Genomic DNA, 87,951 nt, shown 5'->3' with positions numbered 1-87,951 from the left:
TGTTCGGCAAACTCAAACAGCAACGACGCATCGCAACCCGCTATGACAAAACCCTGCTCTCGTTCGAGAGCTTCCTCAACCTCGCCGCTACGCGCCTATGGCTGAAGTCTTTTGTCAACACGGCCTAGTTACCCGCGCGCCCTTTCCGGAAGATTTGCAGCCGAAGGACTGACGCTGAGCCCTTCGCCCTTTTATCCGCTCGACAGCGGTCTCTTGTGCCGATTTGGAAACTACCTTCCGCTTAACTGAAGCCTTGACGAATCATCGGACACTGAGCGAAAAACATTGCAGGCCGTCCCGCCCGACCTGCCATAGAGTTAAAGCGGACTATCTCTAGATACCGGATCGACCTTCACATCGAGGTCGATGCTTAAACTGTGGCCATCGACCAGTTGGAAGGATTGATCCATGGCAGCGATTCCGCTCACCGAAGAGGCCGTCTACAGCGTCAAGCAAACGCTCCGTCACCGTTTCCCGAAGGACAAGTCCTCGCATTTGTCCGAGGCGCTCGCGGCGGCCCTCAGTTTCAAGACGAGCATGTCGCTCGTAGAAACGATCCGGCAAACTGACCGGCAGGACCCCGATTATGTCATGGCGGACGAGAGACAATTCCTGAGCAGGCTGGCTCAGTTGTCCGATCGCAAGTTCACGAGCGCCGACCGCAGCCTCAACTTCGATAACCTTCGCTATCCGGAGCCTGTTCCCATCGTTCGCACAAGGTCGAAGGGATGGGAAAGGGTTAAATATGGCAAGTCGATCCGGCGCCGTGCATGGCGCAACTTGATGATCGCGGCGATCAACGAAGGGATCAGGCTCCGCGCCTTCACTATCCGTCCGGGTGACAACCGCTGGCCGGGGGCCGATCGAGACGAGCGCGGTCATCTTGTTTGCTTCGTATATCCCTTCTCGATCGGCGGCCTCTCGGGGATCGCGTCCGTCAACGACGCCGGCTACGATGAATTGTCCCTGCACGCAGCACTTTGGCCAACCGAAGACGCCGCGCGCTGGATCCAGAGTTCGAATGCCTGCTTCCTGGCTGGGGAGGTGTTCGCGTCAGGTTGGCTGGAACGGCGTGATGGCGCGTGGCTTCAGGTTGGGCGTGAACTGAGTGCACATCAGTTCGCTTGCCGCAAACACAGGCTTGCCGAAGTAGCGGCGCTCACGATCGAACCGAATGGCTATGCCGATCGCGGAAGCTTCAAACTCTAGTTGGATGCCGGGTCCTAGCACCCGGCGCCATACCGTTGCCACGCGCTAGGCGCCTCTTTTTAAGCCTGCAATCCACTGTTTAAGCGCTGGACTTTTACCGTAGCGGATGACCCCGGAAGTCGTCAGGGCATAGGCCTTTCCGATATCGAGGTCTTCTAAGCCATTTGTGTAAAATGTGCCGCTAAAGGAGCCGTGACGATCGAGCTTGATTGGCAGGTCCGTTCCGTCGACGAACATCTGACCCGGTATCGGTGCTCGCCGAGGCAACGGCCCGCGGCTGCGTCCGATCGTGAATCCGATCTCCGAAATGGTTATGGCGAAGGCGCTCAGATTGACGACTTCGATCGCCATTCCGCTGAAGCCCGGCGCTATGCTCCATTTGGGAACGACACGAATCCGGACCCGCCTGTCATTGATGCTGTTCCAGGTGTTCAACATTCCGAGCACGGCACCCAGAACGGCTATCGCCAACGTAATCGCTGCAGGCCAAGTCATTCTTCCAACCCCCCAGCATGATCCCGCATTTCCGCGCTCCGGACCGTCTATGCAGGCAATGTAGGGCGGCGCGAAAAAATGTGAACCGATCGAGCTCCGCGCGTCAAAGCAACATAAAGATGTTGCCGGGACATCGCCGACCCGGGCTGATCGGCATCGAGTATGACGACGTGTTGCGCCTCAAGCCCCTTCAGCAGCAGCGTTGAACCGACCGCCTTGGAAGGTACGATGCGTCCCGCTTGCCGGTTCCGTTCGCGAAGCAGGGCGATTGCAGAGCGGAGTTCAGTACTGCCCCCTGCAGCCATCGTCAGTGCTTCGATCATGATGTTGAACGCGCTGTGTCGATAGACCCGGCGCTCGCGATCGGAAGCCATGCTCTTCAGAAATGCGATCGCTTGCGGATAGCCCCCATGATTGAACAGCGCGATGGCGGCTAGCTCCTGCGGTGTCGGCGGCGTTCGATTGCGACCGGCCTGGATCGACTGAATTCTTTGTTGCAGCCGATCACCATACACATTCGTCATGACCTGAATCAGGAACGCGATGCAGGCTTGCAGCAGCGCGTCGCCGCTGAGGCCATCCATATTCTCGGCGGCGTTCACAATATCCCGGAAGTCCACTGGCTCTACGACGCTCACACCGGCTGCACGACTTGCATAGTCATGCCGCGATCCTGCTCGGATAGGATCGCCGACGATTAGGATGCTCTCGTTCGGGCTATTGCGCGAGATGTCGAACTGGACGCGGACCTGTTCGGTGATCGTCGCATTGATGTCCGCCCCGATCGGGTGCCAGAATATCCGGTTGGGGCATGACCGAAGATCGATGGACAAGCCTTGCGACAGCGCGTCTCTAGCCCCGAGCAACCATTGCCCCAGATCATCAGCGCCAGCGTTAGACCAACGCCAAGGGGTCGACAGGCGACCGATCTCGGGGAATGCCGCAACGACTTCGGAATGCCAGTCGGAGAGAGGATCTCCACCGAACCCGAAAATCGCCTGCATCGGGTCGCCGAAGATGACGGTGGGGATAGCATTGGCAATGCCGGACACAATAGAATGCTGCGTGACCGAACAATCCTGATACTCATCGACAAGCAAGCGCCCGTAGCTCGCCTGCAATTCCTTGGTGATATGACCCGACTGGCATAATCGTCCGATCGCCGCCTGAACCTCGGAGTAGTTCGGTGCCGCGAGCGGGTCCTGCCGGAATCCGGCCCGAGTGGGGAACATCGATATCAACCAGAGCGCCCAGCCCGCGATCGTATTGAGCCGGTAATGGCTGGCCGGCACTCCGTCGCGCTTCAGCCGTTGGCGGAGGGCTGCGACCCCGGCCGTCGTATGGGTGAGTATCAGCGTCGGCTTCTCAACCGGGGAGGCAACCGAGCGTGCGATCAACTCGGTCTTGCCGCAGCCAGCAGGCGCGACGACATGGCCGCGGCGCGACGCAAGGATCAGCGAAACGTCCGCCACTAGCCGGCAGCCGTCCCTGCCGCGGTGGGCGCGCCGGGAACAGCCCAAGCTCCAGCCCACTGCATCAATCTCGTGACCGGAGCGGTGTAGGCGGCGCCGGTGTCGAACCAAGCCTGCGCAAAGACGGCTCTCGAAACCCGCTCCGCTGGCTCAATATCCTTGAACCATTTTCCTTCGCCAGCACATTGACCCAGCATGCCACGCATGTCTTCGGCGAATGCGGTGCGGCAAAGATTCAACGTGTAGCGATTGCCACTCAGCTTCTGAATCTTCGCATCCACCGCATCCTCGCCGCGCCAATCAACCGCGATCTGGAGCAGATCGGAGATCTTCGTCGCGGGCGCCGCGGCAAAGATGGCCGCCTCGGTAGAAAAACCATCCTGCCAGCGAATGACATCGACCCCGGCTTGCGTCAGGGCTGCATAGGTTTCCGCAGCATATGGTACGTCGGAATCCATGAAGAGCGCCGTGCGGTAACCCATCGACGCGAACAGCTGTGCCCGCTCGATCATCGACGAGCCCGCGCCATCGGCCCAATGACATCCTCGCGCGAGAAGACTCCTGTGGCCGCTGTCCTGAAGCCAAAGGTCCATCCCGCGCACCAGGCCGATTTCCGTCTTGCCTTCGCATACGATGACGCTCGGCGCGAGAAACGCCTCCGCGCAAGCCCGCAACGTCTTCTGAGCCTGTTCGCTCACGCCGAGGTGGCGAACGAAGTTCGTCGTGACTTTGGCTTCAGGGGAGAGCATCAGATCGTCGAAAGTCGTTGCGGGCGTTACCTTCCGCTCTGTGCGGACCGCGAAAAGTTGGGGCGCGGAAAGTTCCCGCAGGACGATCGGGGAGTGCGTCGTCATAAAGACCTGCTGACCCCCGTCGTCGGTTTTCGCGCCCAAGGAATCCAGAAGCCTCACGATGCGGTACGGCTCGAGGCCGAACTCGACTTCGTCGATGATGAAGATGGACGAACGGCCCACTTCCTTCTGCAGTCCGGCGACGAGCAGCCGCATCGATCCGGATCCAAGGCTCTTCATCGGGACATGGTCCTCGTCATGCAGCGCGATTGCCCCACCCGACAGCGTGACGCCCCTAACATCGAGAAGCGCTCTGACTTCATCGACCCGGATCCCCATTGTATCCGCAATGCGCTTGGAGGCCTCCAGGATCGGCTCCACGCCTTCGCAACCACGATCGGCGAAAGCTTGTCGCGCCTGTCTCGACGCGCCTGCGAGCGCGGCCGCCGCTTGTGTGGCGTCTGCCGACAGTTTCCCGAGGATGGAACGCGGGCCAAGTGCCATATGGTGTGCCGCAACCGTGCCAAGCCGTACAGGGGAAACCAGCTGACGATGTTTCCACTGGAGGTTTCGCTCGCGACCCTCAGCACCTGCCCCTTCAGAATACAGGAGCCATTGCGGCTCGAGATCGTCGCGAACCACTAGGCGCAGCGTCAGCACCGTCTCGAGATGAGAAGCGGTCTCATCTTCCAAGATACCGTTGACCGGATTCCAGCCGCGGAGAAAATGCCCATAAGCTTCCAGATTTTTCAGCTCGTCGGACAGTGCGCCAAGCGTGATATCAATGACAATCGGCTCGCCGATGTTGCAGCGATGGAAATCGGCATCCGAGAAGGTGAAGGATTGCCTTGCTCCGAGCGTCAGCTCGATCGCGTCAAGGATGGTCGACTTCCCGGCGTCTCCTGGTCCTATGAGGCAGTTTAGTCCATGCCTCGGCCACCATTTGAGATAGAATATCCCACGAAAATTCCGAATTTCTACCTCGCGGATCGCTACCATTGCCCTCCCCCGCGCTCCCAAAAGGCGCTTTGGCCCACATTGAGGGGTCGAGCCGCGATCATCAACAATATTTGGATCCAGGGCGGCGGTAGGATTTAATCAGAGGCCCCACTAATCTTACCCACGATCGTCCGATCTGCGCCGTAGCTCGTTGGCATTTTTGCCGGCGAGCCATTGCTTACGTCTCGTTCTGGCAACGTCTGCTTTTAGGTTGTAAGCCGCAGGTGCCAATCGGCCGACATGAGGCGCATAGCCGACCCCGTCTTGCCCTTGCAGCCCCCTCACGCTTCGGACATCGACTGGCCCAGACCTGCCATAACAGGCGCTTCAGCAACCATTCACACACGTTTACGTTTATTGCACATATTTCACTTATTGCGTTTGCTGATCCGGCTATATATATAGTCGGCCCCGGCAGCGAGGAGAATGATACGAGCGATCAGGAGCTTTCCCAGCGGCCCCCTACCGAAACGGAAGTGCGGCAGGCCTCGGAGGCTGCGCGTGCGCTTGCCAAGGCACTCACGCCCAAGGGCCTTCCCTTCTCCGTACAACGAAACGGGAACCGGACCGAGGTGGATCTGTCGCCGGCCCTCGGACAACTGATTCTCGATGTGCTGACACATGTTGCCCGCGGCGAAATGGTCACGTTCGTTCCATATGGAGCGGAATTGACGACGAAGGAAGCGGCCGACCTGTTGAACGTGTCGCGTCCCTTCTTGGTGTCGATGCTGAGCGACGGGAAGATACCGTTCCACAAGGTCGGATCGCACCGACGCGTGCGGGCGAGCGACGTGCTCGCGTTTCGAGCGCAGCGCGATACGGAGCGAAGCGGCGCACTTTCCGATCTTCAGCGCCTTGGCCAGGAGTTCGATGCGGATTGAGGTGCATAGCCGATCGCTTCGTCGTCGTTCTCGACGCCAATGTGCTCTATCCGTTCAGGGTAAGGGACGCCCCGCTTCGGTTCGCCGAGGCAGGGCTGTTTCGCGCGCGTTGGTCGCCAACAATCCTCGACGAATGGCGCCGCAACCTCCTTGGCCAGAAGCCCGGTTATGAGGCCAGCATCGATGCACAAATCACGGCGATGCGGATCGCCTTTCCCGAAGGGTGCGTGACCGGCGGCGCGGACCTGATCGACAGTCTCGATCTGCCAGACGCGGACGATCGTCATGTCCTGGCGACGGCGATCCGAGCCGGTGCCGAGCATATCGTGACCGAGAATCTGAAAGATTTCCCGGACGTGAAGCTCAAGGGATATGGGATCAGCGCGGTCTCGGCCGACGATTTCCTCGCGAGCACATTCGAACTTTATCCGACCGAGGCCCTGTCCGCGCTTGCGACGATGCGGCGCTGCTGCGCCCGGCCGCCCTTCACGCCGAGCGAGTTCATCTTCGATCTGCAGAAGAAAGGCCTACCCAAGCTCGCCTCGATGCTGCGCGAAAATATCGACCTGCTGTAAAGCGATTTCGCAAAGGAAAAAGATAGAGCCCGGAAGCCGCTACGCGCCGGCACGAGCTTCCATCTCTGCGATACGTTCCGCGCAAATGGCATGCACTGCCTGGCCAAGCTCCTCAACACGCCCGGCGAGCCAGAGCAAATCTTCCTCGCTGATCCGATAATGTTTCGAATAGCGCGCCTTCACATAGGCTTCCTTCAGCTTTTCGAACCGCGCCCGGTCAGCCTTCAGGTCGCGCGGCCAGGCATCGACGAGACGCATGTCGATGCGTTCAGCCTGCGTCCGCAAAAAGCCAAGATTGTGCACGTGCGGTGTGTAAAAGGTGCAGACCAGCAAAACACAGTGGTACAAAGTTTCCGCCGTCTGATGCAGCTCAAAGGCTGTCTCTTTCAGATGCCCCCGCTCGATGCCGAACTTTACGAAATCCTGGCGACGCATAGCCGCTGGAAACCACTCCTCAAAATACTCCCGTGCCATCGCCAATGCCTGCTCGGGCGTCTTCGGCTTCGGTTTGTGCAATTCCTTGTCGTCATATTCGTAGAGCGCGATCCCGTCGCGCGCGACATCCATGAAGAAATAGCGCCCGTGCGCGAGCCCGTCGTTCACCTCCTGTAGCGTGTGGACGATGAAGTTCACCGGCGTGTGCAGCGTCTTGTCGATCGCGAGCTCGCGGGTCAGCCGGTCGTCGAGCTTGGCCCAGAAGTCGACCTTGTCGGTCAGCCTTTTGTCGTTGACGATGATGAGGAGATCGAAGTCCGAGCGATAGCCCTTGGCGGTGTGCGGCTCGTCGACCCAGCCGCCGCGCGCATAACTGCCGTAGAGGATGATCTTGTCGATCCGGCCCTTCTTCTTCCAGCTCATCGTGCCGAGCGCCAAGGCATCCTCGAATTCTTCGAAGATGATCGCCTTCACGCGCTCGAGCTCGCGCTGCTTGTTGGCCGGGAGATGATCGAGATCGGTACGCATCGCTCGTTCCTTCTGTGGTCACATGCTCGCCCGATGGCAAGCGCGGTCAGGTCCAATTCGGCACCTCATGGTGCCTCGCGGATACGGAAATCCCAGACCGGGATGCCGAACGCGCGCGCCTTGTCGACGAGATTGTCCTGGATGCCGGTGCCCGAGAAAACGATGAGCCCGGCGGGCATGGCGTCGATCAGCCGCTCGTTGCGCTTGAAGGGCGCGGCCTTTTTGTCGCGGTTCCAGTCGGGGCGGAACGCGACCTGCGGAACCTTGCGCGCGTCGGCCCAGCAGGCGGCGGCGCGCTCGGCGCCGGTCGGGGTCGCGCCGTGGAGAAGGACCATGTCGGCATGGCGGGCATGCACCCGGTCGAGCGCCGACCAGATATGCTGATGATCGTTGCAGGAAGGACCGCCCGAAAAAGCGATGCGCGTGCCCTCGGGGATCAAAGCCCTGGCCTTTTCGCGGAGCCTCTTGTCCATGAAGTCGCGGCTGTCGATCACCGCCGCGGTCATCGTCTGGTGACGGATGCGCGAACCGGTGCGCGGGACCCAGGCTTTGCGGGCATGGATGCGATATTGCTCGGCGGCGCATTCGCGGAAAAATTCCATCGCGTCGCGCCGCTCGATGAGGGTGATGCCTTCGGCGATCGCACGCTCGAGTTCGACCGAGCGGATTTCGCTGCCGTCCTGGCCGCGCTGGAGTTCGCGCTGCGCCGCCTCGTTGCGGTCGAGGTCGCGTTCGATGCGGGTGCCTGCGCCATGGAAGAGATTGACGACGCCCCAGAGCAGATCCTCGAGATCGGGTTCGATCCGTGTATCAACAAGACAGCCCGCGAGCGCATCGAAGATGTCGGCGACGGCACCGCTCGCGAGCCGATCGTCGGGAAGGGGGCGACCGTCGGGTTCGTCCTCGAAGGGGCGATAACCATGGAGCTGCATTTCCTCGAGAAGATGCGCGCTCGCGCCGGGTTCGAAGGACGTGTCGGGATAGGGATGGTCGGCATCGTCGGTCATGGCGCTTGGTCTCCGGTTGCGGCCGCGCCTTTCGCGGCCTTCGCGGCGACGCCTCGCGGCACGCGGGGCGGGCCCGCACCGCAAGGGGGCGAGCCCCCGCGCGGCCGAAGCGCCAGCGGAGGATGGCGGCCGAAGGCTATTTTGTTTCGCGATGCAAAGGGGCGCGAGCCCCGGCGGAAAATAGCCGCCCGGCAAGACATTGCGGCGCCCGCCCCCGCGTGCCGCAGTCGCCCTCCAGCGAAGGCCGAAGGCGCGGTCCGGCACAGGGCGATCATGCCGCTACCATGATGTCCCCGATCGCGGCGCCGTCACCGTTCCCGGCGATCGGCAGGCTTCGGGTGATCGGCGGAAAAGGGGCCATGATGGCGGGACGATGATTGCGATGATCGCGGTGATCGCGGTGATCGCGATTATATGGCGATGCCGTGATCGCGCGATGATGCCGATGATCAAAGCGACGTCGACCCTCATGAGCGCGAGCATTCGCTGCTATGGAGTGGATCGTCCGGACAGCCGGAAGTCGTCTTCAAGAGCTCGCTGCGCGCGCCCGGCTAGAGCGCGCCGCCGATCCTGTCGGCGCGCGCGGCGACGAGTGCGGCGAGGTTGTCCAGCACCGACGCTTCGCAGCCCTCAGCGGCAAGGGTCGCGGCAACAGCGGGCGCAGCGTCGCGTATACGGCCTGCGAGTGTGTATACGCGGCGGCGGACGAAGGGGACGCCAAGCTGCATGTCGGCAGCGAAGCGCGCCCATGCGTCCGCATCGAGATTTTCGAGCTGGTTCGCGCGTCCGATGGGCATGGCGAAGCGGGTCGCCACTTCGGGATAATAAGCGGTGACCATCAGGTCGTAGAGCGGTGCCAGATGCGTCGCCGCGTCGCCTTCATCATCTGCGTAGAGAAGGCTGAAATTCTTGCCATGCGCGTCGGCGTTGCCGATGACCGCATTGAAGATGGCGGCGTCGAGCAGACGCAGCAGGTCGCGCGCGGGCGTCGTGCAGGTCCGGCGGACGAGGTCGAAGCAGGCGGCAAAGCCCGGCCCGCCCTCGATCGCATATTTATTCTCGGGCGCGATACCGAGCGCCTGGCAGAAGTCTTCCTGGTGGATACGGCGAATGATGCCGCCCTCAAGGCGCCGGTCGAAGCGTTCGACGAGGAGGTAGGCGATCGCGCCCGCCCGCCGCGGCTCGACCCGGGCAACGTCAAGATCGACCGCCGCCGCGAGACGCATCGCGAAGGCCTCGGTTTCGACGCTATTCTCGAAGCGGGCGATCGCGGGCTTGACGATATGTGTCGTCGGCTGCCCCGGCGGCGGCAAGGCCGGCGCGCCATCGACCAATATGACGGGAAGCTTCGGCTGCGCGCCGGCGAGCGACATGCGGATGCCCTCGTCGCCGACGAGAAAGGGACGGCGCGGAAGCTCTTCCAGAAGCGCCGCCAGCGCGTCCTGATCGAGAGCTTCGGGTGCCGCGGCCGACGGCGCGGGCACCGCCTCCGCTTCCGGCAGAATGACGAGCGCACCGGCGACATCGCCGCCAAGGGCGTCGAGCAGCGCATAGTCATTCTGCCGCGAGACGCCCGCGGCCCGGGCGGCGGCCTCGCGCTGCCCCTCGTCGGGGAGAAGGCCAGCGAAAAAGGGCCGGGTTTGGGCGCGGGTAAAGGCCCCCTCTTGCCGGGGAAGCGATGCCGAAATGGAGCGAAACGCCGGATCGGCGAGCCATTCGTCGTCATAGCGGAACAACATGGTGCCCTCGCCATTGCGGGCCAGATTGCCGACCCGCACGCCATCCCAATAAATGATGAGGACACTCATCCCGTCAGGCCTTCGCTACGCGTGGTCAGCGCAACGACGATGCCGAGCGCGTCGAGGACATGCAGCACCTTGCCGACCTGGAGAGTCGGCTTGCCGGCTTCGAGATCGACGATGAAGCGGATGCCGACGCCCGCCGCGCCCGCGAGTTCGTCTTGGCGGAGCCCTGCCCGCTTGCGCACGCGGCGCACCATCTGCCCTATGCTACCGATATCCATAAATCTTCCCGTTCGGGAATTTTGTAGCAGAGGAGGACCGTCTCTTCAAGTAATTTTACCGATCGGGAATATTATGACTTTGAAAGCGAATGGGGCCTATATAATTCCCGATCGGGAATATCGCACCGCCCCATCTCCGCGAGCCGGCTTCGAGCTGACGGCTCACGCCCGGCAGGCCGATCGATCGCGCGACACACAGGAAGGTTGCTACCTAGAGGCGTTGCCACCCCGAGGCAGACGGCCGCAAGGACGGGATCATGTCAGAAGCCCCCTATCCTCGGGCGCGAGTTGCTCCCTCACGCCGACAACAAGGCCCATGATACCAACCGCCATGAGGTCCTCGTTGAAATCGCCGTGGCGCGGATCGAGCGGCAGGACCGCGACGCCTGCCGAGGCCGCGCGTGCGCCGAGCGTTGCCAACGCAGCCGCCCCAGCCGGGTCCCTGTCGCGGGCGACATAGAGGCGGCGCAGCGATTCCGGAAATTCGATGGCAGCGAGATGTGCCGCCGACAGCCCCGCGATCATCGGCATTTCGGGCAGCGCTTCGCGCAGCGACAGGATGGTTTCGATACCCTCGCCGGCAGCCATGACCTCGCCGGCAGCGCCGAAGCGAACGCCGTGCCCGAGAAGATGGCCCAAGGCGCGGCGCGGATCGGCGACGAGCGCCTTGCCGCCCGAAGGCGCCAGCCAGGTGCGATGGACACCGACGACGACGCCCAGATCATCGGTCACCGCGGCGATCATCGCCGGCCAGGCCGACGGCACGTTGGCAGCATCGTCGCGCGAGGCGCGATAATAGCAGCGCGGATGATAGCGCAGCGATCCCGCCGCGGATTCAATGCCAAGGCCGCGCGACGCCAGATAGGCCGAGGCCAGCGTGCCCTCGGCCGTTTTCGATGCCGCCCAGAGCCGCCGCGCCGCCGCTTCCGTTCCCTGCCGGACCTTGCGAGCGCGCAGCGCAGCGCTATCCGGCAGCGGCATGGGCAGGCTCAGAAAGCGCCGCGCCTCGGTAAGCGTATCACGCATCGAAGCGTGGTCGCAGCTCGCGGCGATGATGTCGAGGAGATCGCCATGCTCGCCGCTCGCGGCATCGGTCCATTTGCCGGCCCGACCGCGCGCACCGCTCTCACCGGACAGGAGCACATAGAGGCTGCGACCCGGCGTGCCGCGGATATCGCCGACGAGCCAGTAGCGGCCTTCGCGGCGGCCGTTCGGAAGATAGCGGCGGCAGACGGCCTCGGCATTGTCGGCAAGGCGGACGACGATATCGGAAATGCTGTCCATAAGGCTCTCCGGCGACGAGCGCGGGACGGCGGTCGCCAGCAACGACCGATCCTCGCAAACGGCGCCGGCAGCCCCTGCCGGCAGAGCGGAGGATGGCACAGAGCGCCCGCCCGTTTCAACAATATGCCGCGACGCGCGGCACGCGCCGATCGCCGCGAACGAAAAAAGGGCGGGACGACCGAAGCCGCCCCGCCCAACGCTCATTCGGCGGCCACGGGCATCTCATCCCAGTCGCCGTCACCGTCGCCTTCCCCACCCAGGGCTTCGGTCCCGGTCACCGCCTCGTCCGTTCCAGGAACGGCATCGGCGTGGCCCGCATCCGCGTCACCGCCAACCGCTTCGAGGGCGGGGGTCCGCATCGGCTCGGGGACCCAGCCCGAGTCCTCGAGCAGCTTTTCGGCTTCGCGGGCCATGTCCGGCTTCTTGAGATGGTCGATCATGCCGGCGAACTCGGGCCCGCGCGCTTCGGCGACGTCGGCGAGAAGCCGCGCCTTCGTCACACCCCGGAAATAACCGTCGGCGGTCGGGCGCCAGCCGGCCGCGACGACATCGAGGTTCACCACGCGCGCGAGCACATGGCTGTGGACGATCCGGCGCTCGACGCCGTGCGCCGAGATGCGCCCGTTCGGATATTTGGGCAGGATCTCGGCCTGCGCATTGACGCCGAGCGAAGCGCAATGCGCGAACAGCATCGCCTGCTCATTGGCATCGAGGGCAAGCAAGGCGTCCCAGAGGTCGGCGTCCCCGGTCGGCAGCTTCTCGCGCCAGGCGGCGTGCCGGGCCTCGATCGACCGGGCGGGGGCGCAGTCGCGCAGCCCGGCGGGCTCGTTGGTGAAATAGACCGTCGATACCGACAGCTTGAGGCAGGTCTCGTGGCTGGTCCGGTAGAAGATCGACAGGACGAGCGCGTGGAGCACCGCGGCGAAGGCGGCCTGCGGGCTGGCCGCAAAGGCATCCTGCAGCGCGAGCGTCCGCCAGGCCGTCAGGTCCGACACGATCCGCTCGGGCAGCGGTTTCAGCGTGTCTTCTTCCGCATCCGCGCCCGACCCATCGCACTCCTCGCCGCCTGCATCGGCGCCGGCTTCGCGATCGGGCTCGTTATCGTTGCTCGGCTCGGCCGCATCCGCAACCTCTTCCTCCTCGGCGGCAGGCTCATCTTCGGCCCGCACGAAGCCGCGGTCGACCCGGATCGTCCCGTCATAGTCGATCGAGACGAATGCGCCGGCGAGCGCCACCTCGGCGTCGTCGAAGATCTGCGGCCGATCGGCGAGCGCACCGATCTCGCATTCGATCGCCTCGAGGCGCGCATGCACCTCCTCGGGAACGTCGGGCTCGTCGGCCCATTTGTGCGACAGCGCGTCCGCCTCCGCTTCGAGCGCGACGACCTGCGCCGCTTCCTCCTCCGTCATCGGCACCTCGCTGCTGCCCAGAGCGCGCAGGCCCCGGGTCGCGCCATAGGGAAAATCGACGAGAGCCTCGACCCACTTCCAGCCTTCGCCGCCGATGCGCTCGGCGATGGCCGCGAGCTTTTCGGACACGAGCCGGTCGAGCAGCGCGGGGTCGGTCAGCCAGCCGCCATCGTCCGCCTCGAAGAGATCGCGCACGATACTGCCGCCTGCCGCAACATAGGCGTCGGCGGACACGAAGCGAACGCGTTTGTCGGCGGCGCGCACGCTGTTCTCGGTCAGCTTGCTGCGAATGAAGGCCGGGGACTTGTTGAAGCTGTGCGCGAGCAGTTCCCAGGTCTGGACCTGCCGCTCATGGTCGTCCGATACCGTGAAGGCCATCAACTGATCCAGGGTCATTTCATCCTCGGCATAGAGCTCGTGCAGCGCCGGGGCGACCGAGGCGAGCTTGAGACGCTGGCGAACGACGGCGGGCGTCGTCATAAAATACGCCGCGATCGCCTCGACTTCGGCGCCCTTGTCCACCATCGCCTGCATCGCGCGGAACTGGTCGAGCGGATGCAGCGCCTCGCGAACGGCGTTTTCGGCATAGCTGTCCTCCTCGGCGAGAATGCCGGCGGTCTGCTGGACGATGCAGGGGACCGGCGCATCCTTCGCGAGCCGCTTCTGCTTCACGAGCAGTTCGAGCGCGCGATAGCGGCGGCCGCCCGCCGGGATTTCGAAGAAGCCGGTCTCCGCGCCTTCATCGGTCCGCTGCGGGCGCACATTGAGGCTCTGCAGCAGGGTGCGGCGCGCGATGTCGTCGGCAAGTTCGCCGATCGACACGCCCGCCTTTACGCGCCGGACGTTCGCCTGGCTGAGGACAAGCCGGTCGAACGGGATATCGCGCGACGGGCTGAGGGTGATCTTTCGTTTTGCACTGGCCATGGCCATTCTCCATGACGGGCCGCCGCGGGACACTCCCTCGGCTGTCAAGCCCGTCACGAGGCCCCGGCCTTCCTCTTCCTCGCGGGTCCGCCACCGGCGGACCCGAAGATCATCCGCGTCACGCGCGCCCCGAGAGGCGGCGCTCCGCGGCAGCGAGGCGCCGCTCGCCCAGCACGACCGAACCCGCGGCGCGGGCCGCCGCGGCGTAGACCGACAGCGGATGCTGGGCCTCGAACAGGAGATCGCGCTCGATGCCGAGCCCGAACGGGAGCCGGACCGCCTCGAGTTCGGCGAGCGAGAAACTTCCGAGTTCGGGGCAACCGAAGCCGAGATCGGCAAGGCCGAACAATATGCCGTCGGGGTCCAACTCGGTGGCCAGCCAGGTCGCGGCGCCGACCGGATTGAAGAAGCGGACCACGGGCCTCGGGTCGGGCTCGCGCAGGCCGCGCCGGACCGCGTCGATGCGGGTGCGGGCGTTGGCGGTGAGCCGGGCGGCGATGTCGGGCGTGAGGAGGCTCATGCCGCGATCCTTCCGCTGACCATGCGGCTCTCGACCCCGTCTGGAAGGACGGACGGTGTGGCTGTCGACGCGGCAGCGCGATGAGCCGGCGGGCCAGCGCGGAAGGCGAGCAGATAGTCGGCGGCCTTCGACGCAGCACTGGCGGTACGCAGGATTGCGCGATGATCCTCGCGGATGATCGCAAGCCAGGAGCCGATATAGTCGGCGTGGCGCACGCTCGGGCTGATACCGAGCGCGGCGCAGACGAACGCGCCCGCCATTTCGGCGATGAGTTCTTCATGACCATAAGGCTTCGAGCCGAAACTGCCGCTCTGATCGCGGGCCAGGCGGCTCTCATGGCCCGTCCAGTGACCGAGTTCGTGAAAGGCGGTCCGGTGCCAATCAACCGGCGCGTAGAAATCCTGCGGATGCGGCACCGCGACGAAATCGTGGCGCGGGCTGTAATAGGCCGATGCGCCGCCGATGCGGACTTCGGCCCCGGTGGCTGCAATCAGCTCGGCTGCCTGCGGAAGGATCAAGCCTTCGGGCACGGGCGGCGCGGCAACATGATATTTGTCGGGCAGGCCATCGCACTGGTCGACCGAAAAAACAGTGAACTGCTTCAGGAAAGAAAAGCCGCCCTTGCATTCGCCCGCCCCGCCGCCGCCGGGCTCGGACGCGTCGGCTGCCGCGCGCCGGGTATAGATGACCCCGATCCCGCGCTCGCCGCGGCGGACACTGCCCCCCAGCGCGAGCGCTTGACGAAAAGTCAGGAAACCATGGCCCCGAAAGCCCCGGCTCATAACCGCATGCCAGAGGGTGAGGATGTTGATGCCGCTGTAGCGCCGGTCGCTCACCACATTATAGGGGAGACCGGCCGCGGCCCGGCCCGCATCCCAAGGCTGAACCCAGGGCAACCGCCCGGCTTCGAGCTCGGCGATGATCCGGCTGGTGATCTCTTCGTAGAGGGTCGCGCGCGCGCCGCGCTGGCGCGATGGTTTGACAGAACAAGACATATCGGTTCTCCGCGGCGGACCGGCGGCGAGCCTCTCTCGCCGCGCCCGATCCGTCCCGGCGTCCGGGCTCCCCTCGGGCTCGCGTGCGGCGGCATCGCCGCCGCACGGCCGACGCACGCCGACGCTGCCCGACCGTGCATCGCTCGCAGCCTTGCCAAAATGTTCTTCCTATGTTCTCTTTGCGGCATGGATAAAATCGATACCGCCCGAGTCGCCGAAACCATTCTTGCCGCCCCCGGCTGGGCGCGCGTCGGGATTACCGCACCGACGAGCCATATCCGGGTCGAGGCGGCGTTCGAACTTGCCCGCGCAATCGTCGAGAGCGTTCGCGCGGGCGCGGAGCCCGCGAGTCCCGACCAGCTCGGGCTTTCGCTGTGACGTGGGCGGCTGGACCAAAGAGGGGCAGCCCCGAGCAACGCACATCTTCGAGGCGGCCGCCTGGTTTCGGGCGATCAAGCCCGTCTGCCGCTGCGGACACAGCGCGACCTTCAACCCCTATGGAATCTGGTGGCGCTTCCAGTGCAAGATGTGGGACGATGATCTCGGCAAGGCACGTGAGAAATTCTGGTGCGTTCGCTGCGGCGCCCGGACCGGCAAGCGCGTTCGCCCGGTGCGGATCGAGCTGGTCGATCCCGGTCCCGACGATATCGCCTTGCCCATGCCCGACGAACGCGAATGGAAGCGGGCGCTCAGCCGCTTCCGTGCATGAGGATTAAAACCCATGGATATCGAAAGCGATGACGCACTCGTCGGCATCGGCAAGATACACCGGGTGATGGTGTGGGACGGCCAGCGCGAGCGCGAGAAGGAAATGCTCTGGGGCCTGCACTCGCGCGACGCCGACATCTTCCAGATTCCGCTGCTCAAGTCCGAGACCGCGATCATCGACCGGCCCTGCCTGCTGCTCGCCAATGCGTTCGGCCTCGTGAAGCGTGGCAAGACGATATATGCGGCCAGCCTGATCACCGACGAGCCCTTCTTCTGCATCGCGGCGGTCTGGCGGCCAGCGCACCGCCTTTGGCCAGAAAGTTTCGCCGCGCTCACCGTTCCGGCCTATGACGATCTGGCGCCGCACAAGGACCGGCATGTTGCCGTGGTGCGCCCCGAGGACTGGTTCGATTGGCTGATGGGGACGCGGCCGCCGCTGGACATATTGCAGCCCTTCCCCAAGAACAGCTTCAGCATCATGCCGCCGATTCAGCAGAATTTCGACGAGCTCTTAGGAGCGGCCTGACCGGAAACACGGCAAGGAGGCGCGATCATGTGCAATCTGGTGACGCTCAAGGCCTCGGTCGACGAGGTCGCGTCGGCCTTCGGTGCGCGCCGCCCGCTCACCAACGCGCAGCCCGGCGACGTCTATCCCGGCGGGCAGGGGTTCGTCGTGCGCGAGGATGGCGGCGCGCGCGCGCTCGAGGCGATGACCTGGGGGTTTCCGGTCCGGCTCAAGCATATGAAGGCGACCAGCAAGCCGAAGCCCGTAAACAATGCGCGCGACGACAAACTGATGAGCTTCTGGCGTACCTGGTTCACCAACCCGGCGCAGCGCTGCCTCATCCCCTTCACCGCCTTCGCCGAGGCCGAAGGCGAAAAGGGCCGGATGACGCAGACATGGATCAGCCCCACCGACCAGCCACTCGCTGCCTGCGCCGGTCTCTGGCGCCCGAGCGACGAATGGGGCGATTGCTACACGATGGTGATGGTCGATGCGACGAAGGAGCTTTTCGATGTCCACGACCGGATGCCGGTCATCCTGCAGGCCTCCGATCATGACCGATGGCTGCGCGCGGAACCCGCAGACGCCATGATGCTCGTCACCCAATATCCCGCAGAGCGGCTTCCCGTAGAACGCACCGACATTCCCTGGTTCAGCCGGAAGCCGCCGACCGGCTCACCCACGCTCTTCTAGCGGGCTAAGAATAGGCTATTTTATCATGGAAGGCGTAGCGTAAACCGCATGTTGACTCTTCCGGATTACCGGCTAGCACCCACCAACTTTCGAATCGTCGACTGCGACCCAAGACGATTCGAGGGGGGGACGATTTTCGATGCGGCTCCTTGCCATCGAAAGCCGGGAGGGCCTCGCCGAAAGGCGAGGCCTTTTTCGTCTGTCCTACAATGCGCATCGCTGCCATGCCGTCCCGATGCCTCGCGAACCCAAATGGAAGCACCGCGCCATCGCGATCGAGTTCTGGCTGCTGACGACGCTCGTCGCGGGATCGTTCGTCGCCGGGATCGTCGGCGCGATCCGGGCAGTCGCCCGTAATTGAACCCGGTTCACTAGCGCGCCCCGGTCGGCAGTATGGCACATGAAGTGTCAGACTGGATCCATCTCTCGGGCCTCGAAGCTTTACGCGGCTTATCTGGATGTTAGACCATCTACGCCGATCGATTGTAGCGCCGAGGCCGCGAAAACAGCGACCCGCCGCGCAATGTCAGGACCCGTCGGACCATTGTCGAACCTCGTGCGCCGCGGAGAGGAACCGCTGGCGCGCGACCCAAGGGAGCGGACCGCGGACAGCCGGGTCGGGAACGCGTCAGCGGCCGATGATCGATGTGAAGCATTTTCATCTGACGGAGGAGCTCGCCCACGAAATTTCAGGCGCGGGACAGCAGGAACAACTTTTTGCAGCGCTGGCGAACGCGGCCGAGCGCATGGGTTTCGACCATTTCGCTCTCGCCTTCGACCGGCGCGGCGGCGAGGCCGCATCGATGCTCGTCCATAATTATCCCGAAGCCTGGGCCAAGATCTACATCGGCCTCGACCTCAGTGCGACAGACCCGATCCGCCGGGCCGGTGAACGTGCGGTCACCGGGTTCGCGTGGCGCAACGTCGAGCACTATATCCCCCTCTCGCGCAGCGACCGGCAGTTGATGAATGTCGCGCGAGCGAGCGGTGTCGGCGACGGCTTCACCGTTCCGCGACACCTGCCGGGCGAAGCCATGGGCTCCTGCTCCTTCGCGGTCGGCCCGCACACCGATCTGCCGTGCCATATGCTCAACGTCGCCGAAATCATCGGCGCGATTGCGATCGCGAGAGCGCGCGACTTCATGGGTGCGGCAGCCCCGCGGCCGCGATCGGTCCTCACCGAGCGCCAGCGCGAATGTGTGCTCTGGTCGGCGCGCGGCAAGACGGCGGGCGAAATCGCCGACATTCTCGGGATCAGCCAGGAAACGGTGGTCCGCCACCTCAAGATGGCCCGCGACCGCTATTCGGTCCACTGCCGCTCGATGCTGATCCTCTGCGCTCTGTACGACGGCCTGATCGGCTTTTCAGACGTCTATGACTGGTGGCGTCCCGACTGAGGCGAGCGCCAAAAGGCGAAAGGCTTGCCCAGAAATGGGCATAGCCGACCCGCGAGATTGATGGTCTGACTCGGGCATCCAGCAACCAAGGATGACCTATGACCGATCAATCCACGCGGGCGCAGGCTGCGCCCGGCGACGCGGCGCTGCGCGCCATGTTCGCAGCCCGAAAGCAGGTTTTCATCGATCTTCTGAAGTGGGATCTTCCCGCTCTCGATGGGCGTTTCGAGCTCGACCAGTTCGATAATCCGCATGCTCGATATCTGATTCTGCTTGATCCGGACGATCTGCGCCACCGGGCATCGGCGCGGTTGCTGCCGACGACCGCACCGCATCTCCTCGGCGATCTCTATCCCCATCTCTGCCCCGACGGCGCGCCATCCGGCGAGGCGGTCTGGGAAATCAGCCGCTTCTGCCTCGACCCCGCGCAATCGGCCGCCGAGCGTCTCGACGCCCGCAACCAGCTCGTCAGCGCGCTTGCGGACCATGCCCTCCACAATGGCATCCGCGAATATGTCGGGATCGCGGAGGCGCGCTGGTTCGCGAAGATCAGCGGTTTCGGCTGGTCCTGCCGCGCGCTCGGTCCCGCTCTCCCGGGCAGCGCCGGCCCGATCCTCGCGTTCGGCATCCGGATCGACGCCGACACGCTTCCCGGCCTGCAACGAACGGGGACATGGACGCCGCTCGGGCTCAAGCTCGAAGGTGGGGAACTTGCACCATGACGGCGGATCTCACCCAGGCCGACCTTTCCACCCGCCTCGTCGGCGAACTTCGCGGCAACGGCTTTTGCATCCTGCATGAGCGGGCGAGCGCGACCGTACACGCCCTCGCCAGCGATCTCGATCCGGTCTTTGCCGAGACGCCCTTTTGCGAGGGCGACTTCTACGGCCGGCGAACGAAGCGGTTCGGCAGCCTGCTGCGGCGCTCGCGGCACGTGGCCGATCTGGTGCTCGACCCCGTCATCCTTTCCGCCGTCGAAGCAATCCTCGGGCCGGGATGCGAGCGCATGCAGCTGAACCTCGCCCAGGCGATCGAGATTCACCCCGGCGAAGTGCGGCAGTTCCCGCACCGCGACCAGGACATGTGGCGCGGCGCAGACGGAACCCAGGAATATCTCGTCAACATCCTCTGGCCGCTGACCTCCTTCACGAAGGAGAATGGCGCGACACAGATTTTCCCCGAAAGCCAAGGCGTCACCGGCATGGCGAAAGAGGATCCCGGCCCTCCTATATATGCCGAATGCGAACCCGGCGCGGCGATCTGCTTTCTCGGATCGACCGCGCACGGCGCCGGCGCGAACCGTAGCAAGAATGTCCGGCGCGGCGTGCTCGTCAGCTACAGCCTTGGCTGGCTCAAACCCTATGAAAATCTGTGGCTGACCTACCCGCCCGACGTCGCGCGGCACTTCCCGCCGGAGCTCGCGGCGCTCGCAGGCTGTGCGCAGCACCGCCCCAACCTCGGCAACTATGAAGGCCAGTGCCCCTCGATCCTCCTGCAAGGCGAACCGTCCGGCCCGATAGGCGCGGTCGACGCGCTGCGTCCCGACCAGGCCGATGCCGTCGCCGATTTCGCTGCGACCGAAAGGAGCGGCCGATGAGTCCCGCGCACGTATTCGAGCCGACCTATGAAGCAATCAAGCGGCGCCTGATGGGGGGTATATGGCCCACAGGCGCGCGGATCGAAGCCGCGCGGGTGGCCGACGAGCTTGGCGTCAGCCTCACACCGGTGCGCGACAGCCTCTTTCGGCTGGATGGCGAACGCATGGTCGATTTCAGGCCGGGAGAGGGATTTCACGTCCATTATCTTGCCGAGACAGAGTTTCGCGACCTGCTCGAGCTTCACCTGATCCTGCTGCTCGCCGCCGTCGCGACCACGCCCAAAGGCTTTGCAGCCTCGGTGTCGGCCGACCAGCCCTATCCCGACCGGTTCGCTGACCTGTTCCTCGCCATCGCCGAACGATCGTCGAACGGCGAAATCGTCGCGAGTATCGCGGCGATCGGCGACCGGTTGCAGTTTTCGAGGCAATTCGACGCGGCGATCCTTTCGGAAGTCGAAGCCGAATATCAGCGGATCGAGACCGCGGTCGCCGAAGCCGCACCGCAAGCCGAGCTTCGGGGCCTGCTGCTCGGCTATCATGAAAGGCGAGCGCACGAATCGGCACGCTATGCTCGCGCGCTCGGCAACCATCCGGGGCGCGATGTTTGAGCAGTCGGAGCCATCGCCCGATCCTTTTGCTTGTCAGCACCGCCCGAAATTGACATGATTCCAGAGCGGAGGAGCATGTCTGGCAGCTCCTTCGCGGAATATTTCGCCAGTCATCAATCACGCCAGTCCCTGACCGGACCGGCGGCCCAACCGGACCATGGCCCGCGCGAGCGGCCAGACGGCGGCACAGCACTGGAAGAGCAAGCCCGGCCGCGGCCGGACGCTTTCGCTCGTGCCGGCCGGGACTACCGCCTTGTCTTCCTGTACCTGCCGCGACCGTGCGCCGCCGCGTCACCCCTTTTCACCGTCCTCGGCCTGCCATGTGCATCCGGCCGACCGGCCGCCGCAGTGCAGACAGCGGCCAGAGGCCGGCCAGGATCTCGAGGCGGCCTATCGAGCGCACCGCACGTCGCTCTTTCATTTCCTGCGCCGCAAGGCGGGCGCCGAGGAAGCGCCCGATCTTGTTCAGGAAGTCTTTGCGCGCGCGGCGGGCAGCGAGCAGCGGTACCAGCTCGCCAATCCGGGCGGTTTCCTGCGTCGTATCGCCCAGAACCTGCTTATCGATCGCGCCAGGCGCCAGAAATCGTCGCGCGCGACCTTCTTTCCGCTGCGCGATGAGAGTGAAGGCGCCACGCCCGCCGCGCAGGAGTGGGATCTCGAAGCCGCCGATCTGCTTCGGCTCTATGAAGCGGCCGTTGATGCCCTGCCGCCAAAGACCCGCCGCGTCTTCCTCATGCACCGGGTGGACGAGCTCTCTTATCGCGAGATACATGAGGCGCTCGGCATCAGCATCGCGACGGTGGAATATCATATGATGAGAGCGCTCGCTCAGATCTCGAAGGTGGTGGACGAGGGTCAATGACCAAAGCAGGTGACGGCGACTATTCGCTCGACGAGATCGCGCGCGCATGGCTGATCAAGATGCGCGGCGAAGATGCAGCCGCGCTCCGCGGCGAGTTCGATGCCTGGCTGAACGGGTCGGCCGAAAACCGCGAGGCCTATCGGCGCGCCGAGCAGCGCATGGCGGCGCTCGCCATTCTCAAGACATCGGAGCGTCACGGGAGCGCGCATGCCGAGGCGCGGCGCGGCCGGATCAAAAAGTGGCTGCCGTGGGGCGCAGCAGCGACGGCGCTCGCGCTCCTGATCGTCGCGATCGGTGCCGGGGGCGCTCCGCTTCCCGGTCAGCGGGGCGGCAGCTCGGCCGCCTTTGCCGCCGAGCCGCTGGAGACACGGCGCGGCGAAATACGGACCTTCCGGCTTGCCGACGGGTCGAGCGCGACGCTCGACACCGACAGCCGGCTCGACGTCGCCGTGGGGACAGACGCGCGAAGAGTGCGTCTGGTCAGGGGCCGGGTTCGTCTCTCGGTGGCCGGGCAGGACGTCCCCCTGCGCATTGACGCCGGACGCGGCACCGCAAGCGCGAATGATGCCGAGATCGACCTCAGTCTCGACGAGGCCGGCACGGTCACCGCAATGCTGCGGCGCGGTGCGGCCGAGGTCCGCACCGATGCGGTGGCGGACCAGGTCACGCCGCTTCGCGAAGGCGCGGCGCTGGCCTATCGGTCCGACGGAACATTGGCGCCAAAAGCCGGACCTCCGCCGGCCCTTCCGGCACACTGGCCCGATGGCTGGGCCGAATATCGCTCGATCCGGCTCGACCGGCTTGTCGCCGAAGCCAATCGCTACGCCGCGGTTCCGATCATGATCGAAGACAGCGCGATCGCGGCGCGCGAGGTATCGGGGCGCTTCCAGATCAGCAAGACCGAGCCATTCGCGGAGCGCATAGCGACCCTCTTAGATCTGCGGGTCGAGCGCCGAGCGGACGCACTCTACCTCCGCCGCCGATAATTTTTTCACCGACTGGCTAAGGGCACCTCCTTCGTCCCGTCAACTCACCCCCAACTGACCGCCTTGCCCGATGCACGGCGGAATTTTTGGGGGAGTGACTATGTTGATCAAGTCTCGTTCGCTGGCCGCGCTACTCGCCGGTGTTGCTGCCTGTTGTTCGCCAATCGCCGCGATGGCGACAGAGCAAGAGCGCCAGTCTTACGATATGCCCGCGCAGGATCTGGGCGAGGCTCTGCGCCGAGCCGCCGATCTCGCCGACATCGAACTCTATGCCTCTTCGCGCGACCTTGAAGGGAAGACCGCTCCTGCCTTGAAGGGCCAGTTCACGCCGCGCGAAGCCGTCGAGACCCTCCTTGCGGGAAGCGGGCTCATCGCACGCTTCGACGACCGCGCGGTTATCATCCGCAATGGCTTTTCGGCTGAAATCCCGTCTTCGGCCGAGCCGGAAACCATCATCGTCACCGGCTCGCGCATCGCAGGCGCGCCTGCGCCGGCGCCCGTTATCGAAGTGACGGCGGAGGATATCCGCAACGCCGGCCATGCCGATCTCGGCGAGGTTGCGCGCAGCCTGCCGCAGAATTTCGGGGGCGGCCAGAACCCAGGGATCGGGTCGGGGCAAGGAGTCCAGAACCAGAATGTCAACGTCAACGGCGCGTCGACCTTCAACCTTCGGGGTATCGGTCCCAGCGCCACGCTGACTTTGCTGAACGGAAACCGTTTTGCCTATAGCGGTACACAGAGCGTGATCGACATCAGCGCGATCCCGACGGCAGCGGTCGAGCGGATCGAGGTCGTCACCGACGGCGCGTCGGCCATTTATGGCGCCGACGCGGTCGCCGGCGTCGTCAACATCCTCCTCCGCAAGGATTATGAGGGCATCACAACGAGCGCGCGGATCGGCGGGTCGACCGACGGCGGCAATTTCCAGCAACAATATAATATCGTCGGCGGGGCCAAATGGTCGGGCGGGGGCTTTCTCGCCACCTATGATTTTTTCGACAACAGCGCGATCCTGGCGCGGGACCGCAGCTATGCCGTGACCAGCAATCCGCTCTCTACTTTCTATCCCGAACTGCGGCGCCATAGCGCCTTGTTCAGCGGCCATCAGGACCTCGCACCCGGCCTCGGCATCAAGGCCGACCTGATCTACAAGCGCGGCGACATGACCTCGGTGCGCGGACTGTTCGCCGACCGGCCGATCACGACGCGCGGGATCGTGGTGCATAATGAGTTCGAGACCTTCGGCGTCGCGCCGACGCTCGAAGCTTATCTTGGCGGCGGCTGGAGCACGCGCGTTTCGGGCTTCTACGGCACGGACAAGACCTATGGGGTCACGCAGAATTTCACCAATGGCGTTGCGCCCCCTTCGATCCGGATCTTCAACAATCGCAGTCTGAGTATCGAGGCGGGGGTCGAAGGCCCGCTTTTCGCGCTGCCGGCGGGCGATGTCCGCCTCGCGGCAGGCGGCGGCTGGCGCAGCAATCACCTTAACGCCCTGATCGCGGGCCGGGCCTTCGCACCCACGCGCGAGAACCGCTATGCCTATGGCGAGCTCTTCGTCCCGCTCGCCAGTCCCGATCAAAAGCTGCCCTTCGCGCACCGCGCCTCGATCACGGCAGCAATGCGCTTCGAGGATTATTCCGATTCCGGGAGCATCGTCGTGCCCAAGCTCGGCTTCGTCTATGCGCCGGTCCCGGAGCTCAGCCTCGGCATTTCGTGGGGCAAGTCGTTCAAGATGCCGACGCTCAACCAGCAGTATAGCGGATATACGCCGGTCCTCCTGTCCGTGACCGGCTATGGATCGATGTTTCCGGCCGGATCGACCTATGTCTATCTCGGCGGTCCCAATCCGGATGTCGGCCCCGAGCGATCCGAGAATGTGACATTGAGCGCGACCTTCCGCCCGTCGAGCCGGTTGCAGATCGTGACAAGCCTCTTCCGGATCGACTATCGCGACCGGGTCGCGCCGCCATTCGGATCGCCACTCGGGGTTCTCACCAATCCGCTGTTTGCCGATCTCGTCACCTTCAATCCGTCGCCGACGTTGCTGGCCGCCGCGATCGCGGGGGCCTCGGACCCGCTCGGCAATGCCACCACCGGACCCTATGACCCGGCCAATGTCATCGCGCTGATCGACGGGCGCGACCTCAATATCGCCTCGCAGCGCTATCAGGGCGCGGACCTGTCGCTGCGCTACCGCGCACCGATCGGTGCGCAGATGCTGACACTGATCGCAAGCGGCACCTGGCTCGACAGTCGGCAGCAATTGTTGCCGGGCCTTCCGGTGACCGATCTGGCCGGCACCATCTTCAATTCGCCGCACTTTCGCGCGCGGGGTGGCGCAACCTTCGGAAATGAGGACTTCACTCTCGCCTCCTTCGTCAGCTTCACCGGCGGCGTCACCGATCGGCGCCGCACAATTCCCGTCAAGGTGGCGTCGGTCGCGACGCTTGACCTTTCGGCGCGTGTCAAAATCGGCGCATTGGGCGAGATCAGCGTCAACGCCCTCAATATCTTCAATGCAAAACCCGAGATGACGGCAGTGGCATCGCCGAGCGACACCCCCTTCGATTCGACAAATTATTCGGCGGTGGGGCGTTTCCTCGGCATCACGATCAGCCGCGACTGGTGAGGAGGATGTCCATGCGGAATAGCCTCCGAGCCGGCCTCCCGGCCGCGGCGATCCTTGCCGTCGCGGTGCTCTCCCCTGTCGCCCCGGCAGGGGAGAGCAAGGGCAGGCCCTGGACTCTCGAGGACATCCTCACCGTCCCGGAGGTGAAGGACATCGCCCTGTCGGGAGATGGCAAGCTTGCCATCTACGCGGTCGAGATTGCCGACCTCGCTGCCGACAAGCCGCGATCCCATATCCGCATCCTCGACATCGCTGCCACCCGGCAAAGAACCATAGTGACCGTCGACAGCGCCAAGTCGCTGCGGCGCATCCCCGGCACAGCGGACTGGAGCGCCCTCCTCGACCTCGGGGCGGGCCTGCAGCTCTATCGGATTACGCCCGGCGGCATGGTGCAGCCGCTGATCGTGAACCCGGCGACCGTTCCTGTCGGGAAAGCGGACATGTCTTTTCCGATCGGCGGCGGTGTGCGCCCGTCATCGGTAGGCGTTCTAGACTATGACTGGTCCCCCGGCGGCGCCTGGCTCTGGTATTCGCAGCTCAGAGCATTGCCGAACGCGCCTCGCGTCCGATTCGACGCGGAGGTCAGCGCTCTGAAAAGCCGGCGCCGGTCTACGATAGACGTCGAGATCGACTATTTCCTGCGCGGACCCGACGGGAAAACCACCCTGATGCTGAGCAGGCCATCGAAGGACCGGATGGCGACGCGTGGCGGGGGGCAGATTCTCTGGCGCGGCGATGAGGTTCAATTCCGGGTGGAGACACCCGATGGCTCGGAAGGCGGTCGGTTCGAGATGCGCGCCTGGAATCGGCTGAGCGGAACGATACGCACGCTGGGTGTCGAGCATAATCTGGAGACAATCGCGCTCCTCAGGGGACCGCGCGGCGGCGAACTCGCGACGAGCGGCCTGGCGAAAACGCTGGACCTCGTGGAAACGGGCCCGGACGGGGAACGGCACAGCTACGGTGCGGTCGCATTCACCATAGGCGATCCCCGCGCGGCTGCGCCCCAGGCGAGCCGCGACGGAAAAAAGCTGGTTCTCGGAACCCGCGATCTCGATGCGGCCCGCTACGGGCTGGCCGTCGTCTCGAGCGATGACGTGCGAAGGGTGGAGAGCGAACACAGCCTCACTCGCTGCGCCTATGATAACGCGCTTCTTTTCGCGGTCTGCGTCGAAGAGGGAATCGCCACACCGCCGAGGCTTGTGAAAATCGACCTGAGGGATGGCCGCATCTTCCGGCTCCTGTCGGTCTCGGCGGAGCATGACGCGATCGCTCCCCTCACCATCCTTCCCCGGGTCTGGACCAACCGCGATGGGTATGAAGCCCGCGGCTTTGTCGTCCTCCCCCGCGGCTACCAAAAGGGAAAGCCCTACCCGGCCGTCATCGTTACCCATGGGTCCGATGCCGACGACCGGTTCGCCGCGCCCGGTTTCCAATGGAACTACCCGGTCCAGCTGCTCGCCGAGAGAGGTTATGTGGTGCTGCTGATCAATGACCCCTCCCCCCTGCAATCGGAGGAGCTGATGGCGGCCAGCAAGGCATGGGTTCGCGGCAGCGGGCCGCCGGATTCAGAGACTCTGCAGCGGTTGCTGTGGATCGAAGGCGTCCACATCTTCGAGGATGCCGTCGACGAAATGGCCATCGAGGGTCTCGTCGATCGGGATCGGGTGGGCATCGCCGGCTACAGCCGCGGCTCGCAGATGGTCAATGTCGCGGTGACCCGGTCGCCCCTGTTTCGCGCCGCATCGAGCGGCGATGGCGGCTATCTCGAACCGGCGGGATATGCGACCGCCGGCTCGAGCTATGATGCGGTTTATGGCGGCGCACCGCTGAGCGACGCCATAATCAGCTATCGCCGTTTCGCTCCGTCGCTGAACGCCAACAGAGTTTGCGCAGCCCTGCTACAGCAGGTTGCCTCGGCATCGCCGTCGCAGATCGAATTGTTCGAAGCGTTGCGCGCGGCGAAAGCGCCGACGCAGATCAGTCATTATTCCGGCGCTACGGCAGCGTCTGACGAAACCCATGTCTTCTACCGGCCGTCGAACCGGTCGCTCGCGATGCGGGAGAATATCGCCTGGTTTAACTATTGGCTTCTGGACAAAAATGATACCGACGGCCCCTTCCCGAAACAGGCCGAAAGCTGGGGCAAGCTCGCGCGCGATCGGCCCGATCGTTGCCGCGCGGCGAACGGGCCCGGTTAGGATCCGCTCCACCAGCGCACCCAATTTTCGGCGGCGGCGAATTCGAGGATACGCTGAATTCGCTCGACGCCGCGCCAGGTGGGATCCTCGGCGCGATCGAGAAGCGCGGGATCGAAAATACCCTCGGAAGCCAATAGGCCGTTGCGGAGGCGGTCGTGAAGGCGGTCCCTGTTGCGGCGGTATATCAGGAGATCAAACCCGCCGGGACCGCCCTTGCTGGTGCGGGCGGTGACAAGCGACGTAAGCGCGCTGTCGAAGGCGCGGCGCGCGACCGCGCGATTCCGTCCGCCGGATACCCACATCCAGGTCGGAATCGACAGACAGAGTTCCATCAGGGGCTGCGATATGAGCGGCGCGACATGGGGCGGCGACACCGCGCGCGGATAGAGCTCGATGCTCTTTTGGGTTCGCATCAGATAGGCTGCATGAACGGTCTTTCCGGGCAGAATGTCACGCGGCGGCCGGAGCCAAGGGTGCGTGGCCCCGGCGGCCCGTGCCACCCTCGCGGCGTCCGGCTGCAGCCCCGCTGCGTTGAACCGGATCTGATGCCGTCCCCCGTGGCGGCGATGGCGATCCCAGGCATGGCGCAGGACCGTGCGTCGGTCGGCGCCGGTCAGCAGGCATATGTCGCGCAGCGTGGTTCCGAGCCGTGCGGACGGGCCCTCCGCCAGGACGCGATCGAGAAGGGGAATGGTGCTCCGCAGGCTGCACAGAACAGCGTCGCCGCCATTGCCGGTAAAATAAGCATCTACCGGCATTTCTCTGGCTAACCGTTCGTGGATCGCCTCGTTCGTCTGGCGCCCGATCGGCACGATCGGCCAGGGATGATTGGGCGCGGAGGCGCGGCCGACGTCGATATCGCCAATTTCGCGCTGCACTTCGCGAATATTGAGCCCGAGATGCGTCGCCATGGCCAGCGCATATCGTCGTTCGTCGCCATCGGCATCGGGCCCGAACAGGGTCAGACACGTCAGCCCGCGCGCGGCAGGTGCGGCGCCGGCGGCGACGATCGATGAGTCGAGACCTCCGGATACGCCCAGCAATATCGACGAGAAGCAGCGCGACCATGTCCCCGCGACCCCGCAAACGATGTTGCGCAGGTCCTCAGCGAAAGTCTCGAAGTCCTTGTTCGCGCGCGGCGTGACATGGTCCCATGGGGTCCACCAGCTCTCGAGTGCCACCTTGCCATCGGCAACGGCAAGGCATTCGCCGGCTATCAGTTCCTCGATCCCCTCGATACATGTGCGACGCCCGCGCGCGTCGCCGCTTGAAAGCACGCGCGCGACTTCGCCCAAATCGACGGCGCCGGAACCCGGCGAAGCGAGCTCCGTGATATCGCCGGCGATGCTTATTCCGTCGGCCTCCCGTTTTACGTAGCAGGGCAGCGCGCCGGACGGGTCCCGGAATATCGTCACCGCCCCGTTCCGGCCGATATGAACAAAAACATAGCCGCCCCAAAAATCCGTCAGCAGCTTTCGTCCTTTTTCGGCCGTGAGGACTTGGCCGGGGCACTCAATGGCAGGCGGCACCGCGCTAAATTTTTCGAACAGGCGACCAATGATGATGCTCCGCGCATCCACGTGCTGCAGCGGCTCGCGCGACCAAACCGCCACATTTCCGCAACTGAAATCAGCCGCACCGCGAGCTTGCGAGCGACGACGCAAACCATCCTCTGCGAAAGCGATCTCGATGCGAAATCCACCGGTCATCAGACCGCCAAGATCGGCTTGTAGCGAAGGATGACATCGAGCGGGTCGGTCAGCACCGCTTCGCCAGCCTGAACCCAGCAATGGGCAGCAAAGGGCAATGTCACGCCAAAGACAAGACGGGCGTCGCACCTCGCGCGCGCAAGGATCCGGCGCATCGCAATGCCCCGCTCGAGGCACCGATCCGTGGCAAGCGCGTAACGCCGGGCACGGTGAAACGCGGCGGCGACACGAATATAGGTCTCTTGCCGACTCTCGGGAGAATGTTTTTCGAGGCGCTCACCCATCCGCCGCGTGATCTCGAAAACCGGAATACGGCCAATGTCAAAGCGCGCTCGCCTTTGGGCCGCAATCGCCCTGAGGGTATCGAGCCAAGGCGTATCGGGGAGAGGCTGGTCGATGAGGCTCGCTGTGACGGCCGGCGGCAGGGGCAGATTCCCGATAGCCAATCCGCCAGCGGGACCGATGAGCTGCTGATCAAGCAGAACAGCCTGTTCGTCGTCGCTGGCGCGCTGGTCGAGGAAATGCGCAAAAGCTTGCGACGTCCGCCCCTGGATCAGGAAATAGCGGCCAGCAGGCAAGTCCAGAAACACATATTCGCTTTCGAAGCGGCAAAAGTGCAGCCCTGGCCGGATGTCGTAAGATGGGTCCATGCGATGGCTGTGCCAGAGGTACGGCGCGCCGCAGCGCGGCGCGCCGCCCTGAGGGTCAGTCTTCAGCGGTGATGCCGCCGACGAGCAGGAAGTGCTCGTTGGTATCTTCATCGCGGGGACCGACCGGTTCGATGCCTCGGGTCTCGACGCCGACGGCGCCGAGGTCGATCAGGTCACTGCTGTCCTGCTGTTTCATCACATCTTCCTTCCGAAATCGCGACCGAAATGAGTCGCACTTGGGAAGTTATGCCTCGGAAATTCCGGCCGCTATTTAATAATCTGAAAATAATCGAGCATCGTTTTCAAAAAAAGAGTGACCGCGCAAAGGAAACGCACATCGGGGCACGAACCGCTACCTTTAGCTTGCGCCTGGACATACGTAGCGGAACCCGGTCACACGCCTGCAAATGTGGCGTGACCGCGATCATGCGTTTGATCGGGAGATGTGCAACTCCAACTGGCACCGGAACTGGATGTATCTTTGCCGCACAGGGTTACGTACAAACGCCGAGGCGCGCATCGAACCTCGGTCCCGAAAACGCCTCTGCGATCATCAAAGGAAGCATGATTTCGGCACAGGCCCGTTTTGACAACGGCCAGTTGCGCGCGTCCTTTCTGACTACCGACGATGGCAAAGAACGCAGTGCTGCCGTCCATCATCGGTACGCCGGCGAACCGGGCGGACATGCCGGATGCTGACCTGAGCGACTGGATTTCGCCCCAGGCGGCCGCTCGCGTCGTCGCCTTTCTGCTTTCAGACGAGGCGGCGAGCATTACCGGAGCCCAGCTCAAACTCTCCATGGGGCAATGAGCCAATCGCACGGCGGTGTGCCGGTTTGGCCGGCGCAGCGGCGCGATCAAGCCGCATCGATCTTGCCGGGAGTGCGAGCCTTGCGCGGCAAGGTCAGAGCTTGGCGGCGATCGTCATCAAAATGGCGCCCCAAACGAGGAAGGTGACGGCGTAAACCGCAATACAGTCAGCCTCTTGGCGCAGTCTGGCGCGCATGATCTTCTCTCCTGCTCCTTGCCCCGCCCTTGTTTCGGGCGGTGGCTTCACACAATGCCGTCATCGCGCGGAATCTGGCTTCGGATGCGGGATTCGAGGCCCGCACCAAAAGCGGTCATCCGGAGATGGATCGGCGGATTTCTTCGCTCTGTTCGCCTATCGCCGGGGCGACCTTGCCGGCTCCTCCCAGCGATACGCCAAAGCGGACAGGATGCCCCATCCGGAAGCACCGTCCTTCGGTGGGATGCTCATAGGCTTCGAAGAAGCCGGTGGCGGCAAGATGCGGATCATTCATGATGTCGGCGAGGTCACGGACAGGCTGAGCCGGGATTTGCGCGGCATGGCAGCGCGCAACGAGGTCGGCGGTCGTGAAGCCTGGCGTCAACCTTGCTATTTCGCGGTAAAGGAGCGGGAGATTGCGCCCCCGCGCCTTGCGGGTTGCGAACGCGTCCTGATCGAGGAAGCCCGGATTGCCAAGCAGTTCGAATATCCGCGACCAGCTTTCGTCGGTGTAAGCGACGATGCTCACGTAGCCGTCGGAGGTCGGGAAAGGCTGGCGATCGGGATCGATCTGGCGAAAATAGCCAACCGGAGCATTGGGAGGGTCGAAGGCCAGACCGCCGAGATGCTCAAGCAGCATGAAATTGGTGAAGACCTCGAACATCGGAATTTCAACGAGCTGACCCTCGCCAGTCCGCATGTGATGGATAATGGCGGCGAGCACCGCGTGCGCCCCATGAAGACCGGCGACCTTGTCGGCGATCAGCGAGGGCAGATAGCGCGCGCGCGGATCGCCATCGACGCGGGGGAGAAGCGTTGCCGTCCCCGACGCTGCCTGGATGACGTCGTCATAGGCCTGTAGATCGGCATAGGGGCCATCCTGACCGAAGCCGACGCAATGCGCATAAATGATATCGGGCTTGATCGCCTTTACCGCTTCATAGTCCAAGCCGAGACGTTCGGCGGCTTTGCCCCTGACATTGAGAACGAACACATCCGCATCCGACAGAAGCTTCTTCATCGTCTCGAGGTCGGCAGCGGTCTTGAGATCGAGGGCGATCGATTGCTTGCTGCCGTTGATTGCCATGAAAGCAGGCGCCATGCCGTGGGTCGCGGCCGCCTTGCCCGACCAGCGAAAAGAGTCCCCGCTTCCCGGCACTTCGACCTTGATGACGTCGGCGCCGAGCTCAGCGAGAATATGGGTGCAATAGGGTCCGAAGACGACGGTTGTGAGATCGACGACCTTCAAGCCCGTAAGCATCGCCTTGCCGTCCGCCATTCCCATCATATGCTATTCTCGCTGCCATACCGTAAAGTCACAGCATTTTAATTACCCAATTAATGATGCGCGATCAAGCTGAACCGTCGCGCCTCCCGGCGTGACATGCGCCGAAACATGACGGCACGGAGCGCGACCGACGCTCAGCGAGCGGAGTCGATGGCGCGCCAGACCAGATTCTTCTGAATTTCCGTGGTCCCCCCGTAGATCGTTTGCGCGCGCTCGAAGAAATAGGAAGCCGTGGCGACCGCGGCAAACTCGGGAATGAGCGGCGTCGCCTCATGCCAGTCGGAACGAGAGCGATCGAAAAAGGGCGCCGCATATTCCCCTGCCCGGTCGATATACAGCTCGGTGATCAACTGCGCGGCCTGCGTGCAACCGATCTTCAGACTTGCGACGGTGGCGGCATCGCTTCCATGCACAAGTGCCTTCAGAACCTGCTGTTCGAGCACCATCACCGTAAATTCTGCATCGGCAAGCCGCCGGGCGAAGGCGCGGTCGCCCGCGACCATCGTGCGGAGGGTCGCAAGGTCGCGCTTCTTGCGGCCAACATGCGCGTAAGAGAGGCGCTCATTCTTGAGAAGGACGTTTGCATAATGCCACGCGCGCCCCTCCTCCCCGATGCGGTTTGCGGCGGGAACACGGACGTCGGTAAAGAAGACCTGGTTCAGCTCATGCGCGCCATCGATCGAAACGATCGGCCGCACGCTGATGCCTTCGCAATTCATCGGGGCGCAGATGAGCGATATGCCGTCCTGCTTTCTTTCTTCGTGCGAGGTCCGGCAGAGGCAGAAAATCCAGTCCGCGATGTGGGCGCCGCTTGTCCATATCTTGGAGCCATTCAGAATATAATCGTCGCCATCGCGTACCGCCGAAAAGGCGAGACTGGCGAGGTCGGACCCCGCGTCGGGTTCCGAATAGCCTTGCGCCCAGAAGGAGCGCGACGAGAGGATGTCGGGCAGCCAGCGCTGCTGTTGTTCGGGCGTGCCGAACGCACAGATGATCGGCCCGATATAGATGAGGCCCATCGGAACCAGGTTCGGCGCGCCCGCCAGCTCCATTTCCTCTTCGAACAGATAGCGTTCGACCGGCGTCCATCCCGTGCCTCCGAACTCGCGGGGCCAGCTGGCAGCCAACCAGCCACGGGCCTGGAGCGCCTGCTGTGCGGCTTCATAATCCTGACGGCCGAGAAACTGACCGGTGCGAACCTTGTTCAGGACAGAAGGCGGGAACTCGGTTTCGAAGAAGCGGCGAACCTCGGCCTGGAACGCCCTGTCGGCGCGGCTGAACTTCAGGTCCATGGCCTCACTCTCCTCACTTTTTCAATTGCGATGGACCAGCAATTAATCGCATAGATAATTTCAGGCAAGCGTCGCGCAGCCCATCTATATCTGGCGAACGCTGTGGAGGTTATCGCCTGGACCGGCTGGCAAATAGGACCAGCGCCGCCGCCACAGGGCGTGTGAATATATTGTTCGATCAATTAATTTACGCCATATCCGAACGGCTAGCCGCAAGCTGCGGCGGGCCGATTGCAGGGGATGGTCGTGCCGGGACGACCACAGGGAGTGACGAATGAAGGTGCAGATCGAGGCGGAAGGCGGTTCGTCGACAGCGGAGTCTCGCGAGCGACTGCTGGAAGCGGCGGGACAATTGATGGCCGAGCGGGGTACGACCGATATTTCGTTGAGCGAAATTGCTGCGCGGAGCGGGGTCAATTCTGCGCTGGTCAAATATTATTTCGGCAACAAGGCGGGCATGCTGATGGCGCTGCTTCGCCGCCGCCTGGGTCAGGGAATGGCGGACCTGCAGCAGCTGCTGAAAATGGATATTTCGCCGCAGGACAAGTTGCGCATCCACATCAGCGGCATGGTCAACACCTATTATCAATATCCCTATGTCAACCGGCTGATGCACGAGCTGGCCAACGAGCCGTCGGGCGATTATGGCAAGCAGATCGCCGAGGAAATCAGCCTGCCGGTCGCCAAGGCGCAGCGCGCGATTCTGGAAGAAGGCCGGGCCAAGGGCATCTTCCGCGAGGTCGATCCTCTGGTCTTCTATTTCATGATCGTCGGGGCCTGCGACCAGCTGTTCCATTCACGCCACCAGGCGCGACATGTGTTCGGCCTTGAGGAGATCAACGACGATCTCAAACGCCGCTACGTATCGGAGCTCTGCAACAACCTTATCAGGGGAATCTCGGCCGACCCGCGCGCGAACTGACGGCGCGCCGCCCCGGTTGAGCTCCGCGGGAAGGACGCAAGGCGCCGCGGCCCAGGCGTGGCGCCTCCAGCCGCAGCCGCACGATTCTGCCCCCTCGCGCCGAGACCGACGCCAAGCTCCGCTGGACCTATTTGGCGATCGTAATCGTCTGGGGCACCGTGAACTCGAGCAGTCCCTCCTTGCCGTTCTCGACGCCGATCCCCGATTGCTTGTGACCCGCGAAGGGCGTCCAGGGCATGATGTAGAGCGTGTCGTTGATCCACACGGTTCCCGTCTCGAGACGCGACGCGATGTCCGCTGCGGCCTCCGTGTCGGCTGACCAGATCGAGCCGCCGAGACCATATTCGCAGGCGTTGGCACGAGCGACCACCTCGTCGATGTCGCGGAACTTCAGCAGCGGGAGGACCGGGCCAAAAGCCTCCTCCTGCACCACGCGGCTATCCTCGGGTGGGTTGTCGACGATCGCGAGTGGTACGAAGAAGCCAGTTCCTTCGGGAACGTCGCCGCCGGCAAGGAAGCGCAGCCCCTGCTGCTTGGCGTCCTCGATGAGATTCTTGACACGTTCGAACTGGGGGCGGTTCTGGATCGGTCCGAAATTGCTTCCCTGGTCGAGCCCGTCGCCGACCTTCGCGGCGCGCGCGCGCGCGACAAGTGCATCCGCCACCTTGTCATACACATCTTCGTGCACATACATCCGCTTCGTCGCGATGCAGATCTGGCCGCTGTTCGCGAAGGCCGAGAAGAAGAGCTTGTCGGCCACCTCATCCAGCGCCACATCGGGCATGACAATTGCCGCATCATTGCCCCCGAGCTCAAGGGTCACCCGCTTGAGGCCTTTGGACGCGGTTTCCATGACGCGCTTGCCAGTCGCGGTCGAGCCTGTGAAACTGATCTTGTCGATGCCCTCATGCGCGGTCAGCCAAGGGCCAAGGCGATCGCCGCCGCTGATCACGTTGAACACGCCTGGCGGAAGATGCTCGCGAAGAAGCTCGGCCAACTTGAGCATCGTGAGCGGTGTAAAGGGCGAAGGCTTGAGCACCAGGGTATTGCCGGTAAGCAGCGCCGGTGCGATCTTCCATACGGCGAGATTGACCGGGAAGTTCCAGGGTACGATGCCCGCGACCACCCCGAGCGGGACGTGGCGCGTTTCGGACCGTTTTGAAGCGCTATCCTCGGTGACGGTAACCGGAATGTCCTGCTTCGATACCTCATTGGCCCAATAGGCGGCGAAGGCGATCTCCTGCGCCGCGCCGTCGAGCGGGCGTCCCTGCTCAAGCGTAAACAGACGGGCGAAGTCGGCCTGGTGCTCGGTCAGAACCTCGCCAATCCTGGCCACCGCGCGCCGCCGCTCCTCGATCGGTGTAGCACGCCAGCCGGGAAAGGCCGCGCGGGCGGCGGCCACGGCGTCATCCAACTGCTTTTCCGAGCAGTCGGGAGCTTTGGCAACGATCTCCTCGGTTGCCGGATTGATGACATCGATCGTCTCGCTCGACGAGACGGCCTTGCCGCCGATCGTCATCGTGAAGCTATCGAAAAAGCTCATCCGGATTTTCTCCCATCAGGTGGCCGCAAACAATTGGCTCTATTTAATCATTCAATTGATTATGCGACGAGGCAAGCGTTTTTTGCATGCAGCCTCGCTGCCGGTCGGGCTCCCGAGCCCTCCGTCCGCACCGACCAATTCGCTTGATCGAAGCGAGGGATTAAATTAATCGCTCGACTAATTCTGGATCGGACCAACTTCTTGCAAGGATGCTTTCATGACTGAAGCCTATATCATCGACGCCGTCCGCACCCCGCGCGGGATCGGCAAGCCCGGCAAGGGCGCGCTTTCGCACCTTCACCCGCAGCATCTTGCCGCGACGGTGCTCGCTGCGATCCGCGACCGCAATAATCTCGACACATCAACGGTCGACGACATCGTCTGGTCGACGTCGAGCCAGGTCGGCAAGCAGGGCGGTGACCTCGGCCGCATGGCGGCGCTTTCGGCGGGCTATGACATCAAGGCGAGCGGCACGACGCTCGACCGCTTCTGCGGCGGCGGCATCAGTTCGGTGAACTTCGCGGCGGCGTCGGTGATGTCGGGTATGGAAGATTGCGTGATCGCCGGCGGCACCGAAATGATGAGCTTTACCGCCAGCCACGCCGCTGAGCAGGCCAACGCCGGCCTTGCCCCCCAGATGATGGGATCGGGTCATGAAGCGCTCGACACGCTCCACCCGCAATCGCACCAGGGAATTTGCGGCGACGCGATCGCGACGATGGACGGCATCAGCCGCGAGGCTCTCGATGCGCTCGCGCTCGTCAGCCAGCAGCGCGCCGACAAGGCGATCAAGGAAGGCCGTTTCAGCAAGTCGGTCGTCCCCGTCCTTAACCCAGACGGCAGCGTTGCGCTCGACCGCGAGGAGTTTCCGCGCCCCGAAACGACCGCCGAAGGGCTTGCCGCGCTGAAGCCCAGCTTCAGCGGCCTGGCCGATTTCGATCTTGGCGGCGGGGTGACCTTCCGCAAGCAGATCAACCGCCGCTATCCCGACCTCGAAATCCAGCATTTCCATCATGCGGGCAATTCGTCGGGCGTCGTCGACGGCGCCGCGGCGATCCTGCTCACGTCGCAAGCCTATGCCGAGAAGAACGGCCTGACCCCGCGCGCGCGCATCGTCGCTTATGCCAATATCGGCGACGACCCGACGCTGATGCTCAACGCCCCGGCCCCGGCGGCGAAGAAGGTGCTCGAAAAGGCGGGGCTGACCAAGGACGACATCGACGTCTGGGAAATCAACGAGGCCTTCTCGGTCGTTGCCGAGAAGTTCATCCGCGACCTGGATCTGGATCGTGAAAAGGTCAACATCAACGGCGGTTCGATGGCGCTCGGTCACCCGATCGGCGCGACCGGCTCGATCCTGATCGGCACCGCGCTCGACGAACTCGAACGCTCGGGCGGCCGCTATGGCCTGGTCACCATGTGCGCCGCCGGCGGCATGGCGCCGGCGATCATCATCGAAAGGCTTTGACGTCGGAGCTTTGGCTGACGGATTGGAGCCGATGACAAATAGCGGCGGGCGGCGCATTCGCCCGCCGCTATCCATTGCTGATGATGTCGTGCCCCTGAACCCAGAAGATGGGCGAGTTGGGAAGGTCGATGAACCTTTTCTCGTCGGCGAGCAGCAGCCTGCCTGCGGCGCGTCCTGCCTCGGTCATACCCGCCGCTCGCACGGCAGCCGCGCTATCGTACCAAAGCTCGGCAATACCGTCGTAGGGCGGAAGCTCGCAGCCGCGGCCAGCCAAAGCACGGGTAAGCCCGTCGTCGTCAAGGGCGTGCGACTGGACATAGCGGCGGATGCCAAGCGTCTCGGCAACGCTGCGAACAAGCGGTGCATGTTGATTGAGCCAATAGTCCTGAAATTCGGACAATGTGAGAGCGGGCAACCGCCGCAGGCAGAATTTGATGGCAATCATGGTCAGACTTTCTTGTGAAAGGGTCGCCGCGCGCCCCGGATGGGAATTGGCTCTGGTCGCTGTCCCGCGCTTAAGGAGATAGGATATGAAGAACCGCCAATGGATATTGAAGCGCCGTCCGCAAGGCGCGCCTGGCGCTGCGGACCTGGAACTGCGGGAAACGCCCATAGGCCCGCTCGCGGACGGAGAGATATTGGTTCGCAACCTCTATCTTTCGCTTGATCCGACGAACCGGCTCTGGATGAGCGATCGCGCCCAATATCTGCCTCCGGTCGGTGTGGGCGACGTCATGCGCGGCGGCACGATCGGGGTCGTCGAGGCTTCGCGCTCGGACCGCTTTCGCGTCGGGGACCTCGTCCTGCCATCGACCGGCGGTTGGGAGCTTTACTCGATAGCGAATGAGCGCGGATCGCGTCGTATCGCGCCGCAGGCTGGAGTTCCGCTGACGGCCTATTTGTCGGTCCTCGGGGCGACGGGACTGACGGCCTATTTCGGGCTGCTGGACATCTGCAAGCCTCGGGAAGGCGAAGTCCTGGCGGTGTCCGCGGCGGCGGGTGCCGTCGGCTCGATCGTCGGTCAAATCGGCCGCATCAAGGGCGCGCAAGTGGTCGGGATTGCCGGCGGCCCGGAAAAATGCGGCTGGCTTACCGAGACGCTGGGGTTTGATTCGGCGATCGACTATCGCAACGAGGATGTCGGTGTCGCGCTCGACCGGCTGTACCCGACAGGTATCGACATGAATTTCGAAAATGTCGGCGGTCCGATCATGGATGCCGTTTTCTCGCGTCTCCGCAAGGATGGCCGCATGGCGCTGTGCGGAATGATCTCCGCCTACAATGAGGACGGGCCAATGCCGGGGCCGCGCGACTTCGGGCGAATCCTCATGCAGCGCCTGACCGTTCGAGGCTTCATCGTGATCGATTATCTTCGCCAGGCGCCTGGAGCATTCGCCGACCTCTCGTCGTGGATTGCCGAGGGCCGGCTTGCCTGGAAGGATCATGTCGTCGACGGGCTCGAGGAGGCGGTGGCCGCGCTCGACCTGCTGTTTACAGGGGGCAACGACGGAAAGCTCGTCGTCAGAGTTTCGCCGGAGCCCTGACGCCTGACGCCTGACGCCTGACGCCTGACGCCTGACGCTGCGCACAGCCCCTTCATCGCATCGTTTCAAGTCCGACATCGCCTTCTGCGAACTGGAAGAGCGCCTCCGGCAGCGCCTCGCCGGTGAGGCCAAGCTCGCCAAACCGGCAAGCTTCCGCGGCCAGCCTCTCCCGGTCTTCGTCAGTGGCCGTCAGGCGCAGGATCGCGGACACCGCGGCGGTCGAACGGCCGGCGAACATGCCGGCCAATTCGAGGGCACGATCGAGCGCACAGGGGACCACTTCATCGACAAGGCCGGCCGCCAGCGCCTGGCTGGCCGTCATGACGTCGCCGCGGAGCATGAACAGGCGGGCCCGATGGCGTCCGACCAGTCGCGACAGCCGCTGCGTTCCCCCTCCGCCGGGGAAGATGTCGAGGCGAATTTCGGGAAGGCCGATCGCGGTGGCGGCGGGCGATGCGATCCGCATGGTGCAGGCGAGTGCAATTTCGAAGCCGCCGCCCATGCACAGGCCGTCAATCGCGGCGATCACCGGCTTTTCGGCGGCGTCGAGCATCGCGCCGAGTTCGGCGAATGCGCTGGTCGCAAAGGCTTGCGGATCGACGCTTCCCATGCCTACGCGTTCAAGCGAAGTTGCAATTTGCCGGACGTCGGCGTGGCGGATGAAGATGCCGTCCTGACCGCCTGTGAGAATGATCGCTCGTGTTTCGGCCGCCGCGAGGAGGGGCCTGATCGCCGCGACAAGGTCCGCCGCACCGCCGTTCGAGATGGTGCCGTGCGGCGGATTGGCGAAGCGCACGACGGCTACGTCTTCGGCGCTTTCGACCTGAACGCGAAGCGGCTTGCCTGTCATCCGCGGACCTTTTCCATTGCTGATCCGGTGAGCTAGCATCACCCGACCGGGTTGCACAATCAATTAATCAATCACATAATAAGGCTGGGGCGGGTTCTTCCGGTCTGGCATGAGCGGGGATGGAGCCCGGGCACCGGGCGATGACGCCAAAGTCGAAGGGAATGACGTCACATATTGGAAACCCGAGACTGGTTGATAAACGCGGCGCACGGGCGCACCTTTTTGTGGGATATCATATGACCGAGACTGTCGTGATCGAAGAGGACCGGCTGGTCGCACTTGCCGGCGGCCAGAACTTTCGGGAGGTCGGCGGCTATCCGGCCCGCGATGGCAGGGTTTTGAAGCGACGGCTGATATGGCGGTCCGCCCGGCTGGACGAGTTGACGAGCGACGATATCCGCAACGAATCGCTCGACGCGATTTCCACGATCGCAGACCTGCGCCTGGCCAGCGAGCGCGCGCTCCATCCGACCGTTCCGGCTTTTGCGGAAAAGCGCACTACCTTGGTCTGGGACGAGGGCGATATCGATCTTTCAGGCGATCAGCGGTTGTTTGCGCGCGACCTCAAGCCCGATGATTATGCCGAAGCAGTGCGGCATTTCTACCGAAGCCTGGCCGACAGGCACGCGACGCATCTCGCCAGCCTGTATCGCCATATCGCCGCAGGCAGCCTGCCGGTGCTCATCCACTGCTCGGCCGGGAAGGACCGCACCGGCATCGCCATCGCACTATTGCTCGATCTCATCGGAATTCGCCGGGAATATATCATCGCGGACTATTGCAAGACGGCCGAACTGCTCGACTGGAAACGCCTGACCGCGAGTGCGGCGGCGGCGGGCATGCAAGGAAAGTGGATGGAACGCCTGGCGCCCGATGCGCTCGAAATCCTTATGCGCGCCGATCGCAGCTATATCGAGGCTGCCTTTCGCGAACTGGAGTGGCGGCATGGCTCGATATCCAGCTTCGCGAAGGACGTCCTCGGCCTCTCGGATAGCGATCTTGGCCGGCTACAGGACAACCTCCTCGAAGGCTGACCGGTCCTTGCCTATCGCGGCGGGACAGTGAGGGCGTCTGCCGACGCGTCACCGAGCACAGAACCTCCGTCACAATCGAGAATTGCTCCGGTGATATATTTTGCATTGGGGGTGCAAAGAAATACCGCGAGATCGGCGATGTCGCGCTTGACGCCATAGTCGCGCAGCGGAATCCGTTTCTTCAACGCCGCGGTCGCAGCCTCCGATGGGGTCAGCCTGCGCATGCCTTCAGTATCGCCGATCGGCCCCGGAGCGATGGCGTTTACGCGAACGCCGGCTGGCCCCCACTCCATCGCGAGCGTCTGGGTCAGATTGTTGATCCCTGCCTTTGCCGCGCCGGCATGCGCCTGGAACATCGTCGGGCGAATGGCTTGTCCCGCCGTAATCGAGATGAGCGACGCGCCAGGTTTGCGCAAATGGTCGAACGCAGCGCGCATCACGTTGAAAGTGCCCAGAAGGTCGATGTCTATGACCGTCTTGAACGCGTTTGCGGACATGCCAATCACCGGTGCCAGAAAATTTCCAGCAGCACCGGAAACGACGAAGTCGATCTCCCCGAACCGTTGGACCGTCGCAGCGAAGGCTGCGTCCACCGCCTCGAAATCGCGAACATCGGCGGCGAGCCCCATTGCGCGCGCACCACCCGGATCAATGCTCCTGGCGGCTGCACACACCCGCTCGGCATCGCGGCTTATGAGGCTTATGTTCGCCCCGAGTTCGGCGAATCGCTCGGCAATCGCGAGATTGATGCCACCTGACCCTCCGGCGACGAACAATGTCCTGTTCTTGAAAATAACCTCACGAAACGCGTCCCCGGCCACTGTCACTCTCCCTCACACTCTTCGCGTCAGCGCCCATCACGAGCATCAGAGAATTTCATTAGTTGATTGATTATTTTTTTGCCAATTGATAATTCCACGCGAGCAAGGATCGCCGCTGCCCCTTTCGACAATGGACGAACGGCGACGGCGCATGGGAGATGGAGCATGGCCAAGCAAGCATTCGCCGCGGTAGCCCGCACCCCGGGGGGGCGGTGGGATATCGAGGATATCATGCTCGAAGATCCGCGGCCGGGCGAGATATTGGTCCGCATCGCGGGCGTCGGCCTCTGTCATACCGACCTTGCCTTTGGCGGAAGTCTCCAGATCATGAAGGCGCCGGCGGTGCTTGGCCATGAAGGGTCGGGTATCGTCGAGCGCGTCGGCGAGGGGGTGTCGAAGGTGCGCCCTGGCGATCATGTCGTACTGACCTTCAACAGCTGCGGCGAATGCCCCCGGTGCGATGAGGGCCGGCCGGCCTATTGTGTTCGCTTCGCACAAATGAACTATGGCGGCTGCCGAGTGGACGGAAGCCGGACGCTCTGTGTCGGCGAAGAACCCGCAAGTGCGAACTTCTTCGGCCAGTCGTCATTCGCATCCTATGCACTTGCCAATGAACGCAACACCGTCCGCGTCGACCCAGCGCTGCCGATCGAGTTGCTTGGCCCGCTGGGTTGCGGTGTCCAGACGGGCGTGGGCGCGGTGATGAACTCGCTCGCCTGCCCCAAAGGCTCGTCGCTTCTTGTGATCGGCGCCGGCGCGGTGGGGCTGAGTGCGGTCCTCGGCGCCAAGGTCCAGGAATGTGCCACCATCCTCGTTGTCGAGCCGCGGGAGGAACGCCGGGCCCTGGCGCTCGAACTTGGTGCGACGCACGTCATCGATCCGGCCTCCGCCGACTTTGCGACGGCAATCCGCGAAATCGTCCCGGTCGGGGTCGATTATGCGTTCGACACGACAGGCCGGCGAGAGGTCATCGAATCCGCGATGACTGCATTGGCGCCGCGCGCGACCTTCGGACTTGTCGGAATCGCAAGCCCCGCCGACGATCGGCTGGGTCTTTCGATCAACCAACTGGTCGGTGCGGGTCATATCGTGATGGGCATCATCGAAGGCGATAGCCTACCCGATATGTTCATCCCCCGCATGATCGAGCTCTACAAGGCGGGAGAGCTGCCTTTCGACCGTCTCGTTCGCAGATATCCGCTATCGCAGATCAACGAAGCCATTGCCGACCAGCACGCCGGACGGTGCGTGAAGGCCGTGATGATCCCCTGAGAGGACGGACACTATGCATCCCTCGATCCATGCCCGCTCGACGCCCCACAAGCCCGCCCTGATCATGGCCGAAACGGGCGAGGCGCTGCGCTATTCCGATCTCGACCGCCGCTCGAACCAGGGCGCGCAGCTATTTAGGGCCCTCGGACTGGCTCCCGGCTCGACGATCGCGATGTGCCTTCCCAATTCGCCCGCTTTTTACGAGATCGCCTGGGCTGCCCAGCGTGCAGGCCTCTACTTCGTCACCATCTCCAACAAGCTCCAGGCTGACGAAGTCGAATATATATTGCGCGACAGCGGCGCCCGGATCTTCATCATTTCGGCCGCGCAAGGCGAGGTCGCGGCGGAAATCGCGCGGCGCGACCTCGATATCGACCTGTTCGCAACAGGCGGCCGGATCGCAGGCTATCTCGATTTCGAGTCCGAGCGCAGTGCAATGCCCTCAGTCCCGGTCGCCGACGAACAGGCGGGCTATGACATGCTCTATTCGTCGGGCACGACGGGACGGCCGAAAGGCATCAAGCCGAGCCCGATCTGCGGCGAGCCCATCGACAAGCCGGACTCGGTCGTCATGGTGGCGACGCAACTCTACGGTGCGTCGGCGGACAGCATCTATCTCTGCCCTGCCCCCATTTATCATGCGGCACCGCTCCGCTGGACGATGGCGATGATGCGCCTTGGCGCCACCGTCGTTCTCATGGAGCGCTTTGCACCCGAGACGGCGCTCGCCGCCATCGCGCGATACAAGGTGACGATCGCGCAATTCGTGCCGACTCATTTCATCCGCATGCTCAAGATGCCGGAGGGCGAGCGCGCCGCCCATGACGTCTCGTCGCTGAGCACCGTGGTCCACGCCGCCGCCCCCTGCCCGGTCCCGGTCAAGGAAGCGATGATGGACTGGTTCGGTCCGATCATCCATGAATATTACAGTGGATCCGAAGGCAATGGCGGGACCTTCATCGGGCCTCAGGAGTGGCTTGCTCACAAGGGCTCGGTCGGCAGGCCCCTGACGACGAAGCTCCACATTTGCGACGAAGAAGGGCGGGAGCTTCCGCCTCGGCAGGAAGGCACGATCTATTTCAGCGGTGGGCCGCGGTTCGAGTATCACAACGACGCTGCCAAGACCGACGAGTCGCGGCATGCGGAGGGATGGACGACGCTCGGCGACATCGGCTGGGTCGACGAGGAAGGCTATCTCTATCTCACCGACCGCAAGAGCTTCATGATCATCTCGGGTGGGGTGAACATCTATCCGCAGGAGATCGAGAATCTGCTGGTGACACATCCAAAGGTCGCGGACGTCGCCGTGATCGGCGGACCGGACGAAGAAATGGGCGAGCGCGTGATCGCGGTCGTTCAGCCCGTCCACTGGTCCGACGCCGGTGCCGCGCTTGCGGCTGAACTTACCGCGCTCGCGCGCGAGAAGCTCAGTCACGTCAAGGCACCTCGTCAGATCGACTTCTCGAAAGCGCTCCCCCGGCTCGACACCGGCAAGCTCTACAAACGCCTCATCCGCGACGAATATTGGGCCAGGGACAAGTCTGCCGGAGCCGCATCGCGATGACCGCCGCGCCGAAGGATGCCTCGCTTCTCGCGGGCCAGTCTGCGATCGTCACCGGCGCCTCGTCGGGGCTCGGCTACCGCTTTGCCAAAACGCTCGCAGCGGCGGGTGCCGCCGTTACGGTCGTCGGCCGACGCATCGAACGCCTCGAAGTGCTGGTCGCCGAGATAGAGACGGCGGGCGGCAGAGCGATCGCCGTCGCAGCCGATGTCGCTGACCCGGGGCAAATCGTCGAGGCCGTCGATAAGGCGCAGGCGGCTTTCGGACCAACCGGGATCCTCATCAACAATGCCGGCATTCCCGATGCGCAGCTCGCAACGCGCATGCCGCTCGATCTCATCGATCGCGTGCTCGACGTGAACGTGCGTGCGCCCTTCCTCTTCGCGCGCGAGGTTGCAACGCGGCTCATCGAGGCCAGGCAACATGGGCGGATCGTCAATATAGCCTCGATAGCGGCCTTTGTGGCGCCCAGGCAGGGCGCCGCCCTTTACGCGACGAGCAAGGCTGCGGTCGTGCGGATGAGCGAAGCCCTGGCGATCGAATGGGCGCGCTTTCATATCAACGTCAATTGCATTGCCCCGGGCTCGTTCGATTCCGAGATGATGGACGGGATGCGGTCACGGACCGGCGACGCCTTTATCGGCACCTTTCCGCGCAAGCGGCTGGGTTTGCCGGAGCAACTTGATTCAAGCTTGCTCTATTTGGTGTCGCCCGCCTCGGAAGCCGTCACCGGGACGATCCTCAAGGTCGACGACGGCCAGTTTCTGCGCTGACCGGAGGCTAACGACCCCTCCGGAGCCAAAGCGGGAGAGGCAAGTCGCAAGGATGTCTCATAGCGATTGTCCATCATCGACGGTGATGACCGTACCGGTTATCCCGAGCGATGCGTCCGAGCAGAGAAACAGCAGCGGCGCGTGGAGATCGCTCGCCGGGCGCAAGCGGGCGCGCGGAAAGGAAGCGATATAGGCCTGCCCCGCTTCACTTCCGACCATCTCCGCCGTCATCTCGGACTCGAAATAGCCAGGCTGGATGACATTCACATTGATGCCGCGCCGCGCCCATTCGCGCGCAAATGCCTTGGCCATATGGCGCGCAGCGGCCTTGGTCGCGCCGTAAACGGACGCCGCGGGCAGCGCCCGCTCGGCCGTGATGGAGCCGATGATGACGACTCGGCCATGCTCGCGCTCGCGGCTTCCCGCTGCCACGAGCCGCCGCGCTCCTTCGGTGGCGGTCAGGAAGGCGCCCCGGACGTTGACAGCGAGCAGATCGTCGACATGCGAGGCGGTGAGGTGCAGGGCCGCGTTATCGCTCGCGATACCCGCATTGGCGACAATCGTGTCGACAGTTCCGAAAGCTGCCTCGGCTGCATCATAGGCCGCAATTGTCGAGGCTTCGTCCGTGACATCGAGGGCCACGGCGAGCGCCTCGCCGCCCTGCCCCCTGATCGCATCGACCTCTGCCTCGAGCCGGTCGATACGCCGCGCCGCAAGGACCACCTTAGCGCCGGCCTCAGCGAGCACGCGCGCAAAGCTCGCGCCAAGTCCGGACGAAGCGCCGGTCACGAGCGCCACGCGCCCGGTCAGATCAAAAGATGTAGCCACACCCATTCCCCCTCTCCTTCCCGGCAGACCCCGAGAAAACCTATCGGCCCTTCCAGACCGGTGGCCGCTTCTGGGCGAACGCGAGCGGCCCCTCGCGCACATCGTCCGACCGGAAGAGCGCTCCGATCGCCGGATATCGCGTCTGGTTCCCATAGGCGGCCGCGAGGTCGCTTTCGTCCAGGCCTTTCATGACGGCCTCCTTCGAAGCCCGGATCGACATCGGGCTGCACGCGGCGATGTCATCGGCCCAACGCCGCGCCGCTGCGAGCAGTTCGTCTTGCGGCACCACTTCATTGACGAAGCCAAGCGACAGACCTTCAGCGGCCGATACGCGGCGGGCGGTGAGGATCATGCCCATGGCCTGCTTGAGGCCGATCTGCCGCGGCAGACGGTGGAGCCCCCCCGCAAGAGCGGCGAGGCCAACCTTGGGCTCGGGAAGAGCGAAAACGGCGCCTTCGGCCGCGATGATGAGGTCGCAGGCCAATGCAATCTCGAAGCCGCCACCCATGGCAATACCATTTACCGCGGCGATCACGGGCTTGTTGTTGTCCCAGCGCGCGGTGAGGCCGGCAAATCCCTTGGTCGGTGTCTCGAGCGGCAACCCCGCAGCCATCGACTGCGCGGTGAACTTGAGGTCATTGCCCGACGAAAAGGCCTTGTCGCCGGCCCCCGTCAGGATGGCCACCCACTGATCGGGATCAGCCTGGAAGTCGTCGAAAACCTCGGCCAGCTCCTCGTTCGCATATGGCGTCAACGCGTTCATCGCGTCGGGGCGATTGATCGTGACCAGAGTGATCGGCCCGTCGCGTTCGACGAGACAGAAGCGGTGCGGCGCCGCGCGCCGGTCGCGCTTCTCGCCTGCCTCCCATATTCGGGCGCCAAAGGCATCGATGCGAATATGGCCGGACGTGCCGATGGGATTGGCGTCGAGCGAGGAGAGGACCAAGATCGATTGATCATCGTCACGCCGCACCTTCGCGATCGTTCGCTGGCCATCTACGGTGCGCGCGATCACGACGCCGTGGAGGACCTCGCCCTTCGGCGTATAAATGATCGTGTGCGTTTCGACGGTGGCAGCGCCCTCATAGGTCTCTGTAAATTCGGGCACGGAGCCGCGCAACGCGTCCGCCCTGGCCTGAACCGAATAGTCCGGGCTCAAAGTCTTCTCCGGTGGCCGCGTCGAGATCAACAGCGCATGATGTTTGGATACGACGCCACCCTGGCCGTAGAGAAGGCCTGTGGTTCCCTTTCCGGCCCGCAGCTCCCGGACCATCGCGCAGACGCCGTGGCTCATATAATTGTTCATCGGGCCGCCAAAGAAGCTCAGCCCGCCGGTCACCGTCGGCTTGACGTCCGGCCGCAGCTTCAGCGTCTCGAGCGCCATCTTGGGCACAATCGGAAAGCAGCTGTACATTTCCGCCAGATCGATCGCGGAGGCATCACCGCCAGCGATCTCGACTGCCTGCTCCAGAACCACGCGCTGCGCGGTCGACTGGTCATAGCGGTCGCGTTCCAGATAATCCCCGGGCTCCTGCGCTGCCGCGCCATCCCAGATATAGATCAGCCGCTCTTCGGGAATCCCGTTGGCGAGGGCCCATTCGAGGCTTGCCACGACGATCGCGGCCGCCTGGTTGACCGAAGGGTTCGCGACCATGAGCTTGGGATAGGGAAAGGCCACCAGCCGGTTGCTCTCCGAAGGCGTGCCGATCTCTGCCGCTCCCGGCGCGGAACGCAACCATGCGGTTTCATTGGACGCGGCTACCTTGGCATAGTCCGCCCAGAGTTCGGCGGCAGCGGCGCGGCCCTCGGCCGGGGTCTGCCCGCGGGCGGCCTGGAAGGCGTTCTCATAGAGCGGGTAGATATGAACGGGCGCAGTCATTCCGAGCTTTTTCGAGGCCTTGCGCATCGGAAGCGAGGCGAAGTCGACCGCGACGGTTTCCTCTTTGGGAGCGAGCGGGGTCCAGTCGAGCTTCGCCTTGGCCTTGCGCGCCTTGCCCATCGCATTGACGGCCTCACCGCCGACGATCGCGGCAACGGCGCTGTCACCCCGCGCGATACGGAGTGCTGCATCGTGCAGGAGGCGAATAGGCGTTTCGCCGCCCATGCTGGCATTTTGGGCACGGGCGGGGCCGATCGAGAGCTTCTCGCAAAGAAGAGCTACGGGGTCGCGGTAGCGCCAGGTGACCTGTCCGACGAGATCGATCGAGTCCAGCGCGCCGAGAACGGCCGGCGTTTCCGCCGCCGCGCGGCGCAGCGCTTCTGCCATCAGCGCCACAGGTTCGAGCGCCTTGGCCGGGTCATCCGGGCGGTCCACAATCTCGCCGACGGCAATGATCACGGGCGTCTGCGCTGCTGCTGTCCCTTTCATCTCAGCTGTCTCCCATCCTTATACGACCGGCTCGCCACTGGCGCGCAGCGTCATCCTAAAACCGATCGATAGGCAAGCAGACGACGGGTGGCAAGTTAATTGGTCAATTGATTATTATCGCCGCCCGTCTTAGGATGCGACGCTGCCCGCTTCAAAACGACAGCCCGTAGCAGCCGAGCATTCCAACTTGATGGAGAAGAGCATGCACCTTGAACCCCTGCTGCGCATGCGCGTCGATCTGGGCAACCGCTATCCGATCGGACTGATACCAAAGGGTCGCCGCAACGTGTGGCAGCTGGGCGGCGGCACCGTCGAAGGCCCACGTATCAAGGGCACGGTCGCGCCTGTCGGAGGCGAGTTCGAGTTGATCGACCAGGAGGGCGTCTTTCACATCGACGTTCGGCTCGTCATCGTCACCCACGACATGGCGAATATCTTCGTCCAATATTTCGGGGTCGCAAACACGACGCCGCAGGCTGCTGCCAAATACAAGGCCGGCGAAACGGTCGACTTCGGCGAGACCTATTTTGCGACGCAGCCCCGCTTCGAAACCAGCCACGCGCGCTATTCCTGGCTGAACCATGTGATGGCGGTCGCCGAGGGTCGGGGGGACGGGAGGGCCGTCGAATATCTCATGTACCAATGCGTCCCCGATCAGTCGATTGGTCTGGCGCGCGCGGACAGCGTGTTCAAATTCGACGGCTAGCTCCTTCTACCGGGCGCCCGCTCCGATCTGCTTGTCGACAAAGGCGCGAAGCTTGGCGCCATAGGGCGGCCTGAAGAGCTTCATCGGCCCCAGATCCTTGCCGAGCTGAGTGTGGATCGCCTTGCGATGGCTGAATTCGCGAAAGCCGTCGATCCCGTGATAGGCACCCATGCCGGAAGGCCCGATGCCGCCGAAAGGCAGATTTTCCTGTGCGCAATGCATGATTACGTCATTGACGCACACACCGCCCGAGGTCGTGGCATCGATGATGCGATCGCGCTCGCCCGCTTCCGATCCAAAATAGTAGAGCGCAAGCGGCCGGTCGTGCGCATTGATCTCCGCCACAACCTCCTCGGCGCTGTCATATGCAATGACCGGCAGAAGCGGCCCGAATATCTCGTCCTGCATTACCGCCATGTCGCGGGTCGCATCGAGAATGAGTGTCGGAGGTATCCGGCGATGCTCCTGCTGTTCGAACGTCTCGCCAGCGGGGTTGATCTCGACGATCGTGGCACCCTTCTCACGCGCGTCCGCGACATAGCCGCGCACGCGCTCGAAGTGCCTGTCCGATATCATGGCCGTGTAGTCAGGATTATCCTTGAGGGAGCCGAACATCGCCTCGGTCGCCTGCCGTGCCTCGGTGACAAAGCTGTCGCGTAGCCCACGAGGCACAAATATATGATCAGGCGCCAGGCATATTTGACCGGCGTTCAGGGTTTTTCCGGCCATGATCCGCGCTGCGGCGACGGGCATGTCCACGCTCGCACCGAGGATCACGGGGCTCTTCCCGCCAAGCTCGAGCGTCAGGGGTACGAGATTCTCCGCCGCAGCGCGCATCACATGCTTTGCGACCGAGCCGGCGCCGGTGAATATCAGGTGATCGAAGGGCAACGCCGCGAAGGCGGCCCCCACATCGGCACCGCCTGTCACGACCGCGACCTCGTCGGGCGCGAAATATTCGGCGATCGATTGCTGGAGCAGATCCGACGTTCGCGGCGTGAATTCCGACGGCTTGACCAGCGCCCGGTTCCCGGCAGCCAGAACGCCGGCAAGCGGAGAGAAGACGAGACCCACCGGAAAGTTCCACGGCGCGATGATACCGATCACGCCTTTGGGCTGGAGCCGGATTTCCGACCGGGCACCGAAGAGGCCGAGCAACCTCGGTTCGACCGGCCGTCGTTCGCTGCGCATCCATTTGCGCAGATTGGCCCGACAGTCGCGCAGCGCGCCAAGCGGACTCATGATGTCGGTGATAGCCGATGCGTGGCGCGACCGGTTGCCGAAATCGGCATTGATTGCCTCTTCGAACCGCGCGGAATAGTCGCGAAGCAAGGCAGCACAGCGATCGAGCCGGTCAATTCGCAAATCCGCGCTCGCCTGACCGTCCGCAATATGGGCCTTGCGCTGACGCTGCAGCAACTGCTCGAGAGCAGCGCTATCGGTGGCCATCGTGTCAGCGCGTAAGCTCTTGGTCATTTTTGGTACCTTCCATAGCTTCTGAAACGGGAAGCTGACGCTTCCCCCCCTGTTCACGCAGAGGCGACTACCCTGCCGATTTCACGCAGATGATAGTCCGTGTTGCCGAACAGACCGTCGATCGTGAGAATATGTTTGAGATAATGACCGACCGGAAGCTCGTCGGTCATGCCGATGCCGCCGTGGATCTGTACGGCCCCCTGCGCGATCTCGCGCCCCAGCCTGCCAACCTGCGCCTTCAATACCGAAATATCCCGGCTCGTTGCCCGTCCGCTGTCGGCCAGCGCCGCGATATAGAGAAGCGACGCTCGCGCCTTGACATAGGCAATTTTCATATCGGCGAGCCGGTGCGCGATCGCTTGAAAGCTTCCGATCGGCCGACCGAATTGCTCGCGCGTGCCCGCGAAGTCTGCGGTGGTTGCCATCAGGACGGCCATGGCCCCGACGGCTTCGGCGGCGAGTGCGAGCCGGGCATCCGCGAGCAAGGCCTCCAGCGCCGCATCGGCGCCCGCCATTATGGCAGCCCTGTCGACCGCGACGTCATGGAACAGGATATCCGCAACGGGCCTGCCATCGAGCGCGCGATATCGTCGCACTTCAATGCCTTCTGCATCGGCGGGCACTGCGGCCAGGCAGACCGCCTTCGTCTCCGAGAGCGCCGAGATGAGCAGCACCCCTGCTTCTCCGCCTCCAAGAACGAGCTTTTTGCTACCCCGGATGCGTGGACCGGCCTCACCTTCATAGAGTTTGGTCGACAGCGTCGAAGAGGCGCCGGTGCCGCTACCTTCCTCATGGGCGAAGGCGCCGCGCAAAGCTCCGGTGCCAATATCGGCAATCCATCGCGGCACCGGTCCCGCGGGGTCGAAGCGAGCGAGCGCCCGGCCCGTGAGGATCACCGAGGGAAGCAAAGGCTCGATGACCAGGTGGCGACCGAAGAGCTCCGATATCGCCACAATGTCGGAGGCCGAACCGCCCAGTCCCCCGCAGGCTTCGGGAAGCGGCATCGCGACAATCCCCATATCGACGAGTTCGCTCCAGATTCCGGTTTCCGCCTGACCAGCCATGATGCGCCGGCGCGATTCAAAGGCGTAACGCTGATCGAGCATCCGGGAGAGGCTGTCGCGGAGCATGACCTGCTCATCGGAGAATTCGAAATTCATGGGCTCTGCCTCAGGCGCGAACGGTCTGGAGATTGCGGGAGATGAGGTCCCGCTGGACCTCGTTGCTGCCGGCATAGATGGAAGCGGCCCGGGTATTCAGATAATAGGGCATCGCCACGAGGCTGAAGGGATCGCCCAGGGGTTGAACGCCGGACCCGACCTCAAGGGCTTCCAATTGCAGCGGCAGCGCGTCGATCCCGGCAACACGCGTCATCATGATCGACAGCAGCTGCGAGAGTTCCGAACTCATCACCTTGTTGAGCGACGGCATCGCGGGATCGTCGGCGAGGGCGTGGCCGCTTAGCACCAGCTTCTCGACATGCTCGAAGGACGCGACTTCGGCTTCGAGTTCCCCAAGGTCGCGCTGGAAAACCGGATCCTCGCTGAGGGGTCCGCCAAAGGACGCCGTTGCATCCCTCGCCGCGGCCCGGATCGCATCGAGTTTGCGCCTGATCGCCGGGCTATGCGCAGCGCCGCCCCGCTCATGCTTGAGCAGCGCCTTGGCGACGCTCCAGCCTTCATTCTCGGCGCCCACGCGGCCCGCCTGGGGGACGCGGACGTTATCGAAAAATACTTCGCATTGCTCGGCCACACCATCGAGGCCGATGATGGGACGGATGTGCATGCCGGGATAGTCGGTCCGGTCGAGGAGGAGAAAGGTAATGCCCTGCTGCTTCTTGCCGTCCCGGTTCGTGCGCACGAGCATGAACATCTTGTTGGCCTTGTGGGCGAGGGTCGTCCATGTCTTCTGGCCGTTGATGATATAATCGTCACCGTCGGCCAGGGCCGAGCATGACAGGGCGGCAAGATCAGAACCGGCACTCGGTTCGGAATAGCCCTGGGTCCAGTAATCCTTGCCCGAAAGGATCCCGGGGAGATGCTGGCGCTTTTGTTCGGGCGTGCCAAGCTCCATGAGCAGGGGGCCGACCATGATCAGGCCGTTGGGCAGGAGCGGCGGCAGATCGCGCTTCCAATGCTCCTCGGAGAAAATATAGCGTTGCTCGAGCGACCAACCGGTCCCGCCATATTCGACGGGCCAGGCCGGGGCGGCCCAGCCGCGCGCATATAGAAGGCGGTGCCATTCCATTGTCGCCTCGAACGGCGCGAAAACGCTTGTGGTCTTCCGCCCCGCCTCGCGGATCGCGTCGGTGGGTGCCGTATCGAGAAACGCGCAGACTTCCTCGCGAAACGCTTCGAGCGATGGATCGAAATCGACGTTCATGATGTGAGCGCTCCAGGCATCATCGCCGCCAGCCGCTTCGTGATGATCGACTCGGCCTCGCCCATGATCCGGTCGATGAGTTCGTGACACGTCGGGATATCATGGATGAGACCCTGAACCATGCCAGCCGTCCATATCCCATGATCGGGATCGCCGCGGTCCAGCCCTTCCTTCCCGCGCGCGCCCTTGACGAGATGCGCGATCGCTTCGAAGGGCTTTCCTTCCCGTTCGGCCGCAATGACTTCGGCTGAAACGCTGTTCTTTGCGACGCGCGCGGTGTTGCGATAGCTGCGGAAGATCAGGTCGGTCCCCCTCTCGTCGTTATCGACCATGGCGCGCTTGATATCGTCGTGGATGGGGGCTTCCTTGGTCGCACAGAAGCGCGTCCCCATGTTGATACCGTCAGCGCCGAGCGCCAAGGCTGCCACCAGCCCGCGCCCATCGCCGAATCCGCCCGATGCGAGCATAGGAACCTTGATCTTGTCGGCAGCGGCGGGAATCAGGATAAGCCCGGGAATATCATCCTCGCCCGGATGCCCGGCGCATTCGAAGCCATCGATCGAAATGGCATCGACGCCCATGCGTTCGGCGGAGAGGGCGTGCCGGACAGCCGTGCACTTATGGAGCACGATGATGCCATGCGCCTTGAAATCGTCGACATGCTCTTGTGGCTTGTAGCCTGCGGTTTCGACGATCCTGATGCCGCTGTCGATGATCGCCTTGCGATAGTCGGCATAGGGCGGGGGATTAATCGACGGCAGGATCGTCAAATTGACGCCGAATGGCTTGTCGGTAAGCTCCCGGCATCTCTCGATCTCGGCGCGCAGCGCATCGGGAGACGGCTGGGTGAGCGCGGTGATGATTCCGAGGCCACCGGCATTGGAAACCGCCGCAGCCATCTCCGCGGTTCCCACCCACATCATGCCGCCCTGGACGATCGGATGCTCGATCCCGAGCAAGTCGGTTATGCGTGTTCTGATTCCCATTCCCGTATCCGTCCTGCGAATATGCTGTCGTCTCTCTGCCAACGCCGCCGCGCGTCGACCCGCCGATCAACTCTGAGTGAAGCGGATCGGAAGGCGTTTCGGCCCGCTGACCAGCGTCGCCTGGGTCCAGGCCGGTTCGCCGGCGATTTCGAGCGATTCGATCCGGGGCAGAAGTTCCTCGAACAGGGTCTTCATCTCGAGGCGCGCGAGATGCTGGCCGACACATAGATGGGGCCCGTAACCGAATGCGATCTGCTTGTTTGCCGGGCGGTCGAGCCGGAACTCGAACGGATCGTCGAACACCGCCTCGTCACGGTTTGCCGACATATAGGACAGCATGACCCAGTCCCCGGCCTTATAATGGTGGCCATTCACCTCATGATCCCGGGCAACGGCGCGCATGAAATGCTTCACCGGCGTGACCCAGCGAATCGCCTCATCGACGAGAGCCGGGATCAGGTCGGGATTGGCCTTCACCTCGGCGAGCAAGGCGGGCCGCTCCGCGAGGGCCCAGATCGCACCGGCCGTCGAGGCGGAGGTGGTGTCGTGCCCGGCGGTCGCGACCAGGATGTAAAAGTCGTTGGCAGCGCGCTCGTCGATCGGCTTGCCGTCGATCATGGCGTTCGCGATGATGGTCGCTAGATCGTCGCGCGGCTCGGCGCGGCGGTTCGCCGTAATATTGGAGAAATAGGCGTGGAAGTCCGCCACGACGGCCCCGAACACCTTTATGGCGGTATCCGGATCGGCCATGGCATCGGCTTTTCGACTGAGTTCCGGATCGCGGGCGCCGAAAAGTTGCTGGGTCAGCATCAGCATGCGCTGTTCGTCCTCTTCGGGAACGCCAAGGATGCTCATGATGACGTGCAACGGATAATGCAGGGCCACATCGGCGACAAAGTCGCATTCGCCGCTGAGCCCCATCATCCGATCGACATGCGCGCGCGCAATCTCGCGGATGTCGTCCGTGAGCTTCTTGACATTGCCTGGCATGAACCAGGATTGGACCAGCGAGCGATAGGCACGATGCTCTGCTCCGTCCATGTTGACCATGTTACGGGTGAGGTGCGGACAGCCGGTCGCATTCTCCACCGCCTTGAGCATCGGACTTCCGATGAGAACCGTCGAAAGATCACCGTTGCGGAAAATGTCGGGCTGGCGCTCTATGTCCATGATGTCGCCATGTCGGCTCACGAGCCAGAAGGGATCGACACCGGCGGTATCGACAAGCGAAACGGGCTGGTGGCCACGAAGCCAGGCAAGGTCGGCGTGCAGGGTCGCGGGGTCGCCGAACGACGCCGGGTTCACAAGCCGGGCCGCCATTTCGGCTGGCGCGGCCAGGTCTTGGGTTTCATTGCTCATCGTCACTCACTCCCGATCGACCAGCGCTCCAGATGGCGCGGTCATGCTTTGCGTTTTGAAAAGGCCGCGATACGTTCGCCCATGTCGGGTCCGACGCCTGCGCTGTTGCGGACTTCGTGTGCGAGGCCGAGATGCAGCGGGACATTGTCCGTTTCGGCGAGCAGTCGCTTATAGGCGGCAATGCTGAAAGCCGAATTTTCAGCGATCATCGACGCGATCGCATCGACCCGCTCCAGAAACTCAGTATCCTCGAAGCAGGACGCCGCCAGTCCGATCTCCGCCGCCTCCCGGCCATCGATCGTGCGCGCGGTGAACATCATCTCGCGCGCCTTGGCCTGGCCCACCAGACGGGGCAGCCGCTGGCTCATACCCCACACAGGCGTGAGCGCCCATTTGGCGTGCGTGTCCGCGAACCGCGCGCTCCGGGCGGCGAGAATGAAATCACTGGCCAGCGCCAACTCGAGCGCGCCGGTGTAACAATGACCGTGCACCGCCGCGATAACCGCCTGGGGCAGATTCGCGAGACGCTCGAGCACCGAAGATTGAAAAGAGACATCATGCGCTGCATCGCCAGACGCGATGTCCTGCAGATCATGCCCCGCAGAAAAACATTTTCCCGCGCCACGCACGATGACGCTGCGAACAGTTTCGGCCTCGCCCGCGAGCCGCGCGACATGATCTTCAAGCCGCCGAAACATGTCGTTGTTGATCGCGTTGAGCCGGTCCTCACGGTTGAGGATGATATGTGCGGTTGGCCCGTCGACCCGCAACTCTACCGACAATCCCGATGCCATGGCGTCCTCTCCGCGAGCGATTCGACAATTAATTAATTGCTCGATTATTAGATACACAAATGCGTTCGCCCGATCAACTGCATAGCTCTGCGGTCAATGCGAACGGTTTTGCCGGCGAAGCGCCGCAAGCAGAGGCGCGCATTTTTTGCCGTGTCGCCCCCCCTTTCCGCGTGCGGTCAGCAGGGGCGCGCCGGACTCAGATCCAGCCAGTCGCGTCTTCAGGGCTCGAGGATGATCTTCAGGGTTCCCGCCTCCCGGCGGTCGAACATCGCATAGGCTTCGGCGCCGTCTCGCAGCGGCAGCCGATTGGAGACATAGGTTTCCGGCTTGAGACGCCCCGCCTGGACAAGTGGAAAAAGGGTCGGCAATTCTTCGGGGACCGAGCAGGTCCCGACCCGGAATGTGAGCCCTGCCGCGAACGCGCGTTCGAGCGGAAAGGCGAAACGGCGCGATTGCTGCACACCGATTACCGAGACGGTGCCGCGCGCCCTTACCAAGCGTAATGCCATATCGACCGTCGCGTCGCTCCCGACCACCTCGACGACGGAATCGAGTTTACGTCCTTTCGTCGCCTCCCGGATCACGGCGACGGCTTCGTCAGGGTGCAGAGCGACGGCGCCCGCCGCTGCCGCCAGCGCGCGCCTTTCTGGAACGGGATCGATGGCATATACGATATGGGCGCCCAGCACGAAGGCGGAGTCGACCGTCATGAGGCCGATCGGCCCCAAACCAATTACGGCGACGCTGCTCCCCGGGGCGATATCGGCGCTGCGCGCACCGAACCAGGCGGTCGAAAGGGCGTCTGTCATCAGCAGCGCCTGCTCTTCCGATATCCCTTCCGGGATCAGCACCGCATTGGCGTCCGCGCTGGGGACGCGAACGGCCTCGGCCTGCGAACCTTGAAGCGCGGCGGACAACCCGTAGCAGGCCGCTGCGCCATTCTCGCACCCGATCACATTGCCCGACAGGCAGGGTCGGCAGGCGCCGCAGCCCGCTGCTGCGGGGATCATGACCCGGTCACCGACGCGGAGCCGCGAGACGGCGCGTCCGGTTTCGACCACTTCGCCGACCGCTTCGTGACCGACACAAAAGCCCCGATCCTCGGAAAATCCGTGACCATGATAAATGTGTAGGTCGCTTCCGCAGATCGAGCAGGCGGTGACTCGAACGATGGCGTCGCCCGCCTCGACCGGCATCGGATCGGCCATGCTTTCGTAGCGGATATCCCCTGCCCCGTGATAAAGCAGCGCCTTCATGCCGGCCTCCTACTTCGCCATCGCCGAATATTCGGCGATCTTCTGCTTCCCGAGCTGCGACATGTGCACCTCGTCGGGACCGTCCGCGATGCGCAGATAGCGATTGAGGGTGAAGAAGTAGGCGATCGGGGTGTCGTCGCTTACGCCCATTCCGCCATGAACCTGGATGGCCCGATCCGCGACGGTTTGCGCCATTTGCGGAGCGATCACCTTGATGGCCGCGATCAGATCCTTGGCAACCTTGTTGCCATAGCGGTCCATGGCGTCGGCAGCCTTGAGCGTGAGCAGGCGCGACATCTCGATTTCACAGAAGCTGCGTGCGACGTCCTGGCGGATGCTACTTTGATCGGCGAGCTTCTTTCCAAAAGCGACGCGGCTGTTCGCGCGGCGCGCCATGATCTCGAGCGCGCGCTGCGCCTGGCCGATCGAACGCATGCAGTGGTGAATACGTCCCGGCCCGAGACGCCCTTGCGCGATCTCGAACCCCCGCCCCTCACCAAGAATGAGATTTTCCTTCGGTACGCGTACATTGTCGAAGCGCAGTTCGCACTCGCCACCCGGCGAGTTCATCGATCCGAAGACGGTCTGGTTGCGCACGACCGTGATCCCTGCCGTATCTCGCGGCACGAGGATCTGCGAATGTTGGGCATGGCGGGGAGCATCGAAGTCGGTCTTTCCCATCACGATGAAGATCGCGCAATCGGGGTGCATCGCATTCGAAATCCACCACTTCCGGCCGTTGATGACATAGTCGTCGCCGTCGGGCTTGATGGACAGCTCAAGATTGGTGGCATCGGATGAGGCGACCTGCGGCTCGGTCATCACATAGGCCGAGCGAATCTCCCCGTCGAGCAGGGGCTGAAGCCACTGCTGCTGCTGATCGGGGGTCCCGAATTTCGCGAGCACTTCCATATTGCCCGTGTCGGGCGCGGAGCAATTGAACACCTGGCTCGACCACGGCGATCGGCCCATCACCTCGGCAAGTGGAGCATATTCAAGATTGCTGAGCCCGGGCGAGAAGCGGCCATATTCGTGTGGGAGGAAGAGGTTCCACAAGCCCTGAGCACGCGCCTCGGCCTTGAGGGCGGGCATTCCAGGCCACTCCTGCCACAGATTCCTCTGGTCGTGGATGAAGTGGTAATACTCTTCCTCATTGGGGTAGATATGCGCATCCATGAACGTTTCGACCCTCTGCAGGAGGTCACGGACCTTTTCGCTATGTTCGAACTGCATGTGTATCTCCTGTCAGAATGGCAAATCAGAGCGTCAGGCCACCATCGACGACCAGCGTGTGGCCGGTGACGTAGGAAGCGAGCGGGGATGCGAGGAATATGGCGGCACCCGCCATATCGGCGGGCGTCCCCATGCGTCGCTGCGCGATCGTGGCGAGCGCGCCGTCGAGACGAGCGGAATTCTGGGTCGTGATCCGTGTCAATTTGGTATCGACGAGCCCCGGAGCGAGACCATTCACCCGAATCCCGTCACCGGCAAAAGCCTGGCCCAGCGTTTTGGTCAGACTGATCGCGGCCGCTTTGGACGCGGCATAAGCCGGGTTTCCGATATTGCCGCGCAAGCCGGACGTCGAGCTCACGATAATAATCGACCCGCCGGACGCCGAAAGCAGTGGCCGGAACTTGCGCGCGCAATGCATCAGGCTGTCGATATTGACCGCCATGACACGATCCCACCCTTCGCGCTCGAACTCCTGGCGCCGATATAATACGGTTCCCTGCGACAAAATGAGGGAGTCCAGCGTGTCGAAGGGAATCTCCGCCGTCTCGATAGCCTCGGGCGTCCCGACATCGACGCAATGATAGCCCAGTCCTTCAAGGTCGGACCCTTCATCGGCGCTGTAGTCGGACGCAGAGGCGCGCGTCCCCCAGATATGAACATTGGCGCCGCGGGCGCGAAACCCTTGGGCTATGCCGTTGCCGATCCCGCTCGATCCGCCGACGACGAGAATATTGCGTCCGCTAAAATCGGTATCGTCGATCATCATCTTTCCTTTTCAACGAATGATGCTGAGGGCGCGCTCGAACAGAGCGAGCGTGTGCGCGTGAAGCCGTTCGCCGGTTTCTCGCGGCGCCTTTCCGGCACAGGCCCGCGCAAAGCTCCCTTCCAGAATGATGCCCAACTTGTAGCAGGCGAGCACGATGTACCAGTCGAGAGCCGCGAGATCCCGGCCGCTTGACGCTGCGTAATGCGCCGCGAGGTCGGCAGGAGATGCAAGATCGGTGAGCTGATTTGCCATGGCGTCCGTGGCGAAGGATGAGCCATCGGTCGGCCATGTCGCGATCAGCCAGCCGAGGTCGAGCAGGGGGTCGCCAATCGTGCTCAATTCCCAATCAACGAGGGCTGCGAGTTCCCCGCTGTCCGGCCGGATCATCACATTTGCAAGATGCGCATCTCCGTGGATGATCCCCGGTTGAAATGAGCTTGGGCGATGGCGATCGAGCCAGGCCGCCACCGCGTCCACCCCCGGGATGGCGCCAGGCCCCGGCCACCCGGCTAGATCGGCATAGCTTTCAAGCTGGCGGCGCCAACGCCCCACCTGGCGTTCCAGGAAATTCTCGGGCTTTCCAAAATCCGCGAGGCCGACCGCCCGATAATCGAGCGCGCCGAGTGCGGCGATCGCCCCGACCACGGCGAGGCCCATGCGGCGGCGCAGCAGCGGCTCGCGAGCGTGCAAGGCGGGGAGCCCGGACATCGGGTTGAAGCCATCGACCGGCTGCATGAGATAGAAAGCAGCGCCAAGGATCGTCTCGTCGCTAGATCCGGCGATGAAGCCAGGGTGAGGAACATCGCTACCGCGCAGTGCCTCGAGGACGCGCATTTCGCGGCGCATCGTCTCATTGGATCCCGCGCGCAGGACCGGCGGCGGCCGGCGGAGAACAAATTCGGACGGCCCGCGATGGAAGCGGAGGAGAATATTCTGGGTTCCGCCAGCCAGAAGCCGGACGCCGGAAATCGAGCCACTTCCAAGGCTCCGGGCTTCCATCCAGCGATCAAGCGAAACAAGATCGACACCCTCCACCGCGCCCTCCGATATTTAATTAATTGCTTGTATAATCGCATTTGACGGCCGCGCATGTCAATGCCAATCCGGAGGCGCGAATGGCGGCGAAGCACGGAAGCGCGCGCGCAATTTGCGCGACGCCGTCGATTGGCTCGATGGCGCTTCTCAGTTTTCGATCATGGAGGTGATGGTGAATTCGATCGAATTGGAGGGCCGCGTTGCGATCGTGACGGGCGCGGGAAGCGGGATAGGCCTTGCCGTGGCAAAGCAATTGCTTGCCGCCGGCGCCGAGGTACTTGCGACCGATATCGATGCCTCTCGCCTTGAGTGGTGCGATGGCACCAAGGGAACGCACGCCTGCCGGCATGACGTGACAAGCGAAGCCGATTGGGAGACGGCGATCGGCTTCGCCGAAAAGCTCGGCCGGCTCGACATTCTCGTGAACAACGCCGGCATCATGCTCGACACGCCTTTTGCGACCGCTCCTCTCGACGATCTGAGAAGGCAATATCGGATCAATGTCGAGGGTCCGTTCATGGGGATGCAGATGGCACTGCCGCTTTTGTCGATGCGTCGTCAGGCGGACGGCACGTCAACCGCCGCCATCGTCAATATCTCATCAATCTATGGGACGGTGGCAGGGGACCGTTATGCCGCTTATAGCGCGAGCAAGGGCGCAATCCGTATGTTGAGCAAGGCTGTCGCGGTCGAACTGGCCGAGCGTGCCGTAAGAGTGAATACAGTGTTGCCGGGTCCGACGGCAACCAGGCTCGGCGCCCATCACGAGAGACCTACCGCCGCGAACGGCGAACCAGCGTCGGTGGAGCGGGTTGTTGCCGCATGGAACAGCAAGATTCCCGTGGGCCGGATGGGCAATGTCGATGACATCGCGCCGTTGGTCGCGTTCTTGGCAAGCGACGGCGCACGCTACATCACGGGTTCCGAGTTCATCGTCGATGGTGGCTACACCGCGGTTTGAGCATCCCGTCGGCGCATCGGCCTGCCCCTTTCGCGCAAAGGGAGGGTCGAAACGCCATCAAGACAGTCCAGACCGGCCATGACATCATTTCCCATTATATTTGACTCAATGGTGGATCGCATAATATAGATACTTGCATCATTTTTGTCGAATTTGAGAACCAAATGCCGACCATAATGTCGAGCAACACAGAGAGATGGGAGAATGGGATGCCTAAGTTTGACACGCTCATCAAAGGTGGCACGATCGTCGATGGCACGGGCTCGCCGCGGTTCGTGGGCGATATCGGAATCAAAGACGGGATCATAACGGACATTGGCGCCGGGATCAGCGGCGACGCGAGCGATGTCATCGACGGCACCGGGAAGATCGTCGCGCCGGGGGTGATCGACGCCCATACGCATTATGACGCTCAACTGCACTGGGATCCCTATGCCACAAACTCTGGCTGGCATGGCACCACGACAATCGGCGTGGGAAATTGCGGTTTTGGCTTTGCCCCCTGCCATCCGCAGGACCGGGAGCGCTACATGCAGATGATGGAGACCACCGAACAGGTTCCCGTAAATGCGATGCGGACAGCGCTCGGCTGGGACTGGGTCAGCTTCCCCGAATGGATCGAGCATCTCAAGCGGGTGCCCAAGGGGGTCAACGTCGCCAGCTATGTTCCCCTCAATCCGCTCCTAATCTATGTGATGGGCCTCGAAGCAGCGAAAAGCCGTCCGGCCACTGCGGAAGAGCGGGAGCGCATGAAGCAGGAACTGCACGCCGCCATGGACGCGGGCGCAATCGGCTTCGGCTTTTCCTACCAGGGCGAGCATAACACCCACATCGACTGTGACGGCACCCCGATGCCGAGCGACACGATGAGCCGCGAGGACATTCTGGCGCTCGCGGAAGTGCTTCGCGAGCGCGGCGAAGGCTCGATCCAGGCCCTCGTCGATACCCCGGGTGCGCGCTTCGGTGAGATCGCGCTAGAGGTTGCACGGGTGTCGGGCCGGCCCGTCCTCCACAATGTCGTCATCGTCAACGACTTTCTGCCCACTTATCATGAGGAAGTCCTCGCTCTGGTCGACAAGGCGCGGGAAGAGGGGCTGGAAATCTTCACCCAGACCCTGACCACGCGCGGCTGGAACGAATTCAAACCGATGGACTGGGATATCTGGAACATCATCCCCGAGTTCCGCGAATTCACCTTCGCGGGCGATCGCGCGGCAAAAGTCGCAAAAGCGGCGGACGAGGATTATCGCACGCGCTTGCGCAACGTGTACAGGCCTGAACTGCTCGCACCGGCCGGCGGACCGCTCGAGCATTATGTCCTGAACGACGCTTGCGGCGTCGCCCCATGGAACCAGTATGAAGGCAAGTCGGTCGGCGAAATCGCGGCCGCCGTTGGCAATCGGCCCACGATCGACGTGTTTATGGATATCGTGGTCGATACCAATGCCGACAGCGATTTCCTCGTGGCCGAAGGCATGAGCTTTGACGACGAGAAAGTCGCACAGGTTCTCAAACATCCGTTCACCATTCCGGGAACCTCGGACGGCGGAGCGCATGTGAAATTCTGGGCTGGCGGTCAATATTCGACGGACGCGATCATCTGGATGGTTCGCGAGACCGGGTTGATGACGCTTGAGGAAATGCACTACAAGCTCAGCGCGGTTCCGGCAGAAGTGCTCGGACTCCACAACCGGGGCACGCTGGCAGCGGGGCAAGCGGCCGATCTTTTCATCTACGACTATGAGGCGCTCGACTATCCGCGGCTCAAATATGAGATCGCCCATGATCTTCCCGATGGCGACTGGCGGCGCGTCTGCAAGCCCCAGGGCATCGAGCGGGTGATGGTGAATGGCGAGACGACCTTCGTCAATGGCACCGAGTGCACTGGTGCGACACCGGGCCGACTGGTCGGGTCGGGCGGTGCCGACATGGATGAGCAGCTGATGCATCCAATGGCGATCGCCGCAGAATGATAGTGAATCTCCGGAAGGGGGCGCAGGCCGTCCCCTTCCACAGGGTCGCTAGTGCGGAGCCCGTGAGCCCGAGTCCCGGCACCTCGGCCGGGTGGGGTCAGCGTTTTCTGGAGACCAGGGCGATATCGAGATTGTGCTTGGCGACCGAGACGATCTCGACCGTTTCTACCCGGTGTACGCCGGATCGCCGCCGTAAATGCATGTGAATAATATCTGCCACGGCCTGACGACTTTGCGCCGCCACGAGCAGAACGATATTGAAGCGTCCTGTCATCAAGGCAGCAAAACTCACTTCGTCGAAACTGGCCATCGCCTCGACCACGTCGCGCGCCGTTTCGGGAGATGTCTGAACCCGCACCAGAACAGCGGTGGTCATTCCCAACGCGGCTGAATCAGCCACCGCCGTGATCTTCGCAGCGCCCGAATCGGACAGCTTCTTCAGGCGTTTACGGACCGCAGTGTCCGAGATACCCAACAGGCGCGCCGCTTCGCGGTTACTGATGCGCGCATCTTCGGCGAGGAGGCCAATGATACGCTGGTCCAGATCATCGAGGCGCATCATTCGGATCCCAGCTTGCCAAAGCGGGGATCCAGTTTCACGATCTCCAGCGCCGTATTGACCTCGTAGGAGGCGATGCCTTCGATCTTCGCAATCTGCTCGTCGACGATCCGCTGGAGCGCAGCGCCATCGGGCGCATTTATATTGGCGAAGATGTCCGGGCTGCTCATCGCCACCGAAACACTGGTGCATGCATCGAGCTTGGCGAGGTCTTCAGCGACATTTTCGGGCGTGCGGCCTTCAACATTGAGATCGACCAAAGCGAACACCGAATAACCCAGAGCGTGCATATCGCGCTGCATCATGACGCGCAGGATATTGGCATCTTCGAGCGCCCGGATCCGGTTCGCCACAGTAGGTTCGGAAACGCCGAGTGTTTCCCCGATGTCCTTGTTCGTTCTGCTCGGATTTTCCTGAAGCGCGGCAATGATCGCCCGATTGAGATCGTCGAGGATGTCGCTGCTCATGGATATCGCCCGTTTCCAGTTAGCCCGCTCCGGCGGATGCCGGCCACGTCTCCGTATCGGTTGTCAGCGCAGCACGCCAGCCCGGAAGTTTGCTCGCAATTCCCGGAGCCGAGCACGGACTTGGGCGGCTCCGGCTTAACGGCCCTCCCCAACCGCCCAAATCGCTTCCATACCAGCGAGGAATTCATCGCGCAGACCATCGGGAAAATTGCGCGACATCGACAGTTGGACGACCAGAAGCGGCAGCGTCACCGCCCTGCGGAAAAACTCGAAATGCTCGACCCTGCGACCCGTCACGCTTTCATAATGGGCCACCCAGCTCGCGTCATCGGGAATCCTGGCGGCGACTTCGGGCGCCGACACGGCTCGATAATAGGAATTTGCCATACATTGCATGGCAATGTCGTAAGCCGGAGCAACGATACCCGCGAGTTCCCAGTCGATGATCGCGCGTACCTCGTCGCCTTCGAGCATGTAATTGCCGAGACTTGGATCGCCATGGATCAGCGCCAGGTCATCATGATGAATATCGGGCTGGTTCGCAAACAGCCAGGACCGCAACCGCTCGAGCCGCTCGCGATGCGGCGGCTGCACCCACTCGACGGTTTCCCAATACCAGTTGATATAGCGTTCGAAATGGGTCCGGCCCGCAGCCTGCCGAACGCAGGACGCGACCGCGCTGCCCTGCCAGGCGGCGCCATGCACGCTGCCCAGGGCCCGGAAAATCGATGCGATCCGCCGCTCGCGCACATCGGGCGCCGCGTCGCCGATCAGCCCGGCGCTGAAGGGCGACGCGTGCGCGACATCGCCTTCGACCTTCTCCATGATGAAGCCCGGCAGCCCGAGCACGGCGCCGTCGGGATCGATCCAGCGCGCGCGCGGAACCGCAAGCCCGGCATCGGCCAGACGCGCCTGCAGTTCATATTGCTGCCTGATGCCATAGTCGAAGAATATGCGGCCCTCGTTGCGGAGCGGCGCATAGCGCAACACGAGCGGCTCGACCTTGCCCTCCAATATTGCATCAAACACGACAACGCCGCTCGACGCGCCCGCATTGGCGCCGCCACCGCGAACATTGGCGATTTCCACCGGCCCCGCGATGTCCGGCTGCTGTGCCAGGAAGCGGGCAATGTCCGCCGGGTCTATATCGGTAAAGTCCGGCTTGGTCGCCCGCATCACGCTCGCGATAACGTCCGGTTTCGGTGTCTCCGCCATCGCGCGCCTCAGTTCGCGCCGAGCTTCATCGACAGGCGGATGCCATAGGTCCGTGGCGGCGAGAATTGTCCGGAAACATAGGCCCCCGTTGCCGCTGCGACGCGGCTGTAGGCATAAAGCTTGTTCGTGATATTCTCGGCGAACAATTGCGCCTGGAACCGATCGCCCGGCGACGACCAGCTCAGGCGGGCATTCAAGATCCAATAAGGCGCTTCGCGGGTTTGCGATTGGAAGGGCGCCTCCCCATTGAACACATCATGGAAGATTTGGCTGGTGTAGGCCGCTTCGCCCCGGAGGGTGAAGGCGCCGGCGTTCGCGGTCTCTATCCGCTGCTGCGCTCCGAAGTTGAGCTTCCATTCGGGGGCCCGGATAAGGCGGTTCCCTTTGATGTCGAGCGTCGCAAGGCCGAGCGGGTCCTGGAGAAGCTGGCTGCCATATTCGCTGTGGATCCACGAACCGGACCCATCGAGCGAGAATCCGGCAAGGCCGCGCGGCGCGAGCATATACTCGGCCTCGATGCCGTAAAGCGTCGCATCGGCGGCATTCCTGATCGTCGAGGAATTGTTGAGATAGGTCGTGAACTGGATGTCGCTGAAATCATAATAGAAGCCCGCCAAATTGACGCGCAGCTGATTGTCGGCGAGCGTCGACTTGAGCCCGGCTTCGTAGGACCAGAGGATTTCGGGGTTGAAACTCCCCGTGCATTCCGCCGGATTGAACCCCCCGGCCTTGTAGCCCCGCGACACCTTTCCGTAGAGCATCGCGCGATCCGAGAGGTCGAAATCCACCCCGGCCGTTCCGGTCCACGCGGTCCAGCTCTTCTTCGACTGGGTTTCGCACAAGGCCGCAGTCGGTACGAAGTTGGAGTGGAGCCGCCGGAAGACGTCCTTTTCATCGCGCGTGTAGCGAAGGCCCGCGGTCACCCGCAACCGATCCGCGATCCGGTAGGTGACTTGACCGAAGCCCGCCAGCGAGGAGCTTTTCTGCTCGGCACCGAAGCCCAGAAAGGCGACGGGCGTCGGTTGCCCGCCATAAAGGGTATTGCCGAGCAGCGGATCGGACCCGAGGAGGAGGAGATTGGGGATGAGAGGCTGCGACAGGTCGAAGACCGGTGGCGGTGCCGCGGTGCCCAGGCTGGCGGAGGCAATGATGAGATCGCCGAGCGAGGGCAGATAGATGTCCGCTTTCAGACTTGCGCGATCGTGCAGGTAAAAGACTCCTGCGAGCCAGTCCAGCCGGTCGTCGAACGCCTTCCCCGAGATATTCACTTCCTGCGTGAACTGCTTCGAGGTTTGCTGGATCGGATCCTCGTAGAGAATGGCCGCACTGCTGCCGTCATTGTCGGTCTGGATGAACAATTTGCTGAACCGATAAGCCGTGATCGACTTCAGCGATACATTCCCGATGTCCCAGTCGAGTGTCGCACTGGCCCCGCGAAGATTGACTTCGGTCCGCGACGGAAAGTCATTGGCAATGCGGGTCGATTTGGTGGGATCGCCTCCGCGCAGCCCGGGCTCCGAGAGGCCAAACAGGTCGGAGATGCTTCGATTCCCCAGCAGCGCGAGGTCCGAGGGCGACAGGAGGCCGGGAATTCCGGCGAGCGCGGTTCCCGGAAGGGAGAAAATTCCGGTCGGCGTTTCGGGTGAGATGCTCGACGGCGTCGGGAGCGCATCGATGAACTGCTGTACCGCGGACGTAACCTGCCGTGACATGTCGCCGCGCAAGGTCAGCTTGATGTCGCTCGACGGCTCGATAAGCAGCGCAGCCTGGCCGCTCAGATGGTCGTTGGCATCGTACCGCTTGCCGTCGAAGACATTGAAGCGGTAGCCGTCTCTCCGGTCATATTTCACCGAGACCCGTGCTGCCACCTTGTCCGGCACGATCGCACCGGTTGCCCCGGCTTCCACCGCGACGCGATCGTAATTTCCATAAGTGAAGGCAAGATTGGCAGCCGTGTCGTAGGACGGTGGCTTGGTGATGTAATTGATCGTCCCGCCGGTCGAATTGCGACCGTACAGGGTACCTTGCGGGCCACGCAGAACTTCGATGCGCTCGAGGTCGAAGCTGGGGACGCTCTGGGCAAAGAGCTGACCCATGTAGACGCCGTCCTGGAACGTCGCGACCGTCGGCTCGCCGGCCGTAACCGTCAGGTCGGAGCCGATGCCGCGCATCGAAAGTTGCGAGTAGCCGGTAAGCTGGGCGAACACCAGCGACGGAACATTGTACTGCAACTGCTGAACGCCGTTGATCTGCTGCTGCTCCAGCGTCTCGGATGTGAAGGCGCTGACCGCAACGGGCGTGCGCTGGAGCGACTCGCTTCGCTTCTGGGCCGTGACGATGATTTCGCCCAGCTGCGACGGTTCGTCGGCCGCAGGCGCTTCGGGCGCCGTTTGGGCCCGCGCTGCCCCAGCCCATGCCAACACGCCGATCGACGCACAAAGTGCCAGTGCCTTGCTCCGCATTCCAATTCCCTCCAGGAAGCCGTCTCGCGGCTCGCCGTCGGCAGCGCTGCTGCCGCGTCGATGGAGCCTGAGACGCGATGATGAGGGGATGAGGCCATCCGCGATAGCGCGCGCCGATCGATGCATCTGCCCATCCGGTCTCTTGCCGTAGCGCATTGTCAGCCTCCTCCCATTGACCGCCGGAGATTGCCTCCGTGCATTCGCGACCCCGAAGGTTCGCGAGCTTCATAGTGGTGGCATCATTAGGATTAATGTCAACGCAAAATATATATACGATCGTCCATATAGTTATAATTCGACCTTAGAGCGCCATCAGGGGTTGGGGCAAGCTTCTCCCGCGGCGCGTTCCTGCGCCTTGCTGTTCCGGGCATGGCAAAAGGAGACGTTCGGCACGGCCGACGCCTTCGATATCGATCGGGCCAGTGCTGACCGGCAGTCGGCTAAGTTGCGGGACGCAGGCTCTTCACCACGGCGTTGGCGAGATAATTCGAATATCCTTGCTTCATGGGCTCGTCGATCGCGCCGATGCCGAAGATATGCTGCATTTGATAACGGCCATGGAAGAATTGATCGCAGGCACCGACGATGTGAAAATAAAGATGAAGCGGATCGACCTTTGCGAAAACTCCCGAGGCCTGCCCTTCGGCGAGGATGTTCCGGAGAATCGTTGCCGCCCGCTTGCTGAACTCCTCCGCGATCAGCGGACCGTAGGTTTCGGGCTCTTCGGTGACGAGTTGGTGGGTCAGCGGGTTGATGAACGGGTAAGTGAAATAGCTGTCGATCATCCCGCGAACGAAGCCCGACAGCTTCTCTTCAGGCGACAATTGTCGCTGCGAGAAGGCATCGAGCTTTGATATGTCGCCGCCCAGAACCGAGCGAAGCAACTCCATCATCAGCCCCGCTTTGTTGCCGAAATAGTAGCTGATCAGAGCAGAATTGAGATCGGCCCGCCGTGCAATATCGGCGAGCGAAACATCAATTGATCCTCGCTCAACCATGAGATTGGCCGTTGCCTCAACCAGCCGATCGCGCGGCGGGGTTTCCGGCTCGGCTGTCTTGGCCCGTCGGCCTCTTGGTTTCATCGCAGGCGCCCTCATCGATCTCCCCAGCGCTTCCTGAATTCGGTCCTGTCGTGCCGACAGGACTCAAGCATACCAGCCGCACCGGCTTTAACAATGGCATAGCGACCGCCTGGGCCGCGCGGCGATGCCAGTATTGCACTTGGAGACCGCGGCGCAGTCTCGCAGGTAGACCAGGCTCGAAAATGGCTTGAGGCGATAAAAACATCTCATGCTCTGTATCAGCGGTTCCCCGAGCCGCTCCGTCCTCGCTTTGCGCCACATCGCAAGATTGCCCACCTGGAGCCCTTGGCGCGCGGAATGACCGCACCGCCGAGATGCAAACTTGTCATCGTTTAATTAATCGAGTAATTTTAGGCTCGGACCGCGGCCGGCTCGATCCTGCGAAGATCGGGTTTTGATCCCGAATCCTGAGGCCTCGAGATGTTGAAGGTCAAAAATAGTGGAGAGACCGATGAGCCTGTATTCTGCGATTGATTTGCCCCATCACCCTGGAAATCATCCGTTCTGGCAGGAATCCTGGGTATTGGTGTTTCGTGATCCGGACACTGGCCTCGTCGGCTTCCTGCGCACGGGATCCTATGTGAATCAGAAGACCACGCAGACGCATTGGGGGATGGCATTCCCCGACGGAACCCGCTTCCGTCGCCACCTGCTCGACCGTCCTCTGGAGGCAGGCGATCGAACCGATGTCATGGCCAGTTCCGGAACGATGCGATTCACGATTCCCGATATGGAATATTGTCGCTTCGAGGCGTTCGACGACGATGCGGAAGCGGACCTGCGCATCTATGATTGGTATCCTTCGCAGGAATGGGAGGTGGTCGGAGGACCGGGTCATGGAACATTGACTTCGGGAGGCGACGATCATGGCCACCCGGAAAGCGCCGGCCGGGTGGAAGGCCGCGTCCGGATCGGCGACCGGGTGGTCACGATCGAGAATGGCATCGGCTACCGCGATCATGGCTACGGACCGCGCCCGCTACCGATGTTTCGCTCGGCGCGCTGGCATGCCGGCACGGTGGGCGAGAAGCTGAGCTACTCGCTGCTCACGATGCAGGCCGAGGATGGCGCCTTCGCCAAGATGGGCTATGTGATGCTCGATGGAAAGCGCGAGCCTATCCGGGATTTCCATACCGTCAATTGCACGCTGGGGGACGGCCTCTCGTCGATCGGCGGCTGGACTGTGGCGCAGCTCGAGAACGGCCAGACCCTTCGTATCGACGTCGAAGCTGTCGATGGCGTCGTGACTTCCACCGACCTCAACAATGGCGGTCCGAACTCTTCTCCGGCAGGGATCGAAGTTCTGTCTATCCCCAGGTGGCAAGGCCTGGAGGGCGTGTGCGATTTCAACATGATCGACAATGCCCATCGCGGCAATCAGGAGGTGTCGCACCTCTTTCTCGCCAACACGAACGACGGAATTTCCCAGCGGGGATTTGACCCCTCCTGGCTCCGCTAAAAAAGGCAGGCGACCGCGTATGTAACTGCTGCGGTCGCCGCAGCCGCAAGGACTCGCGATCTCGCGAGCGTCGCAGTGCGGAGAGGACGCTCGGGGTCGAGCGAACAAGTGGACCCTAAATTTCAGTCGATCGTGCCCGACGGCGGCAGCAAAATCTCCAGTCCGACCCTGGCGGCCAAATCCGCGGCGATCTTCGGCCCGCGTTCGATGACTGGCAACAACTGGCGCAATATGGGCTCCGGGAAATGCCGGAACGTCAGCACGTTGATGACCGCCAGCCGATAGGCCGTAAACAGCTCGAAATAGGGCATGTTGCGAAGCTTGCGCCCCGACAGTCGCTCATATTCTGCAATCCGCTGCTGATAACTCAGCGTCCCTTCCAGAGCCGGGACATCATTCTGGATGATCTGGTCGCCCATATGCGTGAAACAGACATCGCATTCGGGCGTCCCGAGAAAGCTCATCTCCCAATCGACCACGGCCGACACCGCGGTCCCGAGATAGAGATAATTGCCGAAGTTCGCGTCGCCATGACACAGGACCGTATCAATGTCGGCCGGCTCATTTGCGACGAGCCAATCCCGGAGCGGTCGCAGCGCTTCGAGATAGGGCTTGCAGTCGGCATATTCGAGCGAATCCCAATACCAATTTACCTCGCGCTCGATCGGACGCGCACCCGCCGCGCGCTTTTCCAGCCATTCGAGCCCGAGCGCCCGCCAGTCCAGCGCATGCACGCGCGCGAGCGCTTCGAGATAGCCCAGTTGCATCTCGCGCCGCGCTGCCGGCTCAGCGTCGGCGATGATGCCCGAAGTCATCCAGGTCATCGGCGCGCTCGCCCCCTCGACCATTCCCATCACATAGCCCGGGCGACCGAGAAGGTTGCCGTCCGGATCGAGCCAGATCTGTGGCGGAACCGGCACATCGGTGGCTTCAAGCGCGCGCTGCAGGTTGAACTGCGCGGTGACGTCATAGGCGTGGAACAGGCCGCGCGTCGGCATGAAACGCAAGACGAGACCCGACGAGCGCGGCTCGCCGTCTTCGGTCCAGCTTGCCTCGAACAGAAGAGTTCCGTTCGAACCACCCGCAGCTGTGCCGACTTCGCGCACGTTGGCGACTCGGACGTCCGAGACTCCCGCCTGCGCGCCGATAAACTGCATGAGCCGGTCGCCCCATTGATCGGGAGTGGTTTCGGCGAACCGCGCACCACGCTGATGCTTGACGATAGCTGCGCCAATCTGATCGACATCGAGTTCCGACATGACTCTCCCGTTTCTGTTCTGCCGCGCGGCCGGCTCTCGACCGCAGGTTGGCGCCCATCGCCCAGGCGGGATCCTCGGGCGATCATCCGCGGTGCTCGAACGATTGTGCCATGTTTCGTGACCGCAGACGACGCTCCCGCAACGAGGGCGAAGCACCATCGGGCCGATTGAGCAGCGAAAGTCAACGGATAATTAATTGAATACCTAAAAAATTCGTGGCGCGTGCCCGCTGCCCGCTCCTCCGCCGCAACGCACCGTTAAACCCGCCGCAGCAGCAGCCCTGTTGACGGCGGAAAGAAAATATAATTAGATGAGTAATTAATGAACGAACGATCCCCGGGTTTCGAGGAATCGCGCGCAATGCGCAATGAAGGGACGAGGCCATGGAAATTTCGAAACTGTCACCGCTGCCGGATGATGTCGAGCTTCCGCACGATCCTGGGGAAGATCCGCAATGGCAGGAAAGCATTGTCCTTGGCTGGGCCGATCCCTCCCAGGAAATCGGCGGCTTCATCCGGATCGGCCATCAACCGAACCTCGGCCTTACCCGGTCCTGCTTTGGCGTGACCTCGCGTAACGGGCTCAACTATTCCCGCACAGCTGAAGGGCTTCCCCTTCGCGAAGCCGACCGGTCCGTCGACACGTTCCATGCCGATGGTTTCCAGTCCGCCACATTCGGCGTCCGCTCAAGCCGGTGGCGTGCCAGCGACGAGAATGTCGATCTCGATATCCAGGTCCGCGATGTGCACGCACCCTATGATTTCTGGGACCTCACTGGCATGCGGAACGAAACGAGCCGCGTGATGGCAGCCAATCATCTCCAGGCCGGCGGCACTTTTTCGGGGTCCGTTCGGATCGGCGACGAGCCCGAGCGCGCCATTTCGGGCTTTACCTATCGCGACCATAGCTGGGGCCCACGGCACATGGATAACCCCAATGCCGACATGTATGCCGCCTGGTGGCTCGTGGGCTCGCTTGGTGAGGATTTTTCTTTTGGCTTCGGCGGCGGGCGCATGCGCTCCGGGCTCGAAAGTCTTTTCGGCTATATCGTAAAGGATGGCGAAGTGGACACCGCCGTGATCGAGGATGCGTCCGTGCTGATGGCATTTGACGGGCTATCCAATCGGGGCGGAACCGTCGTGGCCGTTTCGGAAAAATTTGGCCGGCTGACGTTCGAGGCCGAAGGATATGGCAATGTCTGGCTTGAACTTGGTCAGAAGCATTTCGAGATGGCGATGCCATGCACAATACGTTGCGGCAATCGCACGGGCGGTGGCCTCATCGACACGATCTTGAACCCACGCAATGGGACCGATCGTCCGACCTTCGTGGCGAGCGGCAGACTCGACAACGGTCTTTACCGCAGCCGGGCCGGGTTGAATCATCCATGAGCGGCTCGCAGACGATCGACCGCGAGGCGATGCGGAAAGGCCTTCAGGCCTGGTTGCGGCAGAAATTCGCCGATCTGGGCGACCTGACCTTGTCGCCCCTGCGTTTTCCCAGCGGCACGGGTAATTCCGCTGAAACGATGTTCGCTACCATGGCTTATGAAGCCGATGGCGAACATCGTGAACGCGCACTCGTCATCAGGCGACAACTCGCCGGGACGGACCTCTTCCTGGACGCCGATATCAGGCTGCCGCACCGGATGATGGAGGCGCTCGCGCTCCACCCCCATATTCCTGCCCCGCGCGCGCTCGGTGTCGAACCCGACCCGGCGCCGATAGGGAGCCCCTTCCTCGTGATGGAGGCGATCGAAGGACGGGTCGTTGACCAGGTGCCGAATTATAACGTCGAAGGGTGGCTCGCCGATTTGCCGATCGAACAGCGACGCGAGATATGGCTGCGAGCGATCGGAACGCTGGCGCGGCTCCACCGGATCGACTGGCGGCAAGGCTTTTCCTTTCTGGACGACCGCCAGCGGGGCGAACCCGGCATCGATCAGTTCCTTGCCTGGACCAGAGACTGGTATATCTGGGCCAAAGCTGGTCGCCGGCTCGAAGTTGCCGACGCCGCCCTCGACTATCTCATGGCAAACAAGCCCCGGGACACCGATGTCAGCGTCCTTTGGGGCGATCCGACACCTGCCAATATGATGTTCGGACCCGACCTCAGCGTAGCAGCCCTGATCGACTTCGAAATGGCTTCCCTCGGTCCCGGCGAAGCAGATCTCGCATGGTGGCTCGAGGCCGAGGAAAATTTCTCGACGCTGTCGGGGGTAGCGCGGCTCGAGGGTCTGCCAAGCCGCGCCGAGATCATCGCCCATTACGAAGCCGAACGCGGTCGGCCGGTTGCCGATCTGGACTATTATTCGATGCTCGCCTGGTTCCGCATGAACATCGTGGGAATTCGCTTCTCGGATCGCCTCGTCGGCGAAGGGCGGATGCCAGCGGGGACGGACGTGCTGACAAACAATCCCGCGACGATGCTGATGGCGCGCAAACTCGGTATGCCGGACGCATCGCCGGGCGAAGGTTTCATGGCGATGGTCAATGGCATGGCCGGTGCGGGGGCGTGATCTTTAGTCATTACAAACAGAAAAGAAGGGATTGAGGTAATGGAAGCCGTGTTCTCGGATCATTGGGATTGCCCGCACCAGTTCAGCGACGAACCTAGCTGGCAGGAGAGCGATTGCTACTGGTTCTATGATGTCAAATTGGGCGTGGGAGGCTTCCATCGCATCGGCCAGAAGCCGAACAAGGGCACGGGCCAGCTGATGCTGTTCGTCTTCAAGACGGGCGGTGAACGATTTGTCCTCAACAGCGCCCCGCGCAACGAGGTAAAATTAGGTGCGGACGCGCGCCAGTCCCGCAAGCAGGTCGTTGGCAGCCACACGGCCGAGGCTCTCGGCGACGGCAGGATGCGCTACACCTGGGACGAGCCTGAGTCTTCGGCTGATATCGAATTTTACGAGAGCTTCTATACACCGCGCAACTGGCCGTCGGGCAAGAATACAGAGCATTTCGAAGAAGCTACCAATTCCGATGGTCACCTCGAATGCGGCGGCCGCATTCGCGGGAAAGTCCGAATTGGCGACAATGAATATGAAATTGACGCTCTTGCCCATCGCGACCGGTCATGGGGGAAGCGCAGCGACAGCGCGCCCATGATGCATCGATATCGCATGTACACCGGCACCTGTGGTTCCGAACTCAGCTTCGCGGGCTTCTTTCTCGATTTCAACGAAACGACCCCGATGACAATGGGCTTCGTCGATCGCAACGGCAAGCAGGAGGCGATCACCAACCTGCGGGTTGCCGTGACCTTTGATTATGATGGCCTGACTCCGCTCGGGAGCATCGGCATCATGACGCTTGAGTCCGGCGAGCAGCTCAGGATCGAATCCAAGGTCGTTCAGGGGTTCCTCACACCTCTGCCGGCGATGGGCACATTCTCGCAGGACAATATCTCGACCTTTGAATATGGCGGGAAAACAGGGTTCGTCGATCTCGAAATGTGCACGAACCCTGGCCGGGGTTCATATATCCCGAACCAGGCGGACGTCAGTTTTCTTGCGATTGCCGAGGGGCTCAGCAAGGCCGAGGATTATATTATTTGAAATCGATGTGGGTTGCCGGCGCCCGGAAAACGGCGCCGGCACGGCGACGCCCAGCGGGCAATCGCGTTTGAGAATGCGCGAAAGTGCCGGACCCGATGCTAATGATAGAGGGGCCGCGCAGCTGGCAAGCTGCGCGGCCCCTGTCCATTGTGTTGCTTCTCGGGCCGGGTGCTGTCCGCCATGCCCCGATCCACGGCGTCAATCGCCGTATATGCGTTTCGCGTTGGCGAGTTCGGCATGAAGGTGGGCGAGATAATAGGTCCAGACCTGTTCGAAGGCTGGCTGGAAGCTCCGCCCCGATAGCAGGATGCACTGCGTCTTGAAGAGAGGAAACAGTTTGAAAAAGTCATAATGTTCCGCCGGAGCGCCGGCCTCTTCCTCGAACCGAGCAAGATATTCTGCCTCGGTCGGTGTCCCGTCGACATGCTTGTCGAGCTGTTTCATCGTCTCGGTGAGGAAGACGATGAGCGCAAGATCGGCCTCATTATGGCCGAGATAGGCGAGTTCCCAATCGAGCACAGCCGCAAGCCGCCCGTCGCGAAACATCACATTCGCGATCTGCGAATCGCCCTGTACAAGCGTTCCCTCGCGAACGGCTGGCTGGTGCGCCACCATCCAGCGGTGAGCCTCGACGATGGGCTCGAGCTTCGGATCGTCCGGCTCGGAGCTTAGCCTTGCTTCCGCGAGGAACCAGTTGAGTTCGCGTTCGATATCGGTTTCACCGCTGCCGCGCGCGAGCAGATGCGGCAGTTCGTCGCGTCCGATCGCCTCGCGGCGCAGGCGACCATGAAAGCCAGCGGCCTCGAGCATCATCGCCTTGCGCGCTTCCGGACTGACGTCGGCGAGCGGCCCCTTGGAGTACATTGCGGACGCGGGAGGCGTGCCCTCGATCCGCGCCATGACGAAGGACGGATAGCCGACAGCGGAACCGTCCGCGTCAAGCCATAGCGGCTCGGGCACGGGCAGACCGCGCTTGTATGCCGCGACGAGAGTCAGGAACTCGTCAGAAAAGCTCTTCTGCTTGATCATGGTCGTGCCAGGTGCGTAACGCGCGACCATGTCTTCCCGGCGACGCTCGCCGCTCCGCCCGAACTCGGCCGTGAACAACAGAATGCCGTTGCTGGCACCGGATGATTGCGGGACAATGAAATTGCTGAGCGTGACGGGGCCTTCGATGCCGGGCTGCGCAGCAATGAAGGCTGCCAGCCGATCTGCGTCAATTTCCGGGTAGCCCGACTTCGCAGCCGCGACCGACTTGTCGTAGAACCCCTGCAATTCTTCAGTTTCCGCACTCATTTCAAATCAACTTTCCGTGTTCAATATTCTTCGGCGACGGGCCGGCCCGCAGGCCGGCCCTGGTGCCTCAGCGGATTTTCAGTGCCAGTTCCACACCATAGGTGCGTGGCGGATTATAGACCCCCGTGACCCCATTGAGCTGCACCACAGTCCCCTGGATATAATTTGTCTTGGTGATGTTCCGGACAAAGCCACGCACGGTGACCAAATCATTGGGTTCGTACGTCACGAATGCATTATACAGTTCATATGCATTCTGCCGCAGCGAGGGATCATTATATTCGCGGAGGCGGTATCCGCTTGTGAAATAGGCCTCGCCGCGAAGCGTGATCTTGCCCGAGCCGACGGGAAATTCGAGTTGCGTTCCGATCGTACCGGACGCACCCGGAGCCTTGTTGAGAGCCCGTCCCGCCAAATCGGTACCATCGGGCTCGCCAAAGATCGCGCCACCCGTCGACAGGAAGCGCTTATATTCGCTGTGGACGAAGCTCGCGTTGCCATCGAAGCTCAGCATATCATTGACCTGCAGCCGCCCGTCGATGTCCAGCCCGTAGATCTCGCTTTTCGGAGCGCCTACGACATTGGTCCCGAATATCGTCGACTGCTCGACCGAGATATTCTTGTAATCATAGTAGAAGGCCGCAAAATTCAGTGTCGCGCGCCTGTCAAGAAACCGCGCCTTGAGTCCCGTCTCGATGGCGTTGACCGTTTCCGGTTTATATTGATTGCCGCAGGTACTGTTGGAAAAGCCGCCGGACTTGTACCCACGCGACAGCTGCCCATAGGCCATGACATCGTCCGACAGATCATGCTGCAGGCCTATGCGTCCCGTAGCCGACCAGTCGGTCACGCGCTGAAGCGGTGCGCCCGGACTGCAATCGGTCTGAACGACCGTGCCGCCGGGAAGCTGGAACGTCACCAACAGATCATTTTGCGACCGCTCGTAAAGACCCCGGACGCCACCAAACAGCCGGGTAGCGTCGCTCACGCTGATCGTGGCATCTGCGAATATGGAGGCGCTTTCGCGCTTCGAGCGGCCGTTGGACACACGGATGAGTGCGGACGGGCTGCCAAGCAGCCGACCGTCGAGGGTAACTGAGCCGGTCGTTCGGTTGATTTCATTATAGTAAAAGGCCCCCACCAGCCAGTCCACCGGCCCACTGTCGCCCTTGAGGTTGAATTCCTGTGAGAAGGTCGAAACCCGGACACCCTGGGCGATCGGAATGGTCAGATTTGCAAAGATCGGGTCATTGGGATTTCCTTGCGCCAACGAGTCCAGCGAATTGTAATTGACGCGCAGGCGAGAAGCGCCGGTGATCGAGACAAGACTTACGTTGCCGCCGAGATCGAACGTGTTTTTCAGCGATGCCAGCGCGATGGACCGATTGCCGTCAAAAATGAGCGGGGAGTTCAACCGGCGAGGGGTGACGATCGTATCCTGGATCGGCAAGGACAGGCGATTGAGGTCATAGGGCTGACGCACCGGGCCGTTGCTGGCTTCGCGCCGGTAGGTCAGGCGCGCTTCCATATACCACCCGGGCGACACGTCGGCGTCGATGCCGAAGCGGCCACCGATGTAGCGCAGATCGTCGAGATCCTGGCCGGTCTGGAGATTCTTGACATAGCCGTCTCGTTGGCCACCTTCGATGTAGAGCCGCGCGCGCACTCCGTCGCTAAGCGGGCCGCTGACATAAGCCGAGCCTTTGAGGTCGTCATAATTCCCGTAGCCCGCCGTAACGCCCGCTTCGAACTCGCGGGTAGGCGCCGCCGATATGAAGTTGACGATACCCGCCGTGGAATTCTTGCCGTAAAGTGTCCCTTGCGGGCCACGCAGCACTTCGATCCCGCCAAGGTCGAACTGGCCGAGGCCAGCGCCCTGAGGGCTCGAAAGATAGACGCCGTCGAGATGCAAGGAGACCGAATTTTCGCCCGCGCCGGTCGTGAAGGTGGTGCCGACGCCGCGAATGGAAATGTTGGAGTTGCCGGAAACAGGGTCGAACTTGAGGCCCGCAACCGCCCCCTGAAGCTCTTCAAGACCGCCAATCTGGCGATCCTCGATCATGCCCGCGTCGAGCGCGTTAATTACTGCAGGAACATCTTGGAGATTCTGGGACCGCTTCTGAGCTGTCACAATAATTTCGTTTAGCCCCGTCGAACTTCCATCGGTGTTGGCCGAGGCATCACGGCTTGCTGGCGCCTCGCTTCCCTCGATAGTGTCAGCCGCGCTGGCAGACGTCGATACACCGAGCATGATGCCCGCCATTGCCAACGCGGACACTGTGGCAAGCTGGTTTGATCGATTAATCACTTCAGTCTCTCCCTTCCCATTCGCGCGTCTCGGCGCGCATCCTTATTTTTGCGGGCTGTGATCTTTGAGGCGCAGACATGCAGCGTGCCCAGCGGCTAAGCGGTAGGCGCCGCACACACGGCTAAAATCTTCAAAAATATATGATTTTCCATCCTCCCGTCGACTAGCTCAAGCCAGCCCCGAAATCCGCATAGTTTCAACTGGTCTGCGCCAGCATTCAGGCATAAATCCCCCAAGTGGTCATAATTGTCAATATAATAACGTTTTCGCCCAGTTTGCTTTTCAATTCGCCCCTTGAGTTGGGCTGATTGATCGGAAAATGAAGTTTGATCGCAACCCCGCAAAGCGCTCGATCCTGATTTGCCGGCAGACTTGTCCGCGCCGGAAACGCAGCATCCGCCACATCAGAAATGGCGACACGCCGCTAAGAGGGACCTGGGCCGGCAAGATCGGGACCTTGGCAAAGCAGTTGTTACGGCTCGACCTGATGCTGCTCGATAAGCTTGGATATCCGCCCTTCAGACGAAGGGAGGGCGCTGCTCCCTCTGATCAGCAAGGCCTATGAGCGCTTCAGTGTGCACATCACTACAAACCCCGCGTTAGCAGACTGGCCCATCATCTTCGGTGATCCCAAGATGGCTACGGCGCTGCTCGACCGCGCGATCTCGTCAGGACCGGGGAGGAAAGCCAGCGATGTCAAACGGCGTTCAAAAGGGACCCCCGATCGGCGTCGAAGAGGGACCCCTTTTTCGGATATGATGCTGGTTAGTTGAGGGTCGCCTTGCGCTGCGTGCGGCGGAGGGCGGGCGTAGCCCGACCGGAGGCGCGCGCAGCGCAAGATAGATTTTTGAAGGCGCCGAAGGTGGCGGTCAGCTGCGGTTTTTGAAGCGCCAGCTGTCGTTGCCCGTCTCGATGATATCGCAGTGGTGGGTGACGCGGTCGAGCAGCGCCGTAGTCATCTTGGGATCACCGAAGACGGTGGGCCACTCGCCGAAGGCGAGGTTGGTGGTGATGATGACGCTGGTGCGCTCATAAAGCTTGCTGATGAGGTGGAACAGCAACTGCCCTCCGGAGCGGGCGAACGGCAGATAACCGAGCTCGTCGAGCACGATCAGGTCGAGCCGCGACAGCTGCGCCGCCAGGGTCCCGCCCTTGCCGATCCGGGTCTCCTCTTCGAGGCGTGTCACCATCGACGCGAGCCTTTGTGCCGTGGGCACGAGGTTTTTACGCCCTAGAATCCGGTGATTGCTGGGTGATTGCTGGTTGGATTACCACTGGGATTATTCCCCATAAAATCTATATTTTACAATATTTTAATTGAATAGGGGCATGAAATCTGGTATTTCCGCTATCGGCGGAAAGCCTGACGCCGACTGTCCGGCGCACATATAAATCGGGGCGGCCCCTTTGCGGGTGCCGCCCCAGTTATATGTCCGTCGGGAAAGGGAGAGGACGGACCGGAGATGGGTGTCTTTGGTGCGTCGTGGGTTTAGCGGGCAGCAACCTGGCTGTCGGCTTGGGCTTCGGTGACGCCGGCGAGCTTCAGCGCGGCGCGGAATTGCTTGGCGGCGGCGCGCTCATTGCCCGCTTCGCACAGCTTGTTGCCGGTCGAAACGAAGCGCTTGGCGCTGGCCTGCTTGCCACCTTCGGTGCTGTCGGCGGCGGTGCGTGCCTGATCGGCAAGCCCGGCGCAGCGGTAATCGCCGCCCGACTGGGCATAGGCCGGCGAGGCAGACGCCATCAAGCCGGCGAAAGCGAGGCCCGATGCGGCGACAATGGCAAAAGCGGTGGGAAAGCGGCGGAAAGCGGAGAGCTGATAGGCCATGGGAGAGGTTCCTTTCGTTTCGTTGTGCAACCTTTTTAGCTGCGATTGCGCACTTAGATAATCCTCTATAATCTGCAAGTGGCTTGAAGCAGGATTTAACAATCCCCCATGGGGCGCTCGACGGGATCGAGGCTTTCCTGCGCGTTGCGGAACGGCGAAGCTTTTCCGCAGCGGCCGCCGACCTTGGCGTTTCTCCTTCGGCCATCAGCCAGACGATCAAGGGTCTGGAGGCGCGTGTCGGCTCGCCCCTGTTCATGCGCACGACGCGCAGCGTCGGACTGACCCAGGCGGGCGAAATGTTCCTCGAACGCGCCGGCCCCGCCTATGCCGGGCTCACCGATGCCTATGAAGCCGCGCGCAATCTCGGCAATCGCCCCGCCGGGCGGTTGCGCATCAACCTGATGCGCGGCGCAGTGCAGCCGCTGTTCGAACCCATAATCGCTGGCTTTTGCGACGCTTATCCTGACATCGAGCTGGAAATCTTCGCCGAAGATGCGCTGACCGATCTGAGCGCCGGGGGCTTCGACGCCGGGGTACGGATGGGCGAAGCCCTCGACGCCGACATGATCGCCGTGCGTCTGACCGGCCCGTTCCGCTTTGTCGTTGCCGCCGCCCCCGCTTATCTCGAAAAGCACGGCCGCCCCGAAATCCCGGAGGATTTGCGAAGCCATCGCTGTGTCCGGATGCGCCTCGCCAGCGGCGCGATGCTGCCGTGGACATTCGCGCGCGGCAATCGCGAATTCGAAATCGGGGTCACCGGACCGGTGATCGTCAACGATTTTACCTCGCTGATGGTCGCGGTGCGCGCCGGGGTCGCGATGGGCATGCTCGCCGAACCCGTCGCCAAGGCACTGGTCGCGTCGGGCGATCTCGAACTGGTGCTCACCGACCATGCCCCCTCAACCTCCGGCTTGTTCCTCTATTACCCCAGCCGCAAGCAGGTGATGCCCAAATTGCGCGCTTTCATCGACTATGTGCGCGATTATTTGCCCGACGACGTCACCCGCTGATCACGACATCGAAAGATATTCCACTGGGCGTACAAACAAATCCCTTCACCCCCCGCAGAAAAATTGGGCTAGCGAATCCTCACGAAAACCGGCAGCTGGTTGTCAACTAAAACGGTTGGGATGATATTGTGCACGAAATCGCGGCGTTCGACCTCTCGGCGATCCTTCCCTTCATCCTGATCGGCTTCGCCGCGCAGCTCGTCGATGGCGCGCTCGGCATGGCATTCGGCGTCATCTGCAACACGTTGCTGGTCGCAGTGATGGGCGTGCCCCCGGCCGTCGCATCGGCGCGCATCCATGTTGTCGAGGTGTTCACCACCGCTGTGTCGGGGATCAGTCACCTGCTCCACCGCAACATCGAATGGCCGCTCTTCTTTCGCTTGCTCGTCCCCGGCATTATCGGCGGCGTCACCGGCGCCTATCTGCTCACATCGATTGACGGCAATATCGTGAAGCCGTTCATCCTCGGCTATCTGGTCGCGGTCGGCCTGTGGCTGTTGTTCCGCGGCCTTTTCTATCCGCCGAAGTTCCGCAAGCCCAAGGTGATCGCCCCGCTCGGCCTGATCGGCGGCTTCCTCGACGCTGCGGGCGGCGGTGGCTGGGGTCCGGTCGTCACCTCGAACCTGCTCGTCCAGGGCGCCGAGCCGCGCAAGGTTGTGGGCACAGTCAACAGCGTCGAATTCTTCCTGACCCTCGCGGTATCGGCGACCTTCATCTATCATCTGGGGCTCGCCGACATTGCGGGCGCGACATTGGGCCTGCTCATCGGCGGCGTTGCCGCAGCGCCGCTCGGTGCCTTCATGGCCAAGCGTTTCTCACCCAAGCTGCTGCTGGTTCTGGTTGGCGTGGTGTTGACCGCGACGAGCAGCTTTGGCCTGTGGAAATTCCTGGCGGGCTAGCCTGCGCGGCTGGCGCCGGTACCGGCGCCAGCTCCGACAGCCGTCTCGCCTAATTCGCGGGCCGGGTCTCGTCGATCTTGTCGACCCATTCGGGAAAGAATTTCGGTTCGCGCGCCGACCAGCCGGGCGCGGTCGCGGCGGCTTCGCTGATCGACTGGAGCAAGATCTTGCGCTTGTCGGGGTGGAGGTGCGGCAGCGATGCGGCGGCACAAAAGGCCCCGGGCAACCACGGCCGCGCATGCCCGCCGAGCAGACGTTCATATAAGAAGCGATAGGATGCGAAGTCCGGCAAGCGGTCCTGCCCCAGATCAAATGCCGACATCGCGATCAGCGGCGCCATGAAATGTTCGAGCGCATCAAGGCTGCTGTCGTCGGGAATATGCGCGCGAATGTCGATCAGCCGCTGATAGACGCGCGCCTGCACGCGGATAGCGGTTTCCTCGACCATGTCGCGCGACCAGCGCGAAATCGCATCGTCGCGCTCCAGCCCGATGTCGAGCGAACGGCGGATATAACGCTGGGTCGCCGCAGGAAAGCCCGCGAATTCCTTGATTTCCGTAATCGACAGATCGCCTGCTGCCGGTCCCGAACGCGTCACCATGGTCGTGCTCCCGCACGGCGCCCGAGGAGCCATCCCCCCGGAGGCCTGCATCCATCAGTCTGCCATCCTATAGGTTAGCGTCAAGTTAACCATGAAGGCGGGAAATATTCAGCCAATCGTCCGGACGTTGCGCGGCGCCGCTCGCGGGCCTAATCAGCCTGTCCGACCAACGATATATATAGGTTCATCATGTCGCACGCACCGCAGCCGGTCATCTCGGCCACCGGCCTGTTCACCCCCGCCGAACGCATTTCCAATCAAGAACTTGTCGCCAGCTTCAACGCCTATGTCGCGCGGTACAATTTCGAAAACGCCGACGCGATCGCCGCGGGAGATCTCGCCGAACTCACCGAATCAAGCGTCGAATTCATCGAAAAGGCCAGCGGCATCGCCTCGCGCTATGTCGTCGACAAGGCAGGTATCCTCGATCCCGCGCATATGGCACCGCGCCTAGCCGAGCGTAGCAACGACGAATTGTCGATCCTCGCCGAGATCGGCGTTGCGGCGGCAAAGGATGCCCTCGCGCGCGCCGGGCGCGACGCGTCGGACGTCGACGCCGTGCTGTGCGCCGCATCGAACATGCAGCGCGCCTACCCCGCGATGGCGGTCGAGATACAGGATGCGCTCGGTATCGACGGCTTTGGCTTCGACATGAATGTCGCCTGTTCCTCAGCGACCTTCGGCATCCAGACCGCCGCCGACTATATCCGCGCCGGCCACGCCAAAAGCGTGTTGGTGGTGAACCCCGAGATTTGTTCGGGCCACCTCAACTGGCGCGACCGCGACAGCCATTTCATTTTCGGCGACGTCGCCACCGCAATCCTGATCGAGGATAAGGCCATCGCCCCTGCGGGCCATTGGGACATCCTCGGCACCAAGCTCAAGACGCAATTCTCGAACAACATCCGCAACAATTTCGGCTTCCTCAATCGCGGGCACGGCGGGATCGACCAGTCGGGGCCAAAGAGCGACAAGCTTTTCGTCCAGGAAGGCCGCAAGGTGTTCAAGGAAGTCGTGCCATGGGTCGCCAATCTGATCGTCGAACAGATGGAGGTGCTGGGTCTCGCAGGCGCCGACATGCGCCGCCTTTGGCTGCATCAGGCGAATACCAATATGAACCGCCTGATCGCGCACCGCGTGCTGGGGCATGAAGCGAGCGAAACCGAAAGCCCGACGGTGCTCGACACCTATGGCAATACGTCAAGCGCCGGGTCGATCATCGCCTTTCACCTCCACCACGACGATATGGCGGCAGGCGACACCGGGCTGATCTGCTCGTTCGGCGCCGGCTATTCGGCCGGGACTGTGTTCGTGCGGAAGACCTGAGCTGCTGCACGCGCTGTTTCCCGGCGAAAGCCGGGGCCCAGAGCCCGCAGAACTGAGGTTGCGTAAATCATCTGGGCCCCGGCTTTCGCCGGGGAACAGTGAGCGGCGTCGCGATCAGGGCACGAAAGTCGTGAACAGGTAAATCGCGAACAGCATCAGGTGGATCACCCCCTGCAGTACCGTTGTCCGCCCGTTCGCCAGCGTCTGCACCGACACGATCAGCGACAGGAACAGCAATACCGTCGACTTGGCGTCGAGACCCAGGCTGATCGGCATGTCGGTCATGATCGACAGGATCGCGACCGCCGGAATCGTCAGGCCGATCGTCGCGAGTGCCGAGCCGAGCGCGAGATTGAGGCTGGTCTGCAGGCGGTCCGACTTGGCCGCACGCACCGCCGCAAGCCCTTCGGGCGCGAGGATCAGCGCCGCGATCAACACGCCGAGTACCGCAGGCGGCGCGCCCCAGTCGGCCAGCAGGGCGCCCATGACCGGCGACAGATTCTTGGCGAGCAGGACGACTGCGACGAGGCTGGCGAGCAGCAGCGCGCTCGAAACAGCGGTACGCTGGACGCTCGGCGGCGGCGCATGGGCGTCAGGCTCGCCGTCGCCGTCGGCATCGCCGTCGGGAAGAAAATAGTCGCGATGCCGCACCGTCTGCACCAGAGCGAAGGTGGCATAGAGGATCAGCGATACCACCGCGACGAAACCGAGTTGCGTCGCCGAATAAAAGGGGCCGGGCACGCTCGACGTGAAATTGGGAAGGACCAGCGACACGACGGTGAGCACGGTGAGCGTCGCAAGCGCGGCGCCGATGCCCGTGCGCTGGAAGCGCTGTTCGTGGTGCCGGATCGCCCCGCTGAGCAGGCAGAGCCCCATGAGCAGGTTCAAAATCACCATCACCGCCGCGAACACCGTGTCGCGCGCCAGCGTCTGCGCCTTGGATGGCTCCGCCTGCATCAGCGTCAGGATCAACCCGACCTCGATCACCGTCACCGCGAGTGCAAGGATCAGCGTACCAAAAGGTTCGCCCACACGGTGCGCGATCACCTCGGCATGGTGAACCGCAGCGATAATGGCACCGGCAAGGATGAAGCCGACAAGAAAGGAGTTAAGCGGCAGCGCGAGGCTCGCCATCGCGGTCAGGAAACCCAGGATCGGGAAAATGTCGTTGGCACGGTCAGTCAGGCGGAGCTTTTTGGTCATGGGCTTTTATTGCAGCCGCATAACCACATGACTACCCCTCGCGCGCAACTAATGTGCGCGGGCTCAATGTTTACGTACAGGCAATCCTGCGGCGGCGAGACGGGCGTGCGCATCGGCAATCGTCGCCTCGCCGAAATGGAAGATGCTGGCGGCAAGCACCGCGCTCGCGCCACCCTCGATCACGCCAGCGACCAGGTGGTCGAGGTTGCCGACCCCGCCGCTCGCGATCACCGGCACCGTCACCGCATCGGCGATCGCGCGGACGAGCGCGAGGTCATAGCCGTCGCGCGTCCCGTCGCGGTCCATGCTGGTGACGAGCAATTCGCCCGCACCCAGTTCGGCCAGGCGCACCGCATGTTCGAGCGCGTCGATTCCGGTTGCCTTGCGACCGCCATGGGTGAAGATTTCCCACCGGCCGTCTTCGACGCAGCGCGCATCGATGCTGCCGACGGCGCACTGGCTACCGAAACGGTCGGCAATGTCGGCGACCAGTTCGGGCCGCGCGACCGCGGCACTGTTCACCGCGACCTTGTCCGCCCCGGCGAGCAGCAGCGCGCGCGCATCCTCGGCGCTGCGCACCCCGCCTCCAACGGTCAGCGGCATGAAGCATACTTCGGCAGTGCGCCCGACCATGTCGAGTAAAGTGCCGCGCCCCTGATGGCTCGCGCTGATGTCGAGAAAGCAAAGCTCGTCGGCGCCCGCCGCATCATAGGCGCGCGCCGCCTCAACGGGATCGCCCGCATCGCGCAGGTCGACGAAATTCACGCCCTTCACCACGCGGCCATCGGCGACGTCGAGGCAAGGAATGACGCGAACGCGGACGGTCATCCCCGCCCCGCCGCAATCGCTTCGGCCAGGTCGAGCCGTCCGTCATAGAGCGCCCGCCCGGTGATCACGCCTTCGATACCGTCGCCGACATGCGGGCACAGGGCGTGAATATCGTGAATGTCGGCAACCCCGCCGCTCGCGATCACCGGAATGGCGACCGCGCGCGCGAGGGCGACCGTCGCCTCGACATTGCAGCCCTTCAGCAGACCGTCGCGGCCGACGTCGGTGAAGAGCAGTGCCGAAACCCCGGCATCCTCGAAACGCCGCGCGAGATCCTCAACGCGGACGTCGGATACATCGGCCCAGCCCTCGGTCGCGACCATGCCGTCGCGCGCATCAACCCCGACGACTATACGCCCCGGCAGGTCGCGCGCGGCGGATTTGACGAATTCGGGGTCCTTGAGCGCCGCTGTGCCGATGATCACGCGATCAACGCCGAGCCCCAGCCAGCGATCGACCCCGGCACGGTCGCGGATGCCGCCACCGACCTGCACCTTGCCCGGAAACGCCGCGATGATGCTCTCGACCGCCGCGCCATTGACGCTCTCACCGGCAAAGGCGCCGTCGAGATCGACGACGTGCAGATGCGTCGCGCCCGCCTCGGCGAACAATCGCGCCTGCGCCGCCGGATCGTCGCCATAGATGGTCGCGCGATCCATATCGCCCTCGGCCAGACGCACGACCTGCCCGCCCTTGAGGTCGATCGCGGGGAAGATGGTCAGGCCAGAAACTACGGGCGCCATGCGAGAAATCTTTCCAGTGTCGCGAGGCCATATGCCTGGCTTTTTTCGGGATGATATTGGACGCCGACGATATTGTCCTTCGCGACCGCAGCGGTGAAGGTCCCGCCATGGCTGCTCGTCGCCGCGACATCGACGGCATCGGCGAAATGAAAGCTGTGAAGAAAATAAGCCTCGCCGCGCGCGATCACCGGATGGGCGAAGCTCGGCTCGACATCATTCCAGCCCATATGCGGGATGCGCAGCCCGGGCTGGGGCGCG

Annotated in this window: 81 protein-coding genes and 3 pseudogenes (1 of these 84 only partly in view); 36 read left to right on the top strand and 48 right to left on the bottom strand. The window is 62.9% G+C overall.

Annotated elements, in window-relative coordinates:
* Positions 1-408: 408 nt before the first annotated feature.
* Complete coding sequence (locus CDQ91_RS16825; protein WP_088473852.1) at positions 409-1,209, top strand: hypothetical protein; 801 nt, start codon at positions 409-411, stop codon at positions 1,207-1,209.
* 45 nt (positions 1,210-1,254) lie between these two features.
* On the opposite strand, the gene CDQ91_RS16820 is transcribed toward CDQ91_RS16825, so the two are convergent.
* Genes CDQ91_RS16820 through CDQ91_RS16810 form a run of 3 tightly spaced genes read right to left on the bottom strand, consistent with a single transcriptional unit; the run spans position 1,255 to position 4,966 of the window.
* Positions 1,255-1,704, bottom strand: coding sequence for a hypothetical protein (locus CDQ91_RS16820; protein ID WP_088473851.1), 450 nt, complete (start codon positions 1,702-1,704; stop codon positions 1,255-1,257).
* Positions 1,705-1,751: 47 nt separating this feature from the next.
* Positions 1,752-3,176 (bottom strand): UvrD-helicase domain-containing protein, encoded by a 1,425-nt coding sequence (locus CDQ91_RS16815; protein WP_088473850.1) that lies wholly within the window; start codon positions 3,174-3,176, stop codon positions 1,752-1,754.
* On the bottom strand, positions 3,176-4,966 hold the full coding sequence (locus CDQ91_RS16810; protein ID WP_088473849.1) for an ATP-dependent nuclease: 1,791 nt from the start codon (positions 4,964-4,966) through the stop codon (positions 3,176-3,178). Before CDQ91_RS16810 ends, CDQ91_RS16815 begins: the two co-directional genes overlap by 1 nt.
* Positions 4,967-5,538: 572 nt before the next feature.
* On the opposite strand from CDQ91_RS16810, the gene CDQ91_RS21580 reads away from it, so the two are divergent.
* Both CDQ91_RS21580 and CDQ91_RS16800 read left to right on the top strand, forming a co-directional pair.
* Entirely contained in the window at positions 5,539-5,847 is a 309-nt protein-coding gene (locus tag CDQ91_RS21580; RefSeq protein WP_237246023.1) for a helix-turn-helix domain-containing protein, read from the top strand.
* Positions 5,844-6,422: a PIN domain-containing protein gene (locus CDQ91_RS16800; protein ID WP_088473848.1), complete on the top strand. Its 579-nt coding sequence runs from the start codon at positions 5,844-5,846 to the stop codon at positions 6,420-6,422. Before CDQ91_RS21580 ends, CDQ91_RS16800 begins: the two co-directional genes overlap by 4 nt.
* 39 nt (positions 6,423-6,461) lie before the next feature.
* Here CDQ91_RS16800 and CDQ91_RS16795 read toward each other — a convergent pair whose 3' ends face one another.
* From CDQ91_RS16795 to CDQ91_RS16755, 8 genes are all read right to left on the bottom strand, one after another.
* Complete coding sequence (locus CDQ91_RS16795; protein WP_088473847.1) at positions 6,462-7,385, bottom strand: nucleotidyltransferase and HEPN domain-containing protein; 924 nt, start codon at positions 7,383-7,385, stop codon at positions 6,462-6,464.
* A gap of 65 nt (positions 7,386-7,450) precedes the next feature.
* On the bottom strand, positions 7,451-8,392 hold the full coding sequence (locus CDQ91_RS16790) for a DUF2493 domain-containing protein (RefSeq protein WP_054586722.1): 942 nt from the start codon (positions 8,390-8,392) through the stop codon (positions 7,451-7,453).
* A gap of 551 nt (positions 8,393-8,943) precedes the next feature.
* Positions 8,944-10,200 carry a type II toxin-antitoxin system HipA family toxin gene (locus CDQ91_RS16780; RefSeq protein WP_054586720.1) on the bottom strand — a complete coding sequence of 419 codons (1,257 nt, stop codon included), beginning with the start codon at positions 10,198-10,200 and terminating at the stop codon, positions 8,944-8,946.
* Entirely contained in the window at positions 10,197-10,415 is a 219-nt protein-coding gene (locus CDQ91_RS16775) for a type II toxin-antitoxin system Y4mF family antitoxin (protein WP_054586719.1), read from the bottom strand. The genes CDQ91_RS16780 and CDQ91_RS16775 overlap by 4 nt, the downstream gene beginning before the upstream one ends.
* 255 nt (positions 10,416-10,670) lie before the next feature.
* Positions 10,671-11,699 (bottom strand): DUF7146 domain-containing protein, encoded by a 1,029-nt coding sequence (locus CDQ91_RS16770; RefSeq protein ID WP_088473846.1) that lies wholly within the window; start codon positions 11,697-11,699, stop codon positions 10,671-10,673.
* 200 nt (positions 11,700-11,899) lie between these two features.
* Positions 11,900-14,032: a ParB/RepB/Spo0J family partition protein gene (locus CDQ91_RS16765; protein WP_084758123.1), complete on the bottom strand. Its 2,133-nt coding sequence runs from the start codon at positions 14,030-14,032 to the stop codon at positions 11,900-11,902.
* A 118-nt stretch (positions 14,033-14,150) separates the two neighbouring features.
* The gene (locus CDQ91_RS16760; protein ID WP_054586717.1) at positions 14,151-14,552 is read right to left on the bottom strand and encodes a DUF2958 domain-containing protein; all 402 of its coding nucleotides are present in this window, start codon (positions 14,550-14,552) and stop codon (positions 14,151-14,153) included.
* The gene (locus CDQ91_RS16755) at positions 14,549-15,547 is read right to left on the bottom strand and encodes an ArdC family protein (protein WP_088473845.1); all 999 of its coding nucleotides are present in this window, start codon (positions 15,545-15,547) and stop codon (positions 14,549-14,551) included. Before CDQ91_RS16755 ends, CDQ91_RS16760 begins: the two co-directional genes overlap by 4 nt.
* A 186-nt stretch (positions 15,548-15,733) precedes the next feature.
* On the opposite strand from CDQ91_RS16755, the gene CDQ91_RS16750 reads away from it, so the two are divergent.
* The 13 genes from CDQ91_RS16750 (at position 15,734) to CDQ91_RS16690 (ending at position 27,736) form a co-directional block, all read left to right on the top strand.
* Positions 15,734-15,925 (top strand): DUF6771 family protein, encoded by a 192-nt coding sequence (locus CDQ91_RS16750; protein WP_054586716.1) that lies wholly within the window; start codon positions 15,734-15,736, stop codon positions 15,923-15,925.
* 1 nt (position 15,926) lies between these two features.
* Entirely contained in the window at positions 15,927-16,256 is a 330-nt protein-coding gene (locus CDQ91_RS16745; RefSeq protein WP_054586715.1) for a hypothetical protein, read from the top strand.
* 12 nt (positions 16,257-16,268) lie between these two features.
* A complete protein-coding gene (locus CDQ91_RS16740; protein WP_054586714.1) occupies positions 16,269-16,781 on the top strand; it encodes an SOS response-associated peptidase family protein in 513 nt (170 codons plus the stop codon).
* Between the two features lie 27 nt (positions 16,782-16,808).
* A complete protein-coding gene (locus CDQ91_RS16735; RefSeq protein WP_088473844.1) occupies positions 16,809-17,453 on the top strand; it encodes an SOS response-associated peptidase in 645 nt (214 codons plus the stop codon).
* A 139-nt stretch (positions 17,454-17,592) separates the two neighbouring features.
* The gene (locus tag CDQ91_RS16730) at positions 17,593-17,814 is read left to right on the top strand and encodes a hypothetical protein (RefSeq protein WP_088473843.1); all 222 of its coding nucleotides are present in this window, start codon (positions 17,593-17,595) and stop codon (positions 17,812-17,814) included.
* Between the two features lie 277 nt (positions 17,815-18,091).
* Complete coding sequence (locus tag CDQ91_RS16725; RefSeq protein ID WP_084758121.1) at positions 18,092-18,850, top strand: helix-turn-helix transcriptional regulator; 759 nt, start codon at positions 18,092-18,094, stop codon at positions 18,848-18,850.
* Positions 18,851-18,948: 98 nt separating this feature from the next.
* On the top strand, positions 18,949-19,572 hold the full coding sequence (locus tag CDQ91_RS16720; RefSeq protein WP_054586711.1) for an acyl-homoserine-lactone synthase: 624 nt from the start codon (positions 18,949-18,951) through the stop codon (positions 19,570-19,572).
* Positions 19,569-20,447 carry a phytanoyl-CoA dioxygenase family protein gene (locus CDQ91_RS16715; RefSeq protein WP_088473842.1) on the top strand — a complete coding sequence of 293 codons (879 nt, stop codon included), beginning with the start codon at positions 19,569-19,571 and terminating at the stop codon, positions 20,445-20,447. The genes CDQ91_RS16720 and CDQ91_RS16715 overlap by 4 nt, the downstream gene beginning before the upstream one ends.
* Positions 20,444-21,055, top strand: a complete 612-nt coding sequence (locus CDQ91_RS16710) for a GntR family transcriptional regulator (protein ID WP_054586709.1) — start codon at positions 20,444-20,446, stop codon at positions 21,053-21,055. Before CDQ91_RS16715 ends, CDQ91_RS16710 begins: the two co-directional genes overlap by 4 nt.
* Positions 21,056-21,212: 157 nt before the next feature.
* The gene (locus CDQ91_RS16705; RefSeq protein WP_088473841.1) at positions 21,213-21,917 is read left to right on the top strand and encodes an RNA polymerase sigma factor; all 705 of its coding nucleotides are present in this window, start codon (positions 21,213-21,215) and stop codon (positions 21,915-21,917) included.
* On the top strand, positions 21,914-22,903 hold the full coding sequence (locus CDQ91_RS16700) for a FecR family protein (RefSeq protein WP_088473840.1): 990 nt from the start codon (positions 21,914-21,916) through the stop codon (positions 22,901-22,903). The genes CDQ91_RS16705 and CDQ91_RS16700 overlap by 4 nt, the downstream gene beginning before the upstream one ends.
* Before the next feature lie 100 nt (positions 22,904-23,003).
* Positions 23,004-25,535, top strand: a complete 2,532-nt coding sequence (locus tag CDQ91_RS16695) for a TonB-dependent receptor (protein WP_054586707.1) — start codon at positions 23,004-23,006, stop codon at positions 25,533-25,535.
* A gap of 11 nt (positions 25,536-25,546) precedes the next feature.
* On the top strand, positions 25,547-27,736 hold the full coding sequence (locus CDQ91_RS16690) for a prolyl oligopeptidase family serine peptidase (protein WP_158213707.1): 2,190 nt from the start codon (positions 25,547-25,549) through the stop codon (positions 27,734-27,736).
* Here the strand turns inward: CDQ91_RS16690 and CDQ91_RS16685 are convergent.
* From CDQ91_RS16685 to CDQ91_RS21335, 3 genes are all read right to left on the bottom strand, one after another.
* Positions 27,733-29,526: an asparagine synthase-related protein gene (locus CDQ91_RS16685; protein ID WP_144036805.1), complete on the bottom strand. Its 1,794-nt coding sequence runs from the start codon at positions 29,524-29,526 to the stop codon at positions 27,733-27,735. The two genes, CDQ91_RS16690 and CDQ91_RS16685, sit on opposite strands and share 4 nt — an antisense overlap.
* The gene (locus tag CDQ91_RS22080) at positions 29,445-29,729 is read right to left on the bottom strand and encodes a lasso peptide biosynthesis B2 protein (protein WP_419722573.1); all 285 of its coding nucleotides are present in this window, start codon (positions 29,727-29,729) and stop codon (positions 29,445-29,447) included. Before CDQ91_RS22080 ends, CDQ91_RS16685 begins: the two co-directional genes overlap by 82 nt.
* 421 nt (positions 29,730-30,150) lie before the next feature.
* A complete protein-coding gene (locus tag CDQ91_RS21335; RefSeq protein ID WP_158213705.1) occupies positions 30,151-30,291 on the bottom strand; it encodes a hypothetical protein in 141 nt (46 codons plus the stop codon).
* Positions 30,292-30,732: 441 nt separating this feature from the next.
* On the opposite strand from CDQ91_RS21335, the pseudogene CDQ91_RS16675 reads away from it, so the two are divergent.
* Positions 30,733-30,906: pseudogene (locus CDQ91_RS16675) on the top strand (NAD-dependent oxidoreductase); the annotation flags it as partial.
* Positions 30,907-31,216: 310 nt separating this feature from the next.
* Here the strand turns inward: CDQ91_RS16675 and CDQ91_RS16670 are convergent.
* A complete protein-coding gene (locus CDQ91_RS16670) occupies positions 31,217-32,389 on the bottom strand; it encodes a CaiB/BaiF CoA transferase family protein (RefSeq protein WP_231732804.1) in 1,173 nt (390 codons plus the stop codon).
* A gap of 134 nt (positions 32,390-32,523) precedes the next feature.
* Entirely contained in the window at positions 32,524-33,681 is a 1,158-nt protein-coding gene (locus CDQ91_RS16665; RefSeq protein WP_088473838.1) for an acyl-CoA dehydrogenase family protein, read from the bottom strand.
* Positions 33,682-33,955: 274 nt separating this feature from the next.
* On the opposite strand from CDQ91_RS16665, the gene CDQ91_RS16660 reads away from it, so the two are divergent.
* On the top strand, positions 33,956-34,603 hold the full coding sequence (locus CDQ91_RS16660; protein WP_054586702.1) for a TetR family transcriptional regulator: 648 nt from the start codon (positions 33,956-33,958) through the stop codon (positions 34,601-34,603).
* A gap of 127 nt (positions 34,604-34,730) precedes the next feature.
* Here the strand turns inward: CDQ91_RS16660 and CDQ91_RS16655 are convergent, their stop codons facing one another.
* A complete protein-coding gene (locus CDQ91_RS16655) occupies positions 34,731-36,146 on the bottom strand; it encodes an aldehyde dehydrogenase family protein (protein ID WP_088473837.1) in 1,416 nt (471 codons plus the stop codon).
* A 217-nt stretch (positions 36,147-36,363) separates the two neighbouring features.
* Between CDQ91_RS16655 and CDQ91_RS16650 the strand changes: the two genes are divergently transcribed.
* Positions 36,364-37,614 carry an acetyl-CoA C-acetyltransferase gene (locus CDQ91_RS16650; protein ID WP_088473836.1) on the top strand — a complete coding sequence of 417 codons (1,251 nt, stop codon included), beginning with the start codon at positions 36,364-36,366 and terminating at the stop codon, positions 37,612-37,614.
* 67 nt (positions 37,615-37,681) lie between these two features.
* Here the strand turns inward: CDQ91_RS16650 and CDQ91_RS16645 are convergent, their stop codons facing one another.
* Positions 37,682-38,059: an EthD domain-containing protein gene (locus tag CDQ91_RS16645; RefSeq protein ID WP_054586699.1), complete on the bottom strand. Its 378-nt coding sequence runs from the start codon at positions 38,057-38,059 to the stop codon at positions 37,682-37,684.
* Between the two features lie 85 nt (positions 38,060-38,144).
* On the opposite strand from CDQ91_RS16645, the gene CDQ91_RS16640 reads away from it, so the two are divergent.
* Positions 38,145-39,158 (top strand): NADP-dependent oxidoreductase, encoded by a 1,014-nt coding sequence (locus CDQ91_RS16640; RefSeq protein ID WP_088473835.1) that lies wholly within the window; start codon positions 38,145-38,147, stop codon positions 39,156-39,158.
* A 52-nt stretch (positions 39,159-39,210) separates the two neighbouring features.
* On the opposite strand, the gene CDQ91_RS16635 is transcribed toward CDQ91_RS16640, so the two are convergent.
* On the bottom strand, positions 39,211-40,008 hold the full coding sequence (locus CDQ91_RS16635; protein WP_158213704.1) for an enoyl-CoA hydratase/isomerase family protein: 798 nt from the start codon (positions 40,006-40,008) through the stop codon (positions 39,211-39,213).
* Positions 40,009-40,244: 236 nt separating this feature from the next.
* On the opposite strand from CDQ91_RS16635, the gene CDQ91_RS16630 reads away from it, so the two are divergent.
* On the top strand, positions 40,245-41,042 hold the full coding sequence (locus CDQ91_RS16630) for a tyrosine-protein phosphatase (RefSeq protein WP_054586696.1): 798 nt from the start codon (positions 40,245-40,247) through the stop codon (positions 41,040-41,042).
* 11 nt (positions 41,043-41,053) lie between these two features.
* Here the strand turns inward: CDQ91_RS16630 and CDQ91_RS16625 are convergent, their stop codons facing one another.
* Complete coding sequence (locus tag CDQ91_RS16625) at positions 41,054-41,863, bottom strand: SDR family oxidoreductase (protein WP_088473832.1); 810 nt, start codon at positions 41,861-41,863, stop codon at positions 41,054-41,056.
* A 165-nt stretch (positions 41,864-42,028) separates the two neighbouring features.
* Between CDQ91_RS16625 and CDQ91_RS16620 the strand changes: the two genes are divergently transcribed.
* The 3 genes from CDQ91_RS16620 to CDQ91_RS16610 are packed head-to-tail and all read left to right on the top strand — an operon-like array spanning position 42,029 to position 45,469.
* Complete coding sequence (locus CDQ91_RS16620; protein ID WP_054586694.1) at positions 42,029-43,135, top strand: NAD(P)-dependent alcohol dehydrogenase; 1,107 nt, start codon at positions 42,029-42,031, stop codon at positions 43,133-43,135.
* Positions 43,136-43,148: 13 nt separating this feature from the next.
* Positions 43,149-44,699: an acyl-CoA synthetase gene (locus CDQ91_RS16615; protein WP_088473831.1), complete on the top strand. Its 1,551-nt coding sequence runs from the start codon at positions 43,149-43,151 to the stop codon at positions 44,697-44,699.
* Complete coding sequence (locus tag CDQ91_RS16610) at positions 44,696-45,469, top strand: SDR family NAD(P)-dependent oxidoreductase (protein ID WP_088473830.1); 774 nt, start codon at positions 44,696-44,698, stop codon at positions 45,467-45,469. The genes CDQ91_RS16615 and CDQ91_RS16610 overlap by 4 nt, the downstream gene beginning before the upstream one ends.
* Positions 45,470-45,526: 57 nt before the next feature.
* Here the strand turns inward: CDQ91_RS16610 and CDQ91_RS16605 are convergent, their stop codons facing one another.
* Positions 45,527-46,303, bottom strand: coding sequence for an SDR family NAD(P)-dependent oxidoreductase (locus CDQ91_RS16605; RefSeq protein ID WP_088473829.1), 777 nt, complete (start codon positions 46,301-46,303; stop codon positions 45,527-45,529).
* Between the two features lie 34 nt (positions 46,304-46,337).
* Positions 46,338-48,665 carry an enoyl-CoA hydratase-related protein gene (locus CDQ91_RS16600; protein ID WP_088473828.1) on the bottom strand — a complete coding sequence of 776 codons (2,328 nt, stop codon included), beginning with the start codon at positions 48,663-48,665 and terminating at the stop codon, positions 46,338-46,340.
* 202 nt (positions 48,666-48,867) lie between these two features.
* On the opposite strand from CDQ91_RS16600, the gene CDQ91_RS16595 reads away from it, so the two are divergent.
* Positions 48,868-49,371 (top strand): DUF3237 domain-containing protein, encoded by a 504-nt coding sequence (locus CDQ91_RS16595; RefSeq protein ID WP_158213703.1) that lies wholly within the window; start codon positions 48,868-48,870, stop codon positions 49,369-49,371.
* A gap of 6 nt (positions 49,372-49,377) precedes the next feature.
* Here CDQ91_RS16595 and CDQ91_RS16590 read toward each other — a convergent pair whose 3' ends face one another.
* The 10 genes from CDQ91_RS16590 to CDQ91_RS16545 form a co-directional block, all read right to left on the bottom strand.
* Positions 49,378-50,847, bottom strand: coding sequence for a coniferyl aldehyde dehydrogenase (locus CDQ91_RS16590; protein WP_088473826.1), 1,470 nt, complete (start codon positions 50,845-50,847; stop codon positions 49,378-49,380).
* A gap of 53 nt (positions 50,848-50,900) precedes the next feature.
* Entirely contained in the window at positions 50,901-52,007 is a 1,107-nt protein-coding gene (locus CDQ91_RS16585; RefSeq protein WP_158213702.1) for an acyl-CoA dehydrogenase family protein, read from the bottom strand.
* Positions 52,008-52,017: 10 nt separating this feature from the next.
* A complete protein-coding gene (locus CDQ91_RS16580; protein ID WP_088473824.1) occupies positions 52,018-53,229 on the bottom strand; it encodes an acyl-CoA dehydrogenase family protein in 1,212 nt (403 codons plus the stop codon).
* On the bottom strand, positions 53,226-54,215 hold the full coding sequence (locus CDQ91_RS16575) for an NAD(P)H-dependent flavin oxidoreductase (protein WP_088473823.1): 990 nt from the start codon (positions 54,213-54,215) through the stop codon (positions 53,226-53,228). Before CDQ91_RS16575 ends, CDQ91_RS16580 begins: the two co-directional genes overlap by 4 nt.
* A 66-nt stretch (positions 54,216-54,281) precedes the next feature.
* Positions 54,282-55,574 carry a cytochrome P450 gene (locus CDQ91_RS16570; RefSeq protein WP_088473822.1) on the bottom strand — a complete coding sequence of 431 codons (1,293 nt, stop codon included), beginning with the start codon at positions 55,572-55,574 and terminating at the stop codon, positions 54,282-54,284.
* 41 nt (positions 55,575-55,615) lie between these two features.
* Positions 55,616-56,368 carry an enoyl-CoA hydratase/isomerase family protein gene (locus CDQ91_RS16565; RefSeq protein ID WP_054586683.1) on the bottom strand — a complete coding sequence of 251 codons (753 nt, stop codon included), beginning with the start codon at positions 56,366-56,368 and terminating at the stop codon, positions 55,616-55,618.
* Positions 56,369-56,586: 218 nt separating this feature from the next.
* Complete coding sequence (locus tag CDQ91_RS16560; protein WP_054586682.1) at positions 56,587-57,624, bottom strand: alcohol dehydrogenase family protein; 1,038 nt, start codon at positions 57,622-57,624, stop codon at positions 56,587-56,589.
* Between the two features lie 9 nt (positions 57,625-57,633).
* Positions 57,634-58,857: an acyl-CoA dehydrogenase family protein gene (locus CDQ91_RS16555; RefSeq protein WP_088473821.1), complete on the bottom strand. Its 1,224-nt coding sequence runs from the start codon at positions 58,855-58,857 to the stop codon at positions 57,634-57,636.
* 25 nt (positions 58,858-58,882) lie between these two features.
* Positions 58,883-59,620: an SDR family NAD(P)-dependent oxidoreductase gene (locus CDQ91_RS16550; protein ID WP_054590045.1), complete on the bottom strand. Its 738-nt coding sequence runs from the start codon at positions 59,618-59,620 to the stop codon at positions 58,883-58,885.
* Between the two features lie 12 nt (positions 59,621-59,632).
* A complete protein-coding gene (locus CDQ91_RS16545; RefSeq protein ID WP_088473865.1) occupies positions 59,633-60,622 on the bottom strand; it encodes a phosphotransferase family protein in 990 nt (329 codons plus the stop codon).
* Between the two features lie 148 nt (positions 60,623-60,770).
* Here CDQ91_RS16545 and CDQ91_RS16540 point away from each other — a divergent pair, with 148 nt between their 5' ends.
* Complete coding sequence (locus tag CDQ91_RS16540; protein ID WP_197709676.1) at positions 60,771-61,619, top strand: SDR family NAD(P)-dependent oxidoreductase; 849 nt, start codon at positions 60,771-60,773, stop codon at positions 61,617-61,619.
* A gap of 209 nt (positions 61,620-61,828) precedes the next feature.
* Positions 61,829-63,592: an N-acyl-D-amino-acid deacylase family protein gene (locus tag CDQ91_RS16535; protein ID WP_054586679.1), complete on the top strand. Its 1,764-nt coding sequence runs from the start codon at positions 61,829-61,831 to the stop codon at positions 63,590-63,592.
* A 97-nt stretch (positions 63,593-63,689) separates the two neighbouring features.
* Here CDQ91_RS16535 and CDQ91_RS16530 read toward each other — a convergent pair whose 3' ends face one another.
* From CDQ91_RS16530 to CDQ91_RS22075, 6 genes and pseudogenes are all read right to left on the bottom strand, one after another.
* Entirely contained in the window at positions 63,690-64,154 is a 465-nt protein-coding gene (locus CDQ91_RS16530; protein ID WP_054586678.1) for an Lrp/AsnC family transcriptional regulator, read from the bottom strand.
* Positions 64,151-64,618 carry an Lrp/AsnC family transcriptional regulator gene (locus CDQ91_RS16525; protein ID WP_088473820.1) on the bottom strand — a complete coding sequence of 156 codons (468 nt, stop codon included), beginning with the start codon at positions 64,616-64,618 and terminating at the stop codon, positions 64,151-64,153. Before CDQ91_RS16525 ends, CDQ91_RS16530 begins: the two co-directional genes overlap by 4 nt.
* 135 nt (positions 64,619-64,753) lie before the next feature.
* Positions 64,754-65,833: a phosphotransferase family protein gene (locus CDQ91_RS16520; RefSeq protein WP_088473819.1), complete on the bottom strand. Its 1,080-nt coding sequence runs from the start codon at positions 65,831-65,833 to the stop codon at positions 64,754-64,756.
* Positions 65,834-65,841: 8 nt separating this feature from the next.
* The gene (locus CDQ91_RS16515) at positions 65,842-68,295 is read right to left on the bottom strand and encodes a TonB-dependent receptor (RefSeq protein ID WP_054586675.1); all 2,454 of its coding nucleotides are present in this window, start codon (positions 68,293-68,295) and stop codon (positions 65,842-65,844) included.
* Between the two features lie 440 nt (positions 68,296-68,735).
* Positions 68,736-69,188 carry a hypothetical protein gene (locus tag CDQ91_RS16510; protein WP_237246022.1) on the bottom strand — a complete coding sequence of 151 codons (453 nt, stop codon included), beginning with the start codon at positions 69,186-69,188 and terminating at the stop codon, positions 68,736-68,738.
* Positions 69,189-69,191: 3 nt separating this feature from the next.
* Positions 69,192-69,377, bottom strand: a pseudogene (locus CDQ91_RS22075) (TetR family transcriptional regulator); the annotation flags it as partial.
* 451 nt (positions 69,378-69,828) lie between these two features.
* Here CDQ91_RS22075 and CDQ91_RS16505 point away from each other — a divergent pair.
* Entirely contained in the window at positions 69,829-70,836 is a 1,008-nt protein-coding gene (locus CDQ91_RS16505) for a DUF7064 domain-containing protein (protein WP_088473818.1), read from the top strand.
* 122 nt (positions 70,837-70,958) lie between these two features.
* Here CDQ91_RS16505 and CDQ91_RS16500 read toward each other — a convergent pair whose 3' ends face one another.
* The gene (locus CDQ91_RS16500; protein WP_054586672.1) at positions 70,959-72,095 is read right to left on the bottom strand and encodes a phosphotransferase family protein; all 1,137 of its coding nucleotides are present in this window, start codon (positions 72,093-72,095) and stop codon (positions 70,959-70,961) included.
* 383 nt (positions 72,096-72,478) lie between these two features.
* Between CDQ91_RS16500 and CDQ91_RS22070 the strand changes: the two genes are divergently transcribed.
* Genes CDQ91_RS22070 through CDQ91_RS16490 form a run of 3 tightly spaced genes read left to right on the top strand, consistent with a single transcriptional unit; the run spans position 72,479 to position 75,654 of the window.
* Entirely contained in the window at positions 72,479-73,486 is a 1,008-nt protein-coding gene (locus CDQ91_RS22070) for a DUF7065 domain-containing protein (protein ID WP_058537098.1), read from the top strand.
* Positions 73,483-74,613 (top strand): phosphotransferase family protein, encoded by a 1,131-nt coding sequence (locus tag CDQ91_RS16495; RefSeq protein ID WP_158213699.1) that lies wholly within the window; start codon positions 73,483-73,485, stop codon positions 74,611-74,613. The genes CDQ91_RS22070 and CDQ91_RS16495 overlap by 4 nt, the downstream gene beginning before the upstream one ends.
* Before the next feature lie 39 nt (positions 74,614-74,652).
* Entirely contained in the window at positions 74,653-75,654 is a 1,002-nt protein-coding gene (locus CDQ91_RS16490; protein ID WP_054586669.1) for a DUF7064 domain-containing protein, read from the top strand.
* 198 nt (positions 75,655-75,852) lie between these two features.
* Here the strand turns inward: CDQ91_RS16490 and CDQ91_RS16485 are convergent, their stop codons facing one another.
* Positions 75,853-76,950 (bottom strand): phosphotransferase family protein, encoded by a 1,098-nt coding sequence (locus tag CDQ91_RS16485; protein WP_058537101.1) that lies wholly within the window; start codon positions 76,948-76,950, stop codon positions 75,853-75,855.
* Between the two features lie 67 nt (positions 76,951-77,017).
* Positions 77,018-79,081, bottom strand: a complete 2,064-nt coding sequence (locus CDQ91_RS16480; RefSeq protein ID WP_158213698.1) for a TonB-dependent receptor — start codon at positions 79,079-79,081, stop codon at positions 77,018-77,020.
* 496 nt (positions 79,082-79,577) lie between these two features.
* Here CDQ91_RS16480 and CDQ91_RS22065 point away from each other — a divergent pair, with 496 nt between their 5' ends.
* Together CDQ91_RS22065 and CDQ91_RS22060 are read left to right on the top strand one after the other, a co-directional pair.
* Positions 79,578-79,823, top strand: a complete 246-nt coding sequence (locus CDQ91_RS22065) for a hypothetical protein (RefSeq protein ID WP_144036800.1) — start codon at positions 79,578-79,580, stop codon at positions 79,821-79,823.
* Positions 79,824-79,833: 10 nt separating this feature from the next.
* The gene (locus CDQ91_RS22060; protein WP_419722572.1) at positions 79,834-80,031 is read left to right on the top strand and encodes an ATP-binding protein; all 198 of its coding nucleotides are present in this window, start codon (positions 79,834-79,836) and stop codon (positions 80,029-80,031) included.
* Positions 80,032-80,127: 96 nt separating this feature from the next.
* On the opposite strand, the pseudogene CDQ91_RS16470 reads toward CDQ91_RS22060, so the two are convergent.
* Positions 80,128-80,448 (bottom strand): annotated as a pseudogene (locus tag CDQ91_RS16470) (ATP-binding protein); the annotation flags it as partial.
* Positions 80,449-80,747: 299 nt separating this feature from the next.
* Entirely contained in the window at positions 80,748-81,083 is a 336-nt protein-coding gene (locus CDQ91_RS16465; RefSeq protein WP_088473814.1) for a hypothetical protein, read from the bottom strand.
* 83 nt (positions 81,084-81,166) lie between these two features.
* On the opposite strand from CDQ91_RS16465, the gene CDQ91_RS16460 reads away from it, so the two are divergent.
* On the top strand, positions 81,167-82,093 hold the full coding sequence (locus CDQ91_RS16460; RefSeq protein ID WP_088473813.1) for a LysR family transcriptional regulator: 927 nt from the start codon (positions 81,167-81,169) through the stop codon (positions 82,091-82,093).
* 128 nt (positions 82,094-82,221) lie between these two features.
* Entirely contained in the window at positions 82,222-82,992 is a 771-nt protein-coding gene (locus tag CDQ91_RS16455) for a sulfite exporter TauE/SafE family protein (protein WP_088473812.1), read from the top strand.
* A 49-nt stretch (positions 82,993-83,041) separates the two neighbouring features.
* Here CDQ91_RS16455 and CDQ91_RS16450 read toward each other — a convergent pair whose 3' ends face one another.
* Complete coding sequence (locus CDQ91_RS16450) at positions 83,042-83,593, bottom strand: hypothetical protein (protein ID WP_088473811.1); 552 nt, start codon at positions 83,591-83,593, stop codon at positions 83,042-83,044.
* Between the two features lie 189 nt (positions 83,594-83,782).
* On the opposite strand from CDQ91_RS16450, the gene CDQ91_RS16445 reads away from it, so the two are divergent.
* A complete protein-coding gene (locus CDQ91_RS16445) occupies positions 83,783-84,919 on the top strand; it encodes a beta-ketoacyl-ACP synthase III (RefSeq protein ID WP_088473810.1) in 1,137 nt (378 codons plus the stop codon).
* Positions 84,920-85,033: 114 nt separating this feature from the next.
* Here CDQ91_RS16445 and CDQ91_RS16440 read toward each other — a convergent pair whose 3' ends face one another.
* From CDQ91_RS16440 to hisH, 4 genes are all read right to left on the bottom strand, one after another.
* Positions 85,034-86,122 (bottom strand): calcium:cation antiporter, encoded by a 1,089-nt coding sequence (locus CDQ91_RS16440; protein ID WP_088473809.1) that lies wholly within the window; start codon positions 86,120-86,122, stop codon positions 85,034-85,036.
* Positions 86,123-86,185: 63 nt separating this feature from the next.
* Positions 86,186-86,950, bottom strand: a complete 765-nt coding sequence (gene hisF, locus CDQ91_RS16435; RefSeq protein WP_088473808.1) for an imidazole glycerol phosphate synthase subunit HisF — start codon at positions 86,948-86,950, stop codon at positions 86,186-86,188.
* Entirely contained in the window at positions 86,947-87,693 is a 747-nt protein-coding gene (gene hisA, locus CDQ91_RS16430) for a 1-(5-phosphoribosyl)-5-[(5-phosphoribosylamino)methylideneamino]imidazole-4-carboxamide isomerase (protein ID WP_088473807.1), read from the bottom strand. The genes hisF and hisA overlap by 4 nt, the downstream gene beginning before the upstream one ends.
* Positions 87,681-87,951 carry the end of an imidazole glycerol phosphate synthase subunit HisH gene (gene hisH / locus CDQ91_RS16425; RefSeq protein ID WP_088473806.1) on the bottom strand. 338 nt of this gene lie beyond the right edge of the window, so only the last 271 of its 609 coding nucleotides appear in the window; the start codon falls outside the window, past its right edge — the gene reads right to left on this strand; its stop codon occupies positions 87,681-87,683. The genes hisA and hisH overlap by 13 nt, the downstream gene beginning before the upstream one ends.

Origin of the sequence: Sphingopyxis witflariensis (genome assembly GCF_002205635.1) — a bacterium.
GTDB classification, from domain to species: Bacteria; Pseudomonadota; Alphaproteobacteria; order Sphingomonadales; family Sphingomonadaceae; genus Sphingopyxis; species Sphingopyxis witflariensis.
The sequence above is the reverse complement of the archived record's forward strand: the minus strand, read 5'-3'. Positions and strand labels throughout refer to the sequence as shown.

Bases quoted from the DNA above. Each gene is read 5' to 3' on its own strand.
- CDQ91_RS16825 (WP_088473852.1), top strand. From the start codon at position 409: ATGGCAGCGATTCCGCTCACCGAAGAGGCCGTCTACAGCGTCAAGCAA.
- CDQ91_RS16820 (WP_088473851.1), bottom strand. From the start codon at position 1,704: ATGACTTGGCCTGCAGCGATTACGTTGGCGATAGCCGTTCTGGGTGCC.
- CDQ91_RS16810 (WP_088473849.1), bottom strand. From the start codon at position 4,966: ATGGTAGCGATCCGCGAGGTAGAAATTCGGAATTTTCGTGGGATATTC.
- CDQ91_RS16795 (WP_088473847.1), bottom strand. From the start codon at position 7,385: ATGCGTACCGATCTCGATCATCTCCCGGCCAACAAGCAGCGCGAGCTC.
- CDQ91_RS16790 (WP_054586722.1), bottom strand. From the start codon at position 8,392: ATGACCGACGATGCCGACCATCCCTATCCCGACACGTCCTTCGAACCC.
- CDQ91_RS16780 (WP_054586720.1), bottom strand. From the start codon at position 10,200: ATGAGTGTCCTCATCATTTATTGGGATGGCGTGCGGGTCGGCAATCTG.
- CDQ91_RS16775 (WP_054586719.1), bottom strand. From the start codon at position 10,415: ATGGATATCGGTAGCATAGGGCAGATGGTGCGCCGCGTGCGCAAGCGG.
- CDQ91_RS16770 (WP_088473846.1), bottom strand. From the start codon at position 11,699: ATGGACAGCATTTCCGATATCGTCGTCCGCCTTGCCGACAATGCCGAG.
- CDQ91_RS16765 (WP_084758123.1), bottom strand. From the start codon at position 14,032: ATGGCCAGTGCAAAACGAAAGATCACCCTCAGCCCGTCGCGCGATATC.
- CDQ91_RS16760 (WP_054586717.1), bottom strand. From the start codon at position 14,552: ATGAGCCTCCTCACGCCCGACATCGCCGCCCGGCTCACCGCCAACGCC.
- CDQ91_RS16755 (WP_088473845.1), bottom strand. From the start codon at position 15,547: ATGTCTTGTTCTGTCAAACCATCGCGCCAGCGCGGCGCGCGCGCGACC.
- CDQ91_RS16750 (WP_054586716.1), top strand. From the start codon at position 15,734: ATGGATAAAATCGATACCGCCCGAGTCGCCGAAACCATTCTTGCCGCC.
- CDQ91_RS16740 (WP_054586714.1), top strand. From the start codon at position 16,269: ATGGATATCGAAAGCGATGACGCACTCGTCGGCATCGGCAAGATACAC.
- CDQ91_RS16735 (WP_088473844.1), top strand. From the start codon at position 16,809: ATGTGCAATCTGGTGACGCTCAAGGCCTCGGTCGACGAGGTCGCGTCG.
- CDQ91_RS16730 (WP_088473843.1), top strand. From the start codon at position 17,593: ATGCGGCTCCTTGCCATCGAAAGCCGGGAGGGCCTCGCCGAAAGGCGA.
- CDQ91_RS16725 (WP_084758121.1), top strand. From the start codon at position 18,092: ATGATCGATGTGAAGCATTTTCATCTGACGGAGGAGCTCGCCCACGAA.
- CDQ91_RS16720 (WP_054586711.1), top strand. From the start codon at position 18,949: ATGACCGATCAATCCACGCGGGCGCAGGCTGCGCCCGGCGACGCGGCG.
- CDQ91_RS16715 (WP_088473842.1), top strand. From the start codon at position 19,569: ATGACGGCGGATCTCACCCAGGCCGACCTTTCCACCCGCCTCGTCGGC.
- CDQ91_RS16710 (WP_054586709.1), top strand. From the start codon at position 20,444: ATGAGTCCCGCGCACGTATTCGAGCCGACCTATGAAGCAATCAAGCGG.
- CDQ91_RS16705 (WP_088473841.1), top strand. From the start codon at position 21,213: ATGGCCCGCGCGAGCGGCCAGACGGCGGCACAGCACTGGAAGAGCAAG.
- CDQ91_RS16700 (WP_088473840.1), top strand. From the start codon at position 21,914: ATGACCAAAGCAGGTGACGGCGACTATTCGCTCGACGAGATCGCGCGC.
- CDQ91_RS16695 (WP_054586707.1), top strand. From the start codon at position 23,004: ATGTTGATCAAGTCTCGTTCGCTGGCCGCGCTACTCGCCGGTGTTGCT.
- CDQ91_RS16690 (WP_158213707.1), top strand. From the start codon at position 25,547: ATGCGGAATAGCCTCCGAGCCGGCCTCCCGGCCGCGGCGATCCTTGCC.
- CDQ91_RS22080 (WP_419722573.1), bottom strand. From the start codon at position 29,729: ATGGGTGAGCGCCTCGAAAAACATTCTCCCGAGAGTCGGCAAGAGACC.
- CDQ91_RS21335 (WP_158213705.1), bottom strand. From the start codon at position 30,291: ATGAAACAGCAGGACAGCAGTGACCTGATCGACCTCGGCGCCGTCGGC.
- CDQ91_RS16670 (WP_231732804.1), bottom strand. From the start codon at position 32,389: ATGATGGGAATGGCGGACGGCAAGGCGATGCTTACGGGCTTGAAGGTC.
- CDQ91_RS16665 (WP_088473838.1), bottom strand. From the start codon at position 33,681: ATGGACCTGAAGTTCAGCCGCGCCGACAGGGCGTTCCAGGCCGAGGTT.
- CDQ91_RS16660 (WP_054586702.1), top strand. From the start codon at position 33,956: ATGAAGGTGCAGATCGAGGCGGAAGGCGGTTCGTCGACAGCGGAGTCT.
- CDQ91_RS16655 (WP_088473837.1), bottom strand. From the start codon at position 36,146: ATGAGCTTTTTCGATAGCTTCACGATGACGATCGGCGGCAAGGCCGTC.
- CDQ91_RS16650 (WP_088473836.1), top strand. From the start codon at position 36,364: ATGACTGAAGCCTATATCATCGACGCCGTCCGCACCCCGCGCGGGATC.
- CDQ91_RS16645 (WP_054586699.1), bottom strand. From the start codon at position 38,059: ATGATTGCCATCAAATTCTGCCTGCGGCGGTTGCCCGCTCTCACATTG.
- CDQ91_RS16640 (WP_088473835.1), top strand. From the start codon at position 38,145: ATGAAGAACCGCCAATGGATATTGAAGCGCCGTCCGCAAGGCGCGCCT.
- CDQ91_RS16635 (WP_158213704.1), bottom strand. From the start codon at position 40,008: ATGACAGGCAAGCCGCTTCGCGTTCAGGTCGAAAGCGCCGAAGACGTA.
- CDQ91_RS16630 (WP_054586696.1), top strand. From the start codon at position 40,245: ATGACCGAGACTGTCGTGATCGAAGAGGACCGGCTGGTCGCACTTGCC.
- CDQ91_RS16620 (WP_054586694.1), top strand. From the start codon at position 42,029: ATGGCCAAGCAAGCATTCGCCGCGGTAGCCCGCACCCCGGGGGGGCGG.
- CDQ91_RS16615 (WP_088473831.1), top strand. From the start codon at position 43,149: ATGCATCCCTCGATCCATGCCCGCTCGACGCCCCACAAGCCCGCCCTG.
- CDQ91_RS16610 (WP_088473830.1), top strand. From the start codon at position 44,696: ATGACCGCCGCGCCGAAGGATGCCTCGCTTCTCGCGGGCCAGTCTGCG.
- CDQ91_RS16605 (WP_088473829.1), bottom strand. From the start codon at position 46,303: ATGGGTGTGGCTACATCTTTTGATCTGACCGGGCGCGTGGCGCTCGTG.
- CDQ91_RS16600 (WP_088473828.1), bottom strand. From the start codon at position 48,665: ATGAAAGGGACAGCAGCAGCGCAGACGCCCGTGATCATTGCCGTCGGC.
- CDQ91_RS16595 (WP_158213703.1), top strand. From the start codon at position 48,868: ATGCACCTTGAACCCCTGCTGCGCATGCGCGTCGATCTGGGCAACCGC.
- CDQ91_RS16590 (WP_088473826.1), bottom strand. From the start codon at position 50,847: ATGACCAAGAGCTTACGCGCTGACACGATGGCCACCGATAGCGCTGCT.
- CDQ91_RS16585 (WP_158213702.1), bottom strand. From the start codon at position 52,007: ATGAATTTCGAATTCTCCGATGAGCAGGTCATGCTCCGCGACAGCCTC.
- CDQ91_RS16580 (WP_088473824.1), bottom strand. From the start codon at position 53,229: ATGAACGTCGATTTCGATCCATCGCTCGAAGCGTTTCGCGAGGAAGTC.
- CDQ91_RS16575 (WP_088473823.1), bottom strand. From the start codon at position 54,215: ATGGGAATCAGAACACGCATAACCGACTTGCTCGGGATCGAGCATCCG.
- CDQ91_RS16570 (WP_088473822.1), bottom strand. From the start codon at position 55,574: ATGAGCAATGAAACCCAAGACCTGGCCGCGCCAGCCGAAATGGCGGCC.
- CDQ91_RS16565 (WP_054586683.1), bottom strand. From the start codon at position 56,368: ATGGCATCGGGATTGTCGGTAGAGTTGCGGGTCGACGGGCCAACCGCA.
- CDQ91_RS16560 (WP_054586682.1), bottom strand. From the start codon at position 57,624: ATGAAGGCGCTGCTTTATCACGGGGCAGGGGATATCCGCTACGAAAGC.
- CDQ91_RS16555 (WP_088473821.1), bottom strand. From the start codon at position 58,857: ATGCAGTTCGAACATAGCGAAAAGGTCCGTGACCTCCTGCAGAGGGTC.
- CDQ91_RS16550 (WP_054590045.1), bottom strand. From the start codon at position 59,620: ATGATCGACGATACCGATTTTAGCGGACGCAATATTCTCGTCGTCGGC.
- CDQ91_RS16545 (WP_088473865.1), bottom strand. From the start codon at position 60,622: ATGGAAGCCCGGAGCCTTGGAAGTGGCTCGATTTCCGGCGTCCGGCTT.
- CDQ91_RS16535 (WP_054586679.1), top strand. From the start codon at position 61,829: ATGCCTAAGTTTGACACGCTCATCAAAGGTGGCACGATCGTCGATGGC.
- CDQ91_RS16530 (WP_054586678.1), bottom strand. From the start codon at position 64,154: ATGATGCGCCTCGATGATCTGGACCAGCGTATCATTGGCCTCCTCGCC.
- CDQ91_RS16525 (WP_088473820.1), bottom strand. From the start codon at position 64,618: ATGAGCAGCGACATCCTCGACGATCTCAATCGGGCGATCATTGCCGCG.
- CDQ91_RS16520 (WP_088473819.1), bottom strand. From the start codon at position 65,833: ATGGCGGAGACACCGAAACCGGACGTTATCGCGAGCGTGATGCGGGCG.
- CDQ91_RS16515 (WP_054586675.1), bottom strand. From the start codon at position 68,295: ATGCGGAGCAAGGCACTGGCACTTTGTGCGTCGATCGGCGTGTTGGCA.
- CDQ91_RS16510 (WP_237246022.1), bottom strand. From the start codon at position 69,188: ATGATGGAGTTGCTTCGCTCGGTTCTGGGCGGCGACATATCAAAGCTC.
- CDQ91_RS16505 (WP_088473818.1), top strand. From the start codon at position 69,829: ATGAGCCTGTATTCTGCGATTGATTTGCCCCATCACCCTGGAAATCAT.
- CDQ91_RS16500 (WP_054586672.1), bottom strand. From the start codon at position 72,095: ATGTCGGAACTCGATGTCGATCAGATTGGCGCAGCTATCGTCAAGCAT.
- CDQ91_RS22070 (WP_058537098.1), top strand. From the start codon at position 72,479: ATGGAAATTTCGAAACTGTCACCGCTGCCGGATGATGTCGAGCTTCCG.
- CDQ91_RS16495 (WP_158213699.1), top strand. From the start codon at position 73,483: ATGAGCGGCTCGCAGACGATCGACCGCGAGGCGATGCGGAAAGGCCTT.
- CDQ91_RS16490 (WP_054586669.1), top strand. From the start codon at position 74,653: ATGGAAGCCGTGTTCTCGGATCATTGGGATTGCCCGCACCAGTTCAGC.
- CDQ91_RS16485 (WP_058537101.1), bottom strand. From the start codon at position 76,950: ATGAGTGCGGAAACTGAAGAATTGCAGGGGTTCTACGACAAGTCGGTC.
- CDQ91_RS22065 (WP_144036800.1), top strand. From the start codon at position 79,578: ATGAAGTTTGATCGCAACCCCGCAAAGCGCTCGATCCTGATTTGCCGG.
- CDQ91_RS16465 (WP_088473814.1), bottom strand. From the start codon at position 81,083: ATGGCCTATCAGCTCTCCGCTTTCCGCCGCTTTCCCACCGCTTTTGCC.
- CDQ91_RS16450 (WP_088473811.1), bottom strand. From the start codon at position 83,593: ATGGTGACGCGTTCGGGACCGGCAGCAGGCGATCTGTCGATTACGGAA.
- CDQ91_RS16445 (WP_088473810.1), top strand. From the start codon at position 83,783: ATGTCGCACGCACCGCAGCCGGTCATCTCGGCCACCGGCCTGTTCACC.
- CDQ91_RS16440 (WP_088473809.1), bottom strand. From the start codon at position 86,122: ATGACCAAAAAGCTCCGCCTGACTGACCGTGCCAACGACATTTTCCCG.
- hisF (WP_088473808.1), bottom strand. From the start codon at position 86,950: ATGACCGTCCGCGTTCGCGTCATTCCTTGCCTCGACGTCGCCGATGGC.
- hisA (WP_088473807.1), bottom strand. From the start codon at position 87,693: ATGGCGCCCGTAGTTTCTGGCCTGACCATCTTCCCCGCGATCGACCTC.